Below are 115,343 nucleotides of genomic sequence, written 5' to 3'. Positions count from 1 at the left end.
GCGATGCGAATCAGCCTGGTCACTGCGGCACTCGAGATTGAGAACCAATGTATGACGCTGGCAACTTTCAGCGACATCACGGAACGTCACCAAGTCGCCATGGATTTGGAACGCAAGCAAGAAGAATTGGAACGCAGTAACGAAGACCTGGACCGGTTTGCCTACATCGCTTCGCACGACTTGAAGGCTCCGCTTCGTGGAATCATGCACCTGACCGAATGGATCGAGGAGGACATGCCACCGCAAATTGGACAAGAGGTGCGTGAACACCTAAAAATGTTGCAAGCCCAAGTCAGTCGGATGGACATGTTACTCAACGATCTCCTCGCTTACGCTCGCGTAACACGGCAAACCGGCGCCGTGGAGTGGGTGGATCTGAACGTTGCGTTGCCAGAACTGTTCACATTCATGTCACCTCCGCCCACAATGAAATTAGTGCTGCCGGCAACGATGCCGAGCCTTTCGACCACGCGCGGGCCATTGGAACAAATCTTTCGCAACCTTTTCGGTAATGCCATCAAACACGCAGCGAACAGCAGCCAAGTGATCGTGACCACGGAAACCGCCGGTGACTCGTATCACTTCACGGTTCGCGACAACGGACCTGGTATTCCGGAGAGCTCCCAAGAACGTATCTTTGGGATGTTCCAAACCCTAGAAAGCGGCAAAGAGCGACGCGGAACGGGAATGGGGCTGCACCTAGTGAAAAGGTTGGTCCAGGTCCAGGGCTGCGACGCTTGGGTGGAATCAAAGATCAACGAGGGTTCGGCGTTTCACTTCACTTGGCCAAGGGAAGCTTCCACCGGCTCTCTGGAGAATCGCAAAGCGTTCGCATCCTAGCATCCGATTGAGACTCAGCTTTGCCGAGCTAGCTTTAGAATCAATTGTTCGAGCAAGAATCGGTCGCGTCCTTCGGCACTGTGCGTGCCCTTCAAACGCAGGTCGGCGTCGAGCAGCCAAGGCAACAATTGCTTGGCTCTTTCACGGCCGATCGACTGCAGTTGCTTTTTCGCAGACTGCACTTCAAATCCACGACGAATTCCGCCGGCGGCCAATGCGTCCTCGAACTGCCAGGGACGACCGCTTCGTTCGCGATATTCGATGGCTGCTGTGGTCATTCCTAGACGTCGCAAAGACCACGCGATCTGAGGCAGCAACGCGATCGCGCGTTGCCCACCGCTGAAGAGTTTGTCGAGTTGTCGCAACGCTTCGGCTGCGTCACCGGCAGCGATTGCGTCAGTGATCTGCCAAACGGTTTTACCCTGCCATCCGGCCACAACATCTCGAACGAGAGGTTCTTCAATCTTTCCGCCAACGTCGACGTACAACGCAAGTTTCGCGATCTCCGTATCCAGCATGCCGATCTCCTCGCCCAACATCTCCACCAAGGCGTCCGCCGCGGCGGGAGCGAGTTGCGTTTTGTGGCGATCGGCAACAAACGAAGTTAGAAACTTCCGGCGTGATGCCGCGGTGATGCCGAGTTTCGCGTCCGTTGCACTGGTGCAAGCCACCAGCAAATGAGCCTTGTCGACCGCTTTGTAAACACGAGTGTTGCTGGCAAGTGATTCCAGTTCGAGAACGAACCGGGTGGCATCACCCGGGGCGGACACGTACTTTTCAATCTCAGGCCGATGATTAGATAAAAACTTGTCCGCGGAACGAACCACGAGAGTTCGTTTGTCACCGCCGTCGAAATCGAACAAGGATGCCGTGGCGAGATCGTCGCGCAGATCCGACCACTTGCAAACCTCGCCGTCGACTTGCGTCCATTCGCTGTCACCGACAATCGCATCGATTGCCCATTTTCTTAGCGTGCTATCGACACCGTAAACAACGCCGATGGAACTTCCCGCCTGAGTAGAGTCGGGCGAGGAAAGGTATTCAAAGGCGTTGAATCGTGGCATTCGCTATTACAGACCGCGTTCTTCGGCAAAGGAGTAGATCCGATACATCTCTTGATCTTCCACTTCGCCGGTCACTTTCAACGATCCATTCTCGTCGAATAGCAGCATCATTCCAGGCTCCTCCAATTCGGATTCACCTGTCATTGGCAGCACTCGACCACCATCGATATCGATCACGGTGGTTTGCGAAGTTATCTTCGCATCTTCCACCTTTTTGACAACAAGATCAATCGGATCAATTAACTCAGCCGGTCCTTCATAGGACAGAACCGAACCGGGCTCCAAACTCTCCATCCAAACCGGCATCGATGTCTTGTACTGGATGTTGTAGCCCAGATTGACGGCTTTCGCTTTAGGCGGCTCTGGAGAGTACTCCACTTTCTTGCCCGCGACGTCCAACTCCTTCACGCGTGAAACTTCAACCGGACCAGCGTAATAGTTATTGAAAGTCGGCAACGATATCTCGGGGCTCGGTTCACTCCAATCGGACCAACGTTGGAAGTGCCCCTTGCGATCTTTGTCTGCTTCGGCAGCTTCCATCAATTTTGAAACTCGTTGATAAACCTCTCCCGACAGTGACGAAACCTTTGGTTGCTGTAGAGCGTTGGCCGGAAAGTTGGGGTCTACGACCGCCAATCGCATGCGATACACATAATCGCGACCGGGGCGTGGGGTGTTTGGATCTTGATTGCTCGCGAAGTCATAGAAACGCATCAACTTGTAATCGACGGGATCTTCTTCGACCATCGCCATCCCGCCGTACGATCCCATGCCTCCCATTCCCATGTCCATCTGCATATCCATTCCCATGTCCATGCCCATGTCCATGCCCATGTCCATGCCCATATCCATCCCCATGCCGCCCATTCCACTGGCACCTGGACCGGCCAATTCAAGATCATCGGCACCGAACTTCTCCTCCCGCATCATCTCTTCGCGAGCCTTCATTTGCTTTTCACGTCGCGACACCATTGGGATCAGCGGATGTGTAACGAAGTCGGTGTAGTCCATCAGTAGAACCGGCGGAATGTAGCCTGTAACGTTGAGATCTCGGTATTCCTCGGGCACCACTTCTTGCGCGTAGCCCGCCCATGAAAACGCGGCTTGCTTTACGTTTTGCTCACGGGTGTAGCGAAGAACCCAATCTTCGTCCGTCAACTCATCAACACTCTTGTTCGTGACGTCCGCTCGCTGCACCTCGTAATTGAAATACAGAGGTTGGTCACGGATCGGAAGATATCCCTCTGCACTCTGCAGTGCCTCGCGAAACGACTCCGCCATCGCCTTGTGAGGAATCACGGCGGTCCCGGAAATGAACCATGCGTATTGCGGAACGGGTAGCTTGCTATCTTTCGAGGTCGGTGTGGCTCCGAAATTGTGTTTGGCGTTGAACCGGCGACCGGCCGCGGTTGCTGACATGGACTCCATGCCTCCCATCATTCCAGGATCCATGCCCATGCCCATATCGGCACCGTACATTTCCATGCCCATTCCTTGATCCATTCCCATTCCGTCCATTCCCATTTCGCCCATCCCCATCATCTCATCCATTCCGCCACCACGACGACTGCGACGGCTACGGGGACGAGGTTTTTCTTGCTCGACGACTTCCAACGCTTCCGCGCCTTCTAGCTCCTTCAACGGATACTCACCGCTTCGCGACCAAATCGCAATTGACGCGATGTGACTGTCGACGCGCAAATCGAGAGGTGCGTGAACGACCGGATCTTTTCGGCGTACCGACGTGTCGATGGTCTTGCGTTCCAGCAAGTGAGGCATTTTGTAGGCGGTCGCATCGACAGGCGTTCGCTTACGAGCTGTTTCGGCCAGGATGTCGAAAACAGGTTCTCTATCAGGCAGAATGTTTTCGTTGTGATCTTCGTCGATGCTGGCGCGAACCGTGTTGGCATCCGCCGTCAGGCGCTCCGGTTGGACTTCGTCCAACATGTTAGGCATGTTCAGACCGGAATAGACCATCCAACCAGCCGCCAGAACAACAATTCCGACGACAAATTTTTCACCGTGGAAGATGAAGAACTGTTTGATTTTGTCGGCATCCATGATGGTTTGACTCGCACGAACGAAAAAGAAAAGGAAAGGCTGGCGACGACTCAGTTTGTCAAACGTGCTCGAGGTTGGATGGTCGCCACAACCAACCTGAACGATCACGATCTTCTTCGGAATGGCTCATCAAGTGCTTCACGGAAAAGGCATCTGACAGTTCATTCCTGCTCATGGCTTCAACTGTTCTACCCGCTAACCCGTTGTGCTGGCGGAACTACCCGGGACCGAGGCTTCTCCAGCTGGCTGAGGCGAAGCCTCGTTTGCATCCGGAGTTGTCGCATCCTCGGCTGGTGTTGTCGCATCGGGATCAGCCGCAGGCGGTGGCAAAGCAGAATCGGGTGTGTCCACAGCGGGCTGCGTCCCCGCGCCAGCTCCGGCACCATTGCTGACTTCCTTGAGATCCTCTTCGGCACTCTGGGCCATGGTTTCACCATCCAACATCGTGTCTTCGGTGACTTGCTCGACGCCGAGTTTATCTTCATCAGGTGGGTTGTAGATGTGAATGAGGCCGTACACCTCCACGGTGACATCGAGCGGGAACTTCTCTTTTGGGCCTTGGCTGGCACCGCCGCCCATCATGCCCATGCCACCACCCATGCCCATGCCACCACCCATCCCCATGCCGCCGTCCATGCCCATGTCCATATCCATCCCGCCGCTCATCATGGAATCCATGCCGCCGCCCATTCCGCCACCGCCGCCCATCGCACCGACAGCGCTGGCACCAGCCGATTTTGGAAGAATCCGAACCTGCTTGACTTCCACCATCAGTGGCGCACTGCCGCAGGCGGCCAACAGATCGGGAATGTAACGCTGGTCAACCTGCAACGACATCATGACTGGGACTCGCTTCGCGACTTTCAGTGGCGCGTCTTCAGGCGAATCGCTTTCCAGTGCGGAGCGTAGTGTGGCTCCGTCAATCGGCTCATACGTCGTGTCAACGTAACGATTGTCCACCGGGTCGGGAGCTTCCGACATCGTGCCCATGCCCGAATCCATTCCGCCGTACAAGTCGCCAGAGTCCATTCCGCCGTACATGTCGTCTCCCATGCCCATTCCCATGTCCATGCCCATATCCATCCCCATGCCTCCCATGCCGCCCGACATGGCGACTCCAGGTTTTTGAATGGAACCTGCGGTGAACTTGACCTTCTTGCCGAGCGAAAGGTGGTTGATCACGTGAATCTTGGCTTCGAATGGTTGCTGTGCCTCACCGTTGACATCCGCGACGATTGCCAGCAACTGTCGCAGAATCCAGAGGTTTTCTTGACTGTAGTAGACTTCCAGCGTTGATGGAGTGCGTCCTTGCCAAGGGAACAACTCCGAAATGATGGCTGACTGAGAACTGACCGGCCAATCCACCAACGGGACATCTTCCACACCGGCGATGTTGATAGGGCCGCGTCCCATACCGCCATACCCGCCCATGCCATCCATGCCGCTCATCATCGAATCCATCCCGCCCATCATGGCGTCCATCCCACCAGCACTGGCGGATTGAAACTCTGCTTCCCATTCAGCCTTCGCGATTTCCGCGATGCTGGGCAGAACGTTCTTGATGTAGTAGGCATACTGGTTCCGATAGGAACTTGGTATCTCTTGGCCATCTTCAGGCGGATATGCGATGTGCGTTTCGATTGGCATCAAATCACGAAACTCGTCGACGAGTCCCGTGGTCAGCTCTTCCTCTGGCCAAACCAAGATGTCTCGCTGCGCGTCGTAGACTTCTTGCCAGACTTCCAGGACCTCGGCTTGTCGCCGTTCCACCAACAAGTCCATCGCTGCCTTGGAGATCTGATTGGGATGCTCGCGCAATTCCATCTTGAGCGACTTCACGGCGCTGACGTCGCTTTTGATCTTTGACGTTCGACTGTTGTTTTCCTCCACCAATTCGCCGGTGACGAGAAACCAAATCACCAATGCACCGAGTGTGATGGTGCCGGTGCCAATCCAAAAGCCATACTTGGCTGCGGCAGCGAATGATTGCTTGAGTTGATCCATCGATCAGACCGAGTCGAGAGAGAAAAGGTGGTGTGTGGTTGTTGGCGAGGAGATCGCCGTCGTATTGAACTAGTTGGCCATCGCGACTGAGTCAGAATCGGCATCAACATCGTCCTCTGATCCCGATCCGTCGCCAGTGCCTTCCAATTCCGCTTGTGCAGCAGCTTCTTCTTCCGCCAATCGTTTTGCTTCGATGCGTTCGCTCAAAACGCTTTCTTTCCAAATGACCTGGAAAACAAAATCCAGTCGCAGCACTTCCAGGAATTGTGTTTCGACCTCGACGTCTTCGTCGCCTTCGGCTCGCAACTGCATCGCCGTCATCGCAGCGACCGGGTCGTAGTCCGGGTTTGGCACCTGTACCAGCTGGGGTTGGTTGTCGTTCAACAAGATCGGGTAGCTAAAACCAAACTCCTCTGGAGTGAACGTGATCGGGTTGCCTTGCGGGTCGATCAAGGTGATTGGTTTTTCACGGAACGCCGTCGTCAAATACTTCCGAACGTGTTGGCTGCCTTCTTCGCCCTTGTGTTTGGGGCTGTTGTAATAGTGGTATCCCTTCAACTGGATGACCCAGCCGTCTTCTTCGGGACCGGTGTCCTCGGCGAGTTCTTCCGGCGGCGCGGAATCTCGCATCAGGTCATACCAGTTCTTCATTTCCTCTTTGTACCGAGTGTCCAAACGCTCCGAGTACCAATCTTCGGCGAGGTCTTCGTAGTACTTGGTGTCGATTTCTGTGATGTGGAAGTCGATCCGATCTTCCAGTGGCAGCTCTTTGATGCTTGGAATTTTGTCCTTGGGGTATTCCGCCCGTGGAATCGCCGCGTTGACCGCGTTGATGACTTCCAACCAAACCAATCGACGTTCCGCGTTTCCGGAAATCTCTTCGCCCAGACGATTCAAAAACGTCAAGCGACTGACCAACAACGAATCCTCTGACTTTTGATCCGAGCTGTGTGACGACATGCTCGAGACGGCCTGGGCGGCGCCGGACCACAAATCTTCGTGAGTCGTTTGCCACGAACGCTGGGTGAGTGCGTACTGGGTCGTCGTTCCCAGCAACAAAGCCGCCATCCCCGCCAAAGCCCAAGGCTTCTTCGCGCGGATCATGCGTTCGGTCTTGATCTCCGCCGGGATCAACGACGTGTGGATCTGGCTCAGTCCCAAGCCCTGCAAACACAACCCGTAGCAAACCGCGAAAGTGGGTGCGTTGTCACGGAAAGTTGGGATGCTGAGAACATCATCGCCGGACAAGCGATTGAATCGGTCGAGCGTATGGACTTCGTAGCCGAGGTTCTTGCCGAGGTAAGCGGCCAAACCTGGCATCTTCACCGTGTTACCGGTCACCAGCAATTCGGTGATCTCGGCCTTCTTATCGATGCTGCGGAAGAAACCAATCGAACGTTGGACTTCCGTGACCAAGTCGTTGAAGACCGGTCGCATGGTTTGGAAAACGAGTTTTGGATCGACCGCTTCACGCGCGTTGCGTTTGAGGTGTTCCGCTTTCGCGAACGTCAGTTTCAAGTCTTTCGTCAATTGACGAGTGAAGTGGTTACCACCGATTGGCATGCTGCGTTGCCAAATTCGGAAACCATTCGTGACGATCAAATCACTGCTGTCGGTACCGATCGACAAAAGGACGCTGGACGTCGGAGGCTCATCCGGGTCGAACGATTCGTTCTCGATTCGCTCGTGGAACCGGTCGTACGCGACCATGTTGTAGAGCGAGATCGGAGTCAGCTGGACCATGTCGACTTCGATGTCGGCATCTTTGAACGGAGCGAGTTGCCGGTAAGCTTGCTCGCGTTTCATCGCGAACAGACCGACTTCGCTTTCCAGTGCGTAGCCTTCCTGGATGGTGGCACCCGGCATCGTTTGGTAATCCCAAACCACGTCGGACAACTCAAACGGAATTTGCGTCTTGGCTTCGTACTTGACGATGTCGTGGATTTTCTTCAGTTCCACCGGTGGTGGCTTGAAGAACTTTGCCAGACCGCTTTGACCGGGAACACTGATGCACACGCGATCGCGAATCGCGTCGTTTCGCTGCATCAACTGATCCAGCGCATCGGCGATCAGTTGGTCCGGATCCGCATCGGCTTGTCCCAAAATTTTGGGATACTCGATCAGATCAAAGGCATCGGCAACGATCTCATCGCCCTGTTTGACACAGTGCAACGCCTTGAGCGCGCTCTGACCAATTTCAATTCCCCAAACGCCGCCGGATCCGGCCATGGTTTACTTTCAACACGAAGAGACAAGATTTTTTATTTCGATGAGTGGTGTCAGCTAAAGTTGACACCAGGGGCGAGTCCGGGAGGTGCCGGCGATCTCGCCAAACCGCTAGTATCCCCTTTTCGCTCCTTCACGTCAAATTTTAGTCGCTCATGCCGTCCTTTGCCGAATGTTGCGTCCTAATTCCCTGCAGCACGATCGAAGATTTCCCCTCTCGGTTGGATCATGACGCCGCTCGGAGCCTATTGGGCACTCTGACAGCGGCCTGGCATCCTCGTCTACTCGCTCAGGCGGGGCGGCTCCCCACCTGGCATCGAGCGGACGATTTGCCTTCGCCGCCGACTCCCATCGGCAGCCTGACGGAACCGGACCAAGCGTCACAATCAGCAGAATCGGACCCCGCGACCGATGGCCCAGTCCGTTTGCTGCTGATTCCCGAGGCCAGCCTGTCAAAACTGACCGCCTCCGTTCGCGATTCTTTGCCGGCATCCGATTCCGACAATCGCAGCGTGACCGTCGATCTGGAATCACACCGTGACGTCCGAATTCGATGTCAAAGCCGCAACGACGCGCTTGCTCTCATTAATTCGTCAATCCAATCCAGTTGGTTCGGCGACTCGAGCACGCTGAAGAAGAATCCAAACGACAATTGGCCGAATCAATCCGCCTCTTTGTTGGACGATGTCCGATTGGTGACCGAAAAGGGCCGCGAAATTTCGCAAGCCGACTTTTTCGCACTCAGCTACACGTGGTGGCAGATCCAGGTGCTCACCCGCCGACTTCGCTACACCAGCAACCTCGACCAGGTCTATTTCGAAACGCGAGTCCTGGACGCCGCCGAGGCTTGGGTGCGAAACGATGCCGAAGCAACCGCCGCGGCGCTACATGATTGCTTTGACGCTCTCGCGGAAGAGCGTGACCACTACTTTGCGTCCGATCCATCGCTGATTGATTTGACGCTGCTGACTCCATCGACACTGGATCGATTTCTGGAGCTGCCCGAACCGAAAACCAGCGATACCGAAGCGATCCTGTCGACGCCTCGCAACGCGTTGGTCGACCAAGCGGTCGCCGATGCGGTTTTGAAATCAGACGACTCGGTACAGCAAGCCTTTCAATCGCGATTGGCATCCGATGCGATGTCGTGGGCCGGCGGCGGACCAGCATCCACCGTTTGCTACGATGAATTGACGATCGACCAAATGGAACGGTCGCTGCGGGAGTCGATTGAACAAGTCCAACGTGCGGTCGGTCAACCAATGGCTGTGCACGCGCGTTTGGGAGGCAGCACGACCCCGGAAATTGTCGCGGCGCTAGCCAGCCACAAACACGATGGACAATCGCAAACGCAGTGCCGCGGTTTGTTGCCGATTGATTTTCTCAACGGAACCGGATTCGGTGACGAAGCCAAAGTCATTCTTGGTGAAAGCGGTCACGAAATCGAGGCTTTGACCGCTAAACCGGTCGATGCCAACAACGAGTCCTCGTTCCTCACCCTTGGAACTCGATTGGGTGAAGCCATCGACGCGGGAGAAATCGCGACGGCTCTCTTGGTTCACTGGCCTGGCAAAGGTTGCGAGAGCTTCGACGATCTGAATCGAGCCGCAACCTGGACGCTCGCTCTTGGTCGGTTTTGGAAGATCGACGAATACTTCATCGATGGCGAACATCCCTATCACCATGGGTCTTCCGCATCGTGGAAAGATTCGCCGGCTGATCGAATGCGTGCTGGTTCCTCAGCGGCCAGGCAATCCGCGACGCAGTATGCCTCCTTGGTCCGCGGGCAATCCCAGCGTGACGCCAACGGATTGTCCATGTTGGCGAACCCACGACGCACCGATCCCACTCACGGCTTGGCCGAATCTCTTGGGCTGGACGATTGCGTCCAAGTTTCCGCGGACGCAAACATCGCCGCGAAAACACAACCGACCGAAAGCGTTCTGGTGGTCAATGGCAACAATGTCCCGACTCGTCAACGTGTGATCGTGAAAGGCAAATTGCCAACCAACGATCGTTCGATCTTCCACGCTCACGCTGACAAAGGAAACACCGACGCGGTGCTGGACGTCCCCGCATGGGGTTACCGATGGACCAGCTCCAACGCGGCCGCCAAAGCTTTGTTGACTGATCCCAACAACAGTGCCCGCCCAAACTCGGCCGAGAACGACAACCCACGGCTGATCCGCTGGGCGAAACAGCTTGGTCGATCGATGAGCCGCGGCCCTGGTCCGATTGTCGATGGCGAACGAATGAGCAACGAGTTCTTGGAGTTGTCAATCAACTCGGAACACGGCGGAATCCAAGGCGTCTACAGCGGCAAAGTCCGAGGCAACCGCTTGTCGACTCGGATTGAATTTGTGCCCGCGAAAAAGAAGGCCGAAGGCGTTGTCGCCAAATGCAATTCGGTCCAAACAAAAGAGAACAGTATCTCTCGCGGAGTTGTGGCTCTGGAAGGCACGATCGAAATGCCCGCCGACGCAAACCCCCATTCGTCGACGAGCGTTTCATCAAACACGCTGAGGTGGCAATCGGAAGTCGAATTGGTTCGCGGCAGCCGGTTGGTTCGATACCGCATTCGTTTTGAAACATTGAATGCATCATCGCCGGGATCCGGCGGAGCGGACGATTCGTTGGACTGGATCCAACATCCCGTTCTGAGAATGGCGTTTCCAGGTGCCAGCCCCGTGGTACGAGCGATCGTGCGAGAAAAGCTGCATCGAACGAGTGCTCGACGCTTCATCGCACCTCTCGGATTTGTCCACGAAGAAGACGAATGCCGAACGTTGGTCGCAACACACGGCAATAGCTTCCATCGCCGCAGTGAAGATCGTTTCCTGGAAACACTGTTGCCCCTCGCAAATGCGTCGGGTTCTCCAAGCGAAGCCACCGACGGTTTTTCGCCTTGGCACGAATTCGCTTTCGGGTTTGATGTCCCGCATTCAATCGATGCCGCCATGCAACCTTGGCGAACCCCAACGGTGTTGCAAGTTCCCAATGGGCAAATGATTCGCAAAGGTGTGCCCGCGGGATCGTGGCTGATGCATGCCTCGCCATCGACGATGCGCATTCAAGTCGTCGCGACAGGAGTGTTGGATGACGGCCGAATGGTCATGCACCTGCGAGCGATTCAGACAACCAGCAAATCCGTTCGCGGCATCGTGCGGTTCTGCCAACCAGTCGCCCTCGCTCATCCGATCTCGCCCCTTTCACGTCCGCTCGGGGAAGACCACAGCGATGCAGTCCATCCACCCACGGTGTCGATGCAATCCATCGATGCCGCATCGATCGACGGCGAAGTCAAATGCGAAGACGACCGGATCGAATGGGCGTCATCGGGTCACGGTGTGACTCACTTGTGCGTTGTGTTCGATACCACGAAGTGAGCTGATGACCGAGACGCTTTCCCCCGTCGCCGTTTTTCGAGAAGCCGCCTTGAGATCTGATTTGCTCAAGGCGGAGCAGTGGGAACGCGCCGCCAAAGAAGTCAAGCAAAACCTCGCCAGCGAAGATCGCTTGAACCCCGAGTTGGTCTGCGAAGAAATGTCCAAGGTGCTGGTTCGCGACCGAATCTTGACGCCTTACCAATCTCAACAAATCCGCGCGGGTCGAACCAAGCTGACATTGGGCAACTACGTCATCACCGAGTTCCTCGGCCAAGGCGGCATGGGGCAGGTCTTTGGTGGCGTGCACAAGATCATGGGCCGACAATGTGCAATCAAAGTTCTGCCGCTACAAAAGTCCGACCCGCTGAGTCTGGAAAGTTTTGCTCGCGAAATTCGGCTTCAGTCGAACCTCGACAGTCCCTATTTGGTGAGAGCCTTTGACGCGGGCAAGGACGGCAAGGTTCACTACTTGGTCACCGAGTATGTCCCGGGAACCGATCTGCGACGTTTGGTTCGCGAGCACGGTCGTTTGTCGATGCAACAAGCCGCCTCGATCATCGCTCAAGCCGCCGCGGGGCTGGCCTACGCCCATGAATCCGGTTTGGTCCATCGCGATGTGAAACCAGCCAACATCATGGTCACTCCCGACGGTCACGCCAAAGTATCCGACGTCGGTTTGGCGGCTTTGTCATTCGGACCGGATGATGATCCTCGGGCTGGCATGGTGGTCGGAACCGCGGACTACCTTTCGCCCGAACAGATTCGAACACCAGACCAAGTCGGACCGCCCAGCGATATTTATTCGCTCGGTTGCACGCTGTACTACGCCTGCACAGGCTCGGTGCCATTTCCCGGTGGTGATTCCAAATCAAAGTGTCGCCGACATTTGAACGAGATGCCGCTCAAGCCGACTCAGCACGCACCGGAACTCAGCGAAGCGTTTGTCGACACAATCGCGGACATGATGGAAAAGGAAGTCTCTCGGCGAATCACCACCGCTGCGGAAGTCGTGATGCGTCTGAGTCCGTGGGCGACAATGGATGCTGACACGAACGACTCGGGATCCATCCAAATCGGCGAAGGAATGCAACCGGTAGCAATCCCCGCCGCTGGCATCCCAAGTCCGGAAGACTCGTTCGGCGAATCAATGCTCGACGAAATGAGCTGGGACAATGTTGGTTCGGCCGCATCCGCCCCGGACTCATCCACGTCAAGCACCAGCTCTGTTGTCACTCCACCGCCACCTCCTCGAGACCCACCGCCGGAAAACCCCGCCTCCGCTGCTTCGCAGGCCACCGGAATATCGAGTCCAACCTGGTTGGTCAGCATCCTCGTCTTCACGGCGATCGGTTTTCTGTTCGGATACCTCACCGCTCGCGGCGTGCTGTTCTGAGAAGCAACGAACCGTCACAAGCCTTATTAGTCGCTTGAGCGATGATCGGGTTGTACATGGTCAGCGTGTCCATCATCGAAACAGCCAATGGTGACGGAAGACAAAGGCATGCAATCTGCTTGGATGCTACTTAATGAACTGCCAACGTACTTCTCTGACGATCGTGAATGCAGCCGCGATCTTTTCGGCGGCGACCTTCTACCTCGTGCTGCTCCTAGGTTGGGTGCTTCCAGCATTGAGAGCCCGACCGGGACTGCACCCGGCAACGCATTGGTATCTGATCGGGTTCCTACTGTTCCCTCCCATGGTCACCTACGCGGTGTGGCAAGCCTATCGAGAAGAGGCTAACACCTTTGCGTTGGTCATGGAATCGCTTCGCGTACGCCCAATGAGCAGGACCGACTGCATCTACGCAGTCGGCGGAATCGTCGCAGTGCTGGCTGGAACAGGTTTGATACTCGCGGCCTGGAGCATCCTAGCTCGGCTTGGTTTCTCGCCGCCGGTTGATACAGAACCCTGGTGCATCGACATGTCGCCGCTGGAAGGTGGTGACCGTTTGCTGCTTTTGCTTTGGGCACCCATGTTTGTGCTGAACATCGTCGGCGAAGAGCTGCTGTGGCGAGGCTATGTGCAGTCACGCCTCGCGATACGACACAGTTGGTTGGCGATTGGATTGCTATGGCTCGCCTTCCACATCCCATTTGGCGTTTCAACATTGATCCTCTCGTTGCCACTGATGCTGATCCTGCCCTTCATCTTCGATCGCACTCAGAACACAACCGTCGCAATCCTAATTCACTCCATGTTCAACGGCCCCGCCTTCCTAGCCGCAGCCTTTGGCCTGCTTCCCAGCTAAACCCGCGAACCCGAGCGGCCTCGGGTTGTACCGCAGACCTTCTTCGCGATGAAGTCTCGATAGATGCACATTGGAATGATGCAGCCGATTCACACCGCATCATTCAGAAGGCCCCATCCAGAGCGACCTTGGACAAATGACTACGAAGGAGCTCAAGTACTTGGCTCGATGTGGAAGCCTCGAAACCAATCGCGGACGCGATGCAGCGACATCGCCCCGGTGGGACCGTCGTGAGTGGATTGCAAAGTGCAAATTGTTCATTGCAAAACGCAAAGTGTTTCCGGTCTGGCGAACCACCTGTTCCACCGACCTGCAATTGCCAATTTGCAATGTCCATTTTGCAGTTTGCAATCGCCCCTTACCGACGGAACACTTGGGGACAACTGTTCTACTCTGACTGTCACCAGAAGATGCCCGTTTGCTGTCGTGGATGTGAAATCAGCTTCTCGGCCAAAGCGTTTGACACAACGCGTTTTGTGACCAAGTGTTTACCAAAGGACCGTGATCACTGTTCCCGCAACCGTGCGGTGAACGCTCCTCTCTCAGCTCACACGAAATTGCCCGTCGATGGCTTCCTCTTCTCCAACTCGATTTGGTTTGCTGCTTTCCATCGCGATCTTTGGACTGGGCGGCGGCTGTAGCATGTCGGAGATCACGGGCACATACAGCGATGAATCGTTTGACCGGTTGGTCGACCAAGACAATTTGGTTTTGGTTAAGTTCGGATCGTACTCGTGCGGTCCCTGCAATCGCTTGGATGAGGAACTGAACGCAATCAAAGCTGACCCTCCGCACGGTTTGGAGATCCATTCAATCAGTCTCTGCGGCAATCAAGATCTCGCTCGCAAGTTCAAGATCACTGGCATCCCACGAATGATGCTCTTTCGCGATGGCGAAAAGCTTGGCGATCACGTCGGCTTTCAAACGGAAGATCAAATTCGCAGTTGGATCGGAGCGATGAATGGCGTCGTCGGCGACGTTCACACCAATCCCTTCGCGGCAAAAACCAATTCCGAAAACGAAATGCTGCCGCACAAGTCGTAGGCTTGAGACCGGCAAGCGGTGCGTTGCCAACAACGATTCGCAGCGTCAGGCGTACGGCCCCCTCGTCTAAGCGAATATGTCGTGGACCACTTTCCCGGCGACATCGGTCAGGCGGAAATCGCGGCCAGCATGACGATACGTCAGTCGCTCATGATCGAGTCCTAACAGATGCAACATCGTGGCATGCAAATCATGCAGATGGACTTTGTTCTCGACCGCGTAGTAGCCGTACTCGTCCGTCGCACCGTACTGGATTCCGGTTTTCAATCCAGCCCCGGCCATCCACATCGTGAAACCTTCTGGGTTGTGATCGCGTCCGTCCTGTCCGGATCCCTGGCACGTCGGTGTGCGTCCGAATTCGCCGCCCCACAACACCAGCGTGTCGTCTAGCAAACCACGCGTCTTCAAGTCTTTCAGCAACCCCGCGATCGGCAAGTCGACCTCGGCCGCGTTTTGTGCATGTCCTTTGCGTAGGTTTCCATGCTGGTCCCACTGCACTTCCGTGTTGCTGTGCGTGACCTGGACAAACCGCACGCCACGTTCAGCAAATCGGCGTGCCATCAAGCACTGGCGTCCAAAGTCAGCCGTGGTTTCGTTGTCGATGCCATAGAGTTTGTGGGTCGCCTCCGTCTCGGCTTCCAAGTCCAACACCTCCGGCATTTCGGTTTGCATTCGAAATGCTAGTTCAAACGACTGGATACGAGCTTCCAGGTCGGAATCCGGCCCGGTCGTTTCCAAGAAACCTCGATTCATGGATTGAGTCAAATCCAGCTGCATACGTTGGGCATCCAGCGACAGACGAGCGTTCTCTACGTACTTCACACGGGCTTGATCAGATGATTGACTGGCGTTGCCAATCGGAGTCCCGGAAACGCTGGCGGGCAGAAACGCCGAGCCCCAATTTTTCGTCCCGCCGTGTGCCAACGTCGGACAGATGGTGATGAATCCGGGCAAGTTCTGGTTCTCGGTGCCCAAACCATACGTGACCCACGAACCCATGCTGGGACGTACGAACACATCACTGCCCGTGTGCAGCTTCATACTCGCGCCGCCATGAGCAGGGTTGGTGCCGTGCAGCGAATTGATGATGCACAAATCGTCGACACACTCTGCGACATGGGGGAACAATTCACTGACTGCGATCCCGCTCTCGCCGTATTGCTTGAACTTCCAAGGTGACGCCAACAGATTGCTGGTTGGAGCAAATTGGACACGAGGCTTTTCAAACGGCAACGGCTTGCCATCGTCCTTCTGCAACTGAGGCTTGTGGTCGAATGTGTCCATGTGCGACGGGCCACCTTTCATAAACAGAAAGATCACGCGTTTCGCCTTTGGCGGGAAATGTGGCGACGTCAAAAGCGACGCGGCACTGCCGCTGGCCCCTCGAGCCTCGTCCGCAAGCAGCGATGCCAACGCGAGCGATCCAAATCCCGCCGCGGTGTTTTGCAAGAGCCGTCGTCGTGAGAACTGCATCAGCACAGGTGGGATTGAAGGAGGCGGGACTTCATTGGATGAACGAAGTTTCTAACGGAGATAGACAAATTCGCTGGACGACACCACGGCTTGGCAAAACGCTTGCCAAGCGGAGCGTTCCGGATTGGACTCGCTGCTAAGGGAACCAACATTGTTTTCTCGCAGAATCGTCTCGAATCGTGAGAGGAACCGGACGCCGTCGGATATCTCCGCATCGCTAGCTGGCCGTCCGTAAGCTTCCAAGTACAAACGTTGAATGCGTTGCGCTGAGTCGGCGTCATCATTCAGCAAACGATCTGCCATCGCAAACGTCAGGTCAGACACCATCTCAGAGTTCATTAGGAACAATGCCTGCGGAGCGATCGTGCTGGTATTTCGATCGCCGTTCAGAACACTCGCGTCGGTGTAGTCGAACAGCTGGAACATGTCGTACAAGTGATTGCGGATCACTGGCACGTAGATCGAACGTCGATTCGAATCGTACTTTGATTTGTCTTGCGACGTGTGGTTGAACACATACTCACGATTCTTGTACTGCATGATGTTGCCGCCGGTGGTCCGGTCGAGTTGACCACTGACAGCCAACAAAGCATCGCGAATTGCTTCAGCTTCCAGCCGTCGCACGCTGAATCGCCAATACAACTGGTTGCCCGGATCCCGTTCCGCGTTGGACGCGTCAAAATCGCTGCTTTGTTGATAGGTTTGCGAAAGCACGATCATCCGGTGCATCGCCTTGATCGACCAACCTTCCTCGACAAATCGAATCGCCAACCAATCCAACAATTCTGGATGCGTTGGTGGGCTGCCCTTCAATCCAAAGTTGTCGACAGTCGGAACCAAACCTCTGCCAAAGTGGCCACGCCACAAACGGTTGACCATCACGCGGGCGGTGAGCGGATGACGCCCATCGGTCAACCACTGTGCAAACTCGAGTCGACCGCTTTGGTCGGCTGGAATCACCGGTTGATCATCGAGAGCCAAAACCTCAGGCACGCGGCGAGGAACCACGTCGCCAAGGGTCAGGTGACTGCCGCGAAGATGCACGGCGGTATCCGCAATGTCGCCATCGACAACGCCCATTGCAGTTGGCAACTCCGGCGTTTCGCCTTTCAAACGATCGAGATCTCCACGAAGTGATGTGAGCTCGGCCTGAGTTTCATCCGGGAATCGCTTCTCAATCTCATCCGGTTTGTCCGCGGCATCGGGTGCCGGGTCCAGCTTTGACTTGGCGTCCGAAATCTTCTTAGAAATCAACTCTTCTTGATCGTCGATCCTTTGTTGATGCTGCTTCAGCTCCTCCGCCTGGTCAGGTGTCTCAATCGTATTCTCATGCCATTTCGCGACCGTCTCGTAGCTGTCCATCGTTTGAGTGCTTTGAAAGATCCCGGCCAGTCCGTAGTAGTCGTGGTGACTGATTGGATCAAACTTATGCGTGTGACAGCGGGCACACCCGAGCGTGAGCCCCATCAGACTGCGACCGACGGTATCGATCTGTTCGTCGATGATGTCCATCTCCATCTTGGCTTGGTCCTTTTCCGCCAGAACCTTTGGCCCCAAAACGAGGAAGCCGGTTGCGATCAAACGCTCGTGACGAAGCTCAACGTCGCTGCCCGAGTCCAGCAGATCACCCGCCAATTGCTCGACGACGAATTCGTCGTAGGGTTTGTCATCGTTCAGTGATCGCACGACGTAGTCACGGTAACGCCACGCATTGCCATGGACCACGTTTTCATCCAGCCCGTTCGAATCGGCATAGCGAGCGACGTCCAACCAATGGCGCGCCCAACGTTCACCGTAGTGAGGCGAAGCGAGCAAGCGATCGACCACTTTCGCGAATGCGTTGCCTGAATGATCGGACAGAAAGGCATTGATCTCCTCAGGTGTTGGCGGTAAACCGGTCAAGTCAAACGTGACTCGGCGGAGAAGTGTCCGTTTGTCGGCAGGCGGGTTGGGACCCAGGCCTTCGGCATGCAATTTGGTCAGTACAAATGCATCGATCGGGTTTGGAACATCCATCGATGCGTCACCGATCGGCGGAGTCGCTTTCACAGGCGGCTGGAACGCCCAGTGCTTGCGACCTTCTTCCAAGTCCACCTCGTTCCGCGGAACAATTGGTCCGACCGTGTTTGCGTCGGGATGGGGTGCTCCCATCTCAACCCACCGGATAACGTCCGCAATTTGAGTGTCTGACAACTTCTCGTCCGGCGGCATCTTCAGATCGTTATCGTGATAGCGGACGGCAGTGACCAACAAGCTGCTCGCCGGCTTGCCCGGAATGACGGATGCCCCCGCCAATCCACCGGTCAGCATTCCCGCCAACGTGTCAACGCGAAGTTCGGATTCCTGCGAGTCCTCACCATGGCACTCGTAGCAGTGGTCGATCAGCAAGGGGCGAATCTTGGATTCAAAGAAATCCAGCGATTCCGCTGTGGGCTCTGCTGCGCCGAGTTGTTCAAGCTCATCGTCCGCCTGAGCAGCAACGGAACCGACCACTATTACCAGCACGGCCGTCAAAATTGCGATGTGCGAGATCAGGCCAATGGTCGATACGCCGCGATGCGATTTCCCACCGGCTAGAGAGATCAAAGACGAAGTTCGCGAGTGAATCGGATGCATTGGCCGTCTCCTAGAACTTGGCGTCTCTGGCATGATCGGCCCCTGAATTTTCCGATTCGAACTGGTCCCACATTACGAAGGTCCCCAATCCCGCTTCGTCGATATCATTCCGACTGTCAATCCGCTCGCATGCAACCACAAACGTAATCAGAACCGGATGACTCATCGCACTCATCACCGCACCGAACGTTTGAATGAACATCCCGATTTGGACGCGGAGTTATCCTAATATAGATCCGGCGGTCAAACCAATCGGATGCCGTCTTTCTCGATCGTGATAACCTTTTGCTTGTACAGGCCACCGATCGCCTTTTTGAATTGCTTTTTGCTCATGCCAAACAAATCCGAAATCTGTTCCGATGGCGACTTATCGTGAACGGGTGCAAATCCGCCGTGGTCTCGCAGATGATCTTCGATGATCTGGCTGTAGTGATCACGAATTTGCTGGCCACTCTTGAGGCTCAGATCGATCTTGCCATCAACGCGGACGTGTTTGACATATCCTTGGATGGTTTGGCCGAAACTGATTCGCTCGTCCACGTCGTCATTGTAAAGCAATCCCCAGTGGCTCTGGTCGATGATCGCCTTGTATCCCATTTCGGTGCTATTCGCGATGATCAGCTCAACCGCTTGCTGCGCGTAGAAACCGTGTTCAGGATCGTTGCTCACGTACTTGTCGATCTTGGACGTGGCCGTGATTCGATCTTGTTTGTCCAGGTACAGAAAGACGATGTAGGACTTTCCCACAACCATTGGCCGATGTTGCTCTGCAAACGGCACCAGCACGTCTTTGTCCAATGCCCAGTCCAAGAACGCGCCCACCGGTGTGTTTTCTTTGACTTCCAAATACGCGAACTCGCCAACCTCGGCTTTGGGAACTTGCGTGGTCGCGATGGGGCGGTCGTCGGAGTCGGTGTAGAGAAAGACTTCGACAATGTCGCCGGGGCTCAAGCCTTCCGGGGTGTGCTTTTTGGGCAGTAAAATCTCGCCCAAGTCTCCAGCATCCAGAAACACGCCAAAGTCGGTCTGCTTGACGACTTCTAGATCATACGTGCCGCCGATTTCGATCATCATGTTTGGTGTTCCAGCAAATCAATCAGCTGCAGCTTTGTCGATCGACCACGATCCCGTCCGCCGGGGACCGAAATCACTTCGAGTTTTTACGTTTCTTCAGCGGAGGATTGCTGTGAAGGATCTCGCCCGAGTCAGCGACCTTCAGGTAATAGGACGCACCGATGTGGATCCGTTTTGAGAGAGAAAACTCTCCAATGGGTTCCAGCTCTTCCCAAATATTGACCCGGTAGTTGCCGTTGTGATGCCGACACACTTCCACGCGGTGCAGTCGCGGAGGCCTCCCGATTTTCTCAAGTATCTGCGACTTAATCGTCGCCGAGTGGTCGGCAAGCGACTCCGGCTCATCTTTCTTCGGGGCTGGTTGATCGACTTTTGCCATGGTTTCCTCGGCCACTTGCGGTTGATTGAACCTGAACTGTATCCGAACCGCCGCCGATTCGATACGAGGCCGAAAATTGTTGAAACGCCTGACCCAGCCCAGATTCACCGTCTTGCTTCACTTGAAAAGCACACCAGCCACAACCTCTTTGCCCTCGTCGGCCGTGTAGCAAACAACCGTTTCGTTCTCGCCACGTTGTTCCTTCGTGAAAAGCAGGTTCCCGGCAACGGCAAACAATGACCATCCAGCCCCCACGAAAACCTTCCAAACCAATTCAAGTTTCTTTGATTACCAATGCGTCACAATCGCCGGTCCGTTTTGCTGGCTCACTCCGCCAGGACCTCGAAACTGAGGCCACTGCGGGTTGGCAAGCCACTCATCAACTGGCGTATCCGATCGATCAGTCAACATTGATTCTTCCGCGGTGGGTTCCCATCGCCAATGCAAATCCAAACCAGCATTGTGTTTCGTCGCCGTTTGTTCAGGCGACTCGCCAACTACTGAGTCGTTGGGATCAGATGGAACTTCATTCATGACCGTTCTATTGCTCGCCCGCGGAACGAATGACGATTCGCTGGGGCTTCGTCAGGACCTTAAATCCAGGCTGGCTCCCAGCCCTTGCGATAGGGTTTGGTAGTCCATCGCTGCGCTTCGGCGTGATTTTTGATTTGCATAGATTCGGCATCCCAGTGCAGTTCTTGCCCGGGGAATCGAATTCCGATGGTTCCTAGCAAGACCGCCTCGGTCAGCGGCCCGGCATAATCAAAATGAGAAGTCGTTTCCGCTGCACCGCGACAAGCATCCGCCCACTGGGTGTAGTGATTTACGGACGGAACAACCGGTAGGTCTTCAACCAATGTTTGATCCGCACGATAGAGCTTCGGCATCGCAACATGAGGGATCACCAGGGACCCCGTTTCGCCAATGAGAACCGATCCCGCACCGGGCAACTTCGCATCGACGGGAATATGTGCCAGTCGTTCGCGTGGCGGCGATACACCCACCGCGTCGTACCAAGTGACCGGCAATGTCGAACCAGCGGTGTACTTCGTTCCGGGGAACTCGTACCGCACGGTTGCCCGATCCGTCCAGGTTTCTGGCATCAATTCAGGTGCTTCGGCCGTCAGTTTGGTTGGCGATGCGATTTGCAACGCTTTGAAGACCGGATCCATGATGTGGCACCCAAAGTCACCCAACTGCCCCGTGCCATAAGCCTGCCAGCCACGCCAATTGAATGGGTGATACATCCCGATCTTGTACGGTCGCTCCACCGCGACGCCCTGCCACAAATCCCAACGCACATGAGAAGGAATCGGATCATTGCCGCTCGGGCGAGGAATGTTTCGCGGCCAGGAAGGCTGGCCGCCCTGCCACGAGTGCACTTCTCGGACTTTCCCAATCATGCCTTCATGAATCAGCTGCACTGCCGTTCGATAAGCGGAGTGCGATTGAATTTGATTGCACATTTGGGTGACCACACCGTGCTTCTTTGCCGCCTTCCGCATTTGGCGGGCTTCCAGAACCGTGTGAGTTAGCGGTTTTTGGCAGAAGACATGCTTGCCCAATTGCATCGCGGGCAGAGATACAGGTGCGTGCATGAAATCTGGCGTGGAAACCAACACACCCTGCACATCGCCGCTTTCGTCCAGCAACTTCCGCCAATCATCGTATTGACGGGCGGACGAGAACTTTTCGGCAGCCTGCCCCAAGTGTTTCGCCGAGCTATCGATGTCACACAGCCCCACCACGTCGACATGCGGGCTCGCCGCGACGCCAAGCAAGTCGCTCCAGCCCTTGCCGCCAGTTCCAACACTCGCGATTTGCAAACGTTCGTTCGCGCCGTAGACACGAGAGTACTGCGTCGCGGAGAGCGTGATCGCGGTTCCAGCGATCGCGGTGGACTTTAAAAAGGAACGTCGATCCTTGGGAGGGCGCATGGCGGGTCTCGTTTCGAGGCGAGGGAGGGAAGGTGAGGCGGGCAACCGCGAAGCGATTGGGCCTGCATCATACCGGATCCTTCACCATCACGAGTGAATCGCAAGTTGTTGCCATGCGAGCGTTAGCAACCAGAATTCATTCGAAGAGCACGTCCGTCTACCAGGCATTGCCAGTGGCATAAGAATGCTGCATGCCTACGAAAAAAAGCCGGCAAGGTGAATTCACCTCGCCGGCTTCAATGATGTGATCAGCTAGCAGTGGGACGATGACTGAATTAGCGGTTCAGTTCGATCCCGAATGTTCCGCCTACTGCCAAGAAGTTTTGGTCAGACGGTCCGATCATGGTGCCCGCGTCGCTTTCGTGTCCAGCTCGTCCAAGCCCCTTGGCCAGGTCGAAGATTTGGAAACCACCTCGGACGTGAATCATGTTGGTCAACTGGTAGCCCAGTTCTGCTCGAGCGTCGTATCCGATGAAGAATCGCTCATCGCGATAGTGCTCCAGTTTGTTCTGAGTCCGGTAGAACGATGTGACTTCCGAGTCAGCACCGAAGCCGTCATAGAACGTGTTCTCTGACATGGCGTACCGCGTTGCGTGCTGCAGGTTCACGCCGCTGAAGGCACGGAACTCAAGCGAGTAGCGGAAACGATTCACGAACTTGAAGTATCGGAAACCGAGTTGCAGCGTGTACATCTCGTTTTCAACTTCGGAAAGGTCCTGATCCAAACGTTCGTACGCATCAGGGCTGATACCAAGGTCGACGAAGTATGGGTTCTGCGTCAGTTCCGTCGTGCCCGGCAGAATGTCAGCACCGTCTTCACGAGTCCGCGAGTAGGTGTTTGTCACCGCTCGGTCGTCCAATGTGACGAACTTCACACCGACCATGGGCTCGAGAATCCCACCGTAGTGATAGGGTTCCATTCGCCACGTCTTGTTGATTTCGTAGGTATCGTACTCGACGGAGGTGGTTGAACGACCAATATCGTAGAACCGAGTATCGAAGCCGAAGTTGTTGTTGTCATCAGTCAGAACATTCTGACCGAATCGCCCCCCCGGAAACTCGGGCTCACCATCCAACTGGCTCACGTTGAGGCGGTTGATCCGTTCGATGCGAGTGAATTCACCCGCACCGATGTCCAGATCCGACCAACCAAACAACCAACCCGTTTCTTTTTGGGGCCTCATGTACCCGAATTCGTAACGGTGTCCGTCACCGAAGTCGAGCTGGTATTCGCCACTGTCGCCGCCGAGCGTTGTCGCTTCACCTTCAGGGCGTTTGCCCCACATGTGCAGCTTGTCGTAGGTTCCGAACCAACCCGTGTGAGCCCGTTTCTTTGGTTTCGTGTCCACGATGTCAGCATCGTAGATCGGCTCGAACCATTGAAAGTCTGGGTCAAACGCGAAGGGGTCCGCCAAAGCATGCTCCTGGGCAGACACCGAAGCGCCACCAGCAAATACCGCCAGGGCTGCCAATAGTTTTGCAGTCAGCTTCCGTACCGACATCGTTGTTCCACCGTCATGCTAGGAGTTGCCGTCACGTTCAATTGAGAACTTGCTCAATCAACGTCACTGCTGATCACTGTTAAGTCCCGCCGCCGCCCCACTTTCTGAGCAAACCGCATTGGGTTGTGCCGGTAGTATCGGTTCGTCTGATCGAAAAGGCTTAGCCAGATTGCAGGTCAAAACGGTAAATCCTTCAAAAACTGATCCACCGCACCTTTCGTTTCGAGAGGATTCACTCGCCTAATCAGCGCATCTTTCCATCTCGGCTGCGGATGTTTGACCTCGATCGGCTCACAAGAGTGCGTGCAGGCCAAGCGATTCCGCTATCTAGCGGAATCACGCGATCAATCGCCTACGAATTGATCTTGTTGCCAGAAGGCTCCGATCGGCACAATCCGGCCATGCCGACGTCCCCTTCCCAATCGCACTCCTCGGCCGATGCGCCGAACCCATTCTCGATTGCTTTGCCTCCCGCCAGCGGAGCCAAGCAAAGGTTCGTGCACGCTCTGCAGTTCCTCGGAATCGCGGCGGCAATCACGACGATCTGGTTGTTGGTCACCGTCTACGGCAAACAGTACCTGCTGAACAAGCTCGTCCAAGAACTTCCGACTCTTAACGCTACCGATAAGAGCGGCCGACTGATTCAGATCGCTGGCTTCGGAATTGATGCGATTGAACCGCTGTCGGCAAACCTGATCGATGACGAGGACGCGGTTTCTGAAGTCGCCTTTGGACTTCTCAACCAACTACAAAACGATTGGACGACGCTTTCGCCGGAGATGGCCGCCCGCTCACATCAACGACTGATCGATGGCGTGCGCAACAACATCGCTAACAAGCCTTCCACTGAATGGACGGCGAGACAGACCGCTCGCACCCGATCGCTGCTCCGACAAACCATGCTCGAATTCGCGGGCACCGAGACGCTCGGCGATGCGGAATTAACCGAAGAACTTCGTCAATTGATCGCTGGTGTGTCGCAAAGCTCTCGCGATACGTTGGCCCAACTGGACCAGCCGGTACGAACCCTGGCCAAAGCCCCGTTGGCGAAGGAAGCTCCCGATCAATTGCCCAAGGCGGACACCGATTCGATGTGGACCGATTGGCCTCCATCGCGTCCCGTTGCAATCATTCGCTCGGGGACATCGGAATCACAGTCGATCCAAGTTCGAGAGACAGCCACGCGTTTGCAGTCCGCTGGTTCGTCGGAATCAGGCGATGGAAAACTGGAATCTGTCCCCGATGGTGTCACCGTTCCATTGACGACGGTTCCAACCTCGTCTGAGGAATCCTTGGTCCACCGAGTTCCTGAACTGCCACGCCTGGCAAAATCCGCTGAAGAGCGAGTCATCCGCGTCAACGCGGAGCTGACCGGATCTCCATTCACCGCGATGGACGACGAAACCATCTTGCGGCACTTGGGCAACCCCGATGGATCGCTGGCCGAACAAGCTCGCGCCGAATTGATCGAACGCGGCTTTTCAAACGTGCAACTTGAGTTCGGAACAGCGATCGCAATCGCCCAACCCAAGGACCGGATCACGCTAATTGACTCGATGTTGAAATCAGGAGGTCTGAACGCCTGGCCTTGGTTGTCGATGTTGCTCGACGATCCAGATCGTCAGGTTCGAATGCACGTGATCTCGATCTTGGCCCCATCGAAAAACCGAACCGTCAAACAGCGTTTGCAAGAACGCCTGAAAGCCGAATCGGATTTAATCGTGGAAACGAAGCTCCGCAAAGTCCTCGAACTCCGCTAGCCGGAAGCAGCGGAATCGCTCCGAGCTGAACTCACTTCGTCAAAGCGTCTCGGATGTAAGCCGGACGATTGGTGGTGATGCTGACGAAATCGAGATTGACCAACTGCCTAGCCACCTCGGCATCGTCGATTGTCCAACCATGCATGTCGCAGCCGATGCCACGAACGGCCTCACAGAACGCTTCATTGAGAACCGGGCCGACCAGCCCATCTTTGACCTGCGTCCCAAACCCGGATGCGTTCGTTGACTTCAATTGCTCGGTCACTGTGCTGAGACTCGGCTTCCAGCCTCCCGTCAGTTGCTTCTTGTACGACGACAACCAGTTCGCTTCGTAGGGCATCATCGCACGAGCTTGGCGAACGACATCATCGTTGAAGCAGATGATCGTGATTTGCTCGGGCTTGAGCGAGCATTCTTCCAATTGTTGCTTCAAAATTGGCAAGATCTCGGGGCCACATTTAATTTCGATGAAGATTCCCTTCCCATCGGGGACTGTGGCCATGACTTCCTTCAAAGTAGGGATGCGTTCGCCGGCGTAACGTTCGTGCTTCCAGGCTCCAACATCCAATTTGCGAAGCTGTTCCAGGGTGGCCTCAGACACCTTCAGGGAAGGCGATTCCGGTGCGGTACGGGCCGTCGTCTTGTCATGCAAGCAGACGATCTCACCGTCGGCCGATAGATAGAAGTCGCCTTCAATCGCATCGGCGTTCTCTTCCCAAGCCAAATTGAACGCGGACAACGTATTTTCCGGTGCGGTATAGGACGCACCGCGGTGAGCCACGATCATCGGCACCGGTTTGGTTTTCGGCGTGTTCTCGTTGCCGCGAACGTTTTGCAGCGAGCTCAAACCGAGGCATGCAACAAAAGAAAACGCTGCCGCGAAACGAGCCGCGGCGGCGAAGAAAGTCGAGTCAATCGATGTCATCTTGAATCAGTCCCACCACCATTGGCCGGGTGCCAATTGATCTGGCCCCGAGGAATGTTTGACCTGCACGTGCTGGCCTTCGGTGTCGATTGTGACGTGGTCCTTCTTCAGTGCAATCCGTGGCTGGACGTTCACGCCGCCACCCAAAGGAGTCATCAAAGTGTTGCCTCGCCAGATCGCATTGACGGCTGTTTCGACCTTCTCGGGCGCTGTGTAAGTCTGGACGCTGACCTTGCCTTCGTCGCCCAAAACTGGCATCGACCAGTTGGCTTGTCCGTAGAAGTCTTGCTCGTGAATGTAAGCCGCGGCAATCGACAGATCGATCAATTGACGCAACTCGGCGTACACGCGAACGCGGTCTGCGATTTGGTTGTACTTCTCGGTGAACTCTTTCGTGAACGCTTGGCTGGCGCGATTCACACGACCGGTTCCAACTCGGGCACCGTCGCCTTGAACGCGTTCATTGGCACCGACCAACTGAACACCACGTTCGTTGATTCGCATCGCCAAGTTGTCTTCGCTGACAGAAACACCGTCATAGTTGGGCTGAAAGTACCAACGTTCCATCGAGTTCGCCGAAACGCTGACGGGGTTGGTGCGAGAAACATAGCTGCGGACCGGAACAGGCAGTTGCTCCAAACCGATGCCAAGCAACTTCATTCGGTAGTCGGCCTCGACCAACACGCGAGCGAAGTGGCTGGCGGCCGGGATGCCCTCAATGGTGACCGTTTGCAGCCCCAAGTTCTGCTTCAGACCACGAACGAGTTGCTGTGTGTCGCCGCGGCCGGCACGTCCACCGACTCGCACGAGGAACTGCTGCATTCGCTGCAGGCCTTCTGGTGTTGGATCGATCGAAACCGAAATCACGCGAGCCGGTTTGCCTTGCGGCGGGAAAGCTCGAAGAGCAACGACGACGTCTTCCAACAGAACGCTTGGACGTCCTGACTGCATTCCGACAAAGCGGTCAGTTGCGTCGGCAACATAACCTTCGGCTGGGCCAGCCAAAACGATGTCGTTGGAATCGGGGTAGAAGAATACGTACTGGACGGAGGTCAGCCCGGCCATGGCGAGCATCTCATCGGGAAGCGGACGATCCGCTTCGACATATTCGGAAATAGCTGCTTCCAGTCGGTTCAGCGAGACCTTTCGCAGCTTGCTGGTTTCCATGGATTCGCCAGGAGCCGCATTGGCTCGCGACTGCATCCAACGCTGGCGAGCCAAACGCGGATCAATCGTGCGAATTTTCAAGACGCCCGCAGCATCGACGTCCACACCAGCAGGCTGGTCACCGAAATTGTTGGTGACATCACCACCGCCACCGCCACCGCCGCCGCCACCGTCTTGGCCGACTTGGCCGACTTGGCCGAAGCTGGAGGGAACCAACGCAATCGCCATGAACGCTGCGAACGCGAAACTGGCCAAGGTGCGAATTCGAGAATGGCGATCGATCAGTCGCATCGGTGGATTCTTTTACAGAGAAGAACGTCGAGGGTGAGAATGAGGGCCGACGTCGATCGGATTCCGACCGGCAGCCAAAGGTCAGTCTAATAACGCCCGCCGAAAACCTCAACGAAATTCCTGAGGAGCTTTTCCCTGGGTTCGGACGACGACCTCGCCGCACCCAATTCCGCCGAATGGGGGATTAGCCGGAGATCAACAGCTGTCGGCCGGAGCTGGAGTCTTCTCTGACCGCCGCCAAGCCGACGCGCACTGCCCTCGAGCTACGCCGACAATCGAGATTAAACCGGTTGGAGCGATTGGAGTGCCTTCAACCTGAAGTGTATGGAGCCAAACGGGGCGTACAAACAGCGTCCAGGCCTTTTCGCCGTGCCCCAGTCATTTACACTGCTGGCCCACGTGAACCGCTGCGGCACGCTCGGATCGCCGCAACCCGGGTCGTCACGTCCCCGTCTAACACACGAACAAAAGTACAGCTATGAGTGGTGATTGTGATTTCGGCCTGATTGGTTTGGCCGTCATGGGCGAAAATCTGGCCTTGAACGTCGAAAGCCGCGGCTACAAAGTCGCCGTCTACAACCGCACCACGTCCAAAGTTGACGCTTTGATGGAAGGCCGTGCGAAGGGCAAAAACTTCGTCGGCTGTCACTCGATCGAAGAATTCGTCAAATCAGTCAAACGACCTCGCAAATTGATGATGTTGGTCAAAGCAGGCCCCGCCGTCGATGCCTTGATCGAGCAATTGCTGCCTCATTGCGAACCCGGCGACATCATCATCGACGGTGGCAACGAGTACTACGTTCACACCGAACGCCGCACCAAGCAAGTCGAAGAAGCCGGAATGCTCTACGTCGGTTGCGGCGTCAGCGGTGGAGAAGAAGGTGCCCTCAAAGGCCCATCATTAATGCCCGGCGGAAGTGCCGAAGCATGGCCTCACATCAAAGAGATGTTCCAGTCGATCGCAGCCAAGGTCGGCCCCAACAACGACATTCCTTGCTGCGAATGGCTCGGTGCCGGCGGTGCGGGCAACTATGTCAAAATGGTTCACAACGGCATCGAGTACGGCGATATGCAGTTGATCTGCGAAGCCTACCAATTGCTCAAAGAACTCGGCGGTTTGTCCAACGACGAACTGTACGACGTCTTCGACGAATGGAACCGCGGTGACCTGCAAAGCTACCTGATCGAAATTTCTCGCGACATTTTCAGCGTCAAAGACGACCAAGGTGGCGACGGGTACCTCGTCGACAAGATCATGGACGTTGCCGGTGCGAAGGGCACAGGCAAATGGATGAGCCAATTGGCTCTCGACCTCGGCGTCCCAAGCACCCTGGTCACAACCGCCGTGTTCGCTCGCGGGTTGTCGGCACAAAAGGAAGCACGAACTCGGGCCAGCAAGACGCTCAACGGTCCAGCTGAATCATCCAACCCAGAAATGCGAGCGATCGCTCAATCGTTGGTCGGTGACCGCGCTGAGTTCGTCGAAGCAGTTCGCCAAGCACTCTACGCTTCCAAGATTGTTTCGTACGCCCAAGGCTTCGTTCAATTGCAAGCCGCATCGGCCGAGCACAACTGGGGCTTGGACTACGGTGCCGCTGCATTGCTGTGGCGAGGTGGCTGCATCATCCGTGCTCAGTTCCTGGATCGCATCAAAGAAGCCTTTGACGCTGATCCAAATCTGGAGAATTTGCTTCTCGCGAAGTACTTCGAAGACGCGGTCGAAAACGCACAAGAAAAATGGCGAAAGGTTGTCGCCGTCGCTTCGATCATGGGCATTCCAGTTCCCGCGTTCAGCACCGCGTTGTGCTACTACGACGGATATCGCATGGAACGTTTGCCAGCCAACATGCTGCAAGCCCAACGCGATTACTTCGGTGCGCACACCTACCAACGCTTGGACAAAGAAGGCACCTTCCACAGCGAGTGGATTCAACTTCGCAAAGAGCCCAAAGCCTAATTTGCAGTTGGCAACACACGACTGACCTGATGGTTGGTCATGCACAAAAAGGTCGGCAAACGCCGGCCTTTTTTCGTGTCATGAATGCAACCTTTGATCACGGCAAAAACCCGCGGCAAAAGTTGTTGAGTGCCGCGAAAGATCAGCCGGTCTTTTCATTCACCGGAATCATCGACCGGCAAGCTGACGCGGACAACTTGCTCGCCCCAATCAACCTTCAGGTTGGCTTGCGCGGCAATTGTCTGAGCCAACTGCGATAGCGTTTGCTTCGTTGCGTCCAAGCTCACCAATGTCTGACTTCGCAGTTTCGCATTGTCGTCGATGGCCAACATCTTCCCCGCCGCACCTGCGAATTGTGACAGCACTTCGTTGGCGGGTTTATTCAACAACTTCAGATCGTAAGTGGCCTCTCTTCCCGATGCCGCGATTTGTGCAGGCGCCGGAGCAGCATTCCATTGCGCCGCCAAAGCCGCGCGATGTCCGGCCGGATTCGTGTGCACTCGCAATGTCTTCGTACGAGTCTTTTGATCGCGACCAGATCGAAACGACGCGGCCGCATCAACGGCTTGGACCGCTCGCCGAACCTCGGCTTCGCCATCCTCCATCGGATAAGTCATCAAGAACTTGACGTCTTTCCAGTCCGTGTCGCTGGGCTCGATGACGCGAACTCCGTCCGGAAGAGAATCATCACGCGACCGCAATCTGGCCAGCGGTGTGCCTCGGCGTGCAGCCATCTGGAATTCTGACAACGCCATCGACGCGACATGCCAAGGGTCAACCTTTCGCAGCTTGGCTTCCGGCCAAACATCGTGCGGCAACCAACGCACACCGACCGCTTCGTCCGATGAGACACCCTGCAAATTCAATCGACGATTCTCTGCGCTCGCGAGCACGGCATTCAGTGCCATGGTCGATGACGTGCCCCTGGGCCATTGAACATCGATTGATTCTTGCTTGGCAGAACTCACCAAAGTACCAAGCGTCCGATCGATCCATTCGGGTCGCCCGACCAACAAAATCCCCGGGATCGGAAAAGCTTCCCAGCCCAGCGGACGGGTCAGTTGGGTCATCGCTTGTGCGGCAGAACCACCGGCCAAATTTAGCGAAACGATTTTGTTTGGGTCGACGCCGCCATCGCGCCACCAAGTCCAAGGCCGATCGGGGCTTCCGGAACTGACCTGCGAAACAATTTGATTGATCGCCTCTTCCGCCGTTTGCCCATCCAATGACACCGTGATCACGGTCCGGGTGAAAGCCGACGCCTGCAACGGAGAGTCCGCTGGAGGCTGACAAAAGGCCGGTAACCCCCAGCAAATGGAAAACGTCGCCCCCAAAACCGCGACCACAAAATGTCTTCCCCAATCTTCTCGCGCTTGCCCGTTCAGTCGATTCGTCGTTTGGACCGAACGGTCGGCAGTTGGGCGAAGTGCCGTGTTTTGGCGGGTTCGGCAAGCTCCCGCGTGCGGAAAGCCATCGAGGAAAAGTGGTTGGGATAGCATCCGACAATCCGTGCGTTGGAAAGTTCTTTTGGTGTGCCGTCTTGCCCGACAGCTTGATCGGTCTAACATCGAGAAGTCAAACCACAGCAGCCAAATTGCAAGTGAAAAACCGGCTCCAGGCCGTTTGACCCGCCCAATCCTCCCAGACCGTCCTGACTAGCCCAAGGTGGAATCGAACGTGACAGCTCCCATCGTCCACACGACTCGCCTAGTCGCCGCCTACCGGCGATACCTCGGCTCCGCGGACGCACCCCGGTTTGCTCACGACGTTGATGAGCACTACACGTCGGCCACGCTGACCGCACTGCTTTCTCGAGGTGAAGTCGAACATCGCCGTGCCGCTGCATTGGCTTTGGGGATGTTGGGCGACCGTCATTCGGTTGATTTTCTTGGCCGAGCTCTCTCGGACAGCGATCGCGGAGTTCGATTGGTCGCGGACGACTCGTTTCATTCCGTCATCGTTCGTGACGCGGCTCCACTGCATCACCAAAAACTTCTTCGCGTCATTCACCTGAACGACGGTGGCGAGTACGCCGCGGCTTTGTCACCCGCGATGGTGCTGATCGACCAAGCTCCTTTGTACGCGGAAGCTCACCATCAGCTCGCAATTTGCTGGCACGGTTTGGAAGATTTTGAGAAGGCAGAAGCCGCCTACCAATCGTGTTTGTGGCATTGCCGATTCCATTACACGGCTTGGCAAAGTCTGGCCAAAGTCCGCGTGCTACTTGGCAAGGGCAACAAAGCACTCGATGCACTGAATCGTTGTCTGTATATCAACCCTGATGTCGAAACGGCTCGCATGCAACGCCGAGTCATCCGTCGCCGGTTGCGTCAAAGCGACGTTTGAACTCGATCTCAGGAAGTAGCTTTGATTCACGATGACACATTGGTCGGCAGCTTGGCATTGCTGATCGCCGCCATCACGACCGCCATCGCAATCGGTCCCTGGATGGCCCCCTATCAAATTCGCTCGATCGCGGCGATTCAAAAGCACTACGGACTCTTGGTCGCGCGCTGTGCTTGGCTACTGATCGCGTTTCTTTCTGCTGTTTGCGGTGCGGCCATTTTGAATGGCATTCGTCCGAGCTATGCATCGCCTCCCGCAACGCTCAATCAGAATCAGTGAAGCCATTTGGTTGGCGATGTTTTCCGCCAATCACGTCTGATCCAACGCGTTGCCAGACACGTTCTACCAAGTGTCACGAGCCCACTTTCCTTGACCAGCGGGGGCATCAAGCTCTCCAAAAGATGTCTTGACTTTGGGTGAGCGGGCTACTAATTGTGGATTTCAGGTCTTTCAATTGGCCCCCTTTCGCAGCCTGAACAAGGGGATGAAGCAATGGCAGCTGAACACACACCTGAAAAAAGATCGACACTCGATCGCTTTCTCAGCGGACTGAGTGAATCGATTTTTCAAACCAAGTTGGGCGTCGCGGACGTCCAGTTGATCGGTTACGTCAGTGACCTGATGTTGCGATTCGTTCGCATCGACGCCGTCCACAAAATGCGGCGCAACGATGGGCGTCCGGCAACGGAAGTCTTTCAGTTGTTGTGCGAAGCCGAACGTCGAATCGGCATCGCCAAACGTGAAGTGCATCGACACATCGGTGACGTCACGCTCTTTTGGGCCGGAATGTTTCCTGAGTCGGTGCGCGGCGATGGCAAGGATTCACCGGACCAATTGCTGAACTACTTCGAACACGGCAAACGGTCGTACAAGATCGCATCAACGATCCAGGCTGATGAAACGCGGCCGCCGTGCGAGCTGCTGAACCGCTTGAGCGACCAGTTCGAACTGTGTGCCTACGGCCTGCGTGAGATCCGCCGCGAAATCGACGATGCCGAACCTGGCCAGCAATTGTTGCTGTCGTGATCCACACGAATCGCCGTTGAAATGGTCGGTTCTTTGATGGCGAAGTAAGTCGTCAAGACAAACACGCCCAGTGCCCAAAACAAGAACGGGTTCGACGATTCCTCGCCGAACCCGTTGAACTATCTGTAGCCGAAGTCTCGCTGTCTATTTTCGGCGAGCCTTCGTCTTCCGGCTTTTTCGCTTCAGCTGTTTTTCGCGAATTGCGAGCACCTCTTCTCGATCAACCGATTCGTGATCACGTGCGATGCAGGCCAGCTCCCACGCTTCATCTTCGCCGTAGCGATTGAACGCGAAGCTGATCTTTTGCCGTCGCCCATCCTCGGTTTTCCAAGACGCACAGTACGCTTGGTATTCGCAACCGGGGTAACGATTGTCGACTGAGTGGGCCAGATGTACCCCCACCTTGCCAGTGGTGTTTCGACTGGTCAACTTGTCTTTGGTCGAGTTATTGGCCGGCCCCAGCACTTCCAACAAAGCCGCGTGGCTTTGTTTTGCCAGCTGCAGTGCTTTGCGTTTTCCGCCGCACATTTTGTCGGAGTAATACTCTGAATTCCGCACTCCATCGCGGCAAACGCGGACCACATATCCCTTCGAGTTGTTCTTTTCGACTCGTGTGATTCCGGGAGCAACGGTCGTTGCTTTGGTGGGTGTCGTTGCCATCTTGCTTTTGAATTGTTCTTCTAGAGGTCATCGGATCGAACGATCGGCAATTCTCACTACGAATTAACCACGTCCTGCGCCCAACTTAGTTCCCTTTTTCATTCTCGCAACTGTTTTGAACCAACACATCATCTTGGGGCTCTGGCCCATCGCGGGAGTCACCACGATTGGCGTCACTCGCGAAAATGCAATCGCGACCATTCATGCCGCAATCGACGCAGGCATCCGTCAGTTCGACACGGCGTACAGCTATGGCCTGCAGGGGGAGGCAGACGAACGCCTTGGGGCGGCTCTCAAGGACCTGGACGGGGCAACTCGCGATGAGATCCAAATCATTGGAAAAGTCGGTCAACGTTACGGCGAAGACGGCGTTCGCATGAACGATGGTAATCCAGAAACACTCGTCGTCGACGCTGAGAACTCACTCCGACGCATTGGCATTCGCTGCTTTGACACGCTGATGTTGCACTGTGTCGATGATGAAGTGCCGATCGAAGCAAGTGCTTGGGCGTTGCAACGGCTGATGCAACGAGGCATGGCGAAACGTGTGGGGGTATGCAACGCCACCCCCGAACAACGAGCAGCTTTCGCGAGCGTTGTTCCTTGCTCAGCGATCCAGTGTCCACTGAATGGACTTCAGCAGGATGCTCTTTCCAACGAGATTGCCAACGCGAAAGAACACGACTGCGACGCGTGGGTTTATTGGACGCTCATGAAAGGATTGCTGGCGGGCAAAATTGAGCGTGACCACGTTTTCGCGGAAGGTGACAGTCGGCCAAACTATCCGATCTTTCAGGGCGCGGCCCGCGAACGAGCTCATGACATTGTCGACAAGCTGAAAGAAATTGCGGCCGACACCGGACGCTCGGTCGCGAATTTGTCAATTTCCTGGGCGGTATCCCAACCTGGCGTGACCGCCGCGTTGGTGGGCGCCCATCGTCCCGAACAAATTGCTGACTTTCGAACCGCGGGCCCATTGCCCAAAGCAGTGCGACGACAAGTCAACGAGCTTTTCGCTACTTCCAGCGATTCGCCGGAGGGATGAACGCGTCGAGCGGTTCGAGAACGTGACCGTTTGTTTCCGCAGCGAAACGGAAACCGATATCGGCGATCGCATCAGCTGCTTGGATGAGTTGCTCTCGGTTGTTCAGCTTCAAAGTCACGCCGCTGTAGACCATCAAGACGTTTTCAATCTCTTTCGAGTCAACCTTTTGAGACACTGACAACAAACGTTTCGCGGCTCGGTCTGCGCGTTTGGCGGCGGTGACACCGTACTTTGCTTTTTGCGTCGCTTCGGCAGTCGCTCGAAGACTGGCTTCCAAGTCCGCGATCATGCCGCTGACGAACATGACACGCAATCGATCGCGAGTGTTCTGGTCATTTGTTTGGCCATCAGAATCGATGAAGTTGTGCCGGATGGTGCCTTGGCTCCACGAGACAAATTCGAAATCCAAGCTACCAGTCGGGTGCCCACCCACGTTGACGAGCTCTTCGTCGGCGGTCGTGTGACAACGCAAGCAGCTTTGTGCAACCAGATACACGTTGACTGGATTTCGCATCCCTGCCGCAACACTCTGAGCCAAACGTTGCTGTCGATGCTCCGGTGTTTCCATCGCTCGCGTGACTTGTTCGCCACCATAGTCATGGTGCAGGTCCAACCACTGCTTAGCTGAACCATGGCACGATTCGCAACTAACCCCCTCGATCGCATGGACGTTGCCTGAGGCCAAGTCGACTTTTTGTGTGTAGTGGCAATCAACACATCGGCCGTCGTATTTGATGGAACGAACGCCCAACTTCGACGCGATCTCTTTCGCGGCTGGACGACGATGCAATTCATCGAAGGTGCGATGGTGAGGTGTTGCCTTCCATACCTTCACTTCATTCGCGTGACACTTGATGCACGTCTCGCTGCCCATGGTCAAATGTGGATCCACTGGCTTGGCCGCCGCACCTTCGACGCTGGTGCTATCGACCGCCGAACTGACCAACACGCCACCCTGAGCGGGAGCCCACCGCATGAACTCGCCGTCAGATGCATCCAGTTCAGGTCCCGACTTCTTGCTCCTCGGCGATTGCAACAAACCAATGGCTGTCATTGCGAGGACCAGCCCCGTGATCACGGATGCAATTGGAAGTCGATTGGTGAAGCTTGACATGCGAATGCGATTGAAGAAGCGGACAAAACGGTTGTAGCTATTCAAATTTACGACACGATTGCGTGCGTTCTGTTCCGCTTCGACTTGAGCGGCACGATCAGCCAACAGGGGGATGCGATCGCAATGGTTGGTTGGTGTGGGGGTGATATTGCAGTTGACGCGATTGAAAGGGATTGGCTATCGCCCAGGCAGGTTCTGTGACCGATCGATCCGTTGACTCGCTCGCCAAGAAAGTCGTCGACGTCGCCATTTCGTGAAACAGAAGAAGTGACTAACGAGAGCTACTGCAACGCAACGAGAAGGATTCTCGGCGACCGCCAGTGAGCTTGTGATACACGCGGCAAGGAGGCCGTGGTGATCAAACTGTTATGGAAGTTGATCTGGGGCAATAGGTCCAATTCGCGGCGGCGATCTCGTCGATCCAGCGTTTCTTTGCTGCGCTGGTTCACGCCGGGTATCTCGGTCACCGGTGTTGTCGCCCTAGTCATCGCTGCGCTGACCGGACAGGTCAATTTGCCAAGCCTCGATTCGCTGCGAGGCAGCGAGGAACCGGTCTACGAAGATCCACTGGTTGCATCTTTGACTCCCGAGCAAATGGCGTCCCGAGGTCATGCCGGAAAAGCACCGATCGGCCAAATTGCCCCGGTCAGCTTGGTCACTCCTGTCAGCGGTCGTGGCCAAAAAAGTGACGCATCGATTCGCATCGCGACGTTCAACATCCAAGTCTTTGGAAAGAGCAAATCAGAAAAACCGGATGTGATGCGTCAACTCGCTCAAGTCTGCTTGTTATTCGATGTCGTTGCGATTCAAGAGATCAAAGGCGATCCTGCACTTCCGATGAACGGCTTGCTAGACGAAATCGCCAGTCTCGGCGGTCGCTACGATGCCACCGTGAGTGCACCCCAGGGCAGGACGTCTCAAACCGAACGATACGGATACATCTGGGACACGGATCGCATCGACCTGATCCCCGAGTCAGACTACTTGGTCAATGACGACCTCGATCGAATGCACCGCGCACCGATGGTCGCCAGCTTCCAAACTCGCGTCACACCGACAGCGACTCGCAAACCATTCCGGTTCACTTTGCTGAATGCGCACACGGACCCTGACGAAGTCGGTTCACGCGTGGGTGACACAGCAGAAAATGAGATGAACGTTTTGGACGATGTCTTTCACAGCGTCCGGATGTATGAATACCAAAACACTGGAGAAGAAGACTTCATCCTGATGGGTGACTTAAATGTCGATACGCGGTGGTTGCTCGAGATGGGACGCATTCCTAACGTGACATCATTGGTTGGCGACAAACCAACCAACACACTGCAAACGAAGACCTACGATCACTTACTGATCGACGCCGCAACGACGCGAGAATTCACGGGCCGAGCCGGCGTGCTGGATCTCAAATCGGCATTGAGAATCACGGAAGAGCAAGCACTGAAGGTCAGCGACCACATGCCGGTTTGGGCGGAGTTTGGAGTCTACGAAATTCCACCTCAATAGCTTCTACTAAGTCCGTCAAAATCGACGAACTCAGACGGGAGCAGCTTCCTCGAACATCCGAACAGGTTGGATCGGATAAGCGAACCGCCCATAGGACATGTCGTAAATGTCCCATTTCTGATGTCCTTCGTCGTGTAGAACGGACTTGATGAGCCGTTCCGTGAGCAGCACCACGTCCCGCCATTCGCTCGTGTCCAACGTCACCAAACCGGTGCTGCGCTGCTCAGCCATATCAGCTGCTTTTTCCAGATGTTTCGCCAGCAACTTCGGTGCGGTCACGGATTCGTGAACCGACAAAGTTGCGTGTTCGTTCGCCCCCGACTCTCGAAGGTCTTGATAGGAATCGTCCACGCTGATCAGACAGTGTCCATCTTCGAGAATGCTGATCATTCGCAGACGGACCTTCCCGTCGAGCTCATCAGTCATACCCAGAATAAGATTCTGGCATCCGACTTGGATCGTCGCATGGCAAGCTGCATCTCCGCGACCGATTTCCACCAACAATGGTTCTTCGAAGTCAGCCTTTTGCCAAAGTACGTTGTGCTCCATCGCTTCGGGAGACGGTTGTGCATTTGCTGGCACGCTCAGACGTGGGTCCAAGTATTTTCTTGAGTAGCTAGCATTCTTGGTCAGCGTTTCTTGAAGCTTGTCCTGTTGAACTCCCGTGGTTGCATACTGGTCCGCATCGACTTCCATACCCTTGGTCTTCTTAGCACGCTTTTGTTTCTTCGATGGCTTTGCCCGTTTTGAACGCCCTTTCTCCGGCACGATCAAATCGTCCAGCGACCCAGGTGACAGCACCATGCTTCGCTTCGTTTTCACGCTGCCACGGATCCCCAGCAACAAGGCTGTTCCGCCGCAAGCGGCAATGAATCCGGCGGCTTGCCAAGCCCACATTGATTGAGCCTGTCCGAGTCCTCCGAGTACGAAGGCCAAACCGTAGGCGGCGACCAAGCTGATCACACCTACGAAGAATGCCAACACCCACGTGACTCGGTTGCCACGACCGGATCGCAAAGGAAGTCCGAACAATCCGACAATGGCGGCAATGGGACAGAACAAAATCCAAAGTCCCCATCCAGCTGAACTGCACAGCAACCATCCCAGCGTCATCGCCAAGGCGGAACCGCCTACCCAAAGTCCAGCGTTGGACTTTGTTTCGGTTTGAGAAATGGGATGCAACGAGTACTGATCCATTTCGGCTGACTTCACAAACGGCTCTGGTAGTTCGAGGCCGATGTACTCAGCCGACGTTGCAATCCACTTGGAGGTAGGGTCTTCGGTGACGAATGCAGTCAGCGTGCCGGTCGACTTCACTTCTTCCAAAGCCAACGCTGCAATGTCTCGGCCCGGTGACAACTTCAATGGTTGTGGCATCGAAGCACCAACGAAGTCTCGCGGAATGACTTCGCCACGAACCATCTGATCGATCAGCTTCCGCGAACGAGGATGCTTCAGAGTTTTCGCAATCGTTGCTTTTGCCATCGCGACCTTGTCGCCTGACATCCAAGCCCGCATTCCCGTTCCGACGGGCAACGGAGCCGTACTGCTGGAATCTGGTTCCAACATCGCGAACTCCATTTCTTCCGATGGCTCCGCGATGGTCGCGTCTGTCAATCGAACGACCGAGGATTCACCGATTCCATATTGGACCAGTTCGGCACAAGTCATTTCGACCGGAGTTTGCTCCGTTGACAAAGCACGGTGAAGCTTGGGAACGGCGATGAGAGTCCCGCAAAAGAGACCGGCCGAGAACAAAACGCTACCGACTGCTGCACGTCGAGTGTTACGTCGTTTTGAGGAGTGCATCCGAAGCTACTCGTTGGTTGGGCTGAGGCGTGGCCGATGGCCAAATGAATTACATGAGGGTGGGGGACGAACCATTCCATCCAAAACTTAGGTCGCACTCCTCGCGGATGCCGTGCGAGGTCGGAAAGAAACCGCTATTTTGTGTCGCTGTGAAGAGACAAGCCCGCGTGATGAACGCTCCCAGGGAACAAGCATGACGGATTCACCCAAGCACAATCAGTCACTGACGTATTGGATTGCGGGTGCGATTGTGGCGGCGATCGCGGTTGCACTGAGCGTCCCGGAAATCGCGGTTCACTTTGAAATCGGCGGCGAGCTTTTTCTACGTGCGTTGAAAATGATCGTCGTTCCGCTGGTCTTCACATCGGTGATGTGCGGCGTGCTGGGGCTTGGCGACGTCCGGCAATTGGGGCGACCAGGCGCGGCCGCGGTGGGGTACTACCTCTGCACAACCGTCTTGGCCGTCATCATCGGATTGATCGTGGTAAACGTCATTCGACCGGGTGACGGAACGGTTGATCCCGCGGTTCTGGAAAAGTTCGCCCAGGGAGCCGAACTTCCCAACGGGCAAACCGAAGCACCGGGCATGGGTGTGGTGCTAGAGAACTTGGCATTGATGCTGATCACCGACAACTTGTTCGCTGCCGCAGCGGACACACAGTTGTTGCCAATCATCGTCTTCACGATCGCAATCGGAGCTTTGATGACAACCATGATGGATCGCGTTCGCTCGATCGCGACCCTGGTCACGGAAGCGAATGATCTCCTCCTGCGATTCGTCATGGCTCTGATGAAAGTCGCACCGATCGGGATCTTTTGTTTGGTGGCCGCCCGATTTGGCAAGGCCCAAGCGGAGGGCCGCTTCTACGAGGAGATCAGCCAAATCAGCTGGTACTTCGCCGCCGTCATCATCGGGCTCGCGATCCATGGCTTTGTGGTCCTTCCGCTGATTTACTACGTCGTGACCAAAAAGAATCCCTATCACTACATGGGGGCAATGAGCCAAGCGTTGCTGACCGCGTTCTCAACGGCCAGCTCGTCTGCGACTTTGCCAGTCACATTGGAATGCGCCGAATCGGCTGGAGTCTCCAAACGCTCGACCGAGTTCGTGATTCCACTGGGAGCGACGATCAACATGGACGGCACTGCTTTGTACGAAGCCGCCGCGGCAATCTTCATCGCGCAAGCCATCGGGTTTGACCTCACGTTATCGGATCAATTGATCGTCGCGGTCACGGCAACGTTGGCTGCGATCGGGGCAGCGGGCATCCCAGAAGCCGGGCTGGTCACGATGCTGATTGTCCTGGGAGCGGTCGGATTGCCACTGGAGTACCTGGGACTGATCCTGGCCGTTGACTGGCTGCTCGATCGCTTCCGAACCGCGGTCAATGTGCTCGGTGACAGCGTCGGCGCGGCGGTTGTGGGGACAACCATTCCCGAAACCGAACCCACAACGACGACGTAGAATCCGCTGCGACTTTGCGTCTACCCTCCGTCCGAAACTCAAGCTTCACGCGACCTTTATATTCGCGGGCGATTCTGGCCGGTCATGGTCTTTTGCCTTCCATCCGCCGTATAATCTTGGCATGAGCGGTCAATGGTTCGTCTTAGTTGGTTTCCGGCACAGTGTGGTCCCCGGCTGGGGGCGATCGCTTTGGTGCTTGGTGGTCGCATTCCTCTGCATACTTTGCGTCCGACCGGGATGGGCGCAAACAACCGCGACGCCTGACACCGGTGTACTGATCGATGTTCCGTCGCCGTTAACCGCTCGCGATGTTGATCGCATTTTGGCCCGGCTGTCTCAAATCGCCGTCACGTCCAAACGAGGTGACGCTTCCGATAGCGGCCGAACCACAGTGGTCATGCGACTGCGAGAGTCCGGCGCCAACGAACGAACCGACACCGGCAGACCGTCTGAGAATCAACCGGCAAACGAGAGCGACGGAACCTCCTTCACTCGAGCAACCACGTTCGAGGACGCTCTCAAGATCGCGCGTGCTGTTTCCAGTGCTGACCTCAAACGTGTCCGAGTCGTCGCCTGGGTCGATGGAGCGGTCAGCGGTCATGACGTGCTACTGCCGCTCGCCTCCGAAACGATTTTGGTTTCATCCGCAGGTTCAATCGGCGACGCCGGCCGTTTCGAGCCTCAGCTGGATGACACGATCGGTGTCCTGTACCAGTCCATCGCTCGACGACGAGCCTTGATCCCTACTGAGCTGGTCGATGGCTTGGTCGACTCCAGCCAGGAAGTCGCAAACGTCAACTTGATCGATGGCGAATCGAGCTTCCTGTCAGGCGACTCGCTGCTGGCTGCCCGATCCGATGGACGAGTTGTGTCCGAAACCACCTTGGCGAACGCCGGTGAACCGCTCGTGTTAGACGCGAACCAACTTCGGCAGATCCGTGCCGCTGCAGCAGTCGTTGATTCGGAGGGAACCGTTTCAGACTGGCTGGAACTGAATGAATTGCAAAGTGACGACCCACGCTCGATCGATCAAGCGGTTGGACGATTGGTCCGAGTCACTGGCAACATCACCGGATCTCGAGTCCGCAGGTGGCAGAGCAACTTGGCGGCTTCGATCGATTCACCGGACGTGAACACATGGCTGGTGGCCATCGATTCTCCCGGCGGCAATCTAAATCGCAGCGCATCGCTCGCCGCAACATTGGCTGATCCCGGCATCGCGATCCAGGCCGTCGGTGGCTGGGTGACTGGTGAAGCCCGCGGCGACGCGGCTTTGATCGCTCTGGCCTGCCAACCCCTGCTGATGTCGCCCGAAGCGACGATCGGCGGCAGTGGTGCAGATGCGATGTCGCCTGAAGATGTGCAACGACAATCAGAATTGATTGACATGATCGCGGAATCGACCGGCCGCAGCGCCGCACTGATTCGCGGAATGCTGGATCCTTCCCTTTCCGTGCATCGATACGTCCACCGTCGATCAGGACGTGTCCGATACGCCACGTCTGAACAGATTCGCCAAGAGACAAACGAAGACGAATCTAGCGATTGGCAGCGGATGGAAAAGATCGAACTCGGGTCTGGACTGAACGCTTCTCAAGCAATCGAACTTGGGCTGGCCGAGGCAACTTCCGAATCGCTCCAGGTAGCCGCCGCGTCAGTGGGTTTGAACGAGGTTCCGCCGGAACTATCCGACCGTGGAATCGTCCGTTGGGTCGAACGACTCGGAGGCCAAACCGGTCTCGCCATGTCGCTGCTTGTGATCGGCTTCATGATGCTGTCAATCGAAGCGAGCGCCCCCGGACTAGGCCTTCCCGGCTTCATTTCTCTGGTCTGTTTCGCGTTCTTTTTTTGGATCAAATACCTCGCGGGGACCGCCGAATGGGCTGAACTTCTCGCGTTTGGACTGGGGTTAGCCTGCATCGGCATCGAGATTTTTGTGCTGCCCGGATTCGGAGTCTTCGGAGTCGGCGGCCTGATTTTGACAGCGATCGGCGTGATGCTGATGAGCCAAACGTTTGTGATTCCACAGAACGCCTACCAGCTCGGTGAACTCACGCGAGGCCTCTGGGTCGCACTGGGTGGGCTCGGCGGATGCGTTCTTGGCATGATTCTGGTCCGGATGTATCTGCCTCAAGCCGCCCTCGCCACGGGACTTTCGATGGGTGTGCCCGAGGCGAACCTGGATGAATCTGAACGCTTGGCCCACTACGACGATCTGATGGGACAAACTGGCGAAGCGACCACGCCACTGCGTCCGAGCGGCAAGGCTCGATTCGGCGAGAGAATTGTGCCAGTTGTCAGCGACGCCACCGCGATTGACGCCGGCCAATCCATTCGCGTGATCCAAGTCCTTGGAAACCGAATCACCGTCGAGGCGGTGGATTGATGCCGGTTCTGTATACGATCGGCCTGCTGGTGATCTTCTTTACGCTGGCCATCGCCGAAATCCTGGTCCCGAGCGCGGGTTTGCTCGGGCTGTTCGCCGTCGCCGCGGCAATCACAGCTGTGCTGATCGCATTCACCGTCAGCCTGAACTTCGCCCTGGCAGTGATTTTGGCCCTGCTGGTACTGACGCCAATCCTACTCAGCATCGTCCTGCGACTCTGGCCCCAAACAACGATTGGCAAAGAAATTCTGAACCGGCGCTCAAGCGAATCGAAAAGCACCACGCCAACAGCAACAGCCCCCGACGGTACACCACTGACTGACTTGGTCGGCCGCTACGGAGTCGCAGCATCGAACCTATTACCAGCCGGCAGGATCATTGTCGACGGCCACAAAGTCGACGCTGTAAGCACCGGAATGCCAATTGACAGCGGAGATCCAATCAAAGTCGTCCGAGTCCAATCCGGCAAACTGCAGGTGCGACTAGCAAGCTCGGAAGAAAGCCAAACTCATCCCCCCACCACATCAACAGAACCAAGCACTCCGTCCAAAAGCCTTGACTCCGCCAAAACCCTTGACGAAGTCAACCTGGATAATCTTGAGTATTGAACTCAGACCTACGGCGAAAACTACTAGCTATCGTATTGGCCAATCGGAACGCTAACGTTCTCAAAAAACAACTCAGGACACTGTTTTTCGCCGACTTCGCTTACGCCATCTTCCGACAGTTGCGCAAGCACCGACTGCCAAAATAGCAAGCGAAGAAGGCTCAGGCACGGCTGACGCCTGGCTAGGTCCGAAAGTCAAGTCGTCCAGAACACCAAATCTGCCAGTGATTGTGAACGCTGAAATTTGTTGACCTGCCAGAACGATTCCCCGAAATTCCCCCGTGTTTGGGGCGCCGTTGGTATCAATATCCGAAATAATATAGGATTCCAACACGGAGTCATTTATATCTAAAGCCGTAATGACGAAATCTGTATTCGACGTGGTGTCATAATTTACAAGACCTCCAACACCACTGACAGGTCCGTCAAGGAAATCAAATCTTACGGTAGCTGAATCCGAATTAAGAGCCACGAAACCACCGCGCCCAGCGTCCCATTCATTATTATCGCCAAGTCCATACGCTCCAGGTGGGTCAGGCACAGTACCCAATTGCGGGAAAGAATCACTTGCTGACAGCGAAATATTATCACCTAAGCCATTTACGATATTGATTGGTTGCGCAGAGGCGATTGATACAAACGGTCCTGAATACCCATCAAAATCAAAGGTTGTTGGACTGCTAATAGCACCTGCTGAAGTAACCAAAGCTGCCTGGAGTTCTCCGCTAGTAAACACAAGGAGCAACAAGCATCCCCCCGTCGCTTTATTCAACCATCTCATCCCATCTTCTCCAGGCTAACACAAAAGGAGTACCGACCGAAAGCAGAGCAATAATCTCGGCACTCGGAAACCGTCGATTGTAACCACTGCCAGAGGGGGAGGGGTAACAAAGCCGCGAATTGCGAAAAATTTGTCTAATCCTATTCCGTCGGGCACGCAATCTGCCGCAGTGCTCGCTCAAGCAACGCTACTTTAACGCTGGAACGTGCAATATTTTTTATTTAACAACATACTGGACTGGTCGTTTTCGCCTTAAGAACCTATCTGGTAACTCGCCCAGGCCGCAAGTCTATGTATTAGCGGGAATTGGTCACCGGTACGTGCGAGTCTTTTGAGCATCCTCCCAGTCGATGCAACATGCACCACTGCCTCACCCAATTCCGTTCGCTTTTAGTAGTCGCCACCAACGTCCGAACCGACTGAAAGTTCGTTGGACGCCCCAACGTTTGGGAAGCAACACAAATCCTTTGGCTGCTTTGGGTGCCGAATAACTTGCAATTATTCGTTGTGGACCAAGCCAAGCAATCAAAGCGTGATTGTCGTACTTTGAATCGGCCCAATCGATTTGCAAGCGTGGTTGCCGCGATTGCGAAAACTGCTAAATCGCCGAACGAGCGGCCTAGGCATCGTCTACTGAATCGATCGTCACCAAGGCGGCAAGCAGCAATCCAAACGTACCGACCGCGATGTTTCGCTTTCGATCCTTGGTATTCTTGCCGCCAACGTCTCTACGGCTTTCACTTCGCTCGCTCGCCTTAACACGCTGGCCGCTCTGGGCTCCATTTCTTCGCTCGGCGATCAGAGCACGCGTACATCGCTGACAATTCAATCGTTGATATTTCTAAACGCTCCATCGCCATGCCACTTGGGGAAGCGGTCGAACACGGTACTCTAGGCAAGAAGATTGTAAGAAATTATACCCAACTTACATCCGCCACGGCATTGTCAGAAGATTGTATTAAGCACTTCACGCGAGCCACCTCCTGGAGGGCGACCGCCATTGCGACTCGTGCGAAAAGGCAGAATCGATTCGCACATGATCTCCCATTGGCAAGCAGTTAAGTCGCCCGGGCATCGTTTTCATTCGGCATCAGTCATCACGCACTCCATTCCGCCGAAAAGCCTAAAGCGTCGCGGTTGCCCGTTTTTCAGCAAACACTTGTTTCCGGTTGAGTTCTAAACGGCTGCCAAGGCACCACAGCCCTTCCCAGGTCGCAAGAAACGGCGGCCATCGGCCGCCGTCTACCCTCGAATATACAACCCTACGCTCTCTTATAGAGATTCAGTGTTGTTAACGAATTCAGGCCAAGGAACATCGCTACTTTTTCCCCTAGGCGTTAACAACGCCTGATAAACCCTATAGTCGATATTATCCGGGATAAAGCGAGTTCCGCCATCAGCCATTGCGGCATTCACGCCATCTGTATGAGCGGACGAAGGCCGAGCGAGCAAGGGAGCAAGCGAGGTAGCATTTGACGCACCTAACTGTAAGTTGAAGATTTCTTCGGAGACAGTTGTCCCACCGCCGTTAATCTTGATTAACGAATTAACGGCGGTCGGCGGAACGGGCGCCCCAGTACCTAGTCTATTCCAAGGGAACGATACATTGCCGCTGTCAGGATCGGCGTAGTGCCAAACCATGCCATGAATATACCGAGCGTCAAACTGGCTGAATACGACATCAGTCTCACCTGAAGCTACGGTGAGGTCGCTTGCATTCACCAAACCAGGCATGAACCAAGGTAACGCCTGTACATTCTCCGAGAAAAGCAACGTATTTCCCGCTCCATCTTTGAAGTCATCAAGGCGAACTTTTGGTCCCTCACCTGAATGCCTGGGTGGAGACATTCCAGACCTGATCACGTTATATTTGCAATTGAAGACTCCGTTTGCACGGTCTTGAGATTCAAGGAAGCCGACAGCAGCCTGAAAATCCGAAGACCCCGTCGAATGACAAAGCCCTGTGTTGGCAATGTAGCTATTGACCCCATTTGAGCCTTGCGCGACAGGATTGCTGGGACATTGCATAATTGCCAAATTTGGGGCGGCGAGAGTATGAAAACCCTCACCACCACCTGCAACAGACCCCGTCGCTTCATGTTCAGCACCGGATGCACCAGAGTGCTGGATTGGATATCGATCCTCTGTCCAGTGCTCATAAGTTGGCTGTGCATCGAGCCAAGGCAGCAGTGCAACTGCCCAAGTTCCAATCTTCATGTGAGACGTAGTACTGGTGTTACCTGGATCCGATGGGTCACCTCCACCCGCAAACCGACCGAAACTCTGCACGTAGCCGGGAAGTTCGCCTTTGGCGTTTTCGTACTGGATCGCCGCCAAGGACAGGTTTTTGATCTGTGTGCTGCATTGGTTGCGACGGGCTGTTTCGCGGGCTGAGTTTACAGCGGGGATTAGCAGGCCCATCAGAATGCCGATGATGGTGATCACCACCAGCAATTCAACGAGAGTGAAACCGGATGGTTTGGTTTTCATGGCGGTGTCCATAGGCGAAGAGATAAGAGACGACGCGATCCGGCAGTCGCCGGTCTGTTCGATCGCTAGCGACACCATTATTCCAAGCCACGACGGGAATTGCAACTCAGAACCCCCTTCCCATCGCTCGAGTGGGGGATTAATGCACCATCTCGTGCGGACTGGCGGAAGTTTACGGTCGTACGCAGGTGACGTGAGTGCCTTTCTGGCAGATCGAACGGCAATCGGTCAACAAATCGCCGGAGATCCACTGCCCCCCAAATGCGAGGCGTTCTCAAAACGACTGCTACGGCAACAACAAAGCGGCGCAGAAACTGTGGTGTTTGAACGAAGATTGATGGCGGAAAACGACAGGAAATCGCCATTTGTCGATCTTGTTTGCAAGCAATCTCGAGCTGGACATTTTGGCGGATCGTCAATGGCTACTATTGCCTGCGTCGCGGAAAATTAGACATCGCGACGATGCTCAGGCAGGCAGAGTGTCGAGCGAGAGCAAATCGCGAAGCGAGCGTCGGCAGCCCTACTTCCGATTTGAACGTGAATCGCGATGGAATCTCACAGCGAACGAGAGGGCTCAGAAGCCGCCCTGATCCACCGCGGCGGTGAGCTCTCGTTTCAAGATCTCATCAATTGGCTTGCGTTGGAACGTCTGGTCAGCCAGCTTCTCACGATCACCGATCAACTTGGCTCGCTGGACCACTTCGCGAATATTTTCGGCCGCAAGCGGTTGCTTCAGCACACGGCCGAGCGGATGAGTGGTATCGACTTGCGTCGTTGGCAACAACACGTCGTTGACGTCGATCACCGTTGCCTTGCCAAGCTCAATCGCACGCCGCAACCTAGAAATCTGTTTCAGCGCATCGTCGCGTTCTTCGTCATCAAAATTTTCTTTGACGAACGAGTCGATCACGTCCAGCTCGCCGTACTGCGGGATTGGTAAACGCACCAAACGCTGCATCACCGCCGACGCTTTTTCCTGCGGGTAGTCATCCGCTCGCATTTCCTTGATCGTCGATTCCAACTGAGCGATGACCGACTTCTTCTCGTCCGGTGGCAAGAGGCTCTGTTCAATCACGTCGACGTAGCCAACCAACGTACGGATCGCGACTTCCGTGCGTTTTTGAAACAACACCCACGTGGTGACGCCACAAAACACAAATGACACGATTCCCATGAGCAACGTGCAAGCAACCACGATGGGCATGCACCCAGGCTCTTGTTGCTCCGGAGTGCTACTCTCTGGTTTCGAGTCGCCGGCGGACGTCGAATCGGGATCGGCACCAGCTCCGGTCAACTCCGGTGCTGGTTCGTTTTCATCGTTGGCCGAGCTCACAGATTGAATTCGATCTTCAGGATTTTGAACTTCAACTTACCTGCTGGCACGTCGACTTCAGCCGTCTCGCCGACTTTCTTGCCAACCAAGCCCTGACCAAACGGACTGGTGACTAGAATCTTGCCGCTGTCGTAATCTTCATCGCCGGCGCCAACCAAAGTGAATTGTTCTTCGTCGCCATAGGCAACGTCTTCCACCGTCACCGTGCAGCCAAACACAACTTCATCCTTGGGCAACGACGACACATCGATGATCGACGCACGAGCGATCTTGTCGCGCAGCTCGTTGATCTTCGCCATCAACATGCCTTGGTTCTCACGCTGAGCGTGATATTCCGCGTTCTCTTTCAAGTCACCTTCTTCACGAGCTTCCGCGATCTTTTGGACGATCATGGGCATCTCTTCGTTTTCCATGCGATTGATCTCGGCCTTGATCTTGTTGTAGCCCTCTCGGGTCATTGGTACCGATTCAACCATTGTCGCGATCCTACATGTGTTTGGCTGGAGACATAAAAAAAGAAACCTTCCCCGAGGGAAAGGTTCGTTCGCAAACCGCAATTGTCGACCAGTCAGATTGAAAAGTCCAGTCCCAGGACCGAATCGACCGGCGATGGTGGGCTCCGTTCCAAAGCCGACCAAACATTCATTTCAATCGATTCAAAAGCAACGATCCGCCGGGGCGATCCGCACCGGTCGCAAACCAAGCCACCGACCGCAAGCCACTTTCTTACCGCTAGTCGCTGAATCGATGAAAGCTCTCATTCTGTCGCTCGGGACTTGGCTGCGTCAGATCACGATCATCCAAGTACTCGACCGGCGCATCACCAGGGTCACCTTCATGCGGCAATCCAATCTCCTCATTCATCCAGCGTCCCAGATCGACCAACTGACATCGCTTGGAACAAAACGGCATCGCCGGCGTCTCATCCGATAGAAAACGGCGGCCGCATGTTGGGCAATTGATTTTGACGGGCGGTTCCATGCAAGGCTCCTCGGTCGGTTCAGTTGGTCAAGCAGCGCCATTTCTGCGACGCACTCAGTAATCTCGCGGTGGAAAAAGCCTCCTCCCGCAGGAGGGCTTGCTACAATCGTCCTGGTCGCATGCGATCGAGACTTTGACACGCGAATTTCGCTGCACTTGTTTGCTGCAGACAGGATTCGATCGAGTCAATCGTTCGCCCGCAACGCCGCTGTCAATCAAACTGGCTTTCCCACGTCCTTTCGTCAAGCTCGCCCGATGCAATCCGAATGCCATCGCCGCCTCCAAACGAGCAACCGCCCCCGCCAATCGGCACATGCGTTGAACTCAATTGAGATTTGGCATGGCCAACCGTCGGCATGGGCGACATTGGCCTGTGCCGTTTTTCTAGCGATGCTCGGCACAGCCCCATCGCCGGCCCAGGAAGCACCGAGTCAGGAAACTCCTAGCCAGGAAGCCAACGAGACCGAAGACCAAACCGCCGACACGCCGCGAGTAACTCGTTACTCGGCCAGTGTCGAAGCCAAGGCGGAAAAAATCCTGAACGAAGCCGGGCTGCGCCGCAGCGGCAAGTCATTGATCGCGAATGAATCGGCCGAGATCGCTCGGGCGATGACCGCTTTGATCAAACAGCGACGCGAATTGGTTCTGCAACAAAAAGAATTCGACGCGGTGCTGGGCCAGGTCCAGCAGATCAACGACCAAATCCGAGCCTCGGAAAACCAAGACGCTGAACTGAATCTGCAATTGGCACGCGTCGCGGGAAACGACGTTGGGTCAAACAATCGAATCGTCGCGTTGATCAACGCCAACCGAACTCGCGTCAGCCAACTTCGATCGCAACGAACCAAGACACAAGAACGCGCCAACGAGCAACGATCCTCGCTCAATTCCAAACAAGCAGACTATGCGGAATCCGTTTTCCAAATCCGCCAAGACCTGGACGCGTTGCGGACGGTGCTCGCGAAAACGCTGGAAGATCCCAAAGTCAAAATCGCGGTCCAAGTCATGAACGCGAACCAGAGCGTTCCCGCATCCATCTCCGCCGAAGACATTTTGCAGACGATCGAACTACGGCTTGCAAAAATCGAGCAAGAAGTTTTCTCTGAATCGATCCCGTTGGAAATCGAACGCAACGGTTCGCTTTATGTGACCGCCAGCGTCAACAACCAACCCATTCGCATGATCGTCGACAGCGGTGCGACGCTGGTGACATTGACCGCCGAAGCAGCCAAGGAACTCAAAGTCGAAATACCGACCGACGCACCGCTTCTGCGTTTGGTGATGGCCAACGGTGATGAAATCTCTGCCAAACGAGTGGAACTGGATTCCGTTCGAGTCGGCCAGTTCGAAGCCAAAGACGTCTCGTGTGCGGTCCTGGAGCCCATCGCCACGCGAGCCGATCCGATGCTTGGGATGAGCTATCTCGGTGAATTTAAATTCGAAATCGATGCCGCACAGAAAAGCCTCAGCATGCTGCGAGTCGAAACGTCGCCTTAGTCCTCCCGATCTTGCAAAACTTGCATCGGCATTCCCCAGCGGCGACAATCAGATCCCCACCGCAGGCTTCCCCGCCCATCTCGCCCCACCTTTGAAAGCACCCGCGAATCGCTCGCGATTGCTTTCCCCGCCGAGCGATCATGCCAACCAGGCTCCCCATCTCGTTGCACGCAGTTCTCCTCGCGTCATCGCTCTTGCTTGCCCCGCTTGCAGAACAAGCCGCGTGCCATGGCGAGGAACCAGACAAAACTGACACCGCCAAGATCCCAAAGCCGGAGTCGATGTCGTTCTTTGAAGATGACATCCGCCCGATGCTGGTCGAGTACTGTGGCGATTGCCATTCGCCAGATGACGACGAGGATCCAGTCGGTTTTCTCAAATCCATGACGATGGATGAGATTCAACTACGCCGCGAAGTTTGGTCGAGCGCGGCGGAGCAATTGCATAACCGCACGATGCCTCCCGCGGATGCGGACCAGCCAACTGAAACGGAACGATTGCGGCTCAGCCAATGGATTGAAGACCACTTGAAGGCCACCGCCTGCGACGGTGGCGAGTTCGCAGGACGCCCCGTGCCACGACGATTCAATCGCGATCAATACACACATGCGATCAATGACCTGACCGGACTGAACTTTGATTTCGTCGAAACGTTTCCTGCCGATGGTGGAGGCGGCGAAGGATTCAACAACAACGGTGAAACCTTGTTCATGCCGCCTTTGTTAATGGAACGCTATCTAGAAGTCGCGTCCCAAGTCATCGACGAGGCGATCGTACTCACGCCGCGGCTGATTGAGTTTCAACCGGACGGCGAAGCACCCATCGCAACGCACACGATGCTTTGCAGCACCGATGAAACATACGGCCTTTCCATTCGGCTGCCGCGAAACGTCCCGGACAACTCACGAGTCCAAGTGCGTGTGGACGGCATCGTCGCGGCGACGTTGAAAGAGAACCACCGAGAGAACGATCATCACTGGATGACGTTGTCGCTCCCGAAAGGACAGCACCACATTGCGGTCCAATTCGATTCCACTGCAAGCGATTCAGCCGATCAAGACTTGCCAACAATCACTCATGCTCGGCTGTTTCAATTGCCTCGAATTGAATACCGCAAAGGGCAACAGATCGAACGCGACCGACAAAAGATGTCCGACGTTGTTCGCGAGTTCGCTTGGAAGAACTCGGAAGCCCCAATCGACCAACTCAGGCCAAAGTTCCATCGCGGGTTCGAAGAATACGGTCGTGACTCGTTGAAAAAACGCTTGGTCGCGACCACGAAGATCCTGGGGCTCGCATCCGATGATGACGCGCTGACTCATCCGGTTTCTCGCGAAGATGCTGAGGTAATCTTGGCTCGCTTCGCTCGACGTGCTTGGCGGCGACCAATCGACCAATCCACGACCGCTCGCTGGATGGTGCTGTTCGATCATGTGGTTGCTCGAGGCGAAACCTCTCGTGCCGCGTTGCAACTGGGCCTGCAAGCGATCCTGACGTCGCCCAACTTTCTGTACATCAGCGAATCCGACTCCGATGACTCAAACCTTCATCGCATCACGGATTTGGAACTCGCGACGCGGCTTTCGTTTTTCCTTTGGTACTCGATCCCCGACGAGCAACTGCTGAAACTTGCCGAGCGTGGTGAGCTCAGCCAGCCTGAGACGCTTCGCGAAGAAGTCGACCGGATGCTCGCCGATCCACGCTCGAAACGCTTCGCCGATGCGTTTGCCAGCCAGTGGCTCGGAACCGCCGCGGTTGGAAACACGGTCATCCCTGACACCAACTTTTTCAAACCGGCATACTCCGACAAGCTCGTGATCGATCTTCGCGAACAAGTCGGCCAAACGATGGCCTGGATGATTCGCGAAAATCGACCGGTGACGGATTGGATCGATTCCAACACGGTCGTCATCAACCATCGGTTGGCCAAACACTACGGAATGGAAACCACTGCGAAGAAACTGAAAGACGACAAAGATCGATTCGTTGCCGTTCGCATCGCAGACGATTCCGAAGCGTCGCGTCGCACCGGAGCTTTGGGCTTGGGTGCCGTTCACATGCTGACCAGTTATTCGCGGCGAACCAGTCCCGTGCTTCGAGGGGCGTGGGTGCTCGAGACAATCTTTGGAACTCGAGTCCCGGCACCGCCGCCGGATGTCCCGTCGCTGCCGGGCGGTGAAAAAGAGAACGGCAAAAAGACGGTTCGCCAACGACTGGAACAGCACCGAGAAAACCCAACCTGTGCCGCCTGCCACGACTTGATCGATCCTATTGGTTTCGCACTCGAAAACTTTGACGTGATCGGTCGATGGCGTGATCATGAACGCGGTCCCGCCAGCGAAGAGGATTGGCAGAAGAAGATTGAAAAAGCTCCCGAAACAATCGCGAAGCTTCCGATGATCGACAGTTCGGGACGGTTGCCCAGCGGAGAAACGTTCGACGGCGTTGACGAATTGCGGGCTGTCCTGATGGCTCGGCAAGACGCTTTCCTGGACGAGTACATCCGGCGCATGCTTGGGTTCGCCTTGGCGAGAAGCCTAGAAGAAGCCGACGCGTGCACGATCGATTCCATTCGAAATCACATGTTGGATAACGATCTGCGGACTCGCGAGTTGATTCACGCGATCATTCAAAGCACTCCATTTCTGAACCGAGGCTAAACGATGCTGTTTCGAACCAAACGTGCGAGTTTGTCACGACGTCGGTTGCTCCGTGGACTATCGCAAGGCTCCGCGGTGGGACTGAGCCTTCCTTGGCTGCATGCGATGGCCGGCGAGTCACCTGACAATTCGCCACCGGACGTGGATGCAAACGGCAAAGTCAAACCGCTCGATCGACCGCCCGTTCGCACGGCATTTTTGTTCATGCCCAATGGAGTCAACCCAACCAATTGGACGCCGCCGGAAATCGAAAACAGCGACCAATTCGAACTGACGCCGATGCTGAAACCTCTGGCCGACGTTCGCGACGAAATCGTGTTGCTGGAAAACTTGCATCACCCCAACCTGAACATGCGAAACGGGCACTGGCCGAAAGTGCCCGCGTTCTTGTCCGGCGGTTTCGTGCTTCGCACATCAGGCCGAGACATGGACACCGGCAGCATGTCGGCCGACCAATTCATCGCATCGAAGATCGGTTCGCAAACGCCGCTGCCAAGTTTGGAACTCGGCGTCGACTCGGCTTACACCGGCGTCGACAATGTGGGTGGCGGATTCACTCGCATCTATGGTTCTCACATCGCTTGGCGAGACCGAAACACGCCGCTGCCCAATGAAATCGTTCCGCAGCTCGCCTTTGATCGACTGTTCCGTGGCGGTGCCGCGTCTCCGCCCGTCTCGGGATTGAACCTGCACGATCCGAAGGTCGCGAAATCGCTGCAACGAGACACAACCAGCGTCCTCGACATTGTGCTCGAAGACGCTCGCGGATTGTCTCGGCAACTCGGCAGCGAAGACCGCGCGAAACTGGACGAGTACCTGCAAAGCGTCCGAAGCGTGGAGCAGCGCATCGAAGCATCGATGAAGCCCCAACGACGCTGGATCAACGAAGGCAAAATCGACGTGCCGCGTCCGGGCCCCGGACTTCCTGAACAGCACATTGAACACGTTCGACTGATGATGGACATCATGGTCCTCGCGTTTTGGACCGACTCAACTCGCGTTGCGACCTTCATGATGGGCAACGCTCAAACCGGCCGAAACTTCTCGTTCATCGATGGCGTGAACAGTTCCTTCCATGGGATCTCTCACCACCGAAACGAACCCGACCGGATCGCAGAATACGAGCGCATCGGCACCTGGCATGTCGAGCAGTACGCTTATCTGATTGATCGCATGCGATCATTGAAAGAAGGCGACTCGACGCTTCTAGATAACTCGATGGTTATGTTCGGCTCGACCATCCGAGACGGCAACAAACACGACATCGAAAATCTGCCACTGTTGCTGGCCGGTCGAGGAGGCGGCGTCGTTCGCACAGGACGCCGGCTGGTTGCACCCGAAAAGTCCAGGCTGTGCAACTTGTACGTCTCAATGTTCAACGCGATGGGAATCGACGCGGAACAATTCGGAACCAGCGACGGCAAGGTCGACTTGAGCTAGGCGGGCAACCGCAGTCTGAAAGACCACCGGTTTGGTCGTCCGCCAAATCTCATCACAAATCAGAACGATTCGGGATAGATCACCAACTCGATGCGGCGATTCGCGGCGCGACCGGCGGGCGTCGTGTTGTCTTGCCGTGGATTGTTTGATCCTTGAGCGACCGTAAACAATTGCTGTTCGGGCATGCCGCTTCGTCGTGTCAACCAATCCAGCACCGCACCCGTTTGAGCCGATGTGAGTTGATGAGCACTGCCGGCGGCTCCGCCATACATGGGAGCGTTGTCGGTGTAGCCTTCGATGCCGATTCGTTGACGTGGGAAAACTGAACGAAGCTGTGCCGCGGTCGGATCGAGGATCGCACCCGCTGAAGGCTGCAGTTGGCCGGTTCCTTGAGCGAACAGTTGATCGCTTGGCAACACGACCCGCAGAACTTCGCCGTCTTGTTCGACTTTCAAACCGCCCAAGTTCAAACGGCCGGCCATTTGGTTCAAGTTCGTGTTCGCACGAATCGTCGCACCGCCACGCATTTGAGCGGAGGCTCGAAAACTTCGTGCTTGAGTCTGAGCGTCATGGGCCGCGATGCGAGCCGACTCGTATTGCTGAGTCGTGTCCGACAATTGCTTGCGGACCAGGTTCAACTCGTCGCGATAAACCTGAGACTGCTGTTCGCTTTGTGCGAGTTGCGTGGTGAGCTGGCGATTGTTGTCGTCCAGCAATTGAACTCGACGGTTCAGCTCGGCCACCTGGGCCTGGATGCCGTTGACCGCGGTGGTGCTAGGTGGCGGTTGCCACACGGAAGTACCGCCGCCCGCCAAGTACGGGTTTTGCGAGCAGCCCGTTGCGACGCAGGTCCACAAAAGTGCGACCGCGAGGAAAGGCATATCGGAGCGTTGACGTAGAACGTTCATGGCACGGACGTTACGAAACGAAACCAACCAATCACAACACCGATTCGAAACGACTTTCAAAAAATCGAGCGGATTCACTCAAGAATCGCCAAATCTCGAAATCAGCCAGCAACGCAACATCAGCCCGAAACGCAACGACGGGAACCTCAGTCCGCCAAAAGCTCATCATCGACTAAAAAACGCATCACTCGTTCCGTGTCTGACAAATCATCCAGCAACAACGTCGGCTCGGCCGGGGCCAATTGTTCGCGGGAGAACTCGCCAGTCGAGACGGCCAGCGTTTTTGCACCGATCGCTCGGCCGCACAGCACGTCGGCGGGAGTGTCGCCGATCACGATCGTTTCTTGATGAGCGTCGCCGTGCCGGCGTGCCACCATCATCGCCGCCCGCCGCGCCATGTCGTCGCGATGCGCATCCAAATCGCCGCCGATGATCCAGCGAACCCACCGACGGATCTCGAAATGTTCCAGTTTCTGAGTTGCCGTCTCCGGAAAATTCCCGGTCATTACAGCAATGTCGAGGCTGGGAATTGCGTTCAATGCCTGCAACAACGGCACGATGCCGGGCAACAATGTGCCTCCCGTTCGTCGCAATTCGGCTCCAAACAGGGCTCCGTATCGACGTCGCAATCGGCCACAATTGTTTTCCGTCGGCGAAACCCGGTTTCGCTGCAACAACTCCACCATCAGGCTGCGATCAGTCCTGCCTGAAAACGAGATCTCAGTATCGGGATTTTCGACCGCGAATTCCTCTCCAATCGCTTGCCGAAGCGCTCGATTCCCGCCACCGGCGGTCGTCAAAAGCGTCCCGTCGATGTCAAATAGCAACACTCGCACGTAACCGCTGCCCCTTCCCTCTTGTTGTCTTCCTAAGTTGTCGCATGAGTGTCCCAAACGTTGACCCGTCCCACCAGCCCAATGCTTCGGCGAAAGAGGCAACACGTCCGTCGCCAGCGACCGAGGGCTTGGACAAAAGTGGCGAGCGAGTTCGCGAAATGTTTCGGCAGATCGCACCGCGATACGACGTGATGAACCACCTGCTGTCACTGAACATCGACAAATGGTGGCGACGCAAAGCGGTGCAGACGCTGAAGATTCAAGGCGACGATCCGATTTTGGATCTCTGCTGCGGGACCGGAGACCTGGCGATCGCGATCGCTGATGCCGCCGGCGCGGACGTCCAAGTCATCGGCAGCGATTTCTGCCACGCGATGCTGGAGATCGCTCGCGTCAAAGAAGCCAAACGGACTCGCGACACAGCGGGCGGATCAGGCCGACACACGATCCCGTTCTTGGAAGCGGACTCGATGGCGATGCCCTTCGACGACGACTCCTTCCAATGCGTGACCGTCGCGTTCGGGTTGCGAAACATCGCCAACACCGATCAAGGCCTCTCCGAGATGGCTCGCGTCTGCAAACCAGGCGGACAGGTCCTGGTGCTCGAATTTTCTCAGCCGACGCTGCCGGTTTTGAAACAAGCCTACAACTTCTATTTCCGACACGTGTTGCCTCGCATCGGCCAGTGGATGGCTCGCAACGACAAGTCCGCCTACGAGTACCTTCCAGAATCGGTTGGCAAGTTCCCTTGCGGTGATGCTTTGGCTGGCCGGATGCGGGACGTCGGATTGCAGCACGTGACCTTCCGCCCGCTAACGCTCGGTGTCGCAACGATCTATGTGGGCGAAAAACCAGGCGGCAAGACGGATCACGCTGAGATGGCGGCTCACCGCGAACGCGAAGCCTTGGTGGCGACATGAGCGACGGAACCAAACGTCGCCGCCGAATCGTGCTGGCGATGACGGGTGCCTCCGGGGCACCGATCGCGGTTCGTTTGCTGCAAGTCATGCGGCGCGATCCAGACGTGGAGGTTCACCTGACGATCAGCCCCAGCGGAGCGGCCGTTCTGCAACAGGAAATGGGGCTGCAACTGAATTTGCGATCGCCGGATCTAAACGCGTTGCTGGCGTGCGTGCCGCAGTGGGCCAGCGAACCAGCGCCGAAGTTCGACGAGATCGGACCGACCGGCGATGAGCGATTGCATTACCACCAGCACGATGACTACATGACACCGATCGCCAGTGGGTCGTTTCTCACCGACGCGATGGTGCTGTGCCCTTGCAGCGGCAGCACCCTGTCAGGCGTCGCTCGTTCGGCCGCGTCGAACTTGGTCCAACGTGCCGCCGAAGTGCATTTGAAGGAACATCGCAAACTGGTCGTCGTGCCTCGCGAAACGCCCATGAGCGTTTTGCAAATCGAGAACATGCACCGTCTGGCTGCTGCCGGTGCCGTACTGCTTCCCGCGATGCCGGGTTGGTATCACGATGTCAAACGAATCGAAGACCTGGTCGACTTTGTCGTCGCAAGGATTCTCGATCAAATCGGTTTGGACAACGGATTGATCCAACGATGGAAGGACGCATGAAGCGGGAACAACGATGGCAAAACTGAATGACTGGCTCGGCCTGATCCGCTTTTCGCACACCATTTTCGCACTCCCATTCGCGATTCTGGCGGCTTTCCTCGCTTGGGCGACTCCGTTGCCCGAGACCTCGCCGGTAGCCTACCCGCAGATTAGGGCTCAGGATATCGTCGGCATCCTGCTGTGCATGGTCTTGGCCCGCAGCGCAGCGATGGCATTCAACCGCTGGGTCGATCGACGAATCGACGCCGCGAATCCTCGTACCGCTACTCGCCACATTCCCGCCGGAAAGCTATCCGCTCCGTCCGTGCTCGCGTTCACGGTACTTTGCGGAGTCGGATTCATCGCCTCGACGCTGCTGTTTCTGCCCAATCGATTACCGCTTTTTGCATCCGTTCCGGTGCTGTTGTTTCTCTGCGGTTATTCGCTCGCCAAGCGTTTCACCTCCTCCGCACACCTGTGGCTGGGCATCGCACTCAGCCTGTCGCCGATCTGTGTCTGGGCCGCAATTCGCGGTGAAGTCGTGCTTCAGCACCCCAGCGATTTCTGGGTCCCCGGATGGCTGGCCGTCGCGGTCGCGTTTTGGGTGGCAGGGTTTGACATCATCTATTCGTGCCAGGACGCCGAGTTCGACGCCGCCGAAGGACTGCACAGCGTTCCGTCTCGCCGCGGCGTTTCGGGCGCCCTGCGGGTTGCGGCGGTCTCACATGTTGCGATGATTTTAGCGTTGGGTTTGCTGGCCTGGACGGGAGGATCCTCCGGTCTGGGGCTGGTCTTCCTCATCGCCGTCATGCTAACTGCCGCTTTGGTCATTTACCAACATCAATTGGTTTCGCCGAGCGACCTGTCTCGCGTCAACCAAGCCTTTTTTCATACCAACGCGATCGTCAGCCTGATTCTGATGACCGCCGGCGTGATCGACTGCTTTGTTTAGCGGTTGATTTCCTGTGCGGTTCGCAACACGCCGACCAATCGTCCTTTTCGCATTGCCTTTCCCTTCGAATCATCACCATGCAAGCCAACGAACGAGACGCCCGCTTTCGCGAAATTCGTGACAAGGTCGAATCTGAACAACGCCTGTCGATGGAAGACGGTTTGTTTCTTTACGAACCCGAAGTTTCGATCCAACAGGTCGGCGAACTGGCCAACTACGTTCGCGAACGAAAGAACGGCAACGTTGGCTACTACAACATCAACACGCACCTCAACCCGACCAACGTTTGCGTTTACCGATGCCGATTTTGTGCGTTCCGCAAAGATCTGCGGGACGAAAATGGATACGCGATGACGGATGAGCAAATCCTACATCGCGGTGCGGAGGCAACGGCCAACGGGTGCACCGAAATGCACATCGTCGGCGGTTTGCACCACCAAAGAAAGTACGAGTGGTATCGCGACATCATCTCGATGCTGAAAGAGAACTACCCGAAGATTCACCTGAAAGCCTGGACCGCCGTCGAAATCGACTGGTTCCGATTTCAAACCAAGAAGTCGTTTGAGTGGGTGCTGGACGACATGCGTTCCGCGGGACTGGGAAGCATGCCGGGTGGCGGAGCCGAAATCTTCCACCCCGAAGTTCGTGATCAACTTTGCGAACACAAAGCCAACACGCCGGCTTGGTTAGAAATCCACCGCACCGCGCACCAAATTGGTTTGAAAACGAACTGCACGATGCTGTACGGCCACGTCGAAAAGGCCTACCACCGAATCGACCACCTGATGCGCCTGCGTGAATTGCAGGACAAAACCAACGGATTCCAAGTCTTCATCCCGCTCGCCTTCCACCCCGACAACACGAAGCTGTCGGATCTGAAAAAGCCCTCGGGGCTGATGGATTTGCGAACGATGGCGATCAGCCGCTTGATGCTGGACAACATCCAGCACATTAAGGCTTACTGGATCATGCTGGGCATCGAGACGGCTCAGACGGCATTGGCCTACGGAGCCGATGACATTGACGGAACCGTCCGGCACGAATTGATCTACCACGACGCCGGTGCGAAGACGCCCGAGTTCATGTCCGTGGACCAGATAAAAGACCTGATTCGCGAAGCGGGCCGGGACCCGATCGAGCGTGACACGACTTACAACCGCGTGATTCGCGACGAAAACGACTTCACGGTCTGGCAATCAGGCGAAAGCGTCGATGCCGACGCTCAGCTGGCTGGAGCCTAAGAAACGCGGGAGATAGGTGCCATCTGTCATAACCCGCGGCGTAAGCAAGGCACACAGCCCACGTTTCACACCCGCAGCGTAAGCAAGGCTACCAATTCGCGCAAAAAAAAACGCGGCAACCATTGAGGCTGCCGCGTTATTGTTTTCAATTGGAAGACGTCTTTCGATCACGCGCCGCTGGTTTGCAATTGCCCAGCGATGGCCGATTCCATGCCAAACTTCATCAGCGTCTCTTGCAAGATCGCTCGGTCGGCATCGTCCAGTGGGACCATCGGCAAACGCATTTCGCCGGTGTCACGTCCGACCATCTGCATCGCAGCTTTGACCGGGATCGGATTCGTCGCCAGCCCCAGCATTTTGCTGCACAGGGAATACAAACGATGATGCAGTTCGGCTGCCTTCGTGTAATCGCCCGCCGCTGCTGTTTGAACCATTTCTAGCAACACCGCTGGAACCAAATTGGCCGCCACGGAGATCACGCCTTCGGCTCCGACGCTCATCATCGGCAATGTCAACGAATCATCGCCCGACAGAACGGTCAGGTCGGTCGCACCCAAGACCGCAGTGCATTGATCCAGTGACCCAGTCGCTTCTTTCACCATCGTGATGTTCGACAATTCCGCCAAACGCACGATCGTGTCGACTTCGATGTTCTTCGCCGAACGACCGGGAATGTTGTAGACACAGACCGGGATGTCGACGGCTTCCGCGACGGCGCGGAAGTGTTGATACATGCCTTCCTGAGTTGGCTTGTTGTAGTACGGAGCGACTTGCAACGTCGCATCCGCACCTTCATCGGCGGCTCGACGAGTCAATCGCAACGCTTCTGCTGTGCTGTTGCTGCCCGTGCCCGCCATGACCTTGACGCGGCCGGCGACGTGTTGAATCGTCAACGAGATCACACGTTCGTGCTCGTCATGCGTCAGCGTCGGTGACTCGCCCGTCGTTCCGCATGGCACGATGCACGTCACGCCCGCGTCGATTTGAAAATCGATCTGTTCAGCCAAACGTTTCTCGTCGACTTGTCCATCACGAAAGGGAGTCACAATGGCGGTGGACAAACCAGCGAAATCGCTGCCTTTTCTGGGAGACATCAAGCACGTCCGGAACAAAAGTCAAAAAACAGGGTCATGGAACAAGCGAGCAGTTTAACGTTTTCTCAAAACATTTCACGGGCCAAAATGCGGCCGAAACGAACAGTCTGAGCGATCGGTCTCGGTTCACGCCGTCCTATCGCTGCCGCAATCGGCAGCGACCGCCCAAACGCATTCAATCGACGGTTCCGATCGCGAATGATCTTCAAACGCGACGAGCAGACCTCGTGCGAGAATGAGCGTTAGCGACCAGTCGATGGCAAGCGAAAGCCGAAATTGACATGCGAACACAAAACTGGACGCAGAGTCAGTCCGCGGGACGAGGAAACATTCGACTCGCCCAAACTCAGACACGTCCGCAAAAAAGAAGTTCGGCAGAAGCACCATTGCGTTGCCGAAGTGCGAAACGTCTGTTGAATTCCCAGGTCGCCAAATCCGCGTGGAACCGACGACCAGTGTCTGAGAATTCGTGAGAGATCAATCCAAGCGGAATTAGACCAAGTTCTTGCGAACGGCCCAAACAGCGGCTTGGGTACGATCCGAAACGCCGAGCTTACGCAGGATGTGCTGCACGTGCTCTTTGACCGTTTCGTAGCTGATGCCGAGCATCTTAGCGATCTCTTTGTTGGTCAGTCCCAACGCCATTTGACGCAAGACTTCGCTTTCGCGCTGAGTCAACGGCACGTCGATGTCTTGGTTCATCCGAGGAGTCGCCAAGGCACCGGTGACGCGACGAAGTTCTTCGCGAGTCCAGGACTGTTGACCATCGAAAGCCAGATTCAAAGCTTCGATTAGACGCGAAACGGGCGCCGTCTTTAGGATGTACCCGCATGCACCTAGTGCAACCGCGCGAGCGACATAGGTTGGGTTGTCGTATCCGGAAAACAACAGGATCGGCAGATCCGGGTGATCAAGCTTGATCCGACCAAGCGTGTTCAGACCGTCGCCGCCTTCCATCCGAATATCGAGCAATACAGCGTCGAGAGGGGTGTTCGATACGATCTCCAACGCGTCGGCAGCTTTGTCTGCCTGCGCGACCACATCAATGCCGGTTCCCTCAAGGGCGGCCAAAGTTCCCAAACGGGAAACTTCGTGATCGTCGACGATCAGTAGGCGTTTTGACATCAGTTTTTTCCATTCAGAGAAGAGGTATGAGCGGGAGCCGTGGTGGGCTGCTGGGCAATCGAGGGGTAAAAGCGGGTTGTAACTCAATCAACTAATAACGCAAACCGGTTTAGTTGACATGTGACGCATCTGACCATCGACATCGCACCGCACGATCCTTTGCACGCTAAATCTTAGCTCATGGTAGCCAGGAGGCCAGCGACGATCCGGTCATTCGGGCGATGCCCTAGTAGCACCTCCGGTGCCAAACTGCCTTAAAAGCACTCATTGCAAGCAAAAACGGGGGGTTTCCGCCAATCCCCTCCAGCGAGCGAGACAGTTGGTAAAACAAGCGACGCTCAATTTTATCCCCCTGCAGTGGTTCAACCCGCATCACTGTGAGGGTGTTTTTAATCCGATTTTGTCACACGACTGGTAAACGTATTTTTTTCGGAAAAGGTTCCAAAAATTTTGATAACTCAACAATGTCTTTGCTGAATTCCCATCCGCCGATCAAAGGAGAACTCTCCCCTCCACCCCGGATGGACCATCAATGCATCTCTATACGACGGGCTTCCCCGATTGGATCACTTCGGCCCGCACTGCACGCCATTTAACCCCGATTGGGCGATGACCGGCATCGCCGTTGGTTGTAAGTCGATGCGCAAAAGATGCGCAAATCATATCGACTGACAAGGCCGCAAAGTTTACGAAATGCTCCTGTGCCAGACCAATTAAAAGTAGAAACTTAACATTGCGCACGCTGACAATATAACTTACTCGTGAAACAGGTCGTTCCTGCCGTCATCTAAACATGGTCACGGCATCAGGCTGAGCAACACATAGTTACAACTGAAACCGCCTTGAGAGCTTCCAGCACAAAAGTGCCTTCTTCTACCGCCGCTATTTGCAGCCTCCGCGGGTATCCGCAAAGGAATTTTCGACGCCGTTACAACGCGTTCGCACGCAGTTGCCGGTCACGTCTCCGAAACTCGCGAGCTCAGATCACGGCTGGCCGGTGGGACGTATCGGCGAATTCTCCCGATTCGTGCGATTTCGCACCGTGCGTGCGGGGGTCGTGAGACGGATGCAATACGGGTAAACTCCGCGGTTTGAAACCAAACCGGACACGGAGAATAGGATTGATGGCGAAAGGATTGTTCACCCAGGGCATGTGCGTGCTATTGCGCCGTCCGCTCGAGCTGGACGAAATCCAATCGCGGTTGAACCAATTTCAATTGGCTGGTCGCCAAGAATCACTCGATGACGAGGACTCACCCGAGACGCTGATCTATGATTTTCGTCCGGAAGTCGGCGGCCATCTGCTCGTCACACCGTCGTCGATCCCCTGGCCCGATGACATGGGTGACCCAGACGAATCGCCCGAACGATTTGTCGCTTGGTCGCTGGGCCAATTCGGTCCGCTCGCATTCCCCGGTTGTTTGTCACGAGCCTGCGATCAGACGCGGCACTGGGATGACATGCCGGACATTCAATCCGAGCACACCTGTCACATCCGGTTCCTGATCAGCTACGTCCTGGGGACCGAAGAGGAAGACGACGAAGACGAGGACGACTTGCCGCTCGTCCCTGATGATTACGAGGCGATCGACGAACTACACTTCCTAACCAAAGCCGTCGCCGTGGTTCTCGAAGCTCCCGAAGCGATCTGCTACTTCAATCCCGGCGGGGAAGTTCTCTGCGACGAGAACGTTCTTCGCCAAGGACTCAACCACGCCTGGAACTTGGAATTGCCTCCGCTCGACATGTGGACCAATGTCCGGGTGTATGTCGACGACAACCGTTTCGCCATCATGGACACGGTTGGAAACGGCCAGTTCGATTTGCCGGACATGGAGGCGGTATTCCCGCTCTCCGAATACGTTGCCGAAGACGTGGAACGCTTCCTTCGACATGCGTCGCTGTACTTACTGGCGGGCGATGAAGAAGTCACGACGGGTGACACCGCCGATGGTCCTGGAGGCCAAACGTGGCTGGCGATGGAGTGCGACCAATCACTCTCTGATCCGCCTCGCCCAACCATCCGCTGGATTCCCGAAGACGGCCGGAACATCCCCGAACACCTGCTGGACCCCGGCACGATTGAAGAAGACTTCACCTCCCTCGATGACGATGTCGACGAAGCCTTTCTGGACGACCACGAGTTTGGCTCCAGCGAGTTCGATCCCAGTGGCACAGAGTACCTCGACCCAGAACCCTTTGATCCTGACAAACCGGACGATGAAGACGACTGAGTCTCGGCCTTGCACTGCACGTCCTCACGGCAAGTTCACGGCGAAGCACTCTGCGACAAACTTCGGTTCCAGCCAATCAACGCACACCTCCATTCCGTTTCCGTTTGATCGCGATTTCCTTCTGACCTGAAACGCAGACCATGTCTCATACAATTGTCATCTTTGGTGCCAGTGGCGACTTGACCAGCCGCAAATTGGTCCCGGCGCTCTTCCGACTTTTCTCTCGCGGACGTCTGCCTGACTCGACTCGCATCGTCGGTGTTTCGCGAAGCCCCTACGAACACTCCGAGTGGCGAAAATCGCTTCGCGAAACCACCGCCAAATTCGTCGGCAAGTCGTTCAGCGATGAAGCTTGGGAATCATTTGCACCCAACATCTTTTACCAACCCGGCGACATCAAAGACGCGGACTCATTCCAATCGCTTGCGGCGTTCTTGGATGAAATCGAAGAAGGTAAATCGACCGGTCGAGTCTACTACTTATCGACCATGCCTCAGTTGTACGAAGAAGCGATCCAGCAACTCGGTGCAGCGGGACTGGCCTGTGACAAAACCGGACCGCGTCGGGTCATCATCGAAAAACCGTTCGGCACGGATTTAAAAACGGCCCAGCGTCTGAACGAATCGATCCACCACGTTTTTCGCGAAGACCAGATCTACCGGATCGATCACTACCTCGGCAAAGAAACGGTCCAAAACATTTTCGCTTTGCGATTTGCCAACAGCATCTTCGAACCGCTGTGGAACCGGAACTACATCGACCACGTGCAAATCACCGTGGCCGAAGAAGTCGTCATCGGCCGGCGAGCTGGCTACTACGACAACAGCGGCATCCTCCGCGACATGTTCCAGAACCACATTTTGCAACTGATGATGATCACGGCAATGGAGCCGCCGGCGAAGTTCGACGCGGCTTTGGTTCGCGACGAGAAAGTCAAGGTTCTTCATAGCGTCCGCAAAATGAGGGGCGGTGACTTCGCCTCCCAAACCGTTCGCGGCCAGTACGCTGGTTACTTGCAAGAAGAAGGCGTTCCGGCGAACAGCCAAACAGAAACCTTCGCCGCGCTGAAACTGTACTGTGACAACTGGCGATGGCAGGGCGTGCCGTTCTTCTTGCGAAGCGGCAAAGGCATGTCATGCCGAACGACTCAAATCGTGATCCAGTTCAAGAACGTTCCCCACCAATTGTTCGGTGGATCCAAGAAAGAGAACAAGCTCGGTAACCGATTGGTCATTCAAGTCCAACCGGCCGAAGGCATTCAATTGCACTTCGAAACCAAGGTCGCCGACGCTGGAATGAAGACCCGAACCAATCACCTAGACTTCAACTTCCAAGATTCCATCGGCGGAGAAGAAATGCCGGACGCGTATCAGCGATTGCTGTTGGACGCGGTTCAGGGCGACGCCAGCCTCTTTGCCCGTGGCGACGAAGTCGAACTGGCCTGGAGCATCATCGATCCAATCATCGAAGCATGGCGAAGCCCGGCTGCTCCGCCACTGCATACCTACCCAACTGGTCTGTGGGGCCCCGAGGAATGCTCGCAGTGGCTGTTCGACCAAAAACGAGAATGGTTCGACGTGTGCCCAGTTATCTAGGCAGCCCAAAGTCCATCCGTACCCCGCAAGCGACTGGGGCCTCCCAGTCGTATCCCCGCGACCGACCAGCCCAAATAGTCGCGCACCATGTAGTCGACCGACACTCCCAGGCGCGCGCCATGTAGTCGACCGAGGCCTCTCGGTCGACCTCACATACCGCTTCTAGCAATCGCATATCTTCCCGCAAGCGATCGGGGGCCCCGATCGCCTACATCTCTCTACCCTTCGGTTCCAAGCCCGAACCGATGCTCACCGCGTTTGGCTGCCCGCAAAGACTCCGTGGTATCTTGCTCCGCTCCCGGGTCACCCTGCGACCGCATCCAACGATCCAGCTCTCGGCCCAGCTCCGAGCGAATTTCGGCCAAACTTTCGTCTTCGATCAAATTGGTCATCTCGTAGGGATCGTGTTCCAGATCATAAAGCTCCTCTTTCGGACGCAACTGGTAACGGTGAATCAGACGAAGTAGCTCCGGCTGATCAAAGCTCTGGAACACCCAAGTCTGCCAGTACTTGTTATTCAGCTCGCCGTTGCCCTTGATGCCCATCAAGTGCTTTTCGATGTACAGGTTCTCGTTCTGCAGATTGCGGATGTAGTGATACCGCCCATCGGTGATAGATCGAATGGGATAGGACGGACCTTCAGGAACATTGTTATGCGTCCCGTAAGCATATTCACGATGGGCATCCTTCTCGTGTCTTAGCACATGAGCGAAGGAAGACCCGTCAAACACTTCTGGTTGATACTCCGCACCGGCCAAATCCATCAACGTTGGCAACACATCGGCGTATTGCACCAGAGCGTCTGTCCTGGTTCCCGGCACGATCATGCCCGGCCACTTGGCGATCAACGCCGTGTGCACGCCCGTGTTGTAGTTCGTCCACTTGTTGCCTGGAAACTGCGAGCCCTGTTCAGACGTGAACAGCACGATCGTATCGTTTGATTCACCGACCTCTTCCAACTCATTCATGATCTGACCGAACTGATCATCCATGTAAGTGATCTCGGCCAAGTACCGACCAAACGCCGATCGAGTTTCGGGCGTGTCACCAATATTCGGTGGCAACTTCAGTTTACGAGGCGGGTACGCACTCGCGTCGCCCATCACCCACGGCACGTGCGGTTCCACCAACGCAACCACCAAACAAAACGGCTGACCATCATCGCGAGCCATGAACTCACGAATGGAATCCAATTGCATTTCTTGAGTCGGATTACGAACGCAGTTTTTGTCGCAACCATCCACCATCTCGAATGGGAAAGCAGATTCCGGCGACACATGAACCTTGCCGGCCAACCCGACGCGATAGCCAACTCGTGAAAGATGCTGTGGCATGCTCTCGATGTCACCACGACTGGCCGAGTGATTCCAATTGCAGCCATTTCGCATCGGATACAAACCCGAATACAACTCGGCACGACAAGGCTGGCAAATCGCTTCGGCGAGGAACGCCCGATCGAATGTCATCCCTTCTTTGGCGAGCCTTTCCAGGTTCGGTGTTTTCGCATTCTCGCCCCCGTACATCGGCAGATCGTTGTACGTGCAATCGTCTGCCATGACGATCAGAAAATTGGGCGACTTCGTCTCTGCGTGCGCGAAAACGGGGACAAAGGCAACCGCGAAAACGGTGGCAATGGTTCTAAGAAGGAGTTTCATGAAATCCGGGCGGGATGGGGATGCTTGCGTGTGTGTGCCAGCAATTCAAAATTGAGGCAGCGTAAATATCTTACCCCCAAACACCCGAGTCAACCAAATCCCGACGAATGGACGAGCCGGCCATCGCTCAATTCCTAGTACGATGGACTTCCAAGTCCGTCGGGGGCAAAGACTTTCGACGGACTTGGAAGTCCATCGTACGGATGTTGATTCAACGATCGCAGACGCACGAGCTAAGCCGCTTCGGAAGCTTCCGATGCCGCGTTCAGCTTGTTGTAAAGCGTTTTCAGTGACATACCGAGCTCTTCCGCCACAGCTTTCTTGTTGCCGTTGTGACGAGTCATCGATCTCTCGATCGCACGCTGTTCGATCTCTCGCATTGTCATCGGAGCGGTGTCGGCCAAATCGGCACGAAGCTGACGGCGGGCGAAGTGCTGCGGCAAATGCTCCACATCGATCGGAAGTGCATCGCACAACACGGAAGCATGCTCGATCACGTTGGCAAGTTCGCGAACGTTGCCCGGCCATTGATGCGATTGCAACTCAGCCATCGCCGCTTCAGTGAAAAGCTGACCGCTCGTCCCATCGGCACGATGTCGACGCAGCAAGTGCTCCGCCAATGCAGGCAAATCGTCAATGCGATCGCGAAGCGCTGGCAGACGAAGCTCAAACGTGTTGATACGGAACATCAAGTCTTCACGGAAGGTGCCTTCGGTCACCATTTGTTCCAAATCTCGGTGAGTCGCGCAAACGACTCGCACGTCGACCTTGATACTTTGGTTGTCGCCAAGACGACGGATGTCACCGGTTTCCAACACGCGAAGCAACTTTGCTTGAACAGCCAACGGCAGCTCACCGACTTCGTCCAAGAACAACGTTCCGCCGCTTGCGACTTCGAACAATCCCATCCGTCCGGAGTCCGCTCCCGTGAACGCACCTTTGACGTGCCCAAACAGTTCGCTCTCGATCAACGTCTCGGGCAACGCGCCACAGTTGATTGCGACGAATGGCTGATCGCTGCGAAGACTCTCGTCCGCGATCGCACGAGCGACCAATTCTTTGCCGCATCCCGTTTCGCCACGGATCAAGACCGTTGATTCAGTCGGAGCAACCTTGGCGATCAATTTGCGAACCGCGTTCATCGATTGGTTCTCACCGATCAAATCCGAATCGCCTTCCGCTCGCTGCAAGCGATGACGAAGGGCGGCGACCAAACGGTTCCACTCACGACGCTCACTCACGCGTCCCATCAACGCAGAAATCTCTGCCAACCGACACGGCTTCATCAGATAGTCAAACGTGCCGTGGCGGAGGGCTTCGATCGCGGTTTCTTGACTAGGCTTGCCCGTCATAATCACCGCTTCGATCTCCGGCCGAATTTCGCGAGCACGAGCGATGACTTCGATCCCGCTCATCCCGGGCATATCGAGATCAACCAACAGGCAATCAATCGGCTCCTTCGACAGAACATCGACAGCCGTTTGCCCGTCGGGACAAACGGTCACGCGGTATCCCATTCGTGGCAACTCGGTGCCCATCAGCTTTTGCAACTGAGGTTCATCGTCCGCGAAAAGAATGTGCATACCGTTGGCTTTAGGCTGCTTGGGTTTGCTGGGCATCTTGGAACTTCCAACTTTCATACGCGGGGGAGGTGACTTCTTCGGTGATGGCAGCGATTGGCAATCGCAATTCAAATTCGCTGCCGCGGTTCTCGCCTTCGCTGCGAGCACTCAACTGACCACCGTGCTGACAAACAATTCGGTGCGAAATACTGAGACCCAATCCGGTTCCGGTGCCATCGCGGCGCCGAGTGAAAAAGGGTTCAAACAAGTGGGCCTGAACTTCGGCTGACATCCCGCAACCGGTATCCTTCACGCGAACCGTTGACGTCTTGGGACCTTGCTGGATGTAGATGCTCACGTCGCCGTCGCAATCCACGCTTTCGAGTGCATTGGTCACCAAGTTTAAAATGACTTGGCGAATCTCTTGATCGTTTGCATAGACGATCGCCGTTTCGTCACCGAACAACCGCAGGGACTGACACTTGTACTTTCCAAGTGTTCCGACCATTTCGATCACGTCGTTGACCAACGGCACGATGTCAAACGAAGTCTTCTCGACCTGTCCCATTCGACTGAACAACAACATCTTTTCGATGATCGACTTGCACCGGAAAGCTTCGCCTTCGATGCGTTGCAGGTTCTCACGCCAATTCTCAGTCATCTCGCTGTCGAGCAATCGCTCGTCGTCGGGCAGCATCATCAAGTCGTTCATTCGCGACTCGATCGCTTCGGCGCTCCAAGCAATCGCGGCCATCGGATTGTTGATCTCATGAGCGAACCCCGCCGCCAAGAAACCGACGCCGGCAAGCTGTTCGTTGCGAATCACTTCCTGAGAACGCACCTTCACTTCTTGATCCAATTCGTCGCACATCTTTTCGATGTGAGCCATGCTGTTTTGGAAGCGATCGGTCATCTCATTGAGAATGACGGCCAACTCGCCAAGTTCGTCACCCGTGCCCAAATCGATCCGGTGCCCAAACTGGCCACGTGATACTAAACGGGCACCAATGACGAGATTGTTGAACGGCGCCAAGACGCTGGTTTGAAAGATCCACACCATCAATGCGGCGATAATCATCGATGCGGCAAACGCGACCCAAGCGATGCCGATCCCAAGTCGATAGCGGCCTTTGACATGATCACTGAACGCCGCCATTTGTCCGTGTATCAAAACAAGGTGAGCACGCGTCTTTTCGACCAAATCATCGAGGGTCTCTCCCATCTTGTTGCGACTGGAACGACGATCGATGACCAAATAGTCCAAGTTGTTTTGATTCTGCTCAATCTCAGACAATATTGAACGGATCGTTTTCAACGAATCACGTTGCGTTTCAGGATTGATTAGCGTCGAACCAGCCTCCACATCTTTGGGCTGTTCAATCTTGACCGTCACCATGGTGAAATAGCGATCGAGTGCCGAACCCAACTCATTGATGGTGTTGTGAAACTTTTCACTCTCCATTTGAAGATTCGAGTGCGGCATTCCAAAGGGATCGATCATGGTTGCCTGAGCGCGCATCTGGCACAAACGCGTGTTGCTGTCGCGTGCCTTCGCGGCGGCTTGAGCGATCTGCGTTGCCATCGGCAACTCCTTGGCTCGCGAACTGATCGCGTCGGCCAAGTTTCGGTATTGGTACAACCCGATGATCCCGACACCGCCGAGCGTGATCACTAAGGCGACCAAAACCAGCGTCCCGGTCAGCAGCTTGACTTGAATCGAGCCAATCTTCGGGAACTTGCCTCGCGGAGCCAAACGCCAGACTCTTGAATCGGTTCGCAAACGTGGGATTCGCCGAGACCAATTGGTTGCCGACTTTTCAGCAGCGGCATCCTCGCCTGACGTAGGATTTGCCTCGGCAGGAGACTTCGGCGCTGCAAAAAGAGGTTCGGCGACCGAGTCCGGGACCGCGTCACGGTTGGACATCGAAATCGTCGCGTCGTCAGCAGATGACTCATCCGAACCGGAGCCAAATAGCGACGCCGTGGGATGCGTTGCAGAGAGGCTGCCCGCCTCATGGGGTCCATTTTTTCGCATCCGAATCGGCCTCCCTGACCATCACGGTGTGAAACATCCTGTTCAACATTTCGAAGCGTATCGTTGGCTTGGCGGAGTGGCAAGAGCGGATCGAACTTGCGTTCCCAAAGCGTGATTTCCTATATCCCCACGTTGAACTTTGCTCCACGATCGCCGGGGACCGTCACACGTGACCAAGACCATCTTTTTTTCCGTCGGGGAACCCAGCGGTGACCAACACGCCGCTCGATTGATTCGTCAATTGGCGAATCCCGGCGGCTTGGCGATGCGAAACGACCAGCGAATCATTTGCCGCGGTTTTGGCGGCCCTTCGATGCTGGCGGCCGGTTGCCGCGTTGACTTGGACCTGACACGCCACGCCGTCGTCGGAATTGTGGAAGTCCTACCAAAACTCCGCGAATTTTTTCGCTTTGCCGACCAAGCCGAAGACATCTTCCGGTCCGGATCGGTGGACTCGGTCGTCCTGGTCGACTTTCCCGGATTCAATTGGCACATCGCGAAACGAGCTAAGAAGTACGGTATTCCGGTTCACTACTATTGCCCGCCACAGTTGTGGGCTTGGGGTGCATGGCGAGTTCGCAAGATGAAACGCAGCGTCGATCACGTGGTCGCTGTATTGCCGGTCGAGCAAACGTTCTTCAAGCAACATCAAATCCCAGTCAGCCTGGTCGGGCACCCGTTCTTTGACGCCGTTGCCGAACAAAAACTCGACACGGCGGTCATGCGTCGCTTCCAAAGCCAACAAAATTCCGGCGAACGAATCGTTGCGGTTCTGCCAGGATCACGTGACCACGAAGTCCGGTCGAACTTCCCCATTCAATTGGAAACCATCCGCCGATTGGACCGCGAAATGAGCGAGTCCGGTGAAAACGTGCGTTTTGCCGTCGCTGCCTACCGCGACAAGCAATGCCTTTGGTGCCGAGAACAACTGTCCGAAGAAGACAAAAACTTGCCGATCGATTTCTACGTCGATTGCACGTCCGAAATCATCGAAGCCGCCCACTGTGCGATGATGGTCAGCGGCAGCGTCAGCCTGGAATTGCTGGCCCGCGAAACTCCCGCCGCGGTGATTTACCGTGTCGGACGAGTCTTGCACGCGGTCGGAAAACGCGTTTTGAAGATCGACAGCGTCACGCTCCCGAACCTGATGGCCGGACGCAAACTCTTCCCCGAGTTCATCTCGGTTGGTGACCCGGAACCCGCGGTCGATTTTCTGACCGAAACCATGCGAGCGATGCTGCAGGACAGCTTTTACTACGCCAAAATCCGGCGAGACCTCCAGAACCTGCGAAATGAACACGCCAGTCCCGGGGCGTCTCAAAGAGCCGCGGAACTACTGCGTTCCAAGCTGTTCGGCGAACTCGAAACGCTCCCAGAAAAGAATTCTCTGGGTATGCAAACCCAAATGCGAAACGCTGCGTAACAGCCCGGGTCCAACTTCCCCCGTGGTCCTCTTTTCGTAACCTCGCCGAAATGAACCAGCCTGAATCGTCCAAGTCGTTGTTTTTGGGCGGTGCCGCGAAAGCCACCGCCGCCAATCGCGAAAAGGATGTTCCCAGAATGGGAGCCGAATCGGGCTACGAAGCGGTCGTGGTTGATGACGTCGCACCGGTTCGCATCAGCGCCTTCATCGGTTTCCTGATCTCGCTTGCCAGCTTCACCGCCGCGGTTGCCAAACCAATGCTGGTGCTGCCAGCTTTGGCGATTGCGATCTGCTTGTTTGCGCTGCGAAAGCACAGTGGAAGTGCCAAACCCGTTGGCACCACGGTCGCCAGAATCGGCCTGGTGCTAGCTTGCCTGTTCGGTTCGACCGGGTTCTTTGTGCACTACCTGAAGTACCGAACGCTCGGCGACCAAGCGACCTACTTCGCACAGCAGTACCTCGAACTGGCTGCCAACGGTGAAGAAGCCCTGGCACTCGAGTTGCAAAAGTCGGCTCCCAACCGTCAAGTTTCGACGATGAAGTTGGACGCGGCTTACGAGTTGGATCAATCCGCTCAGGAACAGCTCGAGACGTTTCGTGCGGGTGCTTATTCGGATGTCAAACGGCTCGGCCCAGAAATCCAGTGGGAACTCGACCGTCGACCTCGCGTCTTCCAGAAGTACGGCCGTGAAAAGGTCGACACGTACTGGCGAGATCCGACCGGGCAATTCGACAACGTGATTCAAATCGAACTGCAATGGAATCCGTCTCGCAGCGAAGACGAATCCGATTGGCATGTGACGCTGTTCCAAATTGAACGCGAATTGATCGTCGCGCCGGTCGTTCTTTAGCGGGCGTGGAACTCATCGCAAAAAGCTTTTCAGTCTGAATTCCGTTCGCATTTCGCGAACAACATCGGATTGGGGTGGCGTCGAATTGCTGGCAGTGCTTACGACCAAGTTTCCGGTTGTATTCCCCGCCGCTTGCCCTCTGACGTTCATCATGCCAGCTCGATCCACCGCTCTCATTTGCACCGTTTCGTCGTTGCTGATTTCCTGCTTCCTCTTGACCACTCAAACCGGTTGCCTGGGTTTGATGTCCAACTTGATGCACGCCGTTGGTGCCGATCAAGTTCCCGCGGAATGCGAAGAACTCAAGGATTCCAAGGTCGCGGTTGTGACCTTCACCGACCGCAGCCAATACAGCGAAGACATCGCCGCACGGACTCTGTCGCGAAAAGTCAGCGACATCCTGCTCAACAAAATCAAAGACATCAGCCTGGTTCGCGAAGATCAAATCCAAGAGTTCCGCGACACCCACGGTTGGGAAAACACGGACTTCCTAGACATCGGCAAAGGGGTCGAAGCAGAGAAGGTCTTGGCAATCGAACTGACCGGCATGAAGCTCCGCGAAGGTGCGACGCTTTATCGCGGATCCGCGGCCGTGACCTTGACCGTCCTCGACGTCGAAACCGAATCCGTCATCTTTCGCAAAGAGATCGACGAATTCATGTTTCCCTCGACGGCGGGGCAATACACCAGCGAGACGACCGAGTCGAAATTCCGCAAGCTTTATCTGCAAATGCTCGCCGAACGCATCGGCCGAGTGTTCCACCCCTACGACTTCGCCGACACGATCGCGATGGACGGGGCAATCGCCAGCCAGTGAGCTGGGCGAACGTTTTCGACGCTCCCCGTGTCTGATTGCGTGAGCAGATTCTTGTTCCGCGTCGGACGCCGCACAAACACCCGCGCGACCGTGCTGGAGAGACCCTCCGTCTCGGAAGTCGTGCAGATATCTGCTACCGGTTTTCGGCAGATTTCCACATGGTTTCTCTCTCCTGAAATGAAGTTTGGGAAGAGCTCGAGCGAATCCGTCCAGGCATACGTGAGGGCGAGGGCCGAGCATGGGAAGTGGTCAGCAGCCCTCCGGCCGCACTTTTATGGCCAACTGGTGTCGCAGTACTTCACCTTGCGAAATTTCTGCCTCAGCAAAGCAACTGCGCTCCGGTCGACAAACCGCTTCGCGTATCTGACAATTCATCCTGTTTGCAACGATTCTCGCCACGCACTCCAACTCAATTGCTATGAAAACGGCTCGTCACGAACTCGTCATTTTGGGCGGTGGCCCAGCCGGATATGTCGCCGCGATTCGCGCAGCACAACTTGGCATCGACGTTGCCTGCATCGACGACAACCCTCGCTTTGGCGGGACGTGCGTTCGCGTCGGCTGCATCCCCAGCAAAGCCTTGTTGGAATCCAGCCACCTGTACGAAGAAGCCCAGCATAAATTTGCCGATCACGGGCTGAACGTCAGCAACGTCGAAGTCGATCTCGACGTGATGATGAAACGCAAAGAGAAAATCGTCGAATCGTTGACCGGCGGAATCGACATGCTGTTCGATCGCCGAGGTGTGACCGCCTATCACGGCCGCGGCCGCCTTCGCGATGTGGACAGCATCGAAATCACCGCCAGCGAAGGTGCGACCGACGATCAGCCGACCTTGGTGACGGCCGACCAGATCATGCTGTGCCCGGGCAGTGTTCCTGCACAACTGCCATTCGTCGAAGAAGACGGCGATCGAATCGGAAACAGCACCACCGCGTTGTCCTTCCCCGAAGTTCCTGAAGTCTTGGTTGTCATCGGCGGCGGATACATTGGATTGGAACTTGGTAGCGTCTGGAATCGGCTCGGCAGCAAAGTCATTGTCCTGGAAGCCTTCGATCGCATCATGCCGGGGCTCGATAAAGAGATGGCCACGTTGGCTCATCGCAGCTTTAAAAAGCAAGGCATGGACATTCGAACTGGAACGTTCGTGGCATCCGCCAAAGTGGATCCGAAGCCAGGTGACAAGAAGCCATGCGTGATTGAAATCAAAGACGGCGAAACGATTCGATGCGACCGCGTGCTACTAGCCACCGGTCGTGCTCCCGCGACAAAAAGCATGGGACTCGAGGAAGCCGGCGTGAAGCTTGACGAGCGAGGCTTCATTCAGGTCAATCACCAATTCGAAACATCGGTGACGGGAATTTACGCAATCGGTGATTGCATCGGTGGTGCCATGTTGGCTCACAAAGCCATGGAAGAAGGCATCGTCTGTGTCGAGCAAATGGCCGGCATCGCTTCGGAAATGAATTACGAAGTGATCCCTGCGATCGTCTTTACCCATCCGGAAATCGCGATGGTTGGCAAAACGGAAGAAGAACTCAAAGAAGCCGGCATCGAATACAACAAGGGCGTGTGTCCTCTGGGTGCCAACGGGCGAGCCCGCACGTTGGGCGACATCGATGGCCGAGTCAAAATTCTCGCCGACGCCGCATCCGATCGAGTGCTTGGCGTCCACATCATCGGCCCGCGTGCCGGCGACATGATCGCGGAAGCCGCCGCGGCAATGGAATTTGGTGCCAGCAGCGAAGACATCGCCCGCACATGCCACGCTCACCCGACCCTGTCCGAAGCGGTGCACGAAGCCGCTCTGGCCATCGACGACCGAGCGATTCACACGGCGTGAGCGGTCCCATTCAAACCGGTTGGCTGAGGCGGTTGTACGCCCGCGTTGTGTTCTTACCAACGTTGTGGTGGAACATGTTGTTGGGACGCGTTCTCAAAGTCCGCAATTGGTTTGACTGGATCGATCCACTGGTCATTGTCGGCGCTCGCCCGTTCGCTCGAGATGTTCCGCAAATGGCGGAGCTCAATGTCGGCGGCGTCGTCAACACTTGCGAAGAGTACGTCGGCCCGGTCGATGAGTATTCCAAGCACGACATCGAGCAACTGCATCTGCCGATCACCGACTTCACGCACCCCAGCCTGCAAGACGTGATCACGGGAGTCGCCTTTATTCAACGAAACGTCGAATCCGGCAAAGCGGTCTACATTCACTGCAAAGCCGGCAGGGCTCGCAGTGCCACCATCGCGATTTGCTGGTTGATCGCTCACAAAGAAATGACGCCCGAACAAGCTCAGGCTTGGTTGCTGGAAAAACGTCCGCATATCAACCCACGCCTGACGCATCGTCCGGTCGTCCAACAATTTGTTCGCGAATTTCAATCGTCGGTTGGATGATTACTGGACGAACTTGCATGTTCGTCTGCCTTAGCGTCTCTCATCGGACTTGAATGCTTTCTATGTCGAAAGTCCGTCGATGGCGAATGCATTAGACTGAGGGCCCCACTGGTTCACCCCAATCCAAGGATCCCTCACATGTCAATTCGCAGCATTTGGAAGTCACGCTTGATCATTGCGGCGATCACCGCGACCACAGTCCTTCCCGCGACGCGTTGCCTCGCGGAAGACGGCATCGACACTCGGTCCAAGTTGACCGTGAGTGCAACTGCCGACACAAAAGTCGCACCCGACAGCGTGACGTTGCGTTTCGCAATCGAATCTCGTGAGGAAAAGGTCACCGACGCCGCACGGAAGACATCCGAGCAAGTCACTCGCGTGGTCCAGTTTTTGAAGGACCGGGGGATTGAAGCAAGAGACATCCGAACGGAATCGGTTGTGCTTTCGCCCATCTACCCGAGTGGTCAAAAGGGGCAATACGCGAAGCAAGGGTATTCAAACCAGGCATCGCAAGGATTCGGCGACCTCTTCAGCGATGAGCCACAGATACAGGCAACTCAAACCGAAGCTCCGCAACCGACCGTTCGCGATCAACTACAGCAGAACCAACCCATCGGATATTCGGCCAGTCGTCAACTAACAATCATGGTCCGAGACATCAAACAATTTGAAGCGATCTACACAGGGATCCTGGAACGCGGAGTGAACTCCATCGCTGGGATTCAGTGGATGAACTCGGATCAAATCCAACATCGCCGCGCGGCTCGAATGAAAGCAGTCGCCGCCGCCTACGAAAAAGCCAGTGACATGGCCGGGGCTCTCGATGCGAAGGTCAAACGCGTGCTGAGCGTCCAGGAATCGCATCGCGGTTCAGATCCATTCGGCAACAGCATGCAATTGTTTGGAAGCGAGTCAGACGGCGGCTCGATCGAAGCCGGAATGATGACAATCTCAGCCTCCGTGCAGGTCGTCTTTGAACTCAGCGACACCGAGTTTGATAACTAACTCGAACCCACTTTTGGCTCTGCGAATCGGCGTGCGAATACGAGGAACACTAATCGCCTCTAATTGCGTGCGACCCTAAAAGCCGCCGCCGACCGATCTGAGCAGTGCGCGATTAGCGATGATTAGCGTTCTCAACGAATTACCAGCACATCCATAACCGGCGTTTTGATTTCATGTGCAATGACAAGCTGGAAGCTTATCCTACTTCTGATGCTCACTTGCTTCTCAGTTGGCAGCCTTCTCAGATGGCAGAGACACTTGGGTTGGGCTTTGCAAGTATCCGATTAGATCAACCACTTGCTGCTCCGTCATCGGTTGCAACAAACCGCTTGGCATCGGTGATTGCTCGGTGACCGACTCCAGTTCGATGTCATCGTTGGGCAACACCCACGTCTGGTCCGCGGCGACGATCGTGGTCGTTTGACGTGTTCGCTGGGTTACCAAACCAACCAGCAATCTACCATCGACGGTGACAATTTTGGTCGCCCGATAATCCGCTCCCACCACCGAGTCGGGGTCGATGATGTTGTGCAACAGATACCCCAGGTCGCTCCGCTGAGCCCCCGTCAAATCCGGTCCGACCTTGCCTCCGGTTCCGAACAACTTGTGACAATTCGCACACGCGGACTGAAACAAGCCTCGTCCGGCCGAAGCATCTGCTTTGGCCAATTGATCACGCGTCAAGGCTTGCGACCAATGCTCGATCTCACGTTTGCGATCGTCCGGCGTGTCCCTAATTCGCCCCCAAACATTTTCGATACGCTCGGTCAAACCTTTGTCCTCCAGCGACAAAATCGTTCGAACGTGCGACGCGGCCAGCACATCTTTGGGTTGTTTCTTTTGCTCAATCGATGTTAGCAAAACATCCGCGAATACCGCTCGCGAACACAACAGGCCCACAACGCCCGATCGCCGTGGCGCACGAAAGCGATTCAGGTTGTCGAGCAACAAACTCCCCACTTCAGGCAACTCGATTGTCGACAACGCCGGGGCCAACTTCGCATTGACGCGTGGGTCCTTGATCAAAGGCATTGCCAACCGAACGATGATTGAATCGGGAACGGCATCGTCAGCCCCTCGCGTTTCAATCAACCCGCGGACGGCGGCCAACCGCTCCAAGACATCTGCGTCCCCGTCGCCAGCGACCGCCGCCATCTCACCGACACTCTGGCCTTCGCCGAACAACGTGTTCAACTTCCGAAGGGTCTCAGCGTGCTTGGTTTGTAGATCTTCGTGAGCCGACAACACGGTTTGGAAATCAGCCCAATCCTCCGGTCGCTCGGCCTTTCGGACTCCCACGATTCCGGCAGACACGCCTTCCAAGAACGCGTCCGCGCACGCCACGTTGGCTTTGCCGCCCAAGTCGCTATCCCCGCGCAGGCGTCGTGTCACCGATGTCACCAAACGCGCAAACTCCTTCGGGTGCTGATCGACTCGTTCGGCCAGTGCTCGTGAGATCAGTCGTGTGGTCGTTGGGATCTGGCACTGTTCGCCGCCAAAGAGCAACTCATCGGGGTGCTCGTCCGCGCACGCCATCAACCCGTACCAAATCATCAATCCCTGGTTGTGGTCATCAGCGTCCTCGATGCCAGAACGCAACTCTGTCAAGAAATCCGCCAACTCACCACGCAAACCCAACGGCAATCGCTGCAGAATCGACGCGAGCGTCAATCGCACCGAAGCAACATCGGCCTCCGCGTGCGTCAGGAAATCGCTCGAATAAGCACGGTACTCGTCGTACACCTTCTCCTTGGCAGCCACACTCGCCGAAGTCGGCCCAAACACATCGTCGATCGGCCAATGTTGCGTCATCAATCGAAAGCACCACGAACGAACGTGCGGCGACGGATCGGCGACACCTTCGAGCAAAACCTTGCGAGACAAACCGCCGGAAACGTTCAGCGTCCATAGCATCCGCAATCGTTGCTGCGGATTGGTTCCCTCGACATCTTTGAACTGCTTCAACAATTCAGCGTTCAGTTCACTGGCGTCGGCACCTCCGGCGACGGCTTCCGCGATTTGCAATCGAGACTGATGCGAAAACCAACGATCGCCCGCCAATTGAAACGCGACCGTTTGCTCGACATTGATTCCGGGTTGATTCAACTTTGCCAAACGTTCGGCAGCGTTGTCTGGCGTACCGGCTTCGTAGCGAATCTGAAAAATACGACCGCTGGACCGGTGGACTCCCGAGTGCTCATGGCATTCGCCCAAATCCGCCCAATCCAATACGACCACGTTGCCATCGGGACCGGCTGACATTTCCATCCCGCGGAACCACACGTCGCCGCTGAGGAAAAAGTCCTTCTCGTGCTTCCCGACATAGCCGGTTCCGTGAGGCTCCAACCGTTCGCGATTGGCTCGGCGGCCGTGAAAGTTCAACGTGTACAGATCGTCTTGGTATTCGGTCGGCCAAGTCGACTCTTGATAGATCATCATGCCAACGTGAGCGTGTCCGCCGCCGTAATCGTTCGCTGCTCCATCGCGTGAATCTTGCCATTTGCCCGACGTGTCAAAGTGGTAATGATCGGCGTGCTGGTCGATCAACTCGTAAGCATTCGGATTCGGGTCCAAGGTAAATGGCCGGTGCAAGTGAGCACCGTGGATGCCGTGCCACAAGTGACCATTGACCGTGTTGATAAAGAACAACTCGCCGTTGCGATCAAAGTCATGTCCCCACGGGTTGGTCGTTCCATGACACAGCACTTCGACGTGATGCGTGTCCACGTTGTATCGCCAAATTCCCCCTTCGATTGCCGTGCGTTCGTCCTCGGGTGTTCCGGGCAAACCAATCACTCCAGGACACGAACCACCGCAACGTCCGTACAACCAACCGTCGGGTCCAAATCGCAATCCGTTGGCCAAGTTGTGATAGTTCTGCTTGGCGATCGTGAACCCGTCCAAGATGACTTGTGGAGGACCATCGGGGACCGCGTCCCCATCAGCGTCGGGCACAAACAACAATTGCGGCGGACACATCAACCACACACCGCCTCGACCAACTTCGACACTGGTCAGGTGCTGCACGGAGTCCAAGAACACGGTCCGCGACTCGGAGACTCCATCCAGATTCTCGTCCTTGAACACCAGCACTCGATCGCGCTGGTCGTCTCGCCATGAAACGCCCCGCTGGCCATACGTGTAGTTCTCCGCGACCCAAAGTTGCCCCTTCCGGTCCCAGGCCAAATCGATCGGGTTTTGCACCTCAGGCTCACTGGCAAAAACCGTGGCGGTGAACCCTTCGGGCATCTCGAGCGAATCGGCCGCTTCCTGCGGAGACAACAGCGGGGGTCCGGCGAGCTTGCCGTCGGCGTTTAATTCTGCGAGAGGTTCTGTGTTGATTGGCGTGGGGAAATCATCTGCCGCCGCTGGCGAACCCAGCACAACGATTGCGAGCAGACAGCTCATCCAGGTCCGCTCACGCGTTTGGCGGGATTTCGGCGTTTGCCGGGCTTCGTCGTGCTGTGTCCCCACCCGTGCAATTTTGGCGTGATCAACGTAGAACATGGATGTCATTTTCGTTTCGAACAAGAAAGATTGATATGCGGCGAATCGGCAATTTTTCCGATCCCAAACTGGCGGACCAATTCAACGACTACCTGCAGACCCTGAAGATCCCTGCAAAAGTCGACCACGACGAAAACTCCCATGATATCTGGATTCGCGACGAGAAAGATGTCGCGACGGCTCGAGAAGCCATGGATGAGTTCAAACAATCGCCCAATGCGGCCAAGTTTGACGTCTCCGCCGAAGCCGCTCGCCTGCGAAAGGAAGAGGAAGCGGAAAAGAAACGCAAGCTAGCCCTGCAGAACAAGGCTCAGAAGAAGCTGCGAAGTGGTTCAGGAGCTTTCAGTGGACGTTCGGCAAGAACCGGCAATATTCCGGTCGTCATTGGCATGATCGCCATCTGCGGAATCATCGGATACGCCACCAATTTCGCTGATCCCCAGCCTCGCCGCGATCTGCCCGAGGTGATCACGCTCGAACAATTGGAGCGAGGAGACTATCTCTCGACGGAGCAAAAACTTTTCTCTGCGTTGGCCCTCGCCGACCCCATCGAGTACCAGAAATCAAATGACCCTTGGGTATCGATCAAAAAGGGCGAAGTCTGGCGGATAATCACACCAGCGGTTCTTCACGGTTCGCCAATGCACTTGGTGTTCAACATGATGTGGGTGTATATGCTCGGAGGTGTAATCGAGCGTTTGCACGGATCATGGTTTCTTGTCTTCCTGATGACGATCACACACGTCTCCGGGATGATCGTGCAAATTGTTCTCCCTGACTGGCTGGAAAGTCCCATGGCGATCGGAGCATCAGGAGCTGCATTGGGAATATTTGGGTTCATATGGATCCGTCCCCGATTCCAACCAACCTATCCAGTTGGCATACCTCCCTTTAACGTCTATTTGATACTTGGATTTACAGTCGCATGTATGACGCCACTGATCCAAGGAATTGCCAATGGCGCTCACGTGGGTGGCCTTGTTGCAGGAATGGCCATTGCGGCCCTAGCACCCAAAACCATCTGAACATCGGTCGAGGTCAAACTCGACCTGAAAACGAGTTAAGCTTGGGACCATGCGTCCAACACATGTTTATTCCCCGGCTGACTCAAGGTGACCAGTTTGCTTTTGGTTCCAAAGAAGCTCGTTCTTAATCACGCCACCAAACCAGCCAAACTGTTTGGCGTGTTCGCACTCGCGTTGATGCTGGTCCGCCCAGTCATCGGTGAAGACTCCCCCAACGTGCTTCTGATCGTCGCCGATGATTTGAATTGTGCCATCGGACCCTACGGCGATCCCAACGCGATCACGCCGAACCTGGACGCTCTCGCTGAACGCGGCTTGGTGTTCGACCGAGCCTACTGCCAACAAGCGGTCTGCAATCCCTCGCGGTCCTCATTCTTGACCGGACTGCGTCCAAACACAGTGGGTGTCGACGATCTCCGCAAAGGTTTTCGCGAGACCGCTCCGAACGGCGCGTCGCTGGTCACGTTGCCCCAGCACTTCAAAAACCATGGCTACTACTGCCAAGACATTGGCAAAATCTTTCACAACATGGGCGACACGCAAGACCGGCAGTCTTGGTCCATGGATGAAGTCCTGCATGCAGGAACGCACGCTGCCGACACAGTGCATTCCAACACTCCCGTTGTCCTCCGTGCTCGCAAGGTAAAGAAGGCGCCCTCGACCGAGTCGCTCAACGTTCCCGACACCGCCTACCGTGATGGTCAAATCGCTCGTTTGGCCGCTTCAGTCATCCGAGACTATCCCGACAACGCGGCCCCATTCTTTCTAGGCGTCGGCTTCTGGCGTCCCCATTTGCCATTCGTTGCACCAAAGAAGTACTGGGACCTCTACGATCCCGATGAAATCTCAGCACCGGCGTTGGAAACGATCCCCGCCGATGTCCCCGAGATTGCAATGCACATTTCGCGTGAATTGCACAGTTACGATGGAGTTCCCAAGGAAGCCGAATTGTCGCCGGAATTGAAACGGCATCTTCGCCACGGCTACTACGCCTCGATCAGCTTTCTCGACGCTCAAGTCGGATTGATCTTGGAAGCTCTGGATGCAAGCGGCCATCAAGACGACACGATTGTCGCATTTGTTTCGGACCACGGATTCCACATCGGCGAGAAAACGTTGTGGGGCAAAACCAGCAACTTCGAACTCGACGCGCGAGTCCCACTCATCATCGCCGATCCACGTACCGAACGAACGCAGCCAAGCACCGATTGCTTGACCGAATTGGTTGATCTCTACCCCACGCTCGCCGCCCTCGCCGGCATCGCAAACGACCTGCCCGAAAATCTTGAGGGAAACAACCTCTCGTTGCTGCTGACAAACCCCGTTCAAACGCTCAAGACCGCTGCGTTCACCCAGCACCAACATCCTTTCTATGCTCCACGCGAAAAGTGGGTCGCTTGGGGTTACTCCGTCCGAACTGCCAACTGGCGATACACCCAGTGGAGATCCATCCAAGACGACCAACTCATCGCCGAAGAACTCTACGATCACCGTTCCGACTCAAACGAGAGCCGAAACGTAGCTGAACAATTCCCGGACGTTGTCCAGCAACACTCGCAAAGGCTGGTCAAACACTTCAACCTTTCAGAAAACATTCCTTCGTCGGATACTGATTTCTAAACCGAATGTCCATCACCAACATTACCGCTTATTAGCGCTCGACATATCAGCCGTATGGCGTTAGCCACGGTTTCCATGAACAACCGTGGCAAACGTCAAAATCGCTCACCAGGCTGTCCGCAATCAAACGACGCGAGTTCCCTGGATCGCTGGAACACAGACCGACCTCAAAATAAACAACTTGATTCTATGAATCCAAAGTGGCGGGAATTCGTTTTCCTTTGACACCAACATCGCCAAGGATCAATGCCACGATTGCCATCAAGCCGAAGGGGACCCCAAGAACAACAAGCGGCGACAGCATCGGAATGGAGCACAGAATGGCGGCGAAATAGGACAACTCCCTTTTCCGCCCCGCGAACATGCAGCGTGCACCGAACCACTGAATCAAATGCACCATGATCGCCAAAACGTAAGCGAGATACCCATTCAATCTCACGGGATGGGAACGAAGGAAAGCCGCCGTTGGCGTCCCGGCAAGACTGATGAACAGAGCAACCGTCGACAAGATCAGGAGCGGCACCGCAGAGCTACGCTCACGCCCAAACATGCTCTGCTCTGGATCGCTTTCAACGACCTCCGCGCACTCAGGCGGGCTTTGATACGGATTCAAAACGCTGTCACTTGCCGCGCATTCAATCGCTTTCATCCGTTGGTTCGTCACGCTTGGCGACACTCTACTATTCATCGCCAGTGTTCTTCCCGGCTTCGGACTCGGCCGTATTCAGATTCGCAATCAAATCCTTGAATGCCTTTTGAGCGGCGTCGATCAATCGTCCAATCTCGAGCTGAGCTGCTTTCATTCGCTTGAGACGCTCCAGGTTCTTCACGTCCTGGCCTGACCGGATGCCTTGCAACAATCCGGCTACCGACGACTGCCAACGACTCGCGATCACGTTGAACTCGTTTCTCAGTTGATGCACCTGATCCAACGCTTTGTGTGTCCGCCCGTGCTGGTCGTCCTTTTCCGCTTCCGCGAGTTGACATGCAAACAAATGAAACCCTTTCAACCCGCCGACAACACGTCCGTTGGGCAGACCGCGGATTTCACCGCCAGGAAGAGATTGCGTCCGCCTCACAGTTGCGAGTACCAGAGCGAACTGGCCGCGTCTCTCATAGTCAAGACTCATCTCAGCTCCCGAATTCGCGTTCAACAAGTCAATCCAAGTTCGACACAAGCAGTGAACCGTTCTGGCTCAGGTGACCGCGTGAAGAGTATTGCGGTCGTCGATGACAACGGTTTTGAAAAAATAAGATGCCTCCGTTGCTAGAGTTGTTGAACGGATAAAGCGGAAGCCTTTGCCAGCAGCCGTCGAACTTGCCACCGAAATGTGAGCCACGAGACCGGCAATCCCGCAAAGAATCCTGCGAACGCACTGGCGACTTGAATCGTTTGCATCGATTGCCCAGCGCCGCCGAGAACGGCTCCGATGACCATACCTCCAATCGCACCAGCAACTGCCCCGCCAATGGTCGCCACAACGACAAACAGAAACCACGCCAAAGCGATCTGGCCTTCGCCGATTGCCTCCCCACCGCCGGTAGGCCTGAGATGGCTTTGAGGCGTCATTTCAGACGACTGATACGGACTTGGATCGTTCATGAGCATTGCCTGCAATTGAATGTTGGAAGTAACAGATAATACCAGTTGCCTCAGCAGTTCGCATTGCAATCCAAAGGCAACGATTGCCACGCACGAGCAACCTCAACGCTGGAAACCCGGACGCAACCTACAAATCGCGTTCACTCATCCAGTTCCCAAACCCGGACATAGTCGACTTGCATGTTGGTCGGGAATTCGGTCGCGGGGTGTGACTCGTTGGCACGCAGTCGGTTGTTCCCAAACACGGCGTATGGCTCCCGCAAACCCAACGAAAGTGCGACGTTCATGTCCCGATGCCAATACTTGTTCTTTTGCCGCCCAACCTCGATTCCATCGACGTACCAAATGATCTGGTCTCGTCCCACGTTGCACCCATACGTGTGGAAGTCATCACCCGGATTGAACGGAGCGTGATACTCGATCGCTTGGGTTGCTCTAAAGCGCAAGTCGTTGGGGCGTTGCCAACTTCTGCCCGCGATACCACCAATTCCATTGGACAAGATCGCGTGGAGATTGTGATCCATGATCCGTTCGTTCCCCTCGATACGGTCTCCTCGCTGAGACATCTCAACAATATCAATTTCGCTGTAGCGAACCGCATCCTTTTCAACGATGGTGTCGTCGATTTTGCTGTACAACCAAAACGAAGGACAAACGCCGGGAAACACCGGCGAGCCTTTGATTCTCGCCTCGTAATACCCATACGTTCCCGTCGCATATGACTTCAGCATCCCAGAAGTGAACGGTGTCGGGTTCCCGCTTTGATCCCGCCGAGTTGCCTTGGCGTCGTCCTGATTCAATCGTCGGACCGTTAAGGTGAGAACTCCGTTTGCGGCATTTGCATTGTTCTCGTTGTTCCAGGTCCAGGCACCAAAGTTCTCGGGATTCTTGTTCCACTTCTTCCAATCAACCAAGTCGCCGTCGAAGTCGTCCGACCGATTCCATTTGATCGTCCACTTCTCTCCCGGTTTCGCCGTCAAAGGCTTTGCATTGTCACCAGACTGAGACCGTGCCAGGGATGGCGTGCCGAGCAAGGTAAGTAGCAGAGTGAGAACACGAAACATTTTAGACCGACAATTGCATCATGAGAGATCAAAAACGAAAGCAAGCCGGAAAGCTTGAACGATCCGAATCATACCAGGGAACGTCCTGAAATAGTCAGTCGTTTGTCATACGGAAGCGCCGCTGTCGCGTGACCACAAACTCGCTGTAGAGCGAGTCTCCCAATGAAATCTGGAGACGCAGGCGACAACAATCGGTCGGACGATGCTCTCTTGCCGATCGAGCGCAATGGATGACATGAGTGGATATGATGTTCCGCTCTCCCAAATGACTCACCCTCACTGTTTGAATGTCGCTCTGCTCATGATGATTGACTTGATTCCCCGGGATGCCTTGTCTGTGGTCTTGTTGGGGTGTGTCTGTTTCGTGGGCATCACATCACCCAGATCGACCACTGCCGCGAAACCCAACGTGGTGATGGTCCTGACCGACGACCAAGCACCCTGGGCGTTTGCGGAAGCGGTTCGTTCGGGGCAGTTCGACGATGTGCCAATTCCCTCGACTCCGAACATGGATCGTTTGGCAGCCGAAGGTGCCGTCTTTCGAAACTTCTTTTGCACCACTCCGGTGTGCAGCCCCGCCCGCGCGACATTGATGACGGGTCGCTACGCCAGCGAACTGGGCATCAAGGACTTCATCCCACAACCCGGGCACAAACTCTACGATCCCGATTCACCGGTCTACTTGGATCCTGACAATACCGTGACTTTCGCGGAAGTCTTGCAGCAACAGGGATACAAAACCGGTTTGGTCGGAAAATGGCACCTCGGTGATTGGACCGCCAGCGGCGATTCGGGAAAGCATCCGACGCAGCACGGATTTGATTCGTTCATGGGCCTGACGGGAGGCGGAACGACGCCGAACAATCCGGAACTGGAACTGAACGGCAAGGTTCAACAGTTCGAAGGATTGACCACGGATATCTTGACCGATCATGCGATCGATTTCGTGGAACAAAACGCTGACCAGCCTTTCTTTTTATGCCTGTCCACTCGAGCACCTCACGGCCGTTGGTTGCCGGTCGCACCAGAAGACTGGCAGCCATACGAAGAAATGGATCCAACGATCCCCCAATACCCGAACTTGGACAACAACTGGGTTCGCAAGAAGATGAAGGAGTACTTGGCGAGCACGTCCGGGGTTGATCGCAATCTGGGACGGTTGCTGCAAACGCTCGATGACCAAAATCTGACGTTCAACACCGTTGTGATCTTCACATCGGATCACGGTTTCAACATGGGCCATCACGGGATCTGGCACAAAGGCAACGGCATCTGGGCAACCAAGCAAAAGCCACCCGGCGAACTTCACCAGGGCACTCGTGTCATTTCGAACAAGTACCGACCGAACCTCTATGACCATTCACTGAGAGTCCCCGCAATCGTTCGATGGCCGGGCGTCGTCCAACCTTCCACTGTGATCGAAGCCACCGCATCGCATTTGGATTGGTTTCCAACGCTGTGTGCGATCGCAGGAGAAGGCTCATCGGCAAAAGATTTGCCCGGCCGGGATCTATCGCCACTGCTAAGGGGCAAAACTCGTGAGGACTGGGACCAAACCCAGTACTTCGAATACGACATGATCAACTACGCCGTGGCGTCGCTCCGCGGTTATCGAACACCGAAATACAAACTGATCCGCGATCGACACAACGAAGGCTGCGACGAGTTCTATGACCTAACGTCCGATCCAGATGAAACGGTGAATCTGATCCGGGATCCGAGCTCGCAAGCGGTGATCAAAAAACTGGACGCAAAGCTGCGGAAGATGGAAGAGAAACTGGCAGGGCCTCGATGAGGCATCATCTAGGAACGGGGTGATTGCAAAGTGCAAATTTCCAATCGCAAATAGTCGTAGGCCAGGTCCCACCTGGCGATCGCAAATAGCCAGACTCGGAACGACTGGCCAAAACAGCCACCTACCCAATCAATCAGGCTCACTTCGTCACGCGAGAATGCCATCGATCACTTGGGCTGGTTTGACGCCGGTTAGCTTTTGATCCAGACCTTGGAACGGATAAACAAGGTTCTGATGGTCAAACCCGAGCAAGTGCAACAGCGTCGCGTGGAAGTCACGCAGGTGGACTGGATTCACCGCCGCGGTGTAACCCACTTCGTCTGATTCACCGTACGTCGTTCCCTTTTTGACACCGCCACCAGCCATCCACAACGTGAACGCCGACGGGCTGTGGTCTCGACCCACAAAGGTCATTTCGGTGCCGCCGCGATTCTCACGCATCGGCGTGCGACCAAACTCGCCGCTCCAAATCACGAGCGTGTCCTCCAGCATCCCGTTGGCTTTCAAATCGGCAAGCAACGCGGCGGTGGGCTGGTCGACTTGTTTGCACTTGTCTTTGAAGCCCTCGTTCAACGCTTCGTTTTTGCCGGCTCCGTGGGAGTCCCAGCCCCAATCGTAGAGCTGGATGAATCGCACACCTTGCTGAGCCAAACGTCGGGCGAGCAAACAATTGTTAGCAAACGATTCCTTACCAGGCTCGGCACCATAGCTGTCCAGAACATGTTGCGGCTCCTTCGAAATATCCATCGCGTCAGGCACGGCCGACTGCATCCGAAACGCCATCTCATATTGGGCAATCCGAGTGATGGTTTCGGGATCGCCAAACGTCTCATGGGAGGTTTGATTGAGCCGATTGAGCGAATCCAACATCGCTCGCCGAGCTTCCCGAGTCGTGCCCTGCGGGTCGGAAATGTTCAACACCGGATCGCCTTTGGATCGACACTGGACGCCTTGGTAAACCGAAGGAAGAAAACCAGAGCTCCACAAAGCCTTGCCCACACGGGGCAATCGGCCGCCCGACAACAAAACCATGTAGCCGGGAAGATCTTCGTTCTCGCTGCCCAGTCCCCATGTGACCCAAGATCCGATCGATGGGTTGCCCATCCTAGTTTGGCCGGTGTGGACCATCAGTTGAGCGGGTCCATGGTTGAACTGATCCGTCTGCATCGATTTGATGAAACAGATGTCATCGACCTGTTTCGCCAAGTGCGGCATCCGATCGGATACCCATGCCCCCGAGTCACCGTGTTGCTCAAACGGGTACTGCGGCCCAAGCATTTTAGGCGTGCCTTGGATGAAAGCGAAACGCTTGCCCTCCAAGAATGATTGCGGGCAATCTTTGCCATCCAGCCGTTTCAATTCCGGTTTGTAATCGAACAACTCCAGTTGGCTGGGAGCCCCGATCATGTGCAAGAAGATGACCCGTTTGACTTTCGCAGGCAGCGGCGGATCGATCGGGCTGAGCGGGTTCGTTGGCGAATGCTGAGGCGCCACCACGTTCCGCGCCGCCGCCTGGTTCTGCTGCATCGCCATCCAAATCGCACCAAGCCCCAACGTGGAGTCACGCAGAAAGTGTCGGCGTGTGGAATGTTGCAACGAGTTGGCGTACAGCTCGGACGCAAGTGAATTTCGCGAAGCGTTTTTCATGGAATGCATGGTTTGAAAGTCAATCATTTCATCAAGACCTCATCGAGGTTCAAAAGCACATTGGCAACCATCGACAAGGGATCGCCGGTCTCGAGTTCGCCGAGTTGTTGATGCAATCCCACCAATTCATCCAGCTCGTCGGCGGAAGGTTCTCGGCAAGTTGCACGCACAAAGCCCAACCGGATCTGTTCCGACGGCTCGTCGGCCAACGTTCTCATGTGAGCAGCGAAAGCACTGGCGCACTCCGCGAATGTTTGGTCGTTGAGCGTCATCAAGGCTTGGACCGGAGTGTTCGACCGCAACCTTCGAGGCGTACAGAATTCTCGCGAAGGAGCATCAAAGGCCGCGAACATGGGGAATGGGATACTGCGTTTGGTGTAGGTGTAAAGCGAACGCCGATAACGATCACCATCATCGACTTTCGCGGTATTCCATTTGTCCCAGGCCGCGAACGGAGTCCAAACGCCATCGGGAATCGGTGGGTGAACCGGCGGTCCGTGCATCTCGTCGCTCAGCAATCCAGAAATCGCGAGAGCTTGATCGCGAACGGTCTCGGCATCCAAACGGTGTCGAGGACCGCGTGCAAACAAACGATTGGCCGGATCGACGTCCATCAGATCATCTCGAACAACGCTGGATTGTCGATATGTCCGCGAGAGCACCAATTCGCGAATCAGTGGCTTGAACTTCCATTGGTGAGTGTCTTTGAAACGCAACGCCAAATCATCGAGCAACTGCGGATGCGATGGTGCTTCGCCGGAAGAACCAAAGTCTTCTTCCGTTGCAACCAAACCGATTCCAAAGAGCTGTGCCCAAACCCGGTTCACGGCAACTCGGGCGGTCAGCGGGTTTTCATCGCTGACCAACCAACGTGCGAGAGCCAAACGTGGAGGTTGATCGCCGGCTGACAAAGGCGGAAACGATTGAGGCGTGTCCGGTTGAACCTGCTTGTCCTTCGTCAAAAACAAACCGCGAATGAATACGTGGCTGGGGCGAGCCAGGTGCGACTCCCGTTCGGCCAAAATTGGCACCGTTGTGCTTTCGATCTTGTTGCGTCGAGACTTCAGTTCGGCGAGCTCTTTTCGTTGAACCTGCAACGATTCATCGTTCAACAAACCATGGAACTCCGGATCGCTCGACACTGCCAAATACCCTCGACGAGTGACCAAGGAGAACGCGGACAACATGTAGACGCGGTGTTTGATCGTGAATTCGATCTGCGATCCCTCGCTGACGTCCAAAGGCTCTTTTAGCAAGAACGCTGCGGAGCGTGGGTAGTGAATGCGAGTGTACGCGGCGAATCCGTGGTTCGATTTCTCGTTGAGACTGCCGTTGGGATCATGAAACGGATCAGGCTCGTCAGAGATCACGTCGGCAAATTCGATCGATGTCGGTTCACCGCCATCGGCAGGAATCAGCTTGGCGTCCACATGCGAAAGCACGAATCCCCATTCCGAATCGGAGATGGCCTTTTCGGGGTCCAAAGGCATACCGGTGAAACGAATCGCGGTTAGCGAGTCGATCGAATCTGGCAACGGCGACCGAAGCGTGATGTCGGTATTACGAGCAACCGTCCCGACGGTGTGAAATTCATCGTGATCACCGACCGTTTCAACATCGACCCTGGTCGCCTTATTGGTCGAGGCCTCCAAATCGGTCAACGGCTTCCAACGAGTCTCATCGGAGAGCAGTTCGTATTCCTGAGACCAAATGTTCCGTTGCAACGGGCGGATCTGCGAATCAAGCTTGGCGGCTTGATCATAGTGAGCCGAATCAACCGGCACCTTCAGCACCGGCCAATCTTCATCCAGATCCGAGTCAGCGGTGTTGTTAAAGAACGCCGCGAATTTGTAGTACTCGTCGTGCTCGAACGGATCATACGGATGGCTGTGACACTGCACGCATCCAAACGTGACTCCCTGCCAAACCTGCCAGGTCGTGTTGACGCGATCGAGAATCGCTTCAATTCGGAATTCTTCGTCGTCGGTCCCGCCTTCTTCGTTGGATTGCGTGAGCCGTTGAGCGGCGGTCGCGATGTAGTCTTCGATGGTGGGATTTGGCAGCAAGTCGCCCGCGATTTGACGAACCGTGAATTCGTCGTATGGCATGTCTCGATTGAACGCATCGATTACCCAGTCACGGTATTTCCATGCCTTTCGAGGAGCGTCGAGTCCGAGACCTTTTGAATCGGCGTAGCGGATTTGGTCCAACCAAACGCTGGCCCAACGCTCGCCAAACTCGGGACGATTCAATAACCGGTCGACGGCTTCTTCGTAGGCATGCTCTTGCTGCGTTTCGATTGCCGATTCAAACGCTGCCACTTCGGATGGCGTGGGTGGCAAACCGATCAAGTCCAATGACACTCGACGCAACCAACGCGTCGGGACCTCATCTTCGGCGGGTGCGATGCCCTCTTCTTCCAACTTTGCCAAGATAAAACGGTCTATCGCTTGGCGACACCAATCCACATCGGCGACGTCAGGAACTGACGGCCGTTGAGGTTTTTCGTACGCCCAGTGCTCACCCCATTTCGCACCCTGTTCGATCCAACGCCGAATCAGTTGCACCTCGTGCTCTGGAAGCGGCGGACCGTGTTCGGCGGGAGGCATCACCACCGATTCGTCATCAGTCGTGATTCGTTCCATCACGATCGAATCATCAGGCTCTCCTGGTTCAACCACCCAACCATCGGGAGGCAGAACCTTGTCACGATAGACGAATGACAGATCACCGGCCTGCTTCACTCCGCCGTGGCACGCCACGCAGTGCGAGTTGAAGATCGGACGAATGTGTTCGTTGAAATCGATTGTCTCGGGCAGCGCTTCAGCACTGCCGTGAGCTTCGTCATGACCGGAATGTTCGCCCTCCTCACCTTGAGCGACCACGCTAAATCCACTCAGCACGCAGAGCAAGCCAATTGTTTTGATCCAAGGAATCATGAAAGCATCGAAGGAACGGTAAGAAGGAAAAACAGTCAAACGAAAATCATCCATGTGAAGCTGCGAAAGTTATGCCAAGATGTCGTCAACGACCTTGGATGGTTCCACCCCGGTCAGTTTGAAATCGAGTCCTTGGTAGCGATGAGTGAATCGCTCGTGATCGATTCCCAACACGTGCAATGCTGTGGCATGCAAGTCACGTACATGAACCGGATTTTCAACGACGTTGTAACTGAAGTCGTCCGTTTGGCCGTACGACGTTCCGGGCTTGATACCGGCCCCAGCCATCCAAATCGTGAAGCAGCGAGGGTGGTGATCGCGGCCGGCTTCGGGTGAATCCCATTTGCCTTGCCCAGCGACTCCGCGTCCAAATTCGCCGCCCCAAATGATCAACGTGTCGTCGAGTAAACCACGTTGCTTCAAATCTTTGACCAACGCGGCACTGGGTTGGTCGGTATCAACGCATCGCGAAACGCACCAGGAACTCAGCCGCGAATGGTGATCCCAATCGGGATGAAACAGTTGAATGAACCGCACATCACGCTCGGCCAAACGGCGAGCCAAAATGCAGTTGGCGGCGTAACTGCCGGGCCGACGTGAATCGGGTCCGTACATTTCAAATGTTTCGTCGGACTCATCACTCAAATCGGTCAGATCCGGAATGCTGGTTTGCATCCGAAACGCCATCTCATACTGAGCGATGCGGGTCTCGATTTCGGGATCCAAAGTTTCCGTGTGGTGCAGACGGTTCATGCCCGCCAACCCGTCCAGCATTTCGCGACGCAATTCCCGGGGAAAACCATCGGGGTCGTTCAAATACAGGACCGGATCTTTAGCACTACGCAGCTTGACGCCCTGATGTTTGGACGGAAGGAAGCCGCTGCCCCAATAATGATCGTAAAGAGGCTGATCGCTGGGCCGTTTCATTTTTGAAATCAGCACAACGTAATCTGGCAAATTGCTATTCATGCTGCCCAAACCGTAGCTCGCCCAAGCACCAAAGCTGGGTCGGCCGGGAAGCTGATGACCGGTCAAGAATTTCGTCATCGCGGGGGCATGATTGATCTCATCGGTGACCATTGATTTCACAAAGCACAGATCGTCGGAAATCGAACCGATGTGCGGCAACCACTCGCCGACCAATCGTCCGCATTCGCCGTGACGGTTGAACTTGGTGATCGCCGGCAAAATCAATTGCTTTTGATTTTTGGTCATTCCGGTCAGCCGCTGCCCCTGACGGACACTGTCGGGCAGTTCCGTGCCAGCCAGCTTGGGAAGTTCCGGTTTATGATCAAACAACTCAATCTGCGACGGACCTCCGGACTGGGTCAAGAAGATCACGCGTTTGGCCTTGGGAGCAAAATGCGGCAAGCTGGACTTCAACTCGCTGGCGGCCAACTCATCGCCCAGCATCGCTCCCGCGGCGAGGGCGCCAAAGTTGAAGCCGGCTTGCGACAGGAAGCTACGCCGACCGAGCTGCAGTTGGGTTTCTTGATGTGACATGAGATCTTTGAATTGTAAGGCGGCGTGTTTAAGTCTGTGCGGCAAATTGAATGGTGACGCTCATTCACGCGTCATGGCTTCGTCCAGGTTCAGAATCAAACTCGCGGTCGTCATCCAAGCCGCGGTTTCCGCAGCTTCGTTGGAAGCAGGCGATTCCATCTGGCCGACGGTGCAAAACTCAGTCGCCTCGTCGATGTGATCGCCGTAATAGTCACGTGTTCGCGTCCAAACGTTTTGCAAAGCCGCGAGTTCTTCGTCGCTGAGCGGACGAGACAAAACTTGATTGGAAAGATGATTGGCGTGATCTTTCCAAGCGGCTTCATCAGGCGATTCCGATTGATTCACAATCGAATCCGCGAATGCTCGGGAGGCTTCCAACATGGTCGCGTCGTTCATCAACGTCAGTGCATGCAGTGGCGTGTTCGTGCGTCGCACACCGACTTCGCAAACGCGGCGTTGGGCACTATCGAACAAGAAGGTCGGTGCGCTGCTGCGACGCCAAAACGCGTAGATCGTCCGTCGGTACTGCCGAGACCCGAGGCTGGGTTGATAGTCAAATCGTCCCATCGTGATCTCCGCCCACACACCCGGCGGTTGATACGGATACACGGGCGGACCGCCAACGGTTGGATCGAGCAATCCCGATACTCGCAACGCATTGTCGCGAATCATCCAGGCCGGCAAACGGAAACGGGGTGCTCGTGCGAGCAAACGGTTTTCAGGGTCGAGTTCCAATAGCTCAGGCGAAATGACACTGTTCTGGCGATACGTTTTGCTGGTCGCGATCAGCCTGAGCAAATGGCGTAGATCCCAATCGTTTTCAATCAACTCCACCGCTAACCAATCGAGCAGCTTTGGATGCGTTGGCAGTTCACCTTGCAATCCGAAGTCGCCCGGCGTTCGAACCAAACCGGCACCAAACATCAATTGCCACATGTGATTGGCGATAACGCGAGCGGTCTGTGGGTTCTCAGGATCAACAATCCACTCTGCCAAATCCAAACGCGTGCGAGTCTCTTCGGCGGGCCAATCCAACACGCTCGGCAAGACAGCTGGCTCGACCACATCGCCTTTCGCGTCCCAAACGCCACGCAACAACACATGTGTTTCGCGAGGTTCTTCCCGTTCGCTCAACACCATCACCTTGCGAGGTTTGGCTTGCTTCTTCAGATCGGCGAGTTGCTTTTGAGCTCGTTTCAAACGTTCATTGGCAGCTTGGTAATCCAGATCCGCGATCAAGAACTGTTCGAGCAAACGTTTGCGTAGTTCATCACCAATTTGCTTCGCATCTGGCTTGTCGACTGTTTCTTCGTCGCCAGGCTTGCTTTCTTCGGCATTGGGTTCATTCAACCGTTGAACCAACTCTGCCATCGGCGAGCCACCGTCCACGCGGCGAACCGTTTCACCAAACTCCGAGCACAACGAGACCCGGAATCGTCCGATGTTTGCATGGCCGTGAGTGGAACGTTGCCGCATCAAAACGACGAATCGATCGCCGGGCTGCACATCCCATGGTTCGGAAAGCTCATACACACCGACGTGAGGCTCGATCTTTTCCGCACCTTCGGTTGTCCATCCATCTCGCGCGTCATCGTTCAGCGTCTTGTTGATTTTCGCATAGCGTTTATCCCACTCCGTCTTACGCTCTTCGTCCGATTCAAAATCAGCTTTGGCACGAACAAACTCCAATTGGCTTTCCGATGGACTGCCTTCTCGCCGGCCCATCGCCAGAACGCTGGTCAGCGCGAACTCGCCGTTTCCATCCCGAGAAAAACGTCCGTCAACATGTGACTCGTGTGGGAAGACTTCGATGCGAACGCCGGTAACCCGTGGCATATCATCGGGGATTTGCATGACCACGCGGTAGTCATCTTGTACCGGCGTGGGTCCGTGCGTTTGAACGATGCGATCGTCCTCGACGGTAAACTCGGTTCCTTCGCTGCTGTTCAACTTTGGCGAAGGCGTGTGCCACACAGAATGTTCTGACGGCGGGTCGCTTCGGAACTCAGCCAGCCATGTTTCAAAGCGTTCGACGGCCCGCACTTTTTCGGCGTCTTCGGCCTTTTCACACTCCGCAACAAACGTTTCGAATTCTTCGGCTTGAGGATCGACCTTTGGCGATTCGAATTCGAGATAAGGCTTCGCTCGCATCCCGGCATTGCCGTCTTCATCAATGCTGTTGAAGAACGCGGACAACGAGTAGTAATCGTGATGCGTGATCGGATCGAATTTGTGCGTGTGACACTGCACGCAACCAAGCGTCAGCCCCAACCAAACCGTTCCGGTCGTGTTGACTCGGTCGATGACATAGTCGATGCGTGATTCTTCGGGATCGCGTCCGCCTTCGCCATTGGTCATATGATTGCGATGGAAGCACGTCGCCAGTTTTTGTTCCGCCGTCGCGTCCGGCAACAAATCGCCTGCGAACTGTTCGATCGTGAACTCGTCGAACGGTCGATTGTTTGCGAATTGATCGATCACCCAGTCACGCCAAGGCCAATTTTCGCGAGTGCCGTCTTGCTGGAAACCATCCGAATCGGAATACCGTGCGGCATCGAGCCACCACATGGCCATGCGTTCGGCATGATGCGGTGATTCGAGGCATTCCTCGATGAGGTCCGTCCAGACTTCTTCTCGGGTCTCGTCAGTGGCGTCTTTCAACCGAGCAATCTGGTCGGGCGTCGGCGACATCCCGGTCAAGTCAAACGAAAGACGACGAAGTTGCGTGATCGGATCGGCAGGTTGGCTCAGCGACAAGTCGTTGTCGGCAAGTTTCTCTGCGACAAACGCGTCGATCGGATTTGGATTGGCTGCCTCCTCGGCGGACTCGGGAACTTCGGGCCGAGTCAGCTTTTCAAAGGACCAGTGCTTGCCCCAGGGTGCTCCATCCGCAATCCACTTTCGAATCGCTTCGCGTTCTTTCTCGGTCAACGGCTTGCGATGCGAGTCCGGCGGAGGCATCAACATGTCTTCGTCGTCGGAATTGATCCGCGACCAGATCTCGCTGCTTTCTAGATCGCCAGGCTGAACCGCGGCGTATCCTCCGCGATCCTCTTTCGCGGCTGACTCCACATCCAACCGCAAGTCCGCCTCCCGATTGCCTTCGTCAGGTCCGTGGCAATGAAAGCATCGGTCCGACAAAACCGGCAAGACATCACGTGAGAAGGAAACGTCATCCGCTTGCAAAGCGTTCGTGCTGAAGAGCGAGGAGAAAATCCAACCAAGCGATGCGAGAAGGACGGCGCAGAACGGTTTGCCAAAGTGTCGCGAACGTTTGGCTGGCGAGCGCGGATGTGATCGGGACAGGCCGGTTGCCTCAGACGAACCCGTTCGCTCGATGGAGCCAACCGGTGAATCGTTCAAACTTCGTAGATCATGGACGATGAGTTCACTCATGCAATCTGCTTGGCCGGATAGGAGAAAAGTCAGCGACGGCAGGAAAGTCGCGTGGAGTGTTCCATGGCCCGTTCGCAGGAACTGGCCAAGAATACGCGGCAACGTGGGCTCATTGGTAATAGATGCCGTCGAAGGCGCCGCTCTGTGCCGTTCATTATTGTCGACGAACACGATCGTGTCTTGCCGATTCGTTGCATTGATTTGTAAAATCCTCGCATGGCAGCAGCAAATCCCGATATCGACCGTTGGCGAACCGACGCATTCGACAGCATCGCCAACCCGATGGCCTGTTTGGAGCTGTTCGACTTTTTGCCGCAGGTCTACATGTACGTCAAAGCGGCTGACGGGCGATATCTACGGGCAAACCGCGTGGTCTGCCGCGTTGTCGGCGTGGAAGATGAATCGTCGATCATTGGCAAAACCGATTTCGACTTCTTTCCTCCGGCGACAGCGACCCAGTACGTCGAAGAAGATCGTCGCGTGGTCGCCTCAGGCGAGACGTTGACGGACCAAATCTGGTTGGTCCCAGACAGCCGGGGCGTCCCTCAAATCTATTCCTGCAACAAGATCCCGCTGCTCAACGAAGCCGGCGATGTCGTTGCATTGGCCGGTGTGAAGCGGCCTTACCATGACTCGGAGGCCCCAGAAAGCGGTCATTTGCGGCTGCTCAACGTGGTTCAATTTGTGACGCAAAACTATGGCGAGCAGATTGCGGTCGCGGACTTGGCACGGGAAGCCAACCTGTCGCCAAGCCAGCTCCACCGCGAATTCATTCGGTTGTTTGGGATCACGCCGAACCATTACATCCGCGAGGTCCGTGTCGGCGTCGCCCGACACTTGCTCGAGTCGACCCAAGAAGCAATCGGCAACATCGCTGCCTCCACCGGGTTTTACGATCAGAGCCATCTGACCCGGCAATTCAAAGCGTCGACCGGGATCACTCCGACAGAGTACCGTCGCACCTACAGCCCGCTCGGCTGAACGCTGACGATTCCGCCCAGCCTGCCAAACCCTCCCAAATTGAGACGTTGGCGAGCAAGAAATGCGACACTTTTGACAACAGTCATTGCAGGCGGAATCGATTCGACCTGAAACCGACCTCCCGAGAGCAACGCGGGATGGTTCATTTGCTTTCAAATTGGTCGGTCAAAGGTCGTCTCGGCCCCCAACGGCGACGCAATCTGGGCAATTCCGCGGATTCGCGTGATTTCGAAAGTTGGCACCTCGCATTGGCACACAACCTGCAATTCCGGTCATCCACCGCAACAAGATTCCCCCACCAGACTTTTCGTTGGATCCACCATGGCCACTGTCGATTTGCACTCCTCGGTCAACCGCTACCCACAATCGTCCCTCCGTTGGAGGATGCCGACGAGCGGGTCGGTGCCCCGCATTCGAGTGACTGCGTGGTGGACAATGTTGGCCTGCAGCGTCATCGCTTTGGGAACAAGCAGCTACCTGGCGTACTCTTCGTTCACGTCATCGCCGGTCGCCGGATGCTCCGGTGGCAGCGTGTTTGATTGCGGGCATGTGCTGCACAGTCGTTGGTCCAAAGTTGCGACCGTCCCCGTCAGTGTCCCAGCGATTCTGACTCACATATCCGTCATCGCGTTGCTTCTGTTTCGTCCGATCAGCTTGACATGGCGACGCGTTCGCTCGGGTGCCTTGGGCGTTGCAGCCCTGACCGCGGGTGGTGCGGCATTGTGGTTCCTTGGACTTCAAGTATTTGCCTTGGGGCACCTTTGTCCCTACTGCATGGTCGCTCACATCGCCGGTTTGGTGCTGGCGGGCACGTATCTGTACAGCCGTCCGATTCACGCTCCATCGCTTCGCTACATCGGTACCGCCGCCGCAGCGGGCTTGGCAGTGCTGATCACTTTGCAAGTCGCCACGGAACCACCAGAGACCTTTGAAGTAATCGAACACAGCGCAGAACCGGCGACCTTCAGCGCCCCGGGCGCAGGAGAAAGTTCCGAGACATTCGCTGCCCCTGGCGTTTTCGAAGCACCGTCGGGCGACGCGTCAGCAAAAGGCGAAGCGATCGATGGCCTGTTCGCTCCACCGGAGTCGGTCAGCATCAACAACGAAGCAACTCGAGTGATCAACCAAATCACCAGTTTCGATCCTGCTCGTTTCGCGATGGCAATCGTGAACCCAGCGGCGTTGTTGTCAGCTGAGGTGGATGCTGCGACGGACGCTCCCAAGACCGCGGAAATCTTGGGCGGTGTTCGACTGACGACGAAGGATTGGCCTCTTGTTGGAAAGCCTGACGCAGAGATGGTGTTTGTCGAAATGTTCGATTACACCTGCCCGCATTGCCAACGAACTCACGAATCACTCAAGGCCGCCGAAGAGCACTTCGGTGACCGATTGGCCGTCATCATGTTGCCCGTCCCTCTAGATGGACAATGCAATCCTGAGATCAAGAGCACTCACGCGTCACATCGCGAAGCTTGCGATTTGGCGAAGTTGGCCGTCGCCGTTTGGATGGTTGACCGAGAGAAGTTTGCTGACTTCCATTCGTATATGTTTGAGTCCAAGCCAAACTATTCGCAGGCGTTGTCTCACGCGTCAAAAATGGTTGACGAAACAAAGCTGAAATCGACGCTGAGCGGCCCGACTCCGACCGAGTACATTCAAAAGCACGTTCAGCTTTACCAGCGTGCGGGTGCTGGAACGATTCCTAAGTTGCTGTTCCCAAAGACAACCACCGTCGGTGCGGTCGAGTCTTCTCAATCGATGATCCGGTTGATCGAACAACACCTGTAGAAGTCTGGGACAGGCTTCCAGCCGTTGAAGGAACCGAAATTACCCGGTGCAAACGCGTGTTGGGAAGCTTATGCGACTTTTCAAACCGCGGCGTCGATTCGCAGGGCGACTTCCGCGACGCAACGTGGGAAGTCTGATGCCACCTCGGATCGCAGCTCGATCTCGATAAGGTTCTGTCCCTCGAGCGGCGTCGCGACTGGCAACAGGATTGCTTCGCGGCCTTCTTCTTCTTCGAGATCCAGGCTGTCGCTCGAGCCGATCTCTTGATCATTCAATCGCACCACGAAACGCTGATCCGGTGCCGGCGCCATCTCGATTGATAGCCGATCCTTCGCTTCCAATCCGGTCGGGCAATTGAAATGCCGACGATAGATGGCATGATACTCCGACCGTGTTGCCTGGCCGGGCACATCGCCGCCAGTCGGAATCTCGGATGCACCCGACGCGTCCGGAACGTCGACGCGTTCTGCTCGATGCACCGACAAGCCATCGCAAAAAGTTTCGCGGGTCCAGGGGCGTCGCAATCGAATGCGGTGAGTCATTGAGAACCGGTTCCAAAGAGAATTGAATTGCAAGCCAACGATCGCCCTCGCACGTTTCACCTGACGGTCGCTTACGACGGCACCGAATATTGTGGCTGGCAAGTCCAACCTGAACAGCGGTCGATCCAGTCCGAATTGGAACGCGTCATCCGACCGTTGGCCGGTCGTCCGGTGCGTGTGCTGGGCAGTGGTCGTACCGACGCGGGAGTTCATGCGATTGGCCAAGTCGCTCGTTGTGTCTTGCCGGTTTGGAAGGCCGACACGGTCGCACTTCAACGAGCAATCAATAGCAAGCTGCCCAACGACATTCGTGTCAAAGCCGTCCGAGAGACTCGCGAGCGATTTCATCCGATCGCCGATGCCACGGGGAAGCAGTATCAGTATTTGGTTCAAGTGGGTGGCAGTCGCGATCCATTTGCCAATCGATTCGTCAATCGAGTTGGTGGTCCGATCGATCACTCGGCGATGCAATCAGCGGCGGCCAAATTTGTCGGACGTCATGACTTCAAAGCGTTTCAAGGAACCGGCGCCGAACGACCGTCCACTGTCCGAACCATTCACTCGGCTCGCTGGATCCCTCGCGTCGCCACCGGACCAACCGGAGCGGAACTGGAGGGCGAGCACTGGTGCTTTGAAATCGATGGAGAAGGTTTCCTTTACAACATGGTCCGCAATCTCATCGGCACGATGTTGGAGGTTGGTCGCGGGAAAAGGCCGCTCGAATGGATCGATGATGTTTTGGCCAGCGGCGACCGGAAACTGGCCGGCCCGACCGCGCCACCGCAGGGGTTGTTCCTTTGCCGGGTCGACTACCCCGACGAAGTGTTTCAGTTGGAAGAACCCGACGTGGCCGAATGACCGGCGCCCAATCGAAACAATGTTCATCAAAACTTCATCGTCATTGGCGATAAACCGCGGGATTTACGGTCGAAACGAGAGAGAGTGTTCCTTCGCAAAACCGGGTGTCGATTGGTAAACTGACACGACCGGTTCACCTCTCATTGATGCGATGTCTTTATGTCTGCCGAGAGCCCTCCCGCCTCTGCGCCCATCCTAGATGAAGAGTCCCGTGCACTCGTGCGGCGATCCATCGCTGCCGGTGTGGTGACATTGGACGAGATCAAAACGGTCGTCGCTTCTTTGATGACCGACGACACCCGGTTCACCCCGCAACGTTTGTCCGATGGGATGCAGAACGCAGGTTTGTTGACGCGGTGGCAGGCCAGCAAGCTGCTCGCGGGAAAGAGCAAAGGCTTCTTTCTGGGGGCCTACAAACTGCTTCGTCCGCTCGGCAAAGGCGGCATGGGGATGGTTTACCTGGGTGAACACAACGTCATGAAGCGTCAGATGGCGCTCAAGATTTTGAACTCGAATGCCAGCCGCGATGAACGCCGGATCCAGCGTTTTCAAGAAGAGGCTCGAGCGTCGGCACAACTAGATCATCCAAACATCGTTCGCGCCTACGACTTCAATCAGTCCAACGGCAAACTCTATATCGTGATGGAGTACATCGACGGGATTGACCTGCATCAGGTCGTCGCTCGCGATGGTGTGATGTCCATCGCCGCGGCAATCGATGCGATGTATCAAGCCACCGGCGGATTGGCTCACGCTCACGAACGCGGAATCATTCACCGCGACATCAAACCGTCCAACCTGATGTTGCGGTCCGACGGTGTGGTGAAGGTCAGCGACATGGGACTGGCTCGCATCGGATGGTCGGAAGGATCGGGCGATACCAGTAAACGTCGGTTGACGGGAACAGCCGACTTCGTCGCACCGGAACAGGCTCTCAACAGTCACAGCGTCGATGCGAGAGCGGACATCTATTCGCTCGGATGCACGTTGTTCTTTTTGCTGACTGGTCGTCCGCCATATAAAGGCGACACCGTCGCACAACGGTTGGCCAAACATCAAACCGCCCCCATCCCCGACGTTCGCAAACTGCGGCCCGATTGCCCCGCACCGCTGGCCAGTCTGCTGACTCGCATGATGGCGAAGAAGCCTGCGGATCGTCCGCCGTCCGCAGTGGACTTGATCGGCCAATTCGATCGCATCCGCCGCTCAGCCGGACTGAAACAGAAAAATCATCAGCCGCTCGCCGCGATCGCATCGAACTCGGACACGACCGATGAAAGTCAACTTTATCAAGCGACGATGGACGACCAGTCGGTCTTCAACGGATCGGATGCCGACGAAACTTTGCAGGATGCGGGCGAGTTTGATTTCAGCACCCTGCCCGACATCGGCGTCGCGACCACACCGAGTGCCTTCCCTACATCAACGGCTGGACTGGCGACCCCACCGCCGCCTCGTGCGGGCTCGGCATCAAACAAACAGTCATCGTCCGGATCCAATCAAAGCCAAACGCTGATGCTGGGCATGGGACTGGCGATCGCCGTCATCGCCCTGATGACAGTGCTCGGGATGGCGGCTTACACGATCGCGAAACCTGATAATCCGCCGGCACCGAAGATCAAAGCCACCGAGAGCGGCAAAGAGATCGTCATCATCAACGGTGGCTGAAACCCCGGCAAAATTGAATCGTTTTTGTTATGATCACAACCGCAGTAGCGGGGCGGCCCAAGAGTGGTCGGACCGGATCCTTCCCTCCGATGCACAACCGACAGAATCCGGTGACCGATAGCTCCGCACAACTGATCTTGGCAACCGGCAGCCGGGCCGGCATGGTCGCGGAAATTCGGTCTGGGTATTACATGATCGGTCGCGATCGCGTTTGCCAGATCCGTCCGAAGAGCCGTTCGGTGAGTCGAAAACACTGCCTGCTGCACTGGGAAACGCCGGATGATTCCGAGCCGCGGTTCCGAGTTTTCGATCTCGACAGTTCTGCAGGAACGCGAGTCAACGGGACCCGCATTCCGACTCGGACCTGGATCGAACTGGTCGATGGTGCCGAACTGAGATGCGGCAAAATCGCTTTCGGGCTGGCGATCGAGTCCGCTGAAGAAGCGGCTCGTAAACAAGCTCCCGCCATCGATCCACGCGAAGACACGGTGGTGAACGAACGCGGATTTGACACTGCGTCGGGCTTTGAGGACAGCGATGCCGCCGGGCAACCCAGCCAATCCAATTCGCCTCGGGCGGCGGTCGCCGAGTCCCCCACGGTGTCGTTACTTCAAGGCGAAGCGTGGCAGGAAGTCGACATCGCGTCGTTTTTGGAAGCCGAAGACACGGTCGCTCGCGAAGCACGCTACGACGATATTCGCGCCAAAACCTCCAATCCTGATTCGTCGCAATCGGATTCAGAAATCTTCGATCAGGACGAAGAATTTATCGACGACGATGCGGCGGAATCGCCCGATCAAACGCCATCAGACAGAGGCGCCGCCACAAACAAACGCGGCTCGGGATCGCCCCCCTCTGCAAAAGTAAAAGGTGCAGCCAAAACGAGCGTTCTCAACCGAGTCGACTGGGACAAGGTAAAAATCTACGCCGCCTTCGCGATGACGATCGCTGTTTTCGTCTTCGGCGGCTACCAAGTGATGCAGTTTTGGCAGGGTCCGGAAGTCCGAATCGTAGACGGAATCGACTGACGAGGCCTGAAGCGGATGCACTGATCGCAACTATACTGCTCCGCAACATGCCATCTGACCGAACCTCTACCGACTCATCTGCACCAGGTGACTCCAGCATTCTGGGCGATCGGTCTGATTCTTCGGACGAACGTGTTGCAACTGTTGGCACTGATGGAACCAGCGAGTGCCCGCCCAATTGTGGCGAACCAACCGGAGCCGATTGCTCCGCGTCCCAAGCAAGCGCGGACGCTGGATTGGCCGTCGCTGGCGAGGCCGTTCCCGGTCCGGCAAACGCCTATCAGTCGTCATCCGCGGAAGAAGCTGGCGCCTCCGCTGCCCCGAGCAAGTTTGCCAAGGCGTTTTCGTTTGCTCAAACAGTCGGATTCGCATTTGGGATTGTGGCGTTGCAGATGGGCCAAGGCATTTTGCTGGCCCGATTGCTCGGACCGGTCGGCCGAGGCGAATACGCAACAACCGTTTTGTACGTGCAAATGCTGCTCTACATCGGCTTGTTCGGCGGCGTGGAAGTCATCTGCCGTTACGCCGCCGACCGAACGGTTGAGACGATCAAACTTCGACGAGCGGCGATGTGGTTGGGCCTGACCACCGGAGTCGTCACGACCGGATTGGTTGTGCTCTGCAATGTGATCGCGTTACCCGACGAAAAAGCCTATCTGATGTCGCTGGGTTGCCTCTGTGCGTTCAGCGTCATCGGCCAGCACGTGATGCTGATCATGACCGCGGTCGATCGCGGGGCGGGTGACTTTTCGAAGTACAACGTGCGTCGTTTCGTTTCAGCCGCGGCGTTTCCCGCTTTGTTGCTGGTCGCTGCCCTTGTGACTGACGTGACGCTGAATTTGGCGTGCGTGTTGTTCGTCATCGCATCGGCAATATCCATGGCCGCATGTGTATTCGGACTTCCCAAACTGGCCACGGGAGAAAGTGAACCGCCGGTCAAGCGTCTGTTGAAAGAGAGCCGACCATACGGCGTTTCCATGTTGGCGACGGACCTTTTCGAGCGATTGGATTTGCTGCTCGTGATGTGGTTGGTTCCCTTGTTGACGCAAGGGTTTTACGCCGCGATGGTTCCGGTCGTCTATCCGCTGACGGTGATTCCCAACACGCTTGGCATTTACCTGTTCAACACCGCAGCGGATCGCAGCAAGCGACTGCGGACATCAGATGTGCACCGAATCCTCGGTGGTTCGATCGCGATTCAAACCGTTTCCACCATCGTCTTCATCATCTTAATCGGGCCGTTGGTGAAGCTCGTTTACGGCGAAGAGTTCGCCCCCGCCATTGTGTTCGCCTGGTGGCTCGCTCCGGTGTCCGCGATCAAAGGCATCCTGCAAGGGCTGGACAGCTACGTCAAAGGCCGAGGCAAACCACTCGCACCGATCCGATGCCGAATCGTTGCTTCCGTCGTCATGCTGGGACTGACCGCCGCGTTCGTCGGGTCCTACGGCGCAATCGCAATCGCCGTGGCGGCTTTGGTCGGACAAGTCATCTGCCTCGTGTGGCTGTCTGCGATCGTCTACGCCGACGTTCGCGAACAGAACGCGGTGGCCGAATAGTTCAACGCAGGATGCACAAATCGAGTTCCGCCTCGATTGAATGATTCCTTGCTTTGGAAGGCGTGACAATAAATGACGATGTTAGCGGTGCGGCGCAAGCCGCCCGGCGAGGAACCAGAAGGCTCGCGTCCTTTCGCTACATCACTTGTTGTTCACCTGTTTCTTAGGCCGACGCTGATCCAACCATTCCATCTTGGGAACGCGCTCGGGTGATTCCGTTGCCCATTCAGGTTCGGGGAACCAACGCAAACCGCTGTATCGCGGGTAGGTTTCCCAAATGTCACCGCCATCCGGACCTGACACTCGCGGATCGTTGGTCTTGGTCAAGTAATCGTTCAGACGCTTGCTCAAGCCGGCTTTGACATCCGCGAAATCTGGCTTCGACGCCAGATCGTTCAAACAGGCGGGGTCCGATTGGATGTCATAAAGCTCTTCGGAAGGTCGCTTAGCAACGGCCCACTGCAAGTACTTGGCGAGCTCCGCATCGTCATGGTTCTCGACCAAAAAAGACAACGAAGGCGAACCATCGATGTCGTGATACCCTTCGTGCATCGGGCCCAACTCTTTGGCCAAGATGATGTTGTTTTTCGGATAGCTCCCCGCACCGAATTTCTGAGGTGCGCCAGCCGGCCAACGTTCCGGACGAAAGTTTCGGATGTAAAGGTATTGGTCGGTTCGGATGCAGCGTTGTGGATACCCGAGCGATTCGTACCGCACCGACGAGTGCCTTTCGCGGCCCGAGAAAATAGCATCGCGAGTCGCATCTACGATTCCGTCTTTGTCAGACCGAAGCAGACCCACCAGACTTCGACCGCTCAACGGAGTCTTCTCAGGCGGTTGAACCTCGGTCGCGTCATAGATGGTCGCCGTCACATCGATCAAATTCACCAGATCATCGACCACGCGTCCGCCCTTCGCACCGTTCGGCCAACTGATTGCCAACGGCATGTGGATGCCATACTCGTAAACGTTTGCCTTGGCCCGCGGAAACGCCATGCCGTTGTCGCTGGTGACGATCACGATCGTGTTGTCGAGCTCTCCGGCCTTCTCTAGCGAATCGATCATCCGCCCCAAATGCTGATCGAACCACTGGATCTCAAAACAGTAGTCCAAGATGTCGCTGCGAATTTCGGGTGTGTCGGGCAAGAACTCAGGCACAACCACCTCGGACGGATCCATTCCATTCTTCAGCCCAATGCCTTTCTCAAACGAACGGTGAGGTTCATGACAACCAAACCAAAAGCTGAAAGGCTGGTCTTCTGGTCGGCCTTCCAAAAACTCGTCAAAGTTGGCGGCGTAGTCGTTGCCGCTGATTCCGCCAGGCGATTTCGACTTCTTGGTGGCAAACGATGGCCCCGCAGGATTCCGAGAGCGATCGCTGATCTTCCAATTCCCCGGCCCCCAACCTTTGCCGGTGTACCCAACGAAGTAGCCCGCTTTCTCCAGCCGGTCCTGATAGACCTCGTACTTGGTCGCAAACGAACTGGCATGCGTGCCGGCGTGTTCAATCTCCCAGATATTGCGTCCAGTCAAGAACGCGGCTCGCATCGGGCTGCATCCTGGCGAGGGCGTGAACGCGTTGTTGAACAGGACTCCCGTCCGCGCAACACGATCAAACGCTGGCGTATGGATCGCTTGGTATCCGTACGCCGATGTGTGCGGAAACGACTGGTCGTCCGAAATCGCCACCAACACGTTGGAACGATCAGCCGCGAAAAGGTTCACGCACGAAAGCGTGAGGGCAAACAACAAAGCGAGATGAATCCGGACCAAGTGAACATTCCTTCCGCGAGGTGAATTGACTGCGAAGGAAAGATATTAGCTGAGCCGGTGAGGCTTTGCTTGCTACGGCTGAAGTTGAACTTGCCGCAAATCCGATCCAGTCGGCACGCCAGCCAACATCGCTTGCAACTTCATCGCCGCAGGCATTTCGCCCGCAACCTCTTCGCCAGGAGGACTGCCCCAGAACCAACGTTCACCATCCTCATTCGCGATTTCGAGCTGAACGATTGGGTTTTGACGCAAATCTCCATGCACCCCGATGCTCTTCAAACCCAACTCGGTGCGATGAGGTGCCAGCAATCTCGCCAACAACGCCGCGCAATGAACTCGCGTGTCGCCGAAAGGCGATCCAAGTCCGCCGGTGTGATAAGCACCGGGAACGATGATGTGCAGGTAGTGATCGGTTTCGGATGGTGCAAAGTCGCTCGGCAACAAGGTGCCTTCGCCGTCGACCACCAAGAAACCAGGTCCGGTTTTGGGATCGTCAACGTAGACCATTGCGACGGGCAATCGATAATTCAGACGCACATCGAGTCGGCCGTTTGCCTTTTTTCGCACACCGACAACACGCTGCACCCATGGATGACTCGCAAACGCAGAAGCCACTTTCGCGGAAACCTGTTTGTCGAGCAGCGACATGTCCTTCATCGCTGTTTCGGTGTAGACGACATCGACGATGTCCGTCCGAACGTATTCCGGTGGCGACGTCACGGAGATCTTTTGTGGATCAATCCCGTGATAGTTCACCGCAACATAATTGGCTCCCCAAGTTTGCCAGGCGGCGTAGCCGACGACCAGCAAGATGGCAGGCCAAAGAATCGACAAGACCGCCGGTGCGGCAATCATCCCGCGGACCCATCCAACCATCGTTGACGGTTCTTCCACTTCCAGTCCGCGCTTCCGCCGGATCAATCGTGGTCGTTTTTCGGATGGGGGCGACTCGGTCATCCGAGTACGGTTACCAAATTTGCAGATTCAACTGCAAGTCGATCCCGGTTTGCATCAAGACTTGTTCACGAACCCGGCCGATCAGTTTCACGCATTGATCGCTGGTCGCGTTTTCGTGGGCGATCAAGTAATGCGGTGCCGCCGAATCAAGCGACACATCGCCTTCGCGAATTCCCGCCAGTCCGGTGCTGTTGATCAACTCGCACGCCGAAATGGAATCCGGATCGATGAACGGCATCGCGATGCGATTGGATTCCGATGGACGACGCTGGCCTCGGTGGATCCACAATTTCTGCATGCGTTTAGTGAGGGCCGAAACGTCCTTGGGTTCCAAGTTGAACGTTACCGACAGAACCACGGTTCCCATCAATGTCGATTGACGGTGAGCGAACCCGGCCTCTTCACCCGTGAGCGTTTTGCGTTTGCCTTCTTCGTCGATGATCTCGATCGACTCGACGACCGATCCGATGTCGCGACCTTCCGCTGAGACGTTTCCGACGACGGCCGCACCGATGCTGCCAGGGATACCGACCAAGTGCTCCAGCCCGCCCAAGCCTTCGCCGACTGTTTTGATCACCGCGTGAGTCAGCTTGGCTCCCGCACCGGCGATCAATTTTTGGCCTTGGATTTCCAGCCCACTGGTTGCGGGAGCGGACAATTTGATGACCAACCCGTCGAAACCGGCTTCACGAACCAGCACGTTGCTGCCTTGCCCGAGGACACGCAGGGCCAGCTGTTTTTCGCGAGCGGCGGTGTAGAGCTTTTCGATCTGATCGATTTCGACCGGTTCGGCTAGGAAGCGTGCGGGGCCGCCAATGCCCAACCACAACGTTTCACGCAGCGGTTGGTTTTCACGAACCACGTGCAGCAGGTCTTCGGGGAAAAATTCGGTGAGCGATTCAGAGGGAGCAGAGGACACGTCGTTCATTTGCCGGTGCGAGTTTCGAAAGCCACCACCTCCAGGCGGCGGGACGCTGGACGCCAGTTTCGCAGTCCGAAGCAAAATTGGCAATCTGGATTCGATTGGACGACCGGCGAACATGAAATCTAGTGGATCACCCAGCCTGCGACGCCAGGGATTCCGCGAACTCTCGGGTCGGTCGGTCTTCGAAGCCCGGCGAAGACCGTTAATTCGGCCAGAGTCGTCGACTTGGAGGTCGTTCAGTTTATCGAGGACGCGTTTCAGCGGGGTTCAGCATTTGAGAACCTCTCCCGAAACGAAGTTTTGGGGGAGGCCGAGCGACGCCGTTCAAGCGTGCGTGAGGGAGGGGGCCGAGAATGGGAAGCGGCACGGATTGCTCTCCCCCAAAAAATTCGCTGAACGCTCGTTTTCCGACCCCTCCCGCTGCGCGGGCGAGGTTCTCAAGGCGTTACTGGCACAGTACTTAAAAGCTGCACGACCGCTTTGCTGCCGGGGCTGCATTTCGCCTCTCCAACAGGGTCGAGAACACCACCCTGCGCCGCTGGCAGCGTTTTGGTCGCCCTAAACGGATCCCGAAAGTCCATTCCCGCACCACTGCGAAGCTGAAACCGGTTTCACCCCCTTGTCGCGTTTCCGCCAACTTCTGATATTGGTGAATTCCATTGACTTGCCCTTTTCACCTCGCAGCCACACACGGAATCCGTTTGATGACCGCTTTCCCCGATGTTCCCGTCATTCAGTACGAAGGCCCTCAGTCCGACAACCCGCTCGCCTTCCGCTGGTACAACCCTGACGAAGTCATCGAAGGCAAAACGATGAAGGACCACATGCGGTTCAGCATCGTCTACTGGCACACTTTCCGCGGAACGGGGGCCGACCCATTCGGTCCCGGAACAGCGGTTCGTCCTTGGGATGACGGATCGGAAAGTGTCGAAAACGCTCAAAAGCGTGCCGTCGTCGCGTTTGAATTGTTCACCAAACTGCAGGCCCCGTACTACGCTTGGCACGATCGCGATGTGGCACCCGAAGGAGCCAACTTGCGAGAAACCCACGCGAATTTGGATGCGGTTGCTGATGTGCTGGAAGAACAGCAAAAAGCGACCGGCGTGAAATTGCTGTGGGGCACGGCCAACATGTTCAGCAACCCACGCTTCATGCACGGGGCCGCAACCAGCTGCAACGCGGACGTGTTCGCCTACGCGGGTGCTCAAGTCAAAAAGGCTTTGGAAGTTACCAAGCGACTCGGCGGTGAAAACTATGTGTTCTGGGGTGGCCGCGAAGGCTACCAGAACCTCTACAACACCGACATGAAACGAGAACTGGATCACTTGGCCAAGTTCTTCCACATGGCAGTCGACTACGCCAAGTCGATCGGTTTCGACGGCCAGTTCTTGATCGAGCCCAAACCGAAAGAGCCCACCAAGCACCAGTACGACAGCGACGCGGCCGCATGCATGAACTTCTTGCGAGCCTACGATTTGGATTCGCACTTCAAGCTCAACATCGAAACCAACCACGCGACGCTGGCGGGTCACACGATGATGCACGAGCTCGACTACGCGGGCATGCAAGGCGGCCTGGGCAGCATCGATGCCAACACGGGTGACTTGTTGTTGGGTTGGGACACCGACCAATTCCCAACCGATTACTACCTGACCACCCAAACCATGCTGATGATCATGAAGCACGGCGGCATCGGCACCGGTGGCGTGAACTTCGATGCCAAGGTGCGTCGTGAATCGTTCGAGCCCATCGATTTGTTCCACGCTCACATCGGCGGAATGGACGCGTTCGCGAAAGGTTTGAAGATCGCAGCGGCGATTCGTGCCAGCGGCGAATTGGCTGACTTTGTGAAGAACCGCTACTCGACTTGGGATTCCGGAATCGGTGCCAAGATCGAAGCCGGCGAAGTTGGCTTCGCGGAACTGGAAGCCTACATGCTGGAAAAAGGCGAGGTCGACGCAAACCAAAGCGGTCGCCAAGAGTACCTCGAGCACATGATCAACAAGTACATCGATCGCGTTTGATCGACCGAGGCAAATCAACTCCCGAGTCAATGAACGCTTGGGAGAGAGAATTCCATTCAGAACGCGGTGCAGCGATCAAACGTTGCACCGCGTTCTTTCATTGCGATTCGATGGCGTAGAATCTGTTTTTCAACTGGCCAAACCGACATCGAATGAATTCAATGGCTTCCAAGACAAACATCGACATTCGCTGCTTCATCGTTCTAGCGATGTTGGCTTTGAACGCGAGCCTCTCGGTGGCTGCGGATCAAATGCCTTCCAATTGGATCGTGAGCGAAACGGGAACGAACGTCAGCCTTCGTAGTCTCTCCGCAGTGGATGATGAAGTCATCTGGGCCAGTGGTGCGGCGGCGACAGTGATTCGCTCGACCGATGGTGGCGAGACTTGGAAAGCGTGCGGCCCGGAAGGATACGGCGAATTAGAATTCCGCTGCGTTTGTGCGTTCAGTGCAAACGTTGCTTGCATCGGAAGCGCGGGAACGCCAGCCGTGCTGTTGCGGACCGAAGACGGCGGAGATTCCTGGATGGAAACCTATCGCGCCGAATCAAACGCAGCGTTCTTTGACGCGATGAAGTTTTGGGATGCGGATCGGGGAATGGCCTTCAGCGATCCTGTCGATGGTCGATTGTTGGTTGTGGAAACCAAGGACGGTGGCAAGTCATGGCAGAAGTTGAACACGCAGCTCCCACTCGCACGCACTGGTGAAGCCGCCTTCGCGGCCAGCAACTCCTCTTTGCTGCTCGGCGAGGATGGCCGACTTTGGTGCGGAACCGGCGGAGCTGAATCTGACACCAGTCGCCTGTACACTCGCTCGGGTTGGAATGAACCATGGGTTACCGTCAACGCCCCCATGCCAAGCTCGCAGGCATCAGGCATTTTCGCGATTTGTCGCGGTCCTGAATCCGACGGTCACGACGGCTCTGGCCCATTGGTGTGCGTGGGCGGCGACTACCGAGCGACCGAGACTTCCGAAATCACCGCCTGCATCAGTCATGACGACGGTAACTCTTGGCGGACCATCGCGGAGCAACCAGCCAGCTTTCGTAGTGCTGTCGTCTCCATCCCCGCGGACAGTTCACAAGCAAAAGGCATGATCGCCGTTGGTCCCGCGGGAACTGACTTTTCCGCCGATGGAGATACATGGCAGCCGCTCTCGGACACCGGATTTCACTGTCTATCGGTCGGAAAAACCCAGATTTTTGCCTGCGGCTCAGACGGTCGCTTCGGCCGACTTCAATAAGCGATTCCGGCGAACCCGCGGACTGACACAGGTGACAATCCCCACAATTTCGGGGGCTTGATTATGCTGGGGGGCATGAACCGTCTTGATGCTTCCACGACCGCTTCTGTCCCGTCGGGTGAAACCGATGCGAAGGCCGTTTCAACGCAAGAAACGGTTGAGCGAATCGCGAAGGAGTCACGTGATCGAGCGGACTTTCTTCATCGCATGGCGATGCACTTGGCGAAGGCATTCAACGCGTCAATCGTGGCCGTTCAAGACTCGACGTTCCCGCAACCCCGCATGCTCGTTCGCGACGAATCCATCGCTGCAAGACTGGACCGCGATCGGCTGAGAGAACAATTGGGTGTGGTCACGCCATCAGTGGCCGCATGCGAAATCGCATGGAACGATGGCGAACGGTCGCCTCAGCCGTCTGCGTCCAAAGTCACGGCGTTGGGTGTCGAGCTTTTGCCGAACCCGCTGTTCGCGAAGGTCTTGATCATCCATGACTCACAATTGCCAGCTGCACAAATGCTCTCTGCCATGAAATCGCTGGGAGACATCGCCACCGCGACGCGTCAAACGATGAATGCGGCGGATGCACAATCGGACGATCAGCAACCGGGTTCCCAAGCTTTGTCGGTTCCAGATGCTGGCTCCACATCGATCACGAACTCCTTTGATACTTCCCGCGGAATCCGAACGGCTCTCCGAGCATTTCATACCGACTTGGATCCCACGGCGACCGCGTATCGCATCGCGTCGGAACTGCCTCGCTTGTTGCCCTGCGAACGTTCCGTCGTTTTGCTCGCCAAAAATCCGACAGCTCATCGGCCTCGATACCGAGTTGCCGCAATCAGTGGTTCATCGGTGATTGACCGTCGCTCACCATTGGTTCGCTCGATGAATCAATTGGCCGACGCCGTTTCGGTTTTGAAGCGACCTTTGATTTTGCCACCGTCGACCGACACGGATGCAATCGATCCTGCATCGTTGTCACCGCAACTGGTTCCACCGCTCGAAACATACTTGGACGAATCCGGTGTGTTGTCGGTGACGATAATCCCGCTCTTCGAATCAGTCGATGACACGCTGGCTGCCGCGGGTGTGAACTCATCCAATGAATTGGATGAGGAGGCTCGCGAAAAACAACGTCGCCAATCGATGCTGATTGCCATGCTGATGCTGGAAACGTTTTCGGGTGAGCCAGCAAGTTCGATCTCACCCGCAATGGTTGAGGTTGCCGAAGAGTCTTCGTCCGCCATCAGCAATGCAATTCGATACGACAGCGTATTTGCGTTACCAATTCGACGCCCGGCTGCGGCCGCCACTCGCAGAGCGACACGTCACTGGATATTGGCCGGCTGCATGTTGTTGGCCGCCGGATTGTTGGCCGGTTGGTTCATTCGGGTCGATCATCACGTCGTCGCAACCGGGCTGGCTCGCCCCGCGGTTCGCCAAGCAATCTTTGCCGGGATCGACGGCGTCGTTGACGAGTTGAAGGTGAAAGACGGCGATGTCGTTCG

84 protein-coding genes (2 of these 84 cut by a window edge) are annotated in these 115,343 nt (G+C 55.8%); 42 read left to right on the top strand and 42 right to left on the bottom strand.

The annotated features are described in order from the left end of the window. Positions 1-840 carry the final stretch of a PAS domain-containing sensor histidine kinase gene (locus RE6C_RS09280; protein WP_008655919.1) on the top strand. Its footprint begins 1,140 nt before the window's first position, so the window shows 840 of its 1,980 coding nt (coding positions 1,141-1,980); its start codon lies off the left edge, out of view; the stop codon is at positions 838-840. 14 nt (positions 841-854) lie between these two features. Here the strand turns inward: RE6C_RS09280 and holA are convergent, their stop codons facing one another. The 4 genes from holA to pilM all read right to left on the bottom strand — a co-directional run bounded on the left by holA (position 855) and on the right by pilM (position 8,198). Continuing rightward, positions 855-1,904, bottom strand: coding sequence for a DNA polymerase III subunit delta (holA, locus tag RE6C_RS09275; RefSeq protein ID WP_008655917.1), 1,050 nt, complete (start codon positions 1,902-1,904; stop codon positions 855-857). A gap of 6 nt (positions 1,905-1,910) precedes the next feature. Next, the gene (locus RE6C_RS09270) at positions 1,911-3,965 is read right to left on the bottom strand and encodes a hypothetical protein (protein ID WP_039961686.1); all 2,055 of its coding nucleotides are present in this window, start codon (positions 3,963-3,965) and stop codon (positions 1,911-1,913) included. Positions 3,966-4,160: 195 nt separating this feature from the next. Then, positions 4,161-5,969 carry a hypothetical protein gene (locus tag RE6C_RS09265; RefSeq protein ID WP_008655913.1) on the bottom strand — a complete coding sequence of 603 codons (1,809 nt, stop codon included), beginning with the start codon at positions 5,967-5,969 and terminating at the stop codon, positions 4,161-4,163. Between the two features lie 69 nt (positions 5,970-6,038). After that, positions 6,039-8,198, bottom strand: a complete 2,160-nt coding sequence (gene pilM, locus RE6C_RS09260; protein WP_008655910.1) for a type IV pilus assembly protein PilM — start codon at positions 8,196-8,198, stop codon at positions 6,039-6,041. Positions 8,199-8,524: 326 nt separating this feature from the next. On the opposite strand from pilM, the gene RE6C_RS09255 reads away from it, so the two are divergent. The 4 genes from RE6C_RS09255 to RE6C_RS09235 all read left to right on the top strand — a co-directional run bounded on the left by RE6C_RS09255 (position 8,525) and on the right by RE6C_RS09235 (position 14,874). Continuing rightward, complete coding sequence (locus tag RE6C_RS09255) at positions 8,525-11,581, top strand: hypothetical protein (RefSeq protein ID WP_008655906.1); 3,057 nt, start codon at positions 8,525-8,527, stop codon at positions 11,579-11,581. A 4-nt stretch (positions 11,582-11,585) separates the two neighbouring features. Continuing rightward, positions 11,586-12,974 (top strand): serine/threonine protein kinase, encoded by a 1,389-nt coding sequence (locus tag RE6C_RS09250; RefSeq protein ID WP_008655897.1) that lies wholly within the window; start codon positions 11,586-11,588, stop codon positions 12,972-12,974. A gap of 133 nt (positions 12,975-13,107) precedes the next feature. Then, a complete protein-coding gene (locus RE6C_RS09245) occupies positions 13,108-13,830 on the top strand; it encodes a CPBP family intramembrane glutamic endopeptidase (protein ID WP_008655895.1) in 723 nt (240 codons plus the stop codon). Positions 13,831-14,397: 567 nt separating this feature from the next. Next, entirely contained in the window at positions 14,398-14,874 is a 477-nt protein-coding gene (locus RE6C_RS09235) for a thioredoxin family protein (protein ID WP_008655892.1), read from the top strand. A gap of 66 nt (positions 14,875-14,940) precedes the next feature. On the opposite strand, the gene RE6C_RS09230 is transcribed toward RE6C_RS09235, so the two are convergent. The 7 genes from RE6C_RS09230 to RE6C_RS09195 all read right to left on the bottom strand — a co-directional run bounded on the left by RE6C_RS09230 (position 14,941) and on the right by RE6C_RS09195 (position 23,855). Further along, positions 14,941-16,347 carry a DUF1501 domain-containing protein gene (locus tag RE6C_RS09230; RefSeq protein WP_039961652.1) on the bottom strand — a complete coding sequence of 469 codons (1,407 nt, stop codon included), beginning with the start codon at positions 16,345-16,347 and terminating at the stop codon, positions 14,941-14,943. A gap of 51 nt (positions 16,348-16,398) precedes the next feature. Then, positions 16,399-18,963: a DUF1553 domain-containing protein gene (locus RE6C_RS09225; protein ID WP_008655887.1), complete on the bottom strand. Its 2,565-nt coding sequence runs from the start codon at positions 18,961-18,963 to the stop codon at positions 16,399-16,401. A 243-nt stretch (positions 18,964-19,206) separates the two neighbouring features. Beyond that, positions 19,207-20,037 carry a CvfB family protein gene (locus RE6C_RS09215; RefSeq protein ID WP_008655883.1) on the bottom strand — a complete coding sequence of 277 codons (831 nt, stop codon included), beginning with the start codon at positions 20,035-20,037 and terminating at the stop codon, positions 19,207-19,209. Between the two features lie 73 nt (positions 20,038-20,110). Further along, positions 20,111-20,416 (bottom strand): hypothetical protein, encoded by a 306-nt coding sequence (locus tag RE6C_RS09210; protein ID WP_236618060.1) that lies wholly within the window; start codon positions 20,414-20,416, stop codon positions 20,111-20,113. Between the two features lie 288 nt (positions 20,417-20,704). After that, complete coding sequence (locus RE6C_RS32795; RefSeq protein ID WP_008655877.1) at positions 20,705-20,950, bottom strand: hypothetical protein; 246 nt, start codon at positions 20,948-20,950, stop codon at positions 20,705-20,707. A gap of 59 nt (positions 20,951-21,009) precedes the next feature. Next, positions 21,010-22,353, bottom strand: a complete 1,344-nt coding sequence (locus RE6C_RS09200) for a Gfo/Idh/MocA family protein (protein WP_008655876.1) — start codon at positions 22,351-22,353, stop codon at positions 21,010-21,012. Positions 22,354-22,628: 275 nt separating this feature from the next. Next, positions 22,629-23,855 carry a hypothetical protein gene (locus tag RE6C_RS09195; protein ID WP_039961649.1) on the bottom strand — a complete coding sequence of 409 codons (1,227 nt, stop codon included), beginning with the start codon at positions 23,853-23,855 and terminating at the stop codon, positions 22,629-22,631. 299 nt (positions 23,856-24,154) lie between these two features. On the opposite strand from RE6C_RS09195, the gene RE6C_RS09190 reads away from it, so the two are divergent. Continuing rightward, a complete protein-coding gene (locus RE6C_RS09190; protein WP_236618059.1) occupies positions 24,155-25,615 on the top strand; it encodes a hypothetical protein in 1,461 nt (486 codons plus the stop codon). Positions 25,616-25,646: 31 nt separating this feature from the next. On the opposite strand, the gene RE6C_RS09185 is transcribed toward RE6C_RS09190, so the two are convergent. Both RE6C_RS09185 and RE6C_RS09180 read right to left on the bottom strand, forming a co-directional pair. Further along, positions 25,647-26,540, bottom strand: coding sequence for a glycerophosphodiester phosphodiesterase (locus RE6C_RS09185; RefSeq protein WP_008655873.1), 894 nt, complete (start codon positions 26,538-26,540; stop codon positions 25,647-25,649). Between the two features lie 6 nt (positions 26,541-26,546). Beyond that, on the bottom strand, positions 26,547-27,998 hold the full coding sequence (locus RE6C_RS09180) for a DUF1598 domain-containing protein (RefSeq protein ID WP_008655871.1): 1,452 nt from the start codon (positions 27,996-27,998) through the stop codon (positions 26,547-26,549). 478 nt (positions 27,999-28,476) lie between these two features. Here RE6C_RS09180 and gnd point away from each other — a divergent pair, with 478 nt between their 5' ends. After that, positions 28,477-29,955 (top strand): decarboxylating NADP(+)-dependent phosphogluconate dehydrogenase, encoded by a 1,479-nt coding sequence (gnd, locus tag RE6C_RS09175; RefSeq protein ID WP_008655870.1) that lies wholly within the window; start codon positions 28,477-28,479, stop codon positions 29,953-29,955. A gap of 155 nt (positions 29,956-30,110) precedes the next feature. On the opposite strand, the gene RE6C_RS09170 is transcribed toward gnd, so the two are convergent. Further along, positions 30,111-31,454, bottom strand: a complete 1,344-nt coding sequence (locus RE6C_RS09170) for a hypothetical protein (protein ID WP_236618058.1) — start codon at positions 31,452-31,454, stop codon at positions 30,111-30,113. 178 nt (positions 31,455-31,632) lie between these two features. Between RE6C_RS09170 and RE6C_RS09165 the strand changes: the two genes are divergently transcribed. From RE6C_RS09165 to RE6C_RS09155, 3 genes are all read left to right on the top strand, one after another. Next, a complete protein-coding gene (locus RE6C_RS09165; protein WP_236618057.1) occupies positions 31,633-32,301 on the top strand; it encodes a HEAT repeat domain-containing protein in 669 nt (222 codons plus the stop codon). 21 nt (positions 32,302-32,322) lie between these two features. Further along, positions 32,323-32,580 carry a hypothetical protein gene (locus tag RE6C_RS09160; RefSeq protein ID WP_008655864.1) on the top strand — a complete coding sequence of 86 codons (258 nt, stop codon included), beginning with the start codon at positions 32,323-32,325 and terminating at the stop codon, positions 32,578-32,580. 213 nt (positions 32,581-32,793) lie between these two features. Then, positions 32,794-33,327, top strand: coding sequence for a hypothetical protein (locus tag RE6C_RS09155; protein ID WP_008655863.1), 534 nt, complete (start codon positions 32,794-32,796; stop codon positions 33,325-33,327). Between the two features lie 144 nt (positions 33,328-33,471). On the opposite strand, the gene RE6C_RS09150 is transcribed toward RE6C_RS09155, so the two are convergent. Continuing rightward, a complete protein-coding gene (locus RE6C_RS09150; RefSeq protein ID WP_008655862.1) occupies positions 33,472-33,987 on the bottom strand; it encodes a hypothetical protein in 516 nt (171 codons plus the stop codon). 115 nt (positions 33,988-34,102) lie between these two features. Between RE6C_RS09150 and RE6C_RS09145 the strand changes: the two genes are divergently transcribed. Beyond that, a complete protein-coding gene (locus RE6C_RS09145; protein ID WP_008655859.1) occupies positions 34,103-35,032 on the top strand; it encodes an aldo/keto reductase in 930 nt (309 codons plus the stop codon). Here RE6C_RS09145 and RE6C_RS09140 read toward each other — a convergent pair. Next, the gene (locus RE6C_RS09140) at positions 35,004-36,146 is read right to left on the bottom strand and encodes a multiheme c-type cytochrome (RefSeq protein WP_039961674.1); all 1,143 of its coding nucleotides are present in this window, start codon (positions 36,144-36,146) and stop codon (positions 35,004-35,006) included. The genes RE6C_RS09145 and RE6C_RS09140 overlap by 29 nt on opposite strands. Positions 36,147-36,497: 351 nt before the next feature. Between RE6C_RS09140 and RE6C_RS09135 the strand changes: the two genes are divergently transcribed. Next, positions 36,498-37,652 carry an endonuclease/exonuclease/phosphatase family protein gene (locus RE6C_RS09135; protein WP_039961647.1) on the top strand — a complete coding sequence of 385 codons (1,155 nt, stop codon included), beginning with the start codon at positions 36,498-36,500 and terminating at the stop codon, positions 37,650-37,652. Between the two features lie 30 nt (positions 37,653-37,682). Here the strand turns inward: RE6C_RS09135 and RE6C_RS09130 are convergent, their stop codons facing one another. Then, on the bottom strand, positions 37,683-39,461 hold the full coding sequence (locus tag RE6C_RS09130) for an MFS transporter (RefSeq protein ID WP_008655852.1): 1,779 nt from the start codon (positions 39,459-39,461) through the stop codon (positions 37,683-37,685). Between the two features lie 193 nt (positions 39,462-39,654). Here RE6C_RS09130 and RE6C_RS09125 point away from each other — a divergent pair, with 193 nt between their 5' ends. The 3 genes from RE6C_RS09125 (at position 39,655) to RE6C_RS09115 (ending at position 43,920) form a co-directional block, all read left to right on the top strand. Then, entirely contained in the window at positions 39,655-40,926 is a 1,272-nt protein-coding gene (locus tag RE6C_RS09125; protein WP_008655851.1) for a dicarboxylate/amino acid:cation symporter, read from the top strand. Between the two features lie 121 nt (positions 40,927-41,047). Further along, on the top strand, positions 41,048-43,312 hold the full coding sequence (locus RE6C_RS09120) for an NfeD family protein (RefSeq protein WP_039961645.1): 2,265 nt from the start codon (positions 41,048-41,050) through the stop codon (positions 43,310-43,312). Further along, positions 43,312-43,920: an NfeD family protein gene (locus tag RE6C_RS09115; protein WP_008655847.1), complete on the top strand. Its 609-nt coding sequence runs from the start codon at positions 43,312-43,314 to the stop codon at positions 43,918-43,920. The genes RE6C_RS09120 and RE6C_RS09115 overlap by 1 nt, the downstream gene beginning before the upstream one ends. 72 nt (positions 43,921-43,992) lie before the next feature. On the opposite strand, the gene RE6C_RS30150 is transcribed toward RE6C_RS09115, so the two are convergent. The 5 genes from RE6C_RS30150 to RE6C_RS09080 form a co-directional block, all read right to left on the bottom strand. Beyond that, positions 43,993-44,691 carry a PEP-CTERM sorting domain-containing protein gene (locus tag RE6C_RS30150; RefSeq protein WP_160167196.1) on the bottom strand — a complete coding sequence of 233 codons (699 nt, stop codon included), beginning with the start codon at positions 44,689-44,691 and terminating at the stop codon, positions 43,993-43,995. A gap of 1,281 nt (positions 44,692-45,972) precedes the next feature. Beyond that, positions 45,973-47,190: a DUF1559 family PulG-like putative transporter gene (locus RE6C_RS09105; RefSeq protein ID WP_390175915.1), complete on the bottom strand. Its 1,218-nt coding sequence runs from the start codon at positions 47,188-47,190 to the stop codon at positions 45,973-45,975. Between the two features lie 574 nt (positions 47,191-47,764). Next, a complete protein-coding gene (locus RE6C_RS09095) occupies positions 47,765-48,523 on the bottom strand; it encodes a hypothetical protein (protein WP_008655838.1) in 759 nt (252 codons plus the stop codon). Continuing rightward, the gene (greA, locus tag RE6C_RS09090; RefSeq protein WP_007339475.1) at positions 48,520-48,999 is read right to left on the bottom strand and encodes a transcription elongation factor GreA; all 480 of its coding nucleotides are present in this window, start codon (positions 48,997-48,999) and stop codon (positions 48,520-48,522) included. Before greA ends, RE6C_RS09095 begins: the two co-directional genes overlap by 4 nt. A 256-nt stretch (positions 49,000-49,255) precedes the next feature. Further along, a complete protein-coding gene (locus RE6C_RS09080) occupies positions 49,256-49,504 on the bottom strand; it encodes a DNA gyrase inhibitor YacG (RefSeq protein ID WP_008655834.1) in 249 nt (82 codons plus the stop codon). 318 nt (positions 49,505-49,822) lie between these two features. Between RE6C_RS09080 and RE6C_RS09075 the strand changes: the two genes are divergently transcribed. The 3 genes from RE6C_RS09075 to RE6C_RS09065 all read left to right on the top strand — a co-directional run bounded on the left by RE6C_RS09075 (position 49,823) and on the right by RE6C_RS09065 (position 55,101). Continuing rightward, positions 49,823-51,001, top strand: coding sequence for a retropepsin-like aspartic protease family protein (locus RE6C_RS09075; RefSeq protein ID WP_008655831.1), 1,179 nt, complete (start codon positions 49,823-49,825; stop codon positions 50,999-51,001). Between the two features lie 140 nt (positions 51,002-51,141). Then, entirely contained in the window at positions 51,142-53,661 is a 2,520-nt protein-coding gene (locus tag RE6C_RS09070) for a DUF1592 domain-containing protein (RefSeq protein WP_008655830.1), read from the top strand. Between the two features lie 3 nt (positions 53,662-53,664). Then, positions 53,665-55,101 carry a DUF1552 domain-containing protein gene (locus RE6C_RS09065; protein ID WP_008655829.1) on the top strand — a complete coding sequence of 479 codons (1,437 nt, stop codon included), beginning with the start codon at positions 53,665-53,667 and terminating at the stop codon, positions 55,099-55,101. A 59-nt stretch (positions 55,102-55,160) separates the two neighbouring features. Here RE6C_RS09065 and RE6C_RS09060 read toward each other — a convergent pair whose 3' ends face one another. Both RE6C_RS09060 and RE6C_RS09055 read right to left on the bottom strand, forming a co-directional pair. After that, positions 55,161-56,009 carry an OmpA/MotB family protein gene (locus RE6C_RS09060; protein WP_008655828.1) on the bottom strand — a complete coding sequence of 283 codons (849 nt, stop codon included), beginning with the start codon at positions 56,007-56,009 and terminating at the stop codon, positions 55,161-55,163. A gap of 146 nt (positions 56,010-56,155) precedes the next feature. Then, the gene (locus RE6C_RS09055; RefSeq protein WP_008655826.1) at positions 56,156-56,845 is read right to left on the bottom strand and encodes an HAD family hydrolase; all 690 of its coding nucleotides are present in this window, start codon (positions 56,843-56,845) and stop codon (positions 56,156-56,158) included. Positions 56,846-56,889: 44 nt separating this feature from the next. On the opposite strand from RE6C_RS09055, the gene ubiE reads away from it, so the two are divergent. From ubiE to mqnE, 4 genes are all read left to right on the top strand, one after another. Next, positions 56,890-57,765 carry a bifunctional demethylmenaquinone methyltransferase/2-methoxy-6-polyprenyl-1,4-benzoquinol methylase UbiE gene (gene ubiE / locus RE6C_RS09050; protein WP_008655825.1) on the top strand — a complete coding sequence of 292 codons (876 nt, stop codon included), beginning with the start codon at positions 56,890-56,892 and terminating at the stop codon, positions 57,763-57,765. Then, positions 57,762-58,430, top strand: coding sequence for a UbiX family flavin prenyltransferase (locus RE6C_RS09045; protein ID WP_008655823.1), 669 nt, complete (start codon positions 57,762-57,764; stop codon positions 58,428-58,430). The genes ubiE and RE6C_RS09045 overlap by 4 nt, the downstream gene beginning before the upstream one ends. A gap of 13 nt (positions 58,431-58,443) precedes the next feature. After that, positions 58,444-59,361, top strand: a complete 918-nt coding sequence (locus RE6C_RS09040) for a UbiA-like polyprenyltransferase (protein WP_008655820.1) — start codon at positions 58,444-58,446, stop codon at positions 59,359-59,361. 77 nt (positions 59,362-59,438) lie between these two features. Next, the gene (mqnE, locus tag RE6C_RS09035; RefSeq protein ID WP_008655819.1) at positions 59,439-60,602 is read left to right on the top strand and encodes an aminofutalosine synthase MqnE; all 1,164 of its coding nucleotides are present in this window, start codon (positions 59,439-59,441) and stop codon (positions 60,600-60,602) included. 167 nt (positions 60,603-60,769) lie between these two features. Here mqnE and dapA read toward each other — a convergent pair whose 3' ends face one another. After that, on the bottom strand, positions 60,770-61,696 hold the full coding sequence (gene dapA / locus RE6C_RS09030) for a 4-hydroxy-tetrahydrodipicolinate synthase (protein WP_008655817.1): 927 nt from the start codon (positions 61,694-61,696) through the stop codon (positions 60,770-60,772). Positions 61,697-62,188: 492 nt separating this feature from the next. Further along, on the bottom strand, positions 62,189-62,821 hold the full coding sequence (locus tag RE6C_RS09020) for a response regulator (RefSeq protein WP_008655814.1): 633 nt from the start codon (positions 62,819-62,821) through the stop codon (positions 62,189-62,191). A gap of 1,124 nt (positions 62,822-63,945) precedes the next feature. Between RE6C_RS09020 and RE6C_RS09015 the strand changes: the two genes are divergently transcribed. Together RE6C_RS09015 and zwf are read left to right on the top strand one after the other, a co-directional pair. After that, a complete protein-coding gene (locus tag RE6C_RS09015) occupies positions 63,946-65,055 on the top strand; it encodes a DUF4261 domain-containing protein (RefSeq protein ID WP_008655813.1) in 1,110 nt (369 codons plus the stop codon). Between the two features lie 140 nt (positions 65,056-65,195). Further along, positions 65,196-66,650, top strand: a complete 1,455-nt coding sequence (gene zwf, locus RE6C_RS09010; RefSeq protein WP_008655810.1) for a glucose-6-phosphate dehydrogenase — start codon at positions 65,196-65,198, stop codon at positions 66,648-66,650. A 218-nt stretch (positions 66,651-66,868) separates the two neighbouring features. Here the strand turns inward: zwf and RE6C_RS09005 are convergent, their stop codons facing one another. The 3 genes from RE6C_RS09005 to RE6C_RS08995 form a co-directional block, all read right to left on the bottom strand. After that, positions 66,869-68,305, bottom strand: a complete 1,437-nt coding sequence (locus RE6C_RS09005) for a sulfatase family protein (RefSeq protein ID WP_008655809.1) — start codon at positions 68,303-68,305, stop codon at positions 66,869-66,871. Between the two features lie 233 nt (positions 68,306-68,538). Continuing rightward, positions 68,539-69,888, bottom strand: coding sequence for a sigma-54-dependent transcriptional regulator (locus RE6C_RS09000; RefSeq protein WP_008655808.1), 1,350 nt, complete (start codon positions 69,886-69,888; stop codon positions 68,539-68,541). A gap of 10 nt (positions 69,889-69,898) precedes the next feature. Beyond that, positions 69,899-71,791, bottom strand: coding sequence for a sensor histidine kinase (locus RE6C_RS08995; RefSeq protein WP_008655806.1), 1,893 nt, complete (start codon positions 71,789-71,791; stop codon positions 69,899-69,901). 280 nt (positions 71,792-72,071) lie between these two features. On the opposite strand from RE6C_RS08995, the gene lpxB reads away from it, so the two are divergent. The 6 genes from lpxB (at position 72,072) to RE6C_RS08965 (ending at position 78,395) form a co-directional block, all read left to right on the top strand. After that, positions 72,072-73,325 (top strand): lipid-A-disaccharide synthase, encoded by a 1,254-nt coding sequence (lpxB, locus tag RE6C_RS08990; RefSeq protein ID WP_008655805.1) that lies wholly within the window; start codon positions 72,072-72,074, stop codon positions 73,323-73,325. A 50-nt stretch (positions 73,326-73,375) separates the two neighbouring features. Beyond that, positions 73,376-74,176 (top strand): hypothetical protein, encoded by an 801-nt coding sequence (locus tag RE6C_RS08985; RefSeq protein ID WP_008655804.1) that lies wholly within the window; start codon positions 73,376-73,378, stop codon positions 74,174-74,176. Positions 74,177-74,327: 151 nt separating this feature from the next. Next, positions 74,328-74,993 (top strand): hypothetical protein, encoded by a 666-nt coding sequence (locus tag RE6C_RS08980; RefSeq protein WP_008655802.1) that lies wholly within the window; start codon positions 74,328-74,330, stop codon positions 74,991-74,993. A 418-nt stretch (positions 74,994-75,411) separates the two neighbouring features. After that, positions 75,412-76,836, top strand: a complete 1,425-nt coding sequence (gene lpdA / locus RE6C_RS08975; protein ID WP_008655801.1) for a dihydrolipoyl dehydrogenase — start codon at positions 75,412-75,414, stop codon at positions 76,834-76,836. Then, positions 76,833-77,390, top strand: coding sequence for a phosphatidylglycerophosphatase and protein-tyrosine phosphatase 1 family protein (locus RE6C_RS08970; protein WP_008655800.1), 558 nt, complete (start codon positions 76,833-76,835; stop codon positions 77,388-77,390). Before lpdA ends, RE6C_RS08970 begins: the two co-directional genes overlap by 4 nt. A 138-nt stretch (positions 77,391-77,528) precedes the next feature. After that, positions 77,529-78,395 carry an SIMPL domain-containing protein gene (locus tag RE6C_RS08965; protein ID WP_008655799.1) on the top strand — a complete coding sequence of 289 codons (867 nt, stop codon included), beginning with the start codon at positions 77,529-77,531 and terminating at the stop codon, positions 78,393-78,395. A 225-nt stretch (positions 78,396-78,620) separates the two neighbouring features. On the opposite strand, the gene RE6C_RS08960 is transcribed toward RE6C_RS08965, so the two are convergent. Further along, positions 78,621-81,911, bottom strand: a complete 3,291-nt coding sequence (locus RE6C_RS08960; protein ID WP_008655797.1) for a PVC-type heme-binding CxxCH protein — start codon at positions 81,909-81,911, stop codon at positions 78,621-78,623. Here RE6C_RS08960 and RE6C_RS08955 point away from each other — a divergent pair. Together RE6C_RS08955 and RE6C_RS08950 are read left to right on the top strand one after the other, a co-directional pair. Then, positions 81,905-82,927 carry a rhomboid family intramembrane serine protease gene (locus RE6C_RS08955; RefSeq protein ID WP_008655798.1) on the top strand — a complete coding sequence of 341 codons (1,023 nt, stop codon included), beginning with the start codon at positions 81,905-81,907 and terminating at the stop codon, positions 82,925-82,927. The two genes, RE6C_RS08960 and RE6C_RS08955, sit on opposite strands and share 7 nt — an antisense overlap. A gap of 87 nt (positions 82,928-83,014) precedes the next feature. Next, positions 83,015-84,547: a sulfatase gene (locus RE6C_RS08950; RefSeq protein WP_008655796.1), complete on the top strand. Its 1,533-nt coding sequence runs from the start codon at positions 83,015-83,017 to the stop codon at positions 84,545-84,547. A 187-nt stretch (positions 84,548-84,734) separates the two neighbouring features. Here the strand turns inward: RE6C_RS08950 and RE6C_RS08945 are convergent, their stop codons facing one another. From RE6C_RS08945 to RE6C_RS08930, 4 genes are all read right to left on the bottom strand, one after another. Continuing rightward, positions 84,735-85,196: a hypothetical protein gene (locus RE6C_RS08945; protein ID WP_236618054.1), complete on the bottom strand. Its 462-nt coding sequence runs from the start codon at positions 85,194-85,196 to the stop codon at positions 84,735-84,737. Positions 85,197-85,227: 31 nt separating this feature from the next. After that, complete coding sequence (locus tag RE6C_RS08940; RefSeq protein ID WP_039961668.1) at positions 85,228-85,626, bottom strand: hypothetical protein; 399 nt, start codon at positions 85,624-85,626, stop codon at positions 85,228-85,230. Between the two features lie 188 nt (positions 85,627-85,814). After that, positions 85,815-86,150, bottom strand: coding sequence for a hypothetical protein (locus RE6C_RS08935; RefSeq protein WP_236618052.1), 336 nt, complete (start codon positions 86,148-86,150; stop codon positions 85,815-85,817). 140 nt (positions 86,151-86,290) lie between these two features. Then, positions 86,291-87,214, bottom strand: a complete 924-nt coding sequence (locus tag RE6C_RS08930) for a family 16 glycosylhydrolase (protein WP_039961641.1) — start codon at positions 87,212-87,214, stop codon at positions 86,291-86,293. Positions 87,215-87,440: 226 nt separating this feature from the next. On the opposite strand from RE6C_RS08930, the gene RE6C_RS08925 reads away from it, so the two are divergent. Continuing rightward, positions 87,441-89,009, top strand: a complete 1,569-nt coding sequence (locus tag RE6C_RS08925) for a sulfatase family protein (protein ID WP_008655791.1) — start codon at positions 87,441-87,443, stop codon at positions 89,007-89,009. 147 nt (positions 89,010-89,156) lie between these two features. On the opposite strand, the gene RE6C_RS08920 is transcribed toward RE6C_RS08925, so the two are convergent. The 4 genes from RE6C_RS08920 to RE6C_RS08905 are packed head-to-tail and all read right to left on the bottom strand — an operon-like array spanning position 89,157 to position 98,494. Further along, on the bottom strand, positions 89,157-90,683 hold the full coding sequence (locus tag RE6C_RS08920) for a DUF1501 domain-containing protein (protein ID WP_008655789.1): 1,527 nt from the start codon (positions 90,681-90,683) through the stop codon (positions 89,157-89,159). Next, positions 90,680-93,649: a PSD1 and planctomycete cytochrome C domain-containing protein gene (locus RE6C_RS08915; RefSeq protein ID WP_008655788.1), complete on the bottom strand. Its 2,970-nt coding sequence runs from the start codon at positions 93,647-93,649 to the stop codon at positions 90,680-90,682. The genes RE6C_RS08920 and RE6C_RS08915 overlap by 4 nt, the downstream gene beginning before the upstream one ends. Before the next feature lie 15 nt (positions 93,650-93,664). Further along, positions 93,665-95,098 (bottom strand): DUF1501 domain-containing protein, encoded by a 1,434-nt coding sequence (locus RE6C_RS08910; RefSeq protein ID WP_008655786.1) that lies wholly within the window; start codon positions 95,096-95,098, stop codon positions 93,665-93,667. Between the two features lie 60 nt (positions 95,099-95,158). Next, the gene (locus RE6C_RS08905; RefSeq protein ID WP_008655784.1) at positions 95,159-98,494 is read right to left on the bottom strand and encodes a PSD1 and planctomycete cytochrome C domain-containing protein; all 3,336 of its coding nucleotides are present in this window, start codon (positions 98,492-98,494) and stop codon (positions 95,159-95,161) included. 216 nt (positions 98,495-98,710) lie between these two features. Between RE6C_RS08905 and RE6C_RS08900 the strand changes: the two genes are divergently transcribed. Together RE6C_RS08900 and RE6C_RS08895 are read left to right on the top strand one after the other, a co-directional pair. Then, on the top strand, positions 98,711-99,475 hold the full coding sequence (locus RE6C_RS08900) for an AraC family transcriptional regulator (RefSeq protein ID WP_008655783.1): 765 nt from the start codon (positions 98,711-98,713) through the stop codon (positions 99,473-99,475). 435 nt (positions 99,476-99,910) lie between these two features. Then, positions 99,911-101,263, top strand: coding sequence for a vitamin K epoxide reductase family protein (locus RE6C_RS08895; RefSeq protein WP_008655780.1), 1,353 nt, complete (start codon positions 99,911-99,913; stop codon positions 101,261-101,263). 80 nt (positions 101,264-101,343) lie between these two features. On the opposite strand, the gene RE6C_RS08890 is transcribed toward RE6C_RS08895, so the two are convergent. After that, positions 101,344-101,805: a hypothetical protein gene (locus RE6C_RS08890; RefSeq protein ID WP_008655777.1), complete on the bottom strand. Its 462-nt coding sequence runs from the start codon at positions 101,803-101,805 to the stop codon at positions 101,344-101,346. 27 nt (positions 101,806-101,832) lie between these two features. Here RE6C_RS08890 and truA point away from each other — a divergent pair, with 27 nt between their 5' ends. The 4 genes from truA (at position 101,833) to RE6C_RS08865 (ending at position 106,915) form a co-directional block, all read left to right on the top strand. Then, positions 101,833-102,663 (top strand): tRNA pseudouridine(38-40) synthase TruA, encoded by an 831-nt coding sequence (gene truA, locus RE6C_RS08885; RefSeq protein ID WP_008655775.1) that lies wholly within the window; start codon positions 101,833-101,835, stop codon positions 102,661-102,663. 219 nt (positions 102,664-102,882) lie between these two features. Continuing rightward, on the top strand, positions 102,883-104,331 hold the full coding sequence (locus RE6C_RS08875; protein WP_008655774.1) for a serine/threonine protein kinase: 1,449 nt from the start codon (positions 102,883-102,885) through the stop codon (positions 104,329-104,331). An 89-nt stretch (positions 104,332-104,420) separates the two neighbouring features. Further along, on the top strand, positions 104,421-105,359 hold the full coding sequence (locus RE6C_RS08870) for an FHA domain-containing protein (RefSeq protein ID WP_008655772.1): 939 nt from the start codon (positions 104,421-104,423) through the stop codon (positions 105,357-105,359). Positions 105,360-105,406: 47 nt separating this feature from the next. Then, positions 105,407-106,915, top strand: a complete 1,509-nt coding sequence (locus RE6C_RS08865) for a lipopolysaccharide biosynthesis protein (protein ID WP_008655770.1) — start codon at positions 105,407-105,409, stop codon at positions 106,913-106,915. 141 nt (positions 106,916-107,056) lie between these two features. Here the strand turns inward: RE6C_RS08865 and RE6C_RS08860 are convergent, their stop codons facing one another. The 3 genes from RE6C_RS08860 to RE6C_RS08850 all read right to left on the bottom strand — a co-directional run bounded on the left by RE6C_RS08860 (position 107,057) and on the right by RE6C_RS08850 (position 110,687). Next, on the bottom strand, positions 107,057-108,688 hold the full coding sequence (locus RE6C_RS08860) for a sulfatase family protein (RefSeq protein WP_008655767.1): 1,632 nt from the start codon (positions 108,686-108,688) through the stop codon (positions 107,057-107,059). Between the two features lie 72 nt (positions 108,689-108,760). Next, a complete protein-coding gene (locus tag RE6C_RS08855) occupies positions 108,761-109,645 on the bottom strand; it encodes a cell division protein FtsQ/DivIB (RefSeq protein WP_008655765.1) in 885 nt (294 codons plus the stop codon). Between the two features lie 10 nt (positions 109,646-109,655). Continuing rightward, positions 109,656-110,687, bottom strand: coding sequence for a UDP-N-acetylmuramate dehydrogenase (locus RE6C_RS08850; RefSeq protein WP_008655764.1), 1,032 nt, complete (start codon positions 110,685-110,687; stop codon positions 109,656-109,658). Between the two features lie 587 nt (positions 110,688-111,274). Here RE6C_RS08850 and xylA point away from each other — a divergent pair. The 3 genes from xylA to RE6C_RS08835 form a co-directional block, all read left to right on the top strand. Beyond that, on the top strand, positions 111,275-112,594 hold the full coding sequence (gene xylA, locus RE6C_RS08845; RefSeq protein ID WP_008655763.1) for a xylose isomerase: 1,320 nt from the start codon (positions 111,275-111,277) through the stop codon (positions 112,592-112,594). A gap of 152 nt (positions 112,595-112,746) precedes the next feature. After that, positions 112,747-113,835: a sialidase family protein gene (locus RE6C_RS08840; protein WP_008655760.1), complete on the top strand. Its 1,089-nt coding sequence runs from the start codon at positions 112,747-112,749 to the stop codon at positions 113,833-113,835. 75 nt (positions 113,836-113,910) lie between these two features. After that, positions 113,911-115,343: the 5' portion of an efflux RND transporter periplasmic adaptor subunit gene (locus RE6C_RS08835; protein WP_008655759.1), read on the top strand. 697 nt of this gene lie beyond the right edge of the window; 1,433 of the gene's 2,130 nt are visible here — the first part of the coding sequence; its start codon is at positions 113,911-113,913; the stop codon falls past the right edge of the window.

Source organism: Rhodopirellula europaea 6C, assembly GCF_000338295.1.
Taxonomy (GTDB): Bacteria; Planctomycetota; Planctomycetia; order Pirellulales; family Pirellulaceae; genus Rhodopirellula; species Rhodopirellula europaea.
This window is presented reverse-complemented; position numbering and strand designations above follow the sequence as displayed.

Excerpts from the sequence above, each read along its gene's own strand:
- holA (WP_008655917.1), bottom strand. The coding sequence starts at position 1,904 with ATGCCACGATTCAACGCCTTTGAATACCTTTCCTCGCCCGACTCTACT.
- RE6C_RS09270 (WP_039961686.1), bottom strand. The coding sequence starts at position 3,965 with ATGGATGCCGACAAAATCAAACAGTTCTTCATCTTCCACGGTGAAAAA.
- RE6C_RS09265 (WP_008655913.1), bottom strand. The coding sequence starts at position 5,969 with ATGGATCAACTCAAGCAATCATTCGCTGCCGCAGCCAAGTATGGCTTT.
- pilM (WP_008655910.1), bottom strand. The coding sequence starts at position 8,198 with ATGGCCGGATCCGGCGGCGTTTGGGGAATTGAAATTGGTCAGAGCGCG.
- RE6C_RS09250 (WP_008655897.1), top strand. The coding sequence starts at position 11,586 with ATGACCGAGACGCTTTCCCCCGTCGCCGTTTTTCGAGAAGCCGCCTTG.
- RE6C_RS09245 (WP_008655895.1), top strand. The coding sequence starts at position 13,108 with ATGAACTGCCAACGTACTTCTCTGACGATCGTGAATGCAGCCGCGATC.
- RE6C_RS09235 (WP_008655892.1), top strand. The coding sequence starts at position 14,398 with ATGGCTTCCTCTTCTCCAACTCGATTTGGTTTGCTGCTTTCCATCGCG.
- RE6C_RS09230 (WP_039961652.1), bottom strand. The coding sequence starts at position 16,347 with ATGCAGTTCTCACGACGACGGCTCTTGCAAAACACCGCGGCGGGATTT.
- RE6C_RS09225 (WP_008655887.1), bottom strand. The coding sequence starts at position 18,963 with ATGCATCCGATTCACTCGCGAACTTCGTCTTTGATCTCTCTAGCCGGT.
- RE6C_RS09215 (WP_008655883.1), bottom strand. The coding sequence starts at position 20,037 with ATGATGATCGAAATCGGCGGCACGTATGATCTAGAAGTCGTCAAGCAG.
- RE6C_RS09210 (WP_236618060.1), bottom strand. The coding sequence starts at position 20,416 with ATGGCAAAAGTCGATCAACCAGCCCCGAAGAAAGATGAGCCGGAGTCG.
- RE6C_RS32795 (WP_008655877.1), bottom strand. The coding sequence starts at position 20,950 with ATGAATGAAGTTCCATCTGATCCCAACGACTCAGTAGTTGGCGAGTCG.
- RE6C_RS09200 (WP_008655876.1), bottom strand. The coding sequence starts at position 22,353 with ATGCGCCCTCCCAAGGATCGACGTTCCTTTTTAAAGTCCACCGCGATC.
- RE6C_RS09195 (WP_039961649.1), bottom strand. The coding sequence starts at position 23,855 with ATGTCGGTACGGAAGCTGACTGCAAAACTATTGGCAGCCCTGGCGGTA.
- RE6C_RS09185 (WP_008655873.1), bottom strand. The coding sequence starts at position 26,540 with ATGACATCGATTGACTCGACTTTCTTCGCCGCCGCGGCTCGTTTCGCG.
- RE6C_RS09180 (WP_008655871.1), bottom strand. The coding sequence starts at position 27,998 with ATGCGACTGATCGATCGCCATTCTCGAATTCGCACCTTGGCCAGTTTC.
- gnd (WP_008655870.1), top strand. The coding sequence starts at position 28,477 with ATGAGTGGTGATTGTGATTTCGGCCTGATTGGTTTGGCCGTCATGGGC.
- RE6C_RS09170 (WP_236618058.1), bottom strand. The coding sequence starts at position 31,454 with ATGCTATCCCAACCACTTTTCCTCGATGGCTTTCCGCACGCGGGAGCT.
- RE6C_RS09155 (WP_008655863.1), top strand. The coding sequence starts at position 32,794 with ATGGCAGCTGAACACACACCTGAAAAAAGATCGACACTCGATCGCTTT.
- RE6C_RS09150 (WP_008655862.1), bottom strand. The coding sequence starts at position 33,987 with ATGGCAACGACACCCACCAAAGCAACGACCGTTGCTCCCGGAATCACA.
- RE6C_RS09140 (WP_039961674.1), bottom strand. The coding sequence starts at position 36,146 with ATGTCAAGCTTCACCAATCGACTTCCAATTGCATCCGTGATCACGGGG.
- RE6C_RS09130 (WP_008655852.1), bottom strand. The coding sequence starts at position 39,461 with ATGCACTCCTCAAAACGACGTAACACTCGACGTGCAGCAGTCGGTAGC.
- RE6C_RS09125 (WP_008655851.1), top strand. The coding sequence starts at position 39,655 with ATGACGGATTCACCCAAGCACAATCAGTCACTGACGTATTGGATTGCG.
- RE6C_RS09120 (WP_039961645.1), top strand. The coding sequence starts at position 41,048 with ATGAGCGGTCAATGGTTCGTCTTAGTTGGTTTCCGGCACAGTGTGGTC.
- RE6C_RS09115 (WP_008655847.1), top strand. The coding sequence starts at position 43,312 with ATGCCGGTTCTGTATACGATCGGCCTGCTGGTGATCTTCTTTACGCTG.
- RE6C_RS09105 (WP_390175915.1), bottom strand. The coding sequence starts at position 47,190 with ATGAAAACCAAACCATCCGGTTTCACTCTCGTTGAATTGCTGGTGGTG.
- greA (WP_007339475.1), bottom strand. The coding sequence starts at position 48,999 with ATGGTTGAATCGGTACCAATGACCCGAGAGGGCTACAACAAGATCAAG.
- RE6C_RS09080 (WP_008655834.1), bottom strand. The coding sequence starts at position 49,504 with ATGGAACCGCCCGTCAAAATCAATTGCCCAACATGCGGCCGCCGTTTT.
- RE6C_RS09070 (WP_008655830.1), top strand. The coding sequence starts at position 51,142 with ATGCCAACCAGGCTCCCCATCTCGTTGCACGCAGTTCTCCTCGCGTCA.
- RE6C_RS09065 (WP_008655829.1), top strand. The coding sequence starts at position 53,665 with ATGCTGTTTCGAACCAAACGTGCGAGTTTGTCACGACGTCGGTTGCTC.
- RE6C_RS09060 (WP_008655828.1), bottom strand. The coding sequence starts at position 56,009 with ATGAACGTTCTACGTCAACGCTCCGATATGCCTTTCCTCGCGGTCGCA.
- ubiE (WP_008655825.1), top strand. The coding sequence starts at position 56,890 with ATGAGTGTCCCAAACGTTGACCCGTCCCACCAGCCCAATGCTTCGGCG.
- RE6C_RS09045 (WP_008655823.1), top strand. The coding sequence starts at position 57,762 with ATGAGCGACGGAACCAAACGTCGCCGCCGAATCGTGCTGGCGATGACG.
- RE6C_RS09040 (WP_008655820.1), top strand. The coding sequence starts at position 58,444 with ATGGCAAAACTGAATGACTGGCTCGGCCTGATCCGCTTTTCGCACACC.
- mqnE (WP_008655819.1), top strand. The coding sequence starts at position 59,439 with ATGCAAGCCAACGAACGAGACGCCCGCTTTCGCGAAATTCGTGACAAG.
- dapA (WP_008655817.1), bottom strand. The coding sequence starts at position 61,696 with ATGTCTCCCAGAAAAGGCAGCGATTTCGCTGGTTTGTCCACCGCCATT.
- RE6C_RS09020 (WP_008655814.1), bottom strand. The coding sequence starts at position 62,821 with ATGTCAAAACGCCTACTGATCGTCGACGATCACGAAGTTTCCCGTTTG.
- RE6C_RS09015 (WP_008655813.1), top strand. The coding sequence starts at position 63,946 with ATGGCGAAAGGATTGTTCACCCAGGGCATGTGCGTGCTATTGCGCCGT.
- zwf (WP_008655810.1), top strand. The coding sequence starts at position 65,196 with ATGTCTCATACAATTGTCATCTTTGGTGCCAGTGGCGACTTGACCAGC.
- RE6C_RS09005 (WP_008655809.1), bottom strand. The coding sequence starts at position 68,305 with ATGAAACTCCTTCTTAGAACCATTGCCACCGTTTTCGCGGTTGCCTTT.
- RE6C_RS09000 (WP_008655808.1), bottom strand. The coding sequence starts at position 69,888 with ATGCACATTCTTTTCGCGGACGATGAACCTCAGTTGCAAAAGCTGATG.
- RE6C_RS08995 (WP_008655806.1), bottom strand. The coding sequence starts at position 71,791 with ATGTCCAACCGTGACGCGGTCCCGGACTCGGTCGCCGAACCTCTTTTT.
- RE6C_RS08985 (WP_008655804.1), top strand. The coding sequence starts at position 73,376 with ATGAACCAGCCTGAATCGTCCAAGTCGTTGTTTTTGGGCGGTGCCGCG.
- RE6C_RS08980 (WP_008655802.1), top strand. The coding sequence starts at position 74,328 with ATGCCAGCTCGATCCACCGCTCTCATTTGCACCGTTTCGTCGTTGCTG.
- lpdA (WP_008655801.1), top strand. The coding sequence starts at position 75,412 with ATGAAAACGGCTCGTCACGAACTCGTCATTTTGGGCGGTGGCCCAGCC.
- RE6C_RS08965 (WP_008655799.1), top strand. The coding sequence starts at position 77,529 with ATGTCAATTCGCAGCATTTGGAAGTCACGCTTGATCATTGCGGCGATC.
- RE6C_RS08955 (WP_008655798.1), top strand. The coding sequence starts at position 81,905 with ATGTCATTTTCGTTTCGAACAAGAAAGATTGATATGCGGCGAATCGGC.
- RE6C_RS08960 (WP_008655797.1), bottom strand. The coding sequence starts at position 81,911 with ATGACATCCATGTTCTACGTTGATCACGCCAAAATTGCACGGGTGGGG.
- RE6C_RS08945 (WP_236618054.1), bottom strand. The coding sequence starts at position 85,196 with ATGAAAGCGATTGAATGCGCGGCAAGTGACAGCGTTTTGAATCCGTAT.
- RE6C_RS08935 (WP_236618052.1), bottom strand. The coding sequence starts at position 86,150 with ATGAACGATCCAAGTCCGTATCAGTCGTCTGAAATGACGCCTCAAAGC.
- RE6C_RS08930 (WP_039961641.1), bottom strand. The coding sequence starts at position 87,214 with ATGTTTCGTGTTCTCACTCTGCTACTTACCTTGCTCGGCACGCCATCC.
- RE6C_RS08925 (WP_008655791.1), top strand. The coding sequence starts at position 87,441 with ATGGATGACATGAGTGGATATGATGTTCCGCTCTCCCAAATGACTCAC.
- RE6C_RS08920 (WP_008655789.1), bottom strand. The coding sequence starts at position 90,683 with ATGATTGACTTTCAAACCATGCATTCCATGAAAAACGCTTCGCGAAAT.
- RE6C_RS08915 (WP_008655788.1), bottom strand. The coding sequence starts at position 93,649 with ATGGATGATTTTCGTTTGACTGTTTTTCCTTCTTACCGTTCCTTCGAT.
- RE6C_RS08910 (WP_008655786.1), bottom strand. The coding sequence starts at position 95,098 with ATGTCACATCAAGAAACCCAACTGCAGCTCGGTCGGCGTAGCTTCCTG.
- RE6C_RS08905 (WP_008655784.1), bottom strand. The coding sequence starts at position 98,494 with ATGAGTGAACTCATCGTCCATGATCTACGAAGTTTGAACGATTCACCG.
- RE6C_RS08900 (WP_008655783.1), top strand. The coding sequence starts at position 98,711 with ATGGCAGCAGCAAATCCCGATATCGACCGTTGGCGAACCGACGCATTC.
- RE6C_RS08895 (WP_008655780.1), top strand. The coding sequence starts at position 99,911 with ATGTTGGCCTGCAGCGTCATCGCTTTGGGAACAAGCAGCTACCTGGCG.
- RE6C_RS08890 (WP_008655777.1), bottom strand. The coding sequence starts at position 101,805 with ATGACTCACCGCATTCGATTGCGACGCCCCTGGACCCGCGAAACTTTT.
- RE6C_RS08870 (WP_008655772.1), top strand. The coding sequence starts at position 104,421 with ATGCACAACCGACAGAATCCGGTGACCGATAGCTCCGCACAACTGATC.
- RE6C_RS08865 (WP_008655770.1), top strand. The coding sequence starts at position 105,407 with ATGCCATCTGACCGAACCTCTACCGACTCATCTGCACCAGGTGACTCC.
- RE6C_RS08855 (WP_008655765.1), bottom strand. The coding sequence starts at position 109,645 with ATGACCGAGTCGCCCCCATCCGAAAAACGACCACGATTGATCCGGCGG.
- RE6C_RS08850 (WP_008655764.1), bottom strand. The coding sequence starts at position 110,687 with ATGTTCGCCGGTCGTCCAATCGAATCCAGATTGCCAATTTTGCTTCGG.
- xylA (WP_008655763.1), top strand. The coding sequence starts at position 111,275 with ATGACCGCTTTCCCCGATGTTCCCGTCATTCAGTACGAAGGCCCTCAG.
- RE6C_RS08840 (WP_008655760.1), top strand. The coding sequence starts at position 112,747 with ATGAATTCAATGGCTTCCAAGACAAACATCGACATTCGCTGCTTCATC.